The following is a 111,047-nucleotide window of genomic DNA, read 5'->3' as shown; positions in this document are numbered from 1 at the left end:
ATGTTTTGGGCACCATGACCCTTGCGCAGGCGCGATTGGTCGTCGCGGAAGACGACGTCGAGCGTCCAGTGCAGCGCGTTTTCGATAAGCCAGTGGCCTCGGACGGCCTGGGCGGCGGTGTTTGCGTCGAGAGTGGCCGAGGAGATGAAGTAGCGGGTATCGAAGCGGCAGCGATCCTTCAACTCGGTGCGGGACTGGACGCGGATCAGCGTCCTTGCGCCGGGCAGGCGCAATTCGCCGGGAAAGCGCCGGCCACCCGTCAGCCAGTCGGTCTCGCTCGAGACGGTGACGATGCGCTGCTCGATGCGGCCATGGCCCTTGTCGACATCGATATCGCTCTTGAGCGCGCCGTCCGGTGCATCCTCGAAATAGCGTTGGATTTCGGCGCGCAACGTCGGCTGGTTGGCCTTGACCGCCAGCAGGTAATCGGCCCCCTGATCGGCAATGGCGGTGGCGATGGTCGGGTTGGTGGCGATCGCATCGATCGAGACGATGGCGCCGGCAAGTCCGCCGTTTGCGCCAAGCCTTTCCAGAATAACCGGAATTGCCGCCGTCTCATTGCTCTTGGCATCGACCGCCTCCTGCGCCAGAACCAGCCGGCGGGTCGTGGCGTAGGCCGAAACCAGATGCAGCGCCGCCTTGCCGGCGCCGCGGTCATGGCTGCGGCGGGAGGTTTTGCCGTCGATGGCAATGAAATCCGGCTTGTCGGGCCAGCTTTCGCGCACCCAGTCGGTGAAGGCGGCCGAAAACAGGGCCGGATCGATCCGGTTCATCAGGATCGTCAGCCAACGCCCGCCCGGGACCCCGTGATCGTAAGGCAGAAAGCGGCGGAGAAAATCCAGATGCTGCTCGCCCCATTCCGAAATCAAATCATAATCGTCACAGTCGCAGATCGTGCCGCAAACCACCAAAAACAGGACTTCCCGCAACCGGTAGGCGACACGCCAGGGATCGCGAACGTCCTCGATCTCACCGAGATGATCGAGCAACAGCTTCAATCGCGACTTCTCAAACCCTTCCAAGGCCACAACGCTCATCACCATGCTCCCGAATCATCGAGCACATAGGGAATCAGACTTCTGGCAAGCGGGAAATCGCGTTAACCCGAGTTCGAAGCCCTGCGGCGCTTCCTTCTGCAGTTGAACGAGCAAGCGATGAGTGTACACTCGTCGTGGTGCTCGGGGCGTGGAAGAGGCAACGCGGTGTCGCGTGGCGTCAGGGTTCGGTCAAAACCAAGAAATTTTCAGCTGCACTAACTCGCTTTTGAACGCATTGGCGCGGGCTTTTCCGCGGGAATGAGGTTTTCAAATTGAACGAATTGATTGAGCTGTTTTGGTTCAAGTATTCGCAGCTTCAGTATGCGGTAAAGGTCGCAGACGAACACCTGATCGACATCCTTGATCGTGAACTCGATCCAATTCTGAGGGCCGTCTATGACGAGAAGGCTTCGAGTGTCGAGGATGCCCGCCTCCAGTTCCAGTTCGTTCTGGACCTGTTGCGAGCCGAGGCGGACGACATCGCCTGCGTGCTGCGCCACTCGCGACTGCTTAAATCGCTGATCGATCGCTATCTCGCGGCGACGGGGACGGTTGATCTCTCCGGGCTCGATCTCGACCGGGCCCCCAAGCTGCCGACCAAAGGGCGGGCCGACGAGGGATTGCTGAATGAGGCGATCCTCGACTGTTTTCCGGACCGCGTCGCGGTCATTACGACGGACTACCGGTATCTCTATACCAATTCCGCGCATGCGAGCCATCTCGAGCGTCGGCCGATGGACCTGATCGGCCGGCACGTCGTCGAGTTCATCGGCCTTCAGCGCTTCGAAGAGCGCGTCAGATCCCATCTCGACCGCTGTTTCGCCGGCGAGGTAATCGATTACACCTTCGCCAAGACAGTCGATAGCCGAACCGTCGTCGTCCGCTGTCGCATGACCCCGTGCCGATCTTGTGCGGGCAAGCTCCTCGGGGCGATCCTGGTCATCCAGGAACATGCCGACAGGCGGAGGGCGGTCGCCGCTTGATCGCCCTCGATTTTGCACGGCTCCCTTTAAATGCGACGCGCTTTAGGCCGGGAGGGTTCCGGGCCGCTCGCTTCCGTGCCGAGAAAGAAGGCCCCTCAGGCATTCCCGTTCGAAAACAATGTGCCGGCGCACATTTGTGAAGAATCCGCGCAGCATGTAGCCGGCGGTTTCGGCGTTGACGCTCGCGTCGGCTGCGCCGAGCCGCGCCAGCATCTCAGTCAGTTCCTCTGCGTAACATTCGTCTTCGCAATGCTCGTATTTGAGCTGTTCGAGCATTGCCGCCAGAGAAGCGTCGGCACTGTGCCACCGTTCGATCCAGGCAAAGACGAGGCCTTCCTCGCCGGCATGCAGTTCCCGAAGCAGGGGGCCGAGCATCCTTGCCGCGTAGGCACAGATCTCCCGGTCGATGTCCGGAAGGTTGTCGGCGATAGCCTCCAGGCTGTCGCAGAGCGCCAATTGATCCTTGTGGGCTCCGGCAAGCCAAGCGAACGGCTCGACGACTGCCTCCGTTGACCGCGGAGCCCGCGCGTCGCGCGAAAGCGCGAGCCCCTTAATCCTCGCCATCATGCGTTCAGATCCCGTCCAGCTTCTCTTCACGTCACCGTCCTCCATGTCGGGAGGATGCGGCAAATGGACGGTGCTTCACCTTGATCTGAATCAAGGCGGGCAAGGGGTGATTCCGACACATCTCCAGCCAAGCTGGCGGATCGCGTCGCAATCCGCGCGATTTGCCGGCAGATCGGGAAAAGTTGGGGGCCCAACAATGAAATACACAGTCGAGACGATCCTGCTCGGTATCGGCGCCTTCCTGGCGCTGGTGGGAGCCGGATTCGCCGAGGACCGCCTTTTCGCAGCGCATATGTGGGTGCTGTTCTTCGTGCTTTTCGGCGGCACGATCGTGCTCATGCGGCGGGTCGAATTTCGGCCCGCCTTGGAAGGGCGCGCGCCGCCGCCTGGGGAATACTTCGATGAGGTGGTCAAGTACGGCGTGATTGCCACGGTTTTTTGGGGTGTGGTCGGGTTCCTCGTCGGCGTCGTCGTGGCGCTGCAACTCGCCTTTCCCGACCTCAACATCGAGCCGTGGTTCAATTTCGGGCGCGTGCGGCCGCTGCACACCTCAGCCGTCATCTTCGCGTTCGGCGGTAACGCCCTGATTGCCACGTCGCTCTATGTCGTGCAGCGCACCAGTCGTGCCCGGCTCTTCGGCGGCAATCTCGGCTGGTTCGTCTTCTGGGGCTACCAGCTCTTCATCGTGCTCGCCGCCACCGGCTATCTGCTCGGGATCACCCAGGGGCGCGAATATGCGGAACCGGAATGGTATGTCGACCTGTGGCTGACGATCGTCTGGGTCGCCTACCTCATTGTCTTCCTGGGCACGATCCTGGTGCGCAAGGAGCCGCATATCTACGTGGCGAACTGGTTCTATCTCGCCTTCATCGTCACGATCGCGATGCTCCACATCGTCAACAATCTGGCGGTGCCGGTCTCATTCCTCGGATCCAAGAGCTACTCGGCCTTCGCGGGCGTGCAGGATGCGCTGACGCAATGGTGGTACGGACACAATGCGGTGGGCTTCTTCCTGACCGCCGGCTTCCTGGCGATGATGTACTACTTCATTCCCAAGCAGGTGAACCGCCCGGTCTATTCCTACCGGCTGTCGATCATCCACTTCTGGTCGCTGATCTTCATGTATATCTGGGCCGGTCCGCATCACCTCCATTACACGGCGCTCCCCGACTGGGCGCAAACGCTCGGCATGGTCTTTTCCGTGATGCTCTGGATGCCCTCCTGGGGCGGCATGATCAACGGTCTGATGACGCTGTCGGGAGCCTGGGACAAGATCCGCACCGATCCGGTCGTGCGCATGATGGTCATGGCCGTCGCCTTCTACGGCATGGCGACCTTCGAAGGGCCGATGATGTCGATCAAGGCGGTCAATTCGCTCAGCCACTATACCGACTGGACCATCGGCCACGTGCATTCGGGCGCGCTCGGCTGGAACGGCCTGATCACCTTCGGTGCCGTCTACTATCTGGTGCCGAAGCTGTGGAATCGTGAGCGGCTCTACAGCCTGCGCATGGTCAACTGGCACTTCTGGCTCGCCACGCTCGGTATCGTCGTCTATGCCGCGACCATGTGGGTCGCCGGCATCCAGCAGGGTCTGATGTGGCGCGAGTATGATGACCAGGGCTTCCTCGTCTATTCCTTCGCGGAATCGGTCGCAGCGATGTTCCCCTACTACGTCATGCGTGCCGCCGGCGGCGCCCTGTTCCTCGCCGGCGCGCTTCTGATGGCCTTCAACGTAACAATGACGATCCTTGGTCGGGTCCGCGACGAGGCCTCGATCCTCGATGCTGCGGCGCTGCCCGCGGCCGCGGAATAGGAGGGCAGACGATGTCCATTCTCGACAAACACTCTCTACTCGAACGCAACGCCACGCTGCTTCTCGTCGGCTCCCTGCTGGTCGTCTCGATCGGCGGCATCGTCGAAATCGCGCCGCTCTTCTATCTCGAAAACACGATCGAAAAGGTCGAGGGAATGCGGCCCTATTCGCCGCTGGAGCTTGCCGGCCGTGACATCTACGTCCGTGAGGGCTGCTATGTCTGCCACAGCCAGATGATCCGGCCGTTCCGCGACGAGGTGGAGCGCTACGGGCATTATTCGCTGGCGGCGGAGTCGATGTACGACCATCCGTTCCAGTGGGGCTCGAAGCGCACCGGCCCGGATCTCGCCCGTGTCGGCGAGCGCTATTCCAACGAATGGCACGTCCAGCACATGATCGAACCGCGCTCCGTCGTGCCGGAATCGGTCATGCCGAGCTACGCCTTCCTCAAGGAAACGCCACTCGACGTGAAGAACGTTGCCATGAGCCTCAAGGCCAACCGGGCGGTCGGCGTCCCCTACACGGACGAGATGATCGACAGCGCGCTTGCGGACGTCAAGGCGCAGGCCGATCCGAATGCCGACACCTCCGGCCTCGAGGCGCGCTACCCCAAGGCGAAGCTCGGCGATTTCGACGGCGATCCGCAAAAGCTGACGGAGATGGATGCGCTTGTCGCCTATCTGCAGATGCTCGGCACGCTCGTCGACTTCTCCACCTATGACGATACGACCGGCTATCGCTGAGAAGGGGAGCTGACATGGAAACCTATACCGCCATGCGCCATTTCGCCGACAGCTGGGCCCTCCTGGCGATGACGCTGTTCTTTCTCGGCGTCGTCGCTTTCATCTTCCGGCCTGGCGCCAAGACGGCCGCCAACCAGGCCGCTTCCATACCTCTGAAGGAGGATTGATCATGGCGAACAAGCATATCGATGAGGTCAGCGGCGTCGAAACCACCGGCCACGAGTGGGATGGCATCCGCGAACTCAACAATCCGATGCCGCGCTGGTGGGTCTATACCTTCTACGCCACGATCCTCTGGGGGATCGGCTATGCGGTGGCCTATCCATCGATCCCGATGCTGACCGATGCGACCAAGGGATACCTTGGCTTCTCCAGCCGTGCCGACGTCAGCATGGAACTCGCCAATGCCAAGGTGGCGCAGGCAGGCAGCCTTGAGCGGATCGCGTCGAGTTCGCTCGACGAGATCATCGCCGACCCGCAACTCCAGCAATTCGCGGTCGCCGGCGGTGCCTCTGCCTTCAAGGTAAACTGTGCCCAGTGCCACGGTTCCGGCGCCGCAGGCGCCAAGGGCTTTCCGAACCTCAACGACGACGAGTGGCTTTGGGGCGGCAAGCCGGAGGAGATCTATCAGACCATCGCACATGGCATACGTCACAGCGGCGACGCGGAAACGCGCGTATCCGAGATGTCGTCCTTCGCGGAGATGCTGACACCCGACGAGATGCGCGCGAGCGCCGCCTACGTGCTCAGTCTTGGTGGTGCGTCCTCCAGCCCCGAACTCGCCGAGGACGGAAAACAGCTCTTCGCCGACAACTGCTCCGCATGTCACGGCGCGGATGCAAAGGGCAATCGCGAGATGGGGGCACCCAATCTGGCCGATGCGATCTGGCTGAACGGAGAGGGCGAGCAGGCGATCGTCAACCAGATGAAGGCGCCGAAGCATGGCGTCATGCCCGCCTGGCTGCCCCGCATAGGCGATACGACAGTCAAGCAGCTGGCGGTCTTCGTTCACTCGCTTGGCGGCGGCGAGTAGCAAAGCGAACCGACAAGCATCGGACCCAAAGTTGATTCGCCGCGCGGCTTTTCTGTGCGCAATCCAATAGGAGATGCTAAACTTTGCCTTGCAGCGGAGTATGTTTTTTCAAACCTGCAAGGGTCGCCGCAGTTCATCAGCGCATCGTCGTCTTCGGCCTTGTCAGCGTACTTTTCATCCGCTTTGGCAAATGATCTCGCGCGCTTCGCCGTTATTGTTTTGACCACGCCGCCAATTCATAGCCGTCCGGATCGGCAAAGTGAAAGCGCCTGCCCCCGGGGAAGGAGAAGATCGGCTTGAGGATCGTGCCGCCGGCCGCCTCCACGCGGGTTTGAGTGCCCTCCAGATCGTCGGCATAGATGATAACCAGCGGCCCGCCGCTGCGCACCGGTCCGAGCGTCGTGAAGCCGCCGGTCAGCCGGCCGTCGGCGAATTCGCAGTATTCCGGACCGTAGTCCGTGAAGGTCCAGCCGAAAGCGCTGCCGTAAAAGGCCTTGCTCGCTGCAATGTCGGCAACGTTGAATTCGATATAGTCGATGCGTCGGTCGTTACCGGTCATGGTAATGTCCTCTCCCGGCTCTTGTTTCTCGTTCCAGAAAACCCTTCAAGGCAGCGAGATCCTCTTCCACTGTGGCGGCGTCGGCCGCGAACTGCGCGTCGCTCATGCCGGGCTGCCTCAAAAGGGTGAACATCACTTCCGCTCCGTCGCCATTCGGGACGACCCGGAGGGCGTTGTGGACCTTTGCGCCATTCTCGAGCGTCACGAGATGGTCGACGACCCCGAGTGCATTGTCGGGAGCGAAGCGGACGCGGGCATTGCCGAGGGGGCCTGGGGCGAGCCACTCGTCGCCGTCACGCTTGAGCCCCGAGGAGAGCCCCGATGCCCAGAGCGGCATTTTCCCGTGATCGGACATGAAGGCGTAGACATCGCGCCAGTCGCGCTCGATCGATATATGAATGATTCTGGCTGTCATCGTGGCCATGCGTGTCTCCGTTTCTCGCTTTGATAGCAATCGGTTGCGCAACGGTCTTGAACGAAACGGCCAATCTCGTGCTTCACCGGGTCGGTCTTCTCGGATCGTGTCGGGTCTGCGGCGAGTTGCAGCCGGATTTCGCGGGGCGTCAGCGTGGTGAGTTCCCGCGCCTCCCGGGAGAGGTGCGCCTGGTCGGCATAGCCGGCATCAAGGGCAAGGATTGCCAGATTTTTCCGTGGCCGGCCACGGCAGGCCGCCAGGAAACGTTGCAGGCGGAGGATGCGATCGAGCGTCTTGGCGCCATAGCCGAAATGTTCGAGACAGAGACGGCGCAGGCTTCGCTCGCTGAGGCCGGTGGTTCGCGCCAGTGCCCGGATCGGGTCCGCCGCCGTCGGACGTCGTTCGTGCAAATGCTTCACCAGCGAAACGACGTTCGGTGATGGTGCCCGCACCGTCGACAGGCGGCCTCCCAATGCGCTGGCGAGCACAGTGAAACGCTCCGAAGCGTCGCGCGCCGAAGCCAATCGCTCGTCCACTTCGCCGGCCACTCGCCCCCAGAGGAGATCAAGTGGCAGCATTTGGCCGGTCAGTTCGCTAAGCGGCGTGCGCAGAAAGATTGCCGCTGCACCGATCCGGAAGCGGGCGCCGACAATGGTTTCGCCCGGCGCAAGCCGAGGAAAGGCAGCTACCCTGTCCGGCCCCACCACTGCCAAGCCGCGGGACGTCCAGATGATGTCGGCGCAGCCGTCCGGCACCACCGCAATGGGCAGGGCCGCGCCGTCGGGCAGTTGATGCAGCCACAGGCATTTGAGATGGGCGGCGAGTGCGCCGGCCGCGGGGTGCTCTCGGTAGATGCCTGCACTTTGCGCAAGTCTGGGCAGGATCGTTGTCTGCATGCCGGCTCCTCGAGCTTAAAGCTCAAGCCATCCTATCGCGAAAAGTGGGCCGAAAGGGGCCGATTGTCGGCGAGGCTTGCGCTTGGACTTTTCGACGCACCGTTGGCATTCGGCCTGAGACTTGACGCAGATCAAGGCTTGAGGCCAGCGAAATCGGCAATGACGGGGCACTCAGGAAACAATCCGGATTCCATGGATGCATCCCCGATCTCTCGCCAAAGCTCAGTCGATCGAAAGGCTGGAAGCCGAGCCGCTCAATGCCGCGCGCGTTCGTAAACCCCTTTACGAGAAGCGCAGGAAGATCTTCCCGAAGCGCGCCGAGGGGCGCTTTCGCCGCTTCAAGTGGCTTGTCATGCTGGTGACGCTTGGCATCTACTACCTGATGCCTTGGATCCGTTGGGATCGAGGGGCACATGCGCCGGATCAGGCCGTCCTCGTCGATCTGGCGGCCAGGCGCTTCTATTTCTTCTTCATCGAGATCTGGCCGCAGGAGTTCTTCTTCGTTGCCGGTCTGCTTGTGATGGCAGGCTTCGGCCTTTTCCTCGTGACTTCGGCCGTGGGCCGCGCCTGGTGTGGCTATGCCTGTCCGCAGACCGTCTGGGTCGATCTCTTTTTGGTGGTCGAGCGGTTCATCGAGGGCGACCGCAATGCGCGGATGCGCCTCGATTCGGGGCCGTGGACGCTCGACAAGATCCGCAAGCGCCTTGCCAAGCATGCGATCTGGCTGCTGATCGGCATTGCGACCGGCGGCGCCTGGATCTTCTACTTCGCCGACGCTCCATCGCTGCTCGAAAGTTTCGTCACCCTCGAGGCGCCGCCCGTCGCCTATTTCACGGTGGCGACCCTGACGGCCACGACCTATGTCTTCGGCGGGCTTATGCGTGAGCAGGTCTGCACCTATATGTGCCCCTGGCCGCGCATTCAGGCGACGATGCTGGACGAGAATTCGCTCGTCGTCACCTATAATGACTGGCGTGGCGAACCGCGCTCGCGCCATGCCAAGAAGGCGGCTGCGACCGGCGAGGTCGTCGGCGATTGCGTTGATTGCAATGCCTGCGTCGCGGTCTGCCCGATGGGCATCGACATACGCGACGGCCAGCAGCTCGAATGCATTACCTGCGCGCTCTGCATCGATGCCTGCGACGGCGTGATGGACAAGCTCGGCCGCGAGCGCGGGCTGATTTCCTACGCGACACTGAGTGACTATGCCGCCAATATGGCGCTGGCGACGAACAATGGGGCGGCTGCGATCGATCCGAAACGCGTGCGCGACACCACCGGCGCCTTCGTGGATGAGGTCAGGCACTTCAACTGGCGCATCATCTTTCGGACCCGCGTTCTCCTCTACTTCGCCGTCTGGGCCCTGATGGGCCTCGGCCTGGTCTTTGGACTCCTGTCGCGTGACCGGCTCGAGCTCAACGTGCTGCACGATCGAAATCCTCAATATGTCGTGGAGTCCGACGGTTCGGTGCGCAATGGCTACATGGTCAAGCTGCTCAACATGATCCCCGAGCAGCGCACCATCCGGCTTACGATCGAGGGCATGCCGTCGGCGCGGATGCGCATTGCCGGCCACGCGCCCGGCGACGGTCGGAGCTTTGCGGTCAACGTCGATCCGGACAAGGTCACGGCGCTCAAGGTCTTCGTGACCTTACCCAGGGACAAATTCGCCGAGGCGGATACCGGCTTCACATTGATTGCCGACGATCCGTCGAGCCACGAGCAGGACGTGTACCAGGCGAATTTCAACCGGCCCGCACCAGCAAGATGAGGCGCACATGATTGGCGAACGCAGCAAACAGCGGCAATTCACCGGTTGGCACATGATCGCGGTGATGGCCCTGTTCTTCGGAACGATTATCTCCGTCAACGTCGTCATGGCATGGAATGCCAGCCGCAGCTGGAGCGGTCTCGTCGTCGAGAACACCTATGTCGCCAGCCAGCAGTTCAACGGCAAGGTGGCAGAGACCCGCGCCTTCCAGGCAAGCGGTATCACCGGCCGGCTGACGGCCGAGCCCGGCGCCATCCGCTACGTCGTCACGCACAGCGGTGAACCGGCCAAACAGATCGACAGGGTCCTCGCTGTCTTCAAGCGGCCGGTCGAGGAACATGAGGATCTCCGCGTCGAGCTCGATCGCGAGGGCGAGGGCGCCTTCCTGGCGACGGATACACTCAAGCCCGGCCAATGGATCGCCGACGTGACGGCGATTTCAGGCGAAGCCGTCGTCTACCGCCAGGCCATCCGCTTCATGGCGCCGGGAGAAGACAAATGAGCTGCTGCGCACCTGGCGTCGAGATCGCGATGGTTGCCGAAGGGGGGCAGGTGCTGCCCGTCTCCGAAGAGCTCTGGCTTGCGAGCCGGAGCCTCGGAGGCGGGCTGCGCCAGACCGACCTCAGCGTGCCGGGCGTCTATTGCGGCGCCTGCATCACCACGGTCGAAGGCACGCTGCGCGCGAGACCCGAGATCGAGCGCGCCCGCGTCAATCTCTCCTCGCGCCGCGTCACGATCGTCTGGAAGGAGGAGATGGGTGGCCGCCGCAGCGACCCTGGCGAATTCATGCGTGCGATCGCGGGTTGCGGTTATGAGACGCATCTCTTTTCGCCCGGCGAGGACGAAGGCGATGAGCTTCTCAAGCAATTGATCCGCGCCGTTGCGGTTTCCGGTTTCGCGGCAACGAATATCATGCTGCTCTCCGTTTCCGTCTGGTCTGGCGCAGATGCCGCCACCCGCGATCTCTTCCACTGGATCTCGGCGATGATCGCCGCACCCACTCTGGTTTATGCCGGCCGCTTCTTCTACCAGTCGGCCTGGAACGCGCTTCGCCACGGGCGCACCAACATGGATGTACCGATCGCTCTGGCCGTCACCCTGTCCTATGCCATGTCGCTCTATGAGACGATTGGCCATGGTGAACATGCCTGGTTCGATGCGTCGGTCACTTTGCTGTTCTTCCTGTTGATCGGCCGCACGCTCGACCACATGATGCGGGGGCGGGCACGCTCGGCGATCAGCGGTATCGCACGGCTGTCGCCGCGCGGTGCGACGGTTATCCATGCCGATGGCGCGCGGGAATACCGTCCTGTCGACGAGATCAAGCCGGGCGAACGCCTGATGATCGCGGCCGGCGAGCGAATCCCGGTCGACGGGCGCGTGCTTTCCGGCAGCAGCGATCTCGATCGTTCCGTCGTCAACGGCGAGAACGCGCCAATTGCGGTCGCGGCTGGCGATCTCGTCCAGGCCGGCACGCTCAACCTCACGGGGCCGCTGAACATCGAGGCGACCGCAGCAGCGCGCGACTCGTTTCTCGCCGAGATCATGGGGCTGATGGAGGCGGCCGAAGGGGGCAGGGCCCGCTATCGCCGGATCGCCGACCGGGCGGCGCGGTACTATTCGCCGATCGTCCATCTGCTCGCGCTCCTGACCTTTATCGGCTGGATGTTGGTGGAGGGCGACGTCCGCCATGCGATGCTGGTCGCCGTTGCCGTCCTGATCATCACGTGCCCCTGCGCACTTGGGCTAGCGGTGCCGGTCGTGCAGGTCGTTGCCGCCGGGCGGCTCTTCCAGGGCGGTGTCATGGTCAAGGACGGCTCGGCCATGGAGCGCCTTGCCGAGATCGACACTGTGCTTCTCGACAAGACGGGAACGCTGACCGTCGGCGAGCTGCGGCTCGTCAACGCGAACGAGATCGCGCCTGAAGCCTTGGCGACCGCCGCCGCACTCGCCGCGCATTCGCGCCATCCGATCGCGGTCGCATTGCACCATGCGGCGCAGAATTCCCATCTGGAAGGCGATATCAGCGAAGTTCCGGGCGCGGGCATCGAAGCCAGGACGATGCGGGGTGTGTATCGGCTTGGCAGCCGCAGCTTCGCCTGTGGCGGTCGCGGCGTCTCAAGCGGGTTGCCCGAAGCGATCCTTGCGCTCGACGGGCAGGAACTTGCCTTCTTCCGCTTCGAGGATCGCCTGCGCCCGGCCGCACGTGAGAGCATCGAGGCGCTGCACGAGCTGGGGCTTGCGACCGGCATTCTTTCCGGCGACCGGGAACCGGTCGTGGCGGAAGTCGGCCGCAGGCTCGGAATTGCAAACTGGTGGTCCGAGCTCTCGCCGCGCCACAAGGTCGAGGCGTTTGCAGCCGCGGCAGGCAGCCACCGGGTGTTGATGGTCGGCGACGGCATCAACGATGCGCCGGCCCTTCGCGCCGCACATGTCTCGATGGCGCCGGCGACCGCCGCCGACGTCGGGCGCCAGGCGGCGGATTTCGTCTTCATGCACCAGCCATTGACGGCAGTGCCCTTCGCCATCGAGGTCTCGCGCCGCGCCGGCCGGCTGATCCGGCAGAATTTCGCTCTGGCCGTCGGCTACAACGTCATCGCCGTTCCCATCGCGATTCTCGGCTATGCGACGCCGCTGGTGGCGGCGATCGCGATGTCCACCTCGTCGGTGATCGTCGTCGCGAATGCCTTGAGATTGCGAAGCCTTGCGGCTGCTCGGACTGCTGGGACACCGGCCACTCGCTCGGTTTTGCAGCCGGCAGGGAGCGTCCGATGAACACGCTCGTCTATCTCATCCCGATTGCTTTGCTGCTTGGCGGTCTCAGCCTCGCTGCCTTTCTCTGGGCGCTGAAGAGCGGACAGTACGAGGATCTCGACGGCGCGTCGTGGCGTGTGCTCGACGACGGCGATGGCAAGCCGGAGAAGCAGTGATTTTGTCAGGAGTGGCTTGTCGTAAATCGATTTGAGTGCCAAAACAGCCTCCTCCGCCGCATGTCTCCGGCGCCCCCTTCGCGGGCCACCGGAGATGCGCAGTTCAATTCGAAGGAGCCGGCACCGACGCGACTTCGCGGCCCGTGCATGGCTCTCCTGCCCAATGGAGGAAGCACGTGTCACAGGCGGAAATCGGCCTCATCGGTCTCGGCGTCATGGGATCGAACCTGGCGCTCAACATCGCTGAAAAAGGCAACAAGATCGCCGTTTTCAACCGCACGGTAGATGCGACGCGGAAATTCTACGCAGAAGCCGGCGCGCTCAAGGAACAGATCGTACCCTGCGAGACGATCGAGGAATTCGTCGCGGCGATCCGTCCGCCGCGGCCGATCATCATCATGATCAAGGCCGGCGAGCCCGTCGACCAGCAGATGGCGGCGCTGAAGGCCCATCTCGCCAAGGGCGACATCATGATCGACGCGGGCAATGCCAATTTCCGCGACACGATGCGCCGCTTCGATGCGCTGAAGGACAGCGGCCTCACCTTCATCGGCATGGGCGTTTCCGGTGGCGAGGAGGGGGCGCGCCATGGACCGTCGATCATGGTCGGCGGCACCGAGGAGTCCTACGCCCGAGTCGAGAAGGTGCTGACCTCCATCGCCGCGAAATACGACAATGATCCCTGCGTTGCCTGGCTCGGCGAAAACGGTGCCGGCCACTTCGTCAAGACGATCCATAACGGCATCGAATATGCCGACATGCAAATGATCGCCGAAATCTACGGCATCCTGCGCGACGGGCTGAAGATGACGGCGCAGGAGATCGGCGAGGTGTTCGGTGCCTGGAACAGGGGCCGGCTCAATTCCTACCTGATCGAGATCACCGAAAAGGTGCTGAAGGCCGCCGATCCGCTGACCGGCAGGCCGATCGTCGACCTGATCCTCGACAAGGCCGGCCAGAAGGGCACCGGCAAATGGTCGGTGATCGAGGCGCAGAACATGGGCGTGCCGGCAACCGGCATCGAAGCCGCCGTTGCCGCCCGCAGCATTTCCTCGATGAAGGAGGAGCGCGAGGCGGCCGAGAAGGTCCTCGGCCTGCCGGCGGTCGGCGAGTTCAAGGTCACCGACAGGAACGCCTTCATCAAGGATCTCGAAAACGCGCTGCTCGCCGCCAAGATCGGCGCCTATGCGCAGGGCTTCGCGGTGATGTCGGCCGCCTCGAAGGAATTCAACTGGAACCTGCCGATGCCGACGATCGCCAGGATCTGGCGGGCCGGTTGCATCATCCGCTCGCAATTCCTCGATGAGATCACCACCGCCTTCACCAAGGCACCGGACGCGGCCAACCTGATCGTCACGCCCGCTTTCGCGGCGATGGTGAAGGAAACCGACGGGGCGCTCCGCCGCGTCGTCTCGGCAGCTGTGCTCGGCGGTCTGCCGGTGCCCGCGCTCGCCTCCGCGCTCGGCTATTTCGACAGCTACCGCCGCGGCCGCGGTACGGCGAACGTCATCCAGGCGCAGCGCGACTTCTTCGGCGCCCACGGCTTCGACCGCATCGATGGCGCCGACAGCCATCATGGGCCTTGGGGCAGCGGATTGACCGCTTGATGCATGTCGCCCAAAAGGGCGCAGCGGTTTTGGGGTAACGACATGTATGCGCTTTAGGATCAGTTTAGATCGCTTCTACGAAAGGAAGGGTGGCGCCGGTCGCCCTTCCACGGCAAGCTGACGACATCTCAAATAAGGGGAGCGTCGGGAAGGCAGCATGAAATTCAGGGTGATCGAAGGGGGCAAGGCGATCGAGACCAGGTCCGGGACCGGGCCGGTAGGCATCCGCGGCGAGGCGGAGCGACGCATAAGGTCGTCAGGCTACGAGCAATGGCGGGTACGCAGCCTCGCTACGGGTGCGCCGATCCCGCATTCGATCCGCTATCTGAAGATGCAGATCGATTTCGTTGCCGAGAAACTCGAACGGCTCAATCCGATCCCGACGGATTTTACCGACGACAAATATTGGCCGGCCGTGAGCATATGAAGCGTAGGGGCGCTTTCGGGCGCCTCACGTCTTCCCCTGCGGATAGATCGTCTCGCCGCGCTTCAGCATTTCGACAAAGGTCTCGATCTTCTTCTTCCGGCCGGCTTCCGTCTTCATGTTGTGGGTGCGGAAGGCGAGAGCGAAGCGGTTCTGCTCGCTGAGCTTGCCGAGCATCTCCCGCGCCTTGGGTTCCGCATCGATCGCGGCCTGGAGGTCGTCGGGGATCTTCATGTCCTTGCCGCTCCTGTAGGCACGGTCCCAACGCCCATCGGCCTTGGCCATGTCAACTTGCCTGAGGCCGTGCCCTGTCATCCGGCCTTCCTCGATCAGCCGGGCGACATTGTCGACATTGATCTGGCTCCAGGTGCTCTTCCTGCCACGCGGTGTGTAGCGCTGGAGAAAGCTCTTCTCATCGAGCCCCTTGCGCACCCCGTCAATCCAGCCCCAGCAGAGCACCACGTCTATGGCCTCCTTGGGCGTGATCGACTTGAGCCCGGACCCCACTTTGTGGACCTTGATCCAGACCTCGTCCTGCTTGTCGTGGTGCTTGCCGAGCCAGGCATAAAAGGCTGCGGCGTCCTCGAACTCATGCACTTTGTCGGGATCGACCTTGACGGGCGGCATCGGTCAGTTTCCTCCTCGCGGTGGCATCCTCGCACCTGAATCGGCGTGCAGCCTACAAGGCGCCGCTGTCGCCTTCCAGCCCTCACCCTAGGACGCGAACCGACAAGCGGGGCGCGGTAAACGCAACTGGCGTGCGCGACGGGCTCGTGAGATGGTTAAGCTACGTGGATGATTGGCCCCGGCATGCCTGCGCGTTCCGGATAACGTGACCTCCAACGGAAAGAGGCTCGCATGCCCGCGGTTTCGAACCTGAGCTACGATTCCTGGCTCGAGCACGCCTTTGGCCACTCGATCCGGCCGCATGGCTACCCTTGGTTCTTCGATGAAGACCCTCCTTGGTGGAGTCCGGAGCCGCCGGTCGCCATCGAGTACTTCACGAGGCTCTTTTCGACAGCTGAGCGTTCGCTTGCCAGCTTCTCCGATACGCAGATTGCCCAGGGCCTCACCTATCTCCTGAGCACCAGCGCCTCGGGTGACAACGGGTGGTTCTACAACACCTCTACGCCGACGGCGGCGCGGCTCTCCTGCATTGAAGCCATTGAGAACGTCTTCACCGATCTGTTCGCCCCTCGCTGTGCTGCTGTGTTGGGTCACATAGACGAGCCCGGCGCGGCTCCCCTGAACACAGTCTGTTACATGTGGTGGGACGAGTTCCCGTCCCTGGCGCTCCCGGACGATCCTGCTTGCGACCGCATCCAGAAGGCGGCGATCGATGTCATGCGTCGAACGCTAGGGCTCGGCTCGATCGCTTGCCAGGAAGCAGCCCTCCATGGTCTCGGCCATTGGGCACGGTACCGGCCGAGCGACGTCGCCGCCGCCGTCGACGAATTCCTCGGCGACGGGCGCAGCAAGCGGGCCGAGATCGTTTCCTATGCCCGATCCGCGAGGTGCGGCTGCGTCCTTTGAAACATTGTGAAATCTGAAATGTTCGTCCGCGGCGGTGCATCTCATCGGTGTCGCCTCTGGATGAAGGCGTCCGGCAAGGTGTAGACTTGCTCCATGGAGGGGCGAGGGAGGGGCTAGTGCCGACGAATGAAGCAAAGGGACGCCATCTGGCCGTTGTCCTGGCTGCCGACGTCGCTGGGTACAGCCGTCTCATGTCGGAAGACGAAGAGGCGACGCTCAGCCTACTTACTAAGTATCAGGAGATCATTGCGGGTCTTGTCGCGGAACACCGCGGTCGGGTGTTCAACATGGCTGGCGATGGCGTCATGGTCGAGTTCGCAAGTGCCGTGCAGGCGGTGCGTTGCGCCGTCGCTATTCAGCGCGCCCTCGGCCGCCGCAATATCGATCTCCCCGAACGCCGCCGCATGATGTTCCGCATCGGCATCAATCTTGGCGACGTAATCGCCCGCGGCGGCGATCTCTTCGGAGACGGGGTCAACATAGCGGCGCGGCTGCAGACGCTCGACGAACCGGGCGACATCTGTATCTCTGCTTCCGTGCATGATCAAATCGTTGGAAAGCTAAGCTTTGCGTGTGAGTGCCTCGGCGAAAAAACCTTGAAAAATATCGCGCGACCGGTGCGCGCCTATCGCGTCCGCTCCAGCATGGAGCCGCCTGTGCCGATAACCGAGCTCCAGAGCGGCTCTTTGGCCTTGCCGGACAAGCCGTCGATCGCGGTGATGCCATTCGTCAATATGAGCGGAGATGCCGAGCAGGATTACTTTGCTGACGGCCTGACGGAGGATCTTATTACGGCCCTCGCAAAGTTCCGGTGGTTTTTCGTCATCGCCCGCAATTCGAGCTTCACCTACAAGAACCGTGCCGCCACGGTGCAGCAGATCGGCGGTGAACTCGGCGTGCGTTATGTGTTGGAGGGGAGCACGCGCAAATCGAGCGACAGGGTTCGCGTCACGGCGCAGTTGGTGGAAGCGGAAACCGGCCATCATGTCTGGGCCGAACGGTACGACCGTGACCTGGCGGAGCTCTTCGCGCTGCAGGACGAAGATCGTCGACCGCGTTGCCGGCGCGATCGAGCCGGAAATGCTGAGAATGGAGACCCTACGGGTGCGGCGCAAAGCGCCGGAGAACCTGACCGCCTGGGAACTGATCTTTCGCGGCATGTGGCACTTCTATCAGTTCACGCCGGCCGAGCATCGCTGTGCGCGCGAGCTGTTTCGCAAGGCGATCGTGGCGGCACCCGATATCGCCGAAGGATACACGTGGCTTGGCAGGTGCAACGCGGGGACGCTGTTCTTCCGGTGGAGCGAGAACCCCGCGGGGGACATGGCGGAGGGATGGCAGGCGGCGCTGCGTGCCGCGCAACTTGCCGAAACCGACCCCTATGCGCATTATGCGGTGGGAATTATGAGCGTCGTCATGGGCAGGCTCCATCGGGCAATGGAGGCCGCCCAAAGATCGATTGACCTCAGTCCCAGCTTTGCGCTCGGCTATATGCTCCTCGGCATGTCGCGCCTCTTCCTCGGCCGGGCCGGCCAGGCGATTGAGCCATTTCAGAGAGGCCTGCGCCTCAGTCCGCACGATCCGCTTGCATTCCTATGGCTGCATTTCCTGGCCTTCGCGCATTTCCTCACAGGGGAGTACGAAGAATCGCTTCAACCGGCGCTCAATGCCGCGGCCAAGCGGCCGGATCTACCCTCCACGCACTGCGCACTCGCCTGTTGTCTCGTGGAACTGGGGCGCCAGCGTGAGGCCGAACAGGCAGCCGCCGAAATGCAACGGAACTCGTCTGAAGGACAGGAGGAACTCGGCGAGTTCGTATCGCGCTTCGTCAATCCCGAGCAACGCGAACAAATACGCACTAGTCTCCGCAAAGCGGGCTGGCAGGGCAACTGGTAGCCCGCGGATCGACCGACCTAGTCTAGGCTTCCGGCGACCGCGCCATCGGCGGCTGGAACTCGGGCTGGCTGAGACTTTGTAGCGTTTCGGGGGGCTTGCCCTCGATCCGGCCGATCACCGCCTTGGCGAGTTCACGCCCGGCGACGCGGATATCCTCGTACATGGTCATCACCTCCGGACGCAGCCAGCGCAGGAAGTCGCTCGGGACCTTGGAGACCATGTCAGCGTCCTCGCCGAGCTTCTTGCGCGCCGACTCGATGCCGGCAATCAGTGCAATCGCACCCGAGCCGCTGCCGGAGACGATCCCGTCGGGGGCGTCCGAAGAGCCCATCAGCTTTTCGAAAGCGTCGCGGATGGCGACGAGGCTGTAGTCGATGTTGACCTGATGGAAGCTGACCGACTCCGCGCCGAAATCCTTGAGACCGTGCTCGAAGCCGGTGCGCATGTGCGAATGGAAGGTGAGGTGCGGCGGTGGCTCCAGGAGCACCAGCCGGCGCCTGCCGCGCTCGACGAGCTTGCGCACCGCCTCATAGGCGAATCGTCCGTTGTCGAAGTCGTGATAGGGATGGACTATCCCCATTTCGGTCCGGCCATGCGTGGCGAAGGGAAATTGACGCTCGGTGAGCAGCGTCACGCGTGGATCGTTCGGCTCCATTCGAGAGATGATCACGCCATCGGCAGCACCGGTATCGAGAATGTAGCGGATCGGCCCGAGCGGATCCTTGGAAGAACTATAGGGCGTGACGACCAAGTGATACGGCGTGCCGGCGAGGATCTCGGTGATCCCGATGACCATCGGGCTCGTGATGCCCATGATCTCTTCCTCGAGAGTCAGGACGAGGCTGATGACATTCGTCTTGCCTGTCCTGAGGCGTACGCCCGCACGGTTCGGTTGATAGCCAATCTGCTTGGCGACCAGGCGCACACGCTCCTTGGTCTCGGCGCCGATATCGGGCGCGTCCTTCAGCGCGCGGGAAACGGTGGTGATGCCGAGTCCAGTCATGAAGGCAATCGTCTTCAATGTCGGCCTGCCGCCCTCTGTTGGCGGCGCTGCCGCTGGCCTGTTTCTTGTCCTGTCTTCCATGCCCGTCACGCAAAGCCCGTCTCTTAGCCCATCGGGGCGTTATATACGATTTGCCCGAACGCACCATATTGGGGCGACGTGAAATCGCCCTGGGAAATCTGTAACGATACAGTAGAAATGTCGAGCCCTTTTGTTACTGCGCCGCGAAGACCGTAAACGGTGGGTTGAATTAGGAGTGAGTGCAGTATCATGCTGCGTTGGCGAAGGTTCAATCGACCGTGCCGTTCGCAGCCGTTTCAATTATCTATTCAAAAACAGTGTAATAAGCGAATTTTTCTGAAGCGATGCGGCGGCTCGGTGGGGCAGAACGGAGCCGTGTCGAAGGTCTCGGAATGCAATCATAGAATGTGTCAGAATAATTAGTTTGAATTATCCGTTGTGGGTGTTGCGTCGGCAATTGGATTGAACTAAGTTTTTTACGGTAACGTTACAGTGAGGGAGGAGACTCATGAAATTACGTTCTTTGGCCGGCGCTTTGGCCGCAACCGTGGTCCTGCCGTTCGGCCTGGCTCACGCCACCGATCTGGAGGTCACGCATTGGTGGACGTCCGGCGGCGAAGCTGCCGCGGTAGCTGAACTGGCGAAGGCATTCGACGCGACCGGCAACAAATGGGTTGACGGTGCGATCGCCGGCTCCGGCGGCACGGCGCGGCCGATCATGATCAGCCGCATCACCGGCGGCGACCCGATGGGCGCGACTCAGTTCAACCATGGCCGTCAGGCCGAGGAACTGGTCGAGGCCGGTTTGATGCGCGACCTGACCGATGTCGCCACGCGCGAAAACTGGAAGGAAATCGTCAAGCCGGCCAGCCTGCTCGACTCCTGCACCATCGAAGGCAAGATCTATTGCGCGCCCGTCAACATCCATTCCTGGCAATGGCTGTGGCTTTCGAATGCTGCCTTCAAGCAGGCCGGTGTGCCGGTGCCTAAGAACTGGGACGAGTTCGTTGCGGCCGGGCCGGCGCTTGAAAAGGCCGGCATCATACCGCTTGCCGTCGGCGGTCAGCCGTGGCAGGCGGCCGGCGCGTTCGACGTGCTGATGGTGGCGATTGCCGGCAAGGACGTGTTCGAGCAAGTCTTTGCCAAGAAGGATGAGGAAGTCGCAGCCGGAGCGGAGATCGCCAAGGTCTTCAAGGCGGCCGACGATGCACGCCGCCTGTCGAAGGGCACCAATGTTCAGGACTGGAACCAGGCGACGAACCTGGTGATCACCGGCAAGGCCGGCGGCCAGATCATGGGCGACTGGGCCCAGGGCGAGTTCCAGGTGGCGGGCCAGAAGGCCGGAGTCGACTATACGTGCCTTCCGGGTCTCGGCGTGAACGAAGTGATCTCGACCGGCGGCGATGCCTTCTACTTCCCGCTGATCGAGGACGAGGAAAAGTCGAAGGCGCAGGAAGTGCTGGCATCGACGCTCCTCAGTCCGAAAACACAGGTCGCCTTCAATCTTAAGAAGGGCTCGCTGCCCGTGCGCGGCGACGTGGACCTCGCAACCGCCAACGACTGCATGAAGAAGGGGCTGGAAATCCTCGCCAAGGGCAATGTGATCCAGGGCACCGACCAGCTGCTGTCGGCCGACAGTCAGAAGCAGAAGGAAGATCTCTTCTCCGAGTTCTTTGCAAACCCGTCGATGACGCCGGCAGACGCGCAGAAGCGCTTCGCGGAAATCATCGCCGCGGCGGACTGATCGCGGCTTCTGACGGCCTCGCTGCTGCGCGAGGCCGTCGCTCGGCCTGCCGCCGTGCCCGGATGCCGTTGAGGCGAGCGCGCATGGCAGACGAGGGCAGGGGCCACGTCCGTGGTCGGCGTTGAAGTTCGGCGGCTTGCTGGTCGCCGGTGCCGCCCGCCGCCAGATATTGTCGCAGTTCCGGAGGAGGAAACATGACGGCTCTAACACGTGGTTCGGGCAGACCGAACCAGTGGCTGCGCAACCTGAATGCGAAGATCGCCTCGATCCCGATGATCCTGACAGCCGTGGTCATCTTCCTCGGCGGCACGATCTGGACCGTCGTCTACTCGTTCACCAATTCAAAATTGCTGCCGCGCCTCTCCTTCGTCGGCCTCGATCAGTACGAGCGGCTTTGGGCGGCGCCGCGCTGGATCATCTCCATCCAGAACCTTGCGGTCTACGGGTTCCTCTCGCTGATCTTCAGCCTGGTGATCGGCTTCGTGCTGGCGGCGCTGATGGACCAGAAGATTCGTTTCGAGAATACATTCCGAACGATCATGCTCTATCCTTTCGCTCTGTCCTTCATCGTGACGGGGTTGGTCTGGCAGTGGCTGCTCAATCCTCAATTCGGCATTCAGTCCATCGTGCGGTCGCTCGGCTGGACGAGTTTCTCCTTCGATCCGCTCTATGACGCCGACATTGTCATCTACGGCATCCTGATCGCTGCGCTCTGGCAGGGGACGGGTCTCGTCATGTGCCTGATGCTCGCGGGCCTCCGCGGCATCGACGAGGACATCTGGAAGGCGGCGCGGGTCGACGGCATTCCGATGTGGAAGACCTATGTGCTGATCATCATCCCGATGATGCGCGGCGTCTTCATCACCACCCTGGTGATCATCGCGAGCGGCATCGTCAAGGTCTACGACCTCGTCGTGGCGCAAACCAGCGGTGGCCCGGGGATCGCATCGGAAGTGCCGGCCAAATACGTCTACGACTACATGTTCCAGGCCCAGAACCTCGGCCAGGGCTTCGCCGCCTCCACCATGATGCTGATCACCGTCGCCATCATCATCGTGCCGTGGGCGTATCTGGAATTCGGAGGAGGCCGCAAGCGTGCTTAATCTCGTCGCCAACAACAGCATGGTTCCGGAGCACGACGCGGTTCCCGGCAGAATCACAGCCGGCCCGAGCGGCCGCAAGCCGCGCCGCAAGCTCTCGCGGCGCAACATCATCGTCTACGGCACCCTGATCGTCGTCGCCCTCTACTATCTGCTGCCGCTCTACGTGATGATCGCGACGTCACTCAAAGGCATGCCGGAAATCCGCGTTGGCAACATCTTCGCGCCGCCGCTCGAAATCACCTTCGAACCCTGGGTGAAGGCCTGGGCCGAGGCTTGCACCGGGCTCAATTGCGACGGTCTCTCCCGCGGCTTCTGGAATTCGGTCCGCATCACGGTGCCTTCGGTGATCATCTCGATCGCGGTTGCCTCGGTGAACGGCTATGCGCTGGCGAATTGGCGCTTCAAGGGGGCGGAGCTCTTCTTCACCATCCTGGTCGTCGGCGCCTTCATCCCCTACCAGGTGATGATCTATCCAATCGTGATCGTGCTTCGTGAAATGGGCGTCTATGGCACTCTGACCGGACTTGTCATCGTGCACACGATCTTCGGCATGCCGATCCTCACCCTCCTGTTCCGCAATTATTTCGCGGGACTGCCCGAGGAACTTTTCAAGGCCGCGCGTGTCGATGGTGCCGGGTTCTGGACGATCTACTTCAAGATCATGCTGCCGATGTCGTTGCCGATCTTCGTGGTGGCGATGATCCTGCAGGTCACCGGCATCTGGAACGACTTCCTGTTCGGCGTCGTCTTCACGCGGCCTGAGTACTACCCGATGACCGTCCAGCTCAACAACATCGTCAATTCGGTCCAGGGCGTGAAGGAATACAACGTCAACATGGCGGCAACGATTTTGACGGGAGCCGTACCGCTCGTCGTCTATTTCGTCTCCGGTCGGCTCTTTGTCCGCGGCATCGCGGCCGGTGCAGTGAAAGGATAAGCAAGCATGACAAGTGTTTCCGTCAGGGATCTGTCACTGAATTTCGGCGCCGTCACGGTTCTCGACAGGCTCAATCTCGACATCGACCATGGCGAATTCCTCGTTCTGCTCGGCTCGTCCGGCTGCGGAAAGTCGACGCTGCTAAACTGCATCGCCGGTCTGCTCGACGTGTCCGATGGTCAGATCTTCATCAAGGACCGCAATGTGACCTGGGAGGAGCCCAAGGACCGGGGCATCGGCATGGTGTTCCAGTCCTACGCGCTCTATCCGCAAATGTCCGTCGAGAAGAACCTTTCCTTCGGCCTGCAGGTCGCCAAAATTCCGCAGGCGGAAATTGACAAGCGCGTGAAGCGCGCCTCGGAGATCCTGCAGATCCAGCCCTTGCTGAAGCGCAAGCCGTCCGAGCTTTCCGGCGGGCAGCGCCAGCGCGTGGCGATCGGGCGGGCGCTGGTGCGCGACGTCGACGTCTTCCTCTTCGACGAGCCGCTCTCGAACCTCGATGCCAAGCTGCGCTCCGAGCTGCGCGTTGAGATCAAGCGGCTGCACCAGTCGCTGAAGAACACAATGATCTACGTGACGCACGACCAGATCGAGGCGCTGACGCTCGCCGACCGAATCGCCGTTATGAAGAGCGGGGTCATCCAGCAGCTTGCCGATCCGATGACCATCTACAACGCCCCGGAGAACCTCTTCGTTGCCGGCTTCATTGGCTCGCCGTCGATGAATTTCTTCCGCGGCGAGGTGGAGGCGAAGGACAGCCGCAGTTTCGTACGGGTGAACGATGTCGCCTTCGACGTCACGTCCTATCCGGCACGCACGAGGCTCCACCCTGGCCAGAAGGTCGTCCTTGGCCTGAGACCCGAACACGTCAAGGTCGACGAGGCGACGGAAAGCCACGAGGTGCACCCGGCGACCGTCGACATCGAGGAGCCGATGGGCGCCGACAACCTGCTGTGGCTGACGCTTGCCGGGCAATCCATGTCGGTGCGGATCGCCGGCCAGCGGCGCTACCCTCCGGGCAGCACGGTGCGCCTCTCCTTCGACATGGCTGTCGCCTCGATCTTCGACGCAGCCAGCGAAAATCGACTTTGAGCGAAATCCGATGGGCCGGTGACGGCCTCTCATCGGATGAAAGCCGGCGCGAAATCACCGGCCAATGAATGGACTGTGGGTATGCCTTCCGAGATCAACAATCGCGACGCCGTCCGCATCGATCTTTCCGGCGACTGGCTGCTCGCTTCGGCCGACAACAGCCATGCCTTGACGATCGCGCTGCCGGGCGACGTGCACAGCGCGCTCGAACGGGCTGATATCATTGCCGACCCCTATCGCGGCCGGAACGAGGCAGACGTCCAATGGGTGGCGCACAAGGAGTGGGTGCTCGAGCGCACCGTCTCCATCGATGCGGATGATCTCGAAGGGCATTGGTATCTCGATTTCGAAAGCATCGACACCATAGTCTCGGTCTTCGTCAACGACCGGCTCGTCTTGCAGGCGGACAATTGCTTCCTCCGTCATCGCCCCGACGTCTCGCAGGCGCTTGTCGCCGGCGAGAACCGCATCCGCATCGTGCTGCATTCCGCGATCGCCGAGGGCGCGCGGCGTCAGGCTGCACAACCCTTCCATGTGCCCTATCACGACGGCAACTCGCCAATCGCCAATGGCAATATGCTGCGCAAGCCGCAATGCCATTTCGGCTGGGACTGGAACATCGCCATCGCCCCGCTCGGCGTTTACGGCGCATTGGCGCTCTGCCGGCTGGAGACGGCGCGCATCGAGCACGTAACGACTCGCCAGGTCTGGCTGGAGGACGGCTCGGTCGATCTCCAGGTCACGGTCCAGCTCTATGCCCCAGATCCGGGAATCCTGCCGATCCATTTCGAACTCGACGGCCTGCGCGAGCGCCTTGACTGCAGCGTTGCCGCGGGCGAGACGCGCATTACCCATGTGTTCAGCGTGACGGAACCCAAGCGCTGGTGGCCGGCAGGCAGTGGCAAGCAGGCACTTTCCATCCTCAAGGTGGAAACGCCGGAGGAGAACGTCACACGCCAGATCGGCTTCCGCACGGTGGAGCTCGTGACCGACGAGGACGAGGCCGGCAGCCGCTTCGCGCTGCGCGTCAACGGCCGCGATATCTTCTGCCGCGGCGCTAACTGGATACCGGCGGATGCGCTGATGTCGCGCGTCACGCCGGAGGGTGTCGAGGACCTGTTGCGTTCCGCGGTCGATGCCAACATGAACATGATCCGCGTCTGGGGCGGCGGCTTCTACGAGCCGGACTGGTTCTACGATCTCTGTGACCGGCTCGGCCTGCTCGTCTGGCAGGACTTCATGTTCGCCTGCAATCTTTACCCCTCGACGCCGGATTTCCTCGAAAACGTCGCCGCGGAAGTCACGCATCAGGTCAAGCGGCTCTCTTCCCATCCGTCGGTCGCGCTCTGGTGCGGCGACAACGAACTCGTCGGCGCTTTGACCTGGTTCGAGGAAAGCCGCAAGGATCGCGACCGCTATCTCGTCTCCTATGACCGGCTGAACCGGACCGTCGAGATGGCGATGAAGGCAGCGTCACCGGAGGCGATCTGGTGGCCGTCGAGTCCTTCGGTTGGCTATCTCAATTTCGGCGATGCCTGGCATGCGGACGGGGCCGGCGACATGCACTACTGGTCCGTCTGGCACGAGAACAAGTCCTTCGAGAATTACCGCAGCGTGCGGCCGCGCTTCTGCTCGGAATTCGGCTTCCAGTCCTATACGTCGATGCCGGTGATCCGGCAGTTCGCCGAGGCGGGCGACCTCAACATCGCTTCGCCGGTCATGGAGGCGCATCAGAAGAATGCCGGCGGCAACGAGCGTATCGCCGCAACCATGTTCCGCTACTTCCGCTTCCCCAAGGATTTCCCGAGCTTCGTCTATCTGAGCCAGGTCCAGCAGGGGCTGGCGATCCGCACGGCGGTCGACTACTGGCGCTCGCTGAAGCCCCATTGCATGGGCACGCTCTACTGGCAGCTCAATGACACCTGGCCCGTCGCCTCCTGGTCGAGCCTCGACTATGGCGGCCACTGGAAGGCGATGCACTACATGGCGCGACGCTTCTTCCAGCCGGTGGCCGTCGCAGCCATCCCGTCGGCCGACAACGGCGAGATCACCTTTTCGATGGTGAACGATACGGCAGAGCCGGTAACGGTGGAACTGCAGACCTTCACCGTCTCGCTCGACGGCCAGCGCCGCCCGCTGGTGGCGGCGATGGGCGCCTGTTCGCCGGATCGCGCCGCCACGCTCGTCACCATCGCCGCGAAGGACATCCCGGCAGGATCGCTGCTGTTCTGGTCTTTCGAAGCGTCCAACGGCATGCGCGGCGAGGGGCATTACGTCCACGGCACCTACAAGGCCCTAGACCTTGTGCCGTCCGGCCTGACCATCGAGGCGGGGCCCGGGCTGGACGGCAGTTTCGACGTCACCGTGAGCGCGAGCGGTCTCGCACTGCATGTGATGGTCGAGGCCGATGTCGAAGGCCGTTATACCGACAACGCCTTCGATCTGACCGCCGGTGACGTGAAGACGGTCCGTTTCACGCCGAAAGCTCCCATTGAAGCGGGCCGGTTGCCGCGCTTTGCCGCCTATGACCTCGAATCCTGCCAGGGAAGGGGCTGAGCGGAATGAAGCGTCACATCGCCAGAACGCGCGGCTCCTACCCGCGAATGCCAGCCGATGAGGATGCAGCGTGAGCCGCTTCCGACCTTCTTTAGCCCATTCCCGCGAAGTCCCGATCGTGTGAAACCCACAAGGAGAAATTTGATGAAAGACGTCAGCTTCCAGCTTTACAGCGCCCGCAATTTTCCGCCCCTTGCCGAAGTGCTCTCGGCTCTCGGCCAAGCCGGCTATACCCAGGTCGAAGGTTATGGCGCGCTCTACGCGTCGCTCAGCGACGGGGAGATCGCGGGTTTCAAGAGCGGGCTGGAACGCAATGGCCTGACCATGCCGACCGCCCATTTCGGCATCGACATGCTCGAGGCGGATCCGGTCCGGGTGTTGCAGATCGCCAATGCGCTCGGCATCCGCGCCATCTATTGCCCGTACCTGATGCCCGACCAGCGCCCGACCGATGCGGCCGGCTGGCGCGCTTTCGGTGCCCGGCTGCAGGCGGCGGGCAAGCTGTACCGCCATGCCGGGCTCGACTTCGGCTGGCACAATCATGATTTCGAGTTCCATCCGCTTGCCGACGGCTCGGTGCCGCTTGATCACATCTTTGCCGGCGGGCCGGATCTTTCCTGGGAAGCGGATATCGCCTGGATCGTCCGCGGCGGCGCCGATCCCTTCGCATGGATCGAGAAACACGCGAGCCGCATCACCGCCGTCCACGTCAAGGACGTCGCGCCGAAGGGCGAGAATGCGAACGAGGACGGCTGGGCGGATGTCGGCCAGGGCACGCTCGATTGGAAGGCGCTCGTCCAGGCGCTCTCCAAGACCTCGGCGAAGTATTTCATCGCCGAGCACGATAATCCCAGCGACTTCCGGCGCTTCGCCAAGCGCTCGCTGGCTTCCATTCAATCCTACTGAGGAGTAGAAACCTCCATGGTAAAAGAACTTGGCGTCGGCATCATCGGATGCGGAAATATTTCAACCACCTATTTCAAACTTGCGCCGCTCTTCAAGGGCATCCGGGTCGTCGCCTGCGCCGACATCAATCCGGCGGCTGCCGAAGCGCGGGCTGCCGAATATGACGTGACGGCGCAGAGCATCGAGGCGATGCTCGTCAATCCGGAAGTCGACATCATCGTCAACCTGACGATCCCGGATGCGCACTATCCGGTTTCGAAGGCGATCCTCGAATCCGGCAAGCATGTCTATTCGGAAAAGCCGCTGGTCCTGACGCTCGATCAGGGGGAGGAATTGCGGGCGATCGCCAGGGCGAAGGGGCTGATGGTCGGCTCGGCACCCGATACGTTCCTCGGCGGCGCGCATCAGCTTGCCCGCGCTCATATCGACGCGGGCAAGATCGGCCGCATCACCTCCGGGACCTGCCATGTGATGAGCCCCGGAATGGAGATGTGGCATCCGAATCCGGACTTCTTCTTCCTGCCGGGCGGCGGACCGGTGCTCGATCTCGGGCCTTATTACATTGCCAATCTCATCAACCTCATCGGACCGGTGAAGCGCGTCGCAGCGCTTTCCTCCATGGCAAGCCAGACCCGCACCATCAGCAGCGAGCCGCGCAAGGGCGAGGTAATTCCGGTCAAGACGCCGACCAACATCCACGCGCTGCTCGAGTTCCACAGCGGCGCGACGATCACGCTTTCGGCAAGCTGGGATGTCTGGTCGCACCGCCACGCCAATATGGAGCTCTACGGCACCGAAGGCTCTTTGTTCGTGCCTGACCCGAATTTCTTCGGGGGCACGGTCGAAGCAAGCGGGCAGGACAAGGAAATCGAGCCGCTGGAGATGTGGGAGCACCCGTTCGCCGTGAACAACTGGGAGCATCCGCTCGGCCCGATCGCCAACTATCGCACGGCCGGTCTCGCCGACTTGGCGGCCGCGATCCTGACGGGCCGCGACGCGCGCTGCTCGCTGGATCGGGCGCTTCATGCCGTCGATGTCATGGTCTCGATCCTGAAATCCGGCGAGGAGGGCCGTTTCGTGACGCTCTCGACCACCTGCACCCAGCCTGAGGCACTCGGCATCGATGAGGCGCGGGCGCTTTTGCGGTGACGATCTGCCCCTCCCTTCAAGAGAGCCTTGTGGGGAGGGGGCGGGGAGGGGTATTCAAAGCGCACCCACCTGAAACGAAGGAACACGACAGATGCCCTGGCAACCGGCGGAAAACCGATACGAGAAGATGAAGTACAACCGCTGCGGCCGGAGCGGCCTGAAGCTGCCGGCGATCTCGCTGGGGCTGTGGCACAATTTCGGCGGCGACACGCCGCATGAGCGTAAACTCGACATGTGCCGGACGGCCTTCGACCTCGGCATCACCCATTTCGATCTCGCCAATAATTACGGCCCGCCGCCCGGTTCGGCCGAGACCGCCTTCGGGGAAATCCTCAGGACCGAATTCGCCGGCCTGCGCGATGAGCTCATCATCTCCTCCAAGGCGGGATACGACATGTGGCCCGGTCCCTATGGCGAGTGGGGCAGCCGCAAATATCTGATCGCCTCCTGCGACCAGAGCCTGAAGCGCCTGGGGCTCGATTATGTCGACATCTTTTATTCCCACCGCTTCGATCCGGACACGCCGCTCGAGGAAACTTGCGCTGCGCTCGACCATATCGTCCGTTCGGGGAGGGCGCTCTATGTCGGCATCTCTTCCTATAACTCGCAGCGTACCCGCGAGGCTGCAGCGATCCTCAAGGAACTCGGCACGCCCTGCCTCATCCACCAGCCGAGCTATTCCATGCTCAACCGCTGGGTCGAGGACGACGGCCTCGTCGACACGCTTGCAGAGCTCGGCATCGGCTCGATCGTGTTCTCGCCGCTCGCCCAGGGCATGTTGACGACGAAGTATCTGAACGGCATCCCGGAGGATAGCCGCGCTGCCCAGAACCACTTCCTCAAGAAGGACTTCATTCGTCCGGCGATCACCGACAACATTCGCAAGTTGAACGCTATCGCCGAACGGCGTGGCCAGACGCTGGCGCAGATGGCGTTGGCCTGGGTTCTGCGCGGCGGCCGCATCACCTCGGCGTTGATCGGCGCAAGCCGTTCCGAGCAGATCGTCGATTGCGTCAGGGCACTCGAGAACGACACCTTTTCGGCCGAGGAACTGGCGGAGATCGATCTCTATGCCCGTGAAGCCGATATCAATCTCTGGGCATCGTCAGCCGAACGCTGATTGCACCGGAATGCCTTGATTTGCCTTGAATTTACGGCAATCGGACATAGTTTCCCAAGCCTGTACAAAAGTAGGGGGCGGCGGCTCGATGCCGCCGCTGGACATGGAGTTGCGATTATGTAAGGTGCGTTGCTGTTGTCCGATTTGCGCAGTGCTTTTGCCATGCGTGCCGGGCGGCAAACGAGGAGAAACAAGGCGCGTCGATCACCCAAAAAGGATCGGATGAGCCTCGATAGGCGGCGGCGTTGACAGTAAACAGCGTCGATCGCCAGGCGGGAACCAGGGAGGAACTATGGATCGCCGTTCATTCATTAAAAACGCGAGCTTGGGTGGCCTCGGTGCAGCTGCCGCGACGGCGCTCGCAGCGCCTGCCATCGCGCAAAGCAATCCGAAAGTAACGTGGCGTTTGACGTCGTCGTTCCCGAAGTCACTGGATACGATCTACGGCGGCGGGGAAGTCCTGTCGAAACACGTGTCCGAGGCGACCGACGGCAACTTCCAGATCCAGGTCTTCGCAGCGGGCGAAATCGTTCCGGGGCTGCAGGCCGCCGATGCGGCCGCCGCCGGTACCGTCGAAGCGTGCCACACCGTCGCTTACTATTACTGGGGCAAGGACCCGACCTGGGCGCTTGGCGCTGCCGTGCCCTTCGCGCTCAATGCGCGCGGCATGAACGCCTGGCACTATCATGGCGGCGGCATCGACCTGTTCAACGAATTCCTTGGCGCTCAAGGCCTGGTTGGCTTCCCGAACGGCAATACCGGCGTCCAGATGGGCGGCTGGTTTCGCAAGGAGATCAAGACCGTTGCCGACATGAAGGGCCTGAAGATGCGCGTCGGCGGCTTCGCCGGCAAGGTCATGGAGCGCCTCGGCGTGGTGCCGCAGCAGCTCGCCGGCGGCGACATCTACCCGGCCCTCGAGAAGGGCACGATCGATGCGGCCGAGTGGGTCGGCCCCTATGACGACGAGAAGCTCGGCTTCTACAAGGTGGCGCCGTATTACTACTATCCCGGCTGGTGGGAAGGTGGCCCGACGGTGCACGCCATGTTCAACAAGGCGGCCTACGAGGGCCTGCCCAAGGCCTATCAGTCGCTGCTGCGCACCGCCTGCCAGGCGACCGACGCGAACATGCTGCAGAAGTACGACTATCTGAACCCCTCGGCGATCAAGCGCCTGGTTGCGGCCGGCGCCAAGCTGAGCCCGTTCAGCGCCGAAATCCTGTCGGCCTGCTTCGACGAGGCGAACAAGGTCTATGCTGAAATGGAAGACTCGAACCCGACCTTCAAGAAGATCTGGGACTCGATCAAGGCGTTCCGCGGCGAGTATTATCTCAATGCCCAGATCGCCGAATACAACTACGATACCTTCATGATGATCCAGCAGCGCGGCGGCAAGCTCTAAGCTTCACCCCTGTTCCTGACTGCAACCAGCCGCTCGCAACCTTGGTCGCGGGCGGCTTTTTTTATTGCCGGACGTCGACCGGCGCTTGTCCAGTGGTTTCGTGGTAGGGTTGCCGCCTCAACGCGCAAGGAGGAGGCGCAATGCCGAGTGAAAGCCAATCGATCGCGCTCGGCCCCGGCGAGGGGCGGCGCTACGACATGGGTGCGATACAGGCCGTCTTCAAAGCCGATGGACCGGAGACCCAGGACCGCTTTTCGGTCTCGGAATGGTGGCTGGACGCACGGCATGAAGGGCCGGGTGCCCACAAGCACGATGACAACGACGAGATCTTCTATGTGATAGAGGGCACGGCCACCATCCTAGTGGGCGACACCTGGCACCAGATGGAGAAAGGGTCGCTTTGCGTTATCCCGCGTGGAACGATGCATGATTTCAAGAACGAGAGCGCGGCCCGCATGGGCCTGCTCAACGTTTTCGTGGGTGGCCCCTTCGAGGAGATGATGCCCATGATCGTCGACTGGTATCGCGACAATCCGGCAAAGCGGCTGGATTAGATCATTTCATCGTTTCATTGAAACGGTGAAATGATCTAACTCTTTGAAATACGCAGTTCCGGGCGGAAAACCGTTACACACTTTTCCTGGAATTGCTCCAGGGACAGGGTTTCCTCGTCGGGAGCGTAAGCCATAAGAAAACGGGCGGCCCTGGTCGGGGCCGCCCGATGCTTTTCGAGCCGATACTTGTACTATTTGAACGACGGCGGCTGACTGAGATCGTTCGACGGCGCGGTCTGCGGCTGCGGCTGTGCGCCGCCGTTCTGATCAGCAGGCTTCTGGTCGAGCGGGCTGCCGCCGGGGAGTTGCAGGCCGCCGGGCAGACCGAGGCCGCCGCCGTTGTCGGGCAGGGTCAGGCCGCCGCCACCCGTCCCGAAACCGGGCACCTCGATCTTGATGGTCGACGGGTCGACCGTGGCACCGCTTCCCTTGTAATGCATGACCATCTGCGGGAAGAGGATCGTCAACGCCACCATCAGGATCTGGATGCCGACGAAGGGCACCGCACCCCAATAGATCTGCCCGGTTGTCACCGGCTGCGTCATCTTGCCGGTTACCTTGTCGAGATAGGGCACCCTCGCGGCAACCGAACGCAGGTAGAAGAGCGCGAAGCCGAAGGGCGGGTGCATGAAGCTCGTCTGCATGTTGATGCCGAGCAGCACGCCGAACCAGATCAGGTCGATGCCGAGCTTGTCGGCCGCCGGCGCGAGCAGCGGCACGATGATGAAGGCGAGTTCGAAGAAATCGAGGAAGAAGGCCAGGAAGAAGACGAGCAGGTTGACGGCGATAAGGAAGCCGATTTCGCCGCCCGGCAGCCCGACCAGCAGGTGCTCGACCCAGAGATGCCCGTTGACGCCGTAGAAGGTCAGCGAGAAGACGCGGGCGCCGATCAGGATGAACAGGACGAAAGCCGAAAGGCGGGTGGTCGAAGCGAGCGCGGCCCGGACGACCTCCATGTTCAGCCGCCCCTTCGCCGCCGCCATGATCAGCGCGCCGACTGCACCCATCGCCCCGCCTTCGGTCGGCGTGGCGATGCCGAGGAAGATCGTGCCGAGCACGAGGAAGATCAGCGCCAGCGGCGGGATCAGCACAATGATGACCTGCTGGGCCAGACGCGACAGAGCATTGAACTTCATGGCCCGGTCGACGAGCGCAACGAGGTAGATGACCGCGACGCCGACGGTCGCGCCGAGAATGTCGGCATTCTCGCCCTGCGTCGGCGACAGGAAGACATGCGCTGCATAGGCGATGCCGGCTGCCACGAGCAGCGCGACGATGAGGGATGCCACGCCCGACCCGAGCGTGCGCGCTTCGAGCGGCAGCGCCGGCATGGAATCGCGCTTCAGGAACGACATGAGCAGAATGTAACCCATGTAGAGGCCGGTCAGGACGAGACCCGGGATCAGGGCGCCGGCATACATGTCGCCGACCGAGCGGCCGAGCTGGTCGGCGAGAACGATCAACACCAGCGACGGAGGGATGATCTGGGCAAGTGTGCCGGAGGCGGCGATGACCCCAGACGCGACGCGCCGGTCATAGCCGTAGCGCAGCATGATCGGCAGCGAGATCAGGCCCATGGCGATGACCGAGGCCGCCACCACGCCGGTGGTTGCCGCAAGCAGCGCGCCGACGAAGATCACCGCATAGGCGAGGCCGCCGCGGACCGGGCCGAAAAGCTGGCCGATCGTATCGAGAAGGTCCTCGGCCATGCCGGAGCGCTCGAGCACGATCCCCATGAAGGTGAAGAAGGGGATGGCAAGCAATGTGTCGTTCGACATCACGCCCCAGAAGCGCTCCGGCAGGGCGTTGAGCAGCGGCCAGGAGAGATTGATCGAATCCGAAAGCGGCGCCAGTTCCACGCCGATGATGAAGAACAGCAGGCCGTTGGCGGCGAGCGAGAAGGCGACCGGATAACCCAGCAGCAGGAACACGATCAGTGAGGCGAACATGATCGGTGCTAGGTTTTCAGCGATGAGTTCGATCACGGGCGTACCTCCGGAGCGACGGGGTCTTCAAGCGGCGCGTGGGTCGGCACATAGGGGGTCGGATCGTCCATGTTGCCGGTCATGATGGCAATCTTCTTGATGATTTCCGAGACGCCCTGCAAGGCGAGCAGAATGAAGCCGAACAACAGGATGGCCTTGGCCGGCCAGATGATCAGCCCGCCGGCGCTCGACGATACCTCGCCCGAGACATAGGACATCCGGACGTAAGGCACGAGGTAGTAGAGCATCAGGAGCACGAAGGGCATCAGGAAAAAGACGTGCCCGAAGAGATCGATCCAATGCTGGACGCGCCGCGAGAACATTCCGTAGACGACATCGATTCGGATGTGCTCGTTCTGGCTGAGCGTATAGGCGGCGGCGAACATGAAGGCGGCGCCGAAGAGGTACCATTGCGCCTCGAGCCAGGCGTTGGACGACACGTTGAACGCTTTTCTGATGACCGCGTTGCCGGCGCTGACGAGAACGGCGACGAGTATGAGCCAGGACACTGCCTTGCCGATTCTCTCGGTAACGGCGTCGATCAATCGGCTGAAGCCGAGTAACGGATTCATTGAATACCTCCCCGCATTGGCTGGTTTTTGGTGTTCTGCCAAGCACAGTCACAGTGCCGATTTCAAGCTTCCTTTCAAGTCTGGGCGGCCATTTTTCCGTTTCGCGGCCGGCGGATGTACGAAAGTATCATGGGGAGGCCCTCGGAATGCCCAAGCTCCGGCGCTAGGCCCGATATACCGCCCTGTATTGGCGTGCGGCTCGCCCCGCGTGGAGGCGACTCGGTCGCCGCGGCGCAAGCGCTGGATGGACAGGAAAGACCTTGAAACGGCCCCGAGTTTGGGGCTGGATGCTGCGCAAAGATGGAGGAGCAAGACATGACCGCGATGATCCGCAATCCGATCCTGCCGGGCTTCAATCCCGACCCGTCGATCTGCCGGGTGGGCGACGACTATTACATTGCGACGTCCACCTTCGAGTGGTTTCCGGGCGTGCAGATCCACCACTCGCGCGACCTCGTGAACTGGCGTCTCGTCCGCCGGCCGCTGGAGCGGGCGAGCCAGCTCGACATGCGCGGCAATCCCGACAGTTGCGGTATATGGGCGCCGTGCCTTTCCTATTGCGACGGGCTGTTCTGGCTCGTCTACACGGACGTGAAACGCTTCGACGGCAACTTCAAGGACGCGCACAACTACATCGTCACCGCGGAAGCGGTGGAGGCGACCTGGTCCGACCCCGTCTATGTCAATTCCTCGGGCTTCGATCCGTCGCTCTTCCATGATGACGACGGTCGCAAGTGGTTCCTGAACATGCAGTGGAACCATCGCACCGAGAGTTTTGGCGGTGCACCGAAGCATCCGGCCTTCGACGGCATCTTGCTGCAGGAGTGGGACGAGCGGACGCGCAAGCTCGTCGGTCCGGTCAGGAACATCTTCGCCGGCAGTCCGCTCGGTCTCGTCGAGGGGCCGCATCTCTTCAAGCGCGATGGCTGGTATTACCTGACCACGGCGGAAGGGGGAACGGGTTACGACCATGCGGTGACCATGGCGCGGTCACGGACGATCGACGGCCCGTACGAGATGCACCCGCAGGTCCATCTCATCAGTTCGAAGGATCATCCGGAGGCGCCGCTGCAGCGGGCCGGCCACGGTCAGTATGTCGAGACGCCGGATGGGCAGGCCTATCACACCCACCTTTGCGGCCGGCCGCTGCCGCCGCAGCGCCGCTGCACGCTCGGTCGCGAGACGGCCCTGCAGAAGTGCGTCTGGCGGGAAGACGGTTGGCTCTATCTGGAAAGCGGCGGCATCGTGCCGGAGCTGAGCGTCCCGGCTCCGGTCGAGACGAGCGTTCTTCCGCAGCCCGCCGTCATCGAGACGGATTTCGACGAGACGGTGCTCGCTACCGAGTTTCAATGGCTGCGCACCCCATTGCCGGAGCGGATCTTCTCGCTGGCGAGGCGGGAAGGGCACTTGCGCCTGTTCGGCCGCGAAAGCATCGGCAGTTGGTTCGAGCAGGCGCTGGTGGCGAGACGCCAGGAGCATCATTCATTCCGAGCCGAGACGGTCGTCGACTTTACACCCTACACCTACCAGCAGGTCGCCGGCCTGGCGCATTACTATAACCGCCACAAGTTCCATGCGCTCGGCGTCACGTGGCACGAAACGCTCGGCCGTGTGGTCACGATCCTTTCATGCCCGGGCGATTTTCCCCACGGGCGTCTGGAGTATCCGACCGGGAGCGGCGTGGCGGTCCCGGATGGCACGGTTCACCTGGCGATGGAGGCGAGGGATAACGAACTCCAATTCTTCTGGCGGGCCAACGCTGAGGAGGATTGGGTCCCCATCGGCCCCGTGCTGGATGCGGGCGTCGTCTCGGACGAGGGCGGACGCGGCGAGCACGGCTCTTTCACCGGCGCCTTTGCCGGCATGTTCGCCTTCGACACGTCCGGCAGCGGCATGCAGGCGGATTTCGACCGCTTTCGCTATGAGGCACTTGGTTCATGATCTGAGATTTGTTTGTAAGAAACGTCTTATAAGCATCTATTATCATTACATAAATGGCGTCTGAAAAGACGCGCGGCGCTGTAGTGGATGTTACCCGAAACTGTGCGGCGGTTTCAGGACGACGACATGCATCAAAACAATGACCTGAAGCGCGTTGCGTGGCTCCGTTTGAATGCGACGCGCTTTGGGACGCAGACTGATCAGCGCAACCGCAACCGCATCGAGGCGAAGCGGACCATGGCTGATGAGGGCCGCCAGTTGTCCTTCGCCGCACGCGCCGACGTCGCGCGACTATGCGGGAACGTAGGTTAACCTGATCACGTCCGCGCCAATTCGATCGCTCCCCACGAGGCGCAGCGGCGGCCGCGGGCCGGCGAACAAAGGCTTGCCGCGACCAAGCACGACGGGATGGAGGTACAGTCGATATTCATCGACGAGGCCAAGGTCGGTCAGACTTCGCGCCAGTTCAGGTCCGGCAACTTCGATCTCCCCATCCAGTTGAGCCTTCAGCCCGCGTATCGCCGCCTCGATGTCACCCACGACAAGAGTGGCGTTGGGGCCAACGGATTTCAGCGAGCGCGACACGACCCATTTCGGTTGGCTCCGCCACGCCGCTGCATAGTCGCGTTCCGCCTCGTCCCACTCGGAATGGTCTTCGTCCCAATACCGCATCACCTCGTACATGCGGCGACCGTACACGCTGCCGGCCAGGCTGCGCACGTCGTCGATGAAATGACGAAAGAGCGTGGGATCGGGCGCAAATTCGGTGTGGTCGACATACCCATCCAGAGACTGGTTCAATGCGAACACGAGCTTCGCCATACTGCCGTACCTCCTCCCCGGTTTCCTCAAAAAGGCTTGGCCCGATGCTACGCAGAAATGACGTCGGCTACAATCTGGCGGTCGCGGACCGTCCCCAAGCGACCCGCTCCCGGTCATTCCCGATTTATGGGCTCACTGCGTAGCTGTGTGACAAGTCAGAGCGGCTGGCTGACGTGGCCGCCTTCACCGCCTTGGGAAGAAGATTTCAGCTGGCCGAAGAAAGGCAGTCCTTCAGCGATGCGCCGATATTCTCCATCAGCTGGAAGTAGAGATCCGGACCGGCTTCGAGGGTCGCCGCTTCCGGGTCGAGCGTGCCGGATTTTGCCGGTGTGCCTTCGAGGACGACATTGACCAGCTTCGGCTCGAATTGCGGTTCGGCAAAGACGCAGGTGGCGCCGAGATCCTCGATCTTGGCGTGGATCTCGGAAAGCCGCTCCGCGCCCGGCAACACCTCCGGGCTGACGGTGATCGAGCCTGCGACGCGCACCTTGTAACGGTGCTCGAAATATTGATAGGCATCGTGGAAAACGATGAAGGGCTTATCCTTGATCGGCGCAACCGTCTCGGCGAGGCTCTTGTCGAGGCCATCGAGCCTCTGGTTCAGTTTTTCCAGATTGGCCTTGTAAGCCGCGGCATTGGCGGGATCGGTGTTGGCGAGCGTCTTCTCGATCTCTGCGGCCATCGCCTTGGCATTCATCGGATCGAGCCACATATGCATGTCGGATTCGCTTTCGCCGTGACCGTGATGGTGCTCGGCCTCCTCCGCTGCGGCGCCATGGGCGTCGGCATCGTGCCCCTCGTGACCGGCTTCCTCCGCGTCGTGCCCGTGTCCTTCCTCGCCGTGCTCATCGCCGTCGTCGTGCGGCTCGAAGGCGCCGCCCTCGCGGAATTTCAGCTTCGCGATGCCGGGCGCCTCGCTGAGCTCCACCACCCTGGCATCGCCGCCGAGCGCTTCGAGCGGCTTCTCGAGGAAGATTTCGAGATCGGGACCGACCCAGAACACCAGCTTTGCCGCCTGCAGGGCGGCGGCGTTCGATGGCTTCATATTGTAGGTGTGCGGCGAGGCGGCGCCTTCGACGATCAGCGACGGCTCGCCAACGCCCTGCATGATCGAGGCGACGAGGGAATGGATCGGCTTGATCGAGGCCACGACATTGGGCGCCTCTGCGAGAGCCGGCGACGACAGGAGGACGGAGGATGCGAAGAGCAGGGCGGGCGTCGATTTCATTGATTTCTCCGGGCTTGACGGTCCAAGTTGGCTCGATCCTGGCGCATCCGTCATTGCTTGATGCGGCCATGTAATGTTATTACATCAATTGCGTTATGCTATAACGTGTGCGATAGCCAGAGGCAACTGCCAGAAACGGAATTTTTCGATGCTGAATTTCCGATCGCCGGATGTCACGCCGCTCGTCAGCCTCACGAATGCGGGCGTGCGCCGCAATGGGCGCTGGCTCGTGCGCGGCGTGGAGTTTTCGATCCGCCGCGGCGAGATCGTCACGCTCATCGGGCCGAACGGTTCGGGAAAGTCGACGACCGCGAAGACCGCGATCGGCGTGCTGAAGCCGGACGAAGGCAAGGTCGAGCGCGTTGCCGGCCTCAAGGTCGGCTACGTTCCACAGAAGCTCTCCATCGATTGGACCCTGCCGCTGACGGTCGAGCGGCTGATGACGCTGACCGGGCCGTTGAAGGGACGCGAGATCGAGGAGGCGTTGGCGTCCACCGGCATGCTGCATATGGCCAAGGCCGAGGTGCAGCACCTTTCCGGCGGCGAGTTCCAGCGCGCGCTGCTGGCGCGGGCGATTGCCCGCAAGCCGGATCTGCTCGTTCTCGACGAGCCGGTGCAGGGCGTCGATTTTTCCGGCGAGATCGCGCTCTACGAACTGATCAAGCAGATCCGCAACCGTACCGGCTGCGGCATTCTGCTGATCTCGCACGATCTGCACATCGTCATGGCGGAGACCGATACGGTCGTCTGTCTGAACGGCCATGTCTGCTGCCGCGGCACGCCGCAGGCCGTCAGCCAGAGCCCGGAATATCTGAAACTTTTCGGGCGCCGGGCCGCCGGGGCACTGGCCGTCTACAGCCATCATCACGACCACACGCATCTGCCGGACGGGCGGGTGCTGCACGCCGATGGCAGCATCACGGAGAGCTGCTTCCCCGGCGATGGCCATCATCACCATGACGAGGCGGAAAACGTCCACGACCACGAGCCGGACTGCGGTTGCGGCCATCACACACGCCTGCACGGCTTCGACGCCGCGGAGAAGCGCGATGCTTGACGATTTCTTCATTCGCGCGCTCGTAGCCGGCATCGGGATCGCCATGGTGGCGGGGCCGCTCGGCTGCTTCGTCATCTGGCGGCGCATGGCCTATTTCGGCGACACGATGGCCCATTCGGCGCTGCTCGGCGTGGCCTTGTCGCTGCTTCTCGAACTCAACCTGATGGTCAGCGTCTTCCTTGTCGCCTCCGTCGTGTCGATGCTGCTTCTCTTCCTGCAGAAACGCGGCGCGCTGTCGACGGATGCGCTGCTCGGCATCCTGTCACATTCGGCGCTGTCGATCGGCCTGGTCATCGTCGCCTTCATGACCTGGGTCCGCATCGATCTCGTCGGATTCCTCTTCGGCGATATCCTCGCGGTTTCCGAAGCCGATATCGACATCATCTGGGGCGGCGGCATCCTGGTGATCTTCGCGCTCGTCTATCTCTGGCGACCGCTGCTCGCCTCTACGGTCAATCCGGAACTCGCAGAGGCCGAGGGGCTGAAGCCGGAAAGAGCGCGGCTCTTCTTCATGCTCCTGATGGCGCTGGTGATCGCAATCGCCATGAAAATCGTAGGCATTCTCCTCATCACCTCGCTGCTGATCATCCCGGCGGCGACCGCGCGCCGCTTCGCCACGTCGCCGGAAGTCATGGCGGTTCTCGCCTCGCTGATCGGCGCCCTTGCCGTTGCCGGCGGTCTTTTCGGCTCGCTGCACTGGGATACGCCGTCCGGACCGTCTATCGTCGTTGCCGCGCTGGCGCTTTTCGTGCTGAGTCTGCTGCCTGTCGGGCGACTCGAACGCGCGTCACACACGTCGTACGGAGGAAACTGATGGGTACCCCCCAATTGACGAAAAACCAGTCGTTGGTGATGGGTGCGCTCGCTCATTCGGACGGACCCTTGAGTGCCTATACGATCCTCGACAAGCTTCGGGACCAGGGCTTCCGCGCGCCGCTCCAGGTCTATCGCGCCCTCGACAAACTTCTCGAATACGGTCTCGTCCATCGGCTGGAAAGCCTCAATGCCTTCGTGGCCTGCACGTGCCCGCACGAGCATGAGCACGACCACGGTGTGACCGCCTTCACCATCTGCGAGGGCTGCGGGCAGGTGACGGAATTTCACGACGAGGCGATCGAACAGCGGCTGTCGGCGCTCGTTCGCGCCCAGAGCTTCAAGACCGAGAAGACGACCATCGAGATCCGCGGCCACTGCAAGAGCTGCGCCTGAGCTATTCGATCAGCAGCAAACCGCGCTTTTGGTCGCCGTCCAGCGTGTCGACCGCCGAATAGAGCTTTTCGCGTGGGACGAGCCACGGCTTGAAGTCCTCGTTGACGTCCAGGACGAAAACCAGGTCTTCCGCCTCGAGATAGCCACCGATCGGCGAGTGATGGCCAACGCCCGCGCCGAAGATCGCCTCTCGCGAAAAGTTGACGATGTAGCGCCTGCTGGGGTCGTTGCTCGCCCGCAAGTGGCGGCGGAACTCGTCCGGATTCAGATTGCGCAACACGGTCACCTTGCGCTCCGTTTGGGCTTGCGCCAGTTCTGCAAGCTCGTCGAGGGTCAACCCCATCCAGCAGAAGCCGAGGCGGCACCAGCCGGTGCCCTCGAGAACCTTGGCTTCGGTCGTTTCCTCTTCCCCTATGGAGCGGAAGAGGTTGGCGATGCTGGCGGGACCGCAGAACGATCCATTCGCCTGCCACGTCAGAGTTCGTCCGTAGCTCGCGGCGCCCGGCAAGCTCCAGGCGCGGTTCAGCAGTTCAGGCGATTGCTCGACCGAGGTGCGGATCGCAGCCGGCGACACTTCGGCCGGGCGGAGGACATAGGCGCCGCCGAGGAGGACGGAGACACCAATTGCGGCACCGACGAGAATTCCACGCCTCATCGCCCTGACCTCTGAAAATGGTGGCAAGAGCATAGCGCAAGGCGTCCGCCGCGCCTATTCCGGTGCAGTAGAGGTTCAATCCAGCCGGCTAAGCTGTGCGGCGTAACGCTGCCAGTTCTTCACGTAATGTTCGGCCGAGCGCCTCAACCCTTGCACGGCCGCGTCGTCGAGCGTCCGTATCACCTTGGCCGGGGCGCCGACGATCAGCGAATTGTCCGGAAATTCCTTGCCCTCGGTGACCAGAGCATTGGCGCCGACCAGGCAGTTGCGGCCGATCCTGGCGCCGTTCAGGATGGTGGCACCCATTCCGATCAGCGAATTGTCGCCGATCGTGCAGCCGTGGATGATCGCCCTGTGGCCGATGGTGCAGCCTTCGCCGATCGTCACCGGAAAACCCGGATCGACATGAACGATGACGGCCTCCTGGATGTTGGCGCGCCCGCCGATGCGGATCGGCTCGTTGTCGCCGCGCAAGGTCGCACCGAACCAGATGCCGACGTCTTCGCCAATCTCCACCTGGCCGATGACATTGGCGTCCGGTGCTATCCAGTAGCTGCCTTGTGGCGGCGTGTTGGGCTGCAGCGGTCCCAATGCATAGAGTGGCATGGTGTGTTCCTTCTGCTGAGAGGCAAGTCGCCGGCAGCCTTCCGCACGCGTGGCGCGTCAGACGACTTTGACGGAGAGCGCCGCGATACCGTCGATGCCGCAGGTGACCACGTCGCCGCGCTCGACGGCACCCACGCCGGCGGGTGTTCCGGTCATGATGATGTCGCCGGGTGCCAATGTGAAGAGGCGCGAGAGTTCGGCGATGATCTCCGGCACCGTCCAGATCATCTGGGCGAGATCACCCTGCTGGCGTGCCTCGCCATTGACCTTCAGCCAGATGTTGCCGCTCGTCGGGTGGCCGACCGTGGTCGCCGGGACAATTGCGGAGATCGGTGCGGAATGCTCGAAGGCCTTGGCCGCGGTCCAGGGCCGGCCGGCCTCCTTCGCCTCGGCCTGCAGGTCGCGGCGCGTGAAATCGATGCCGACGCCATAGCCGTAGACATGCGCGATCGCTTCCTCGACCGGGATGTCCGCACCGCCGTGGCGAAGGGCAACGACCAGTTCCACCTCGTGGTGCACGTCCGAGGAGAGCGGCGGGTAGGGGAAATCCTGACCGGTCGGCAGCAGGTTGTCCGCATTCTTCTGGAAAAAGAACGGCGGCTCGCGCTCGGGGTCATGTCCCATCTCACGCGCATGGGCCGCATAGTTGCGGCCGACGCAATAGACCCGGCGCACCGGAAAGCCGACGGCGCTCCCGGAAATCGGCAAAAGCACGGGGGGTGAGGGCGGTATGACGGTATCCAAAATAACAGTTTCCTGTCGTCCGGTTCTCGCATCGGCCAGGCTGGCGCCGAGCAAATGAATATGCGGGAAGCGCAACGCTACAGCGACCTACCGTGCCGGATGGACGGTGGTGCTGTAGCGAATCTTTGGGTGGGACGTTAGCAGCCGGAAGGGCTGCGGCAATAGGCAAACTTATGCCGAAGGTGATTTATTGGGCCCGCGGGGCCTGCGGTCAGGCGCAGCGGGCATAGGCTTCAAGCTGGTCGCGGGTCAGAAAGCGACCGTCCGAGCGCGAGTTGAGTTCCGGGTGGCTGTATTCGAGGCTCGGTACTTCGGGAAGTTCAAGGGCCTGGCGTACGGTCATGATGCCGATGTCCTTGCGGCCGGTTTCGCGCTTCATGCTGACTTCGACGATGCGTCTGAGATTGCTCTCTCTCATCATGATGTCTCTCCCGTAATTATTTTCTTTTCCCTTTTGATCCGGAGTTAGACGCTCCGAACTTGTTCTTTATGAGGCACCTCAGAATATACGTGCTTTAAATGAACGCTTCACGACAGAAATCCGGCGGTTTCGCGGAAATTTCCGTGTCATTTCAAGATTGGCCGCAATGCCGGCCGGCCCGAAGGCATGTCGATGACTTAAAGTGTGCGCAATAGCTTATATTGGAAACGGCCCTGATCTTCAAGCAAAGCTCTTGTCGGATGATATTAATACTATTTATGCAGGCCGCGATCCAGCTATAAATAATATAATTCCTTGCCAATGGGGCGATTTCGGCAGGTATTTCGCAACAGTAAAGGCCCCGTTGTACACAGATGTTGAACACCGGCGCGCCTGGGGCGCGCGTCGCGCCGTTCAATGGGCGGTCAGGTGCGCTTCCTCAACAGCGAAAATGAACAGCCTGCGGGCCTCGTCCGGAGTCCGGCGACCGGCGATTGCCGCGCGGCAGGCACTTCGCGCCGCGACGTAGTAGGGACCACGGTGAGGCCATTGTCCCGCGAGGCATACGAGCGCATCGGACGGCCCCATGACCATGCGTATATCGCCGCCAGTCAATCCGAGCTCGATGGGATGGTTCCACAACACCTGATGCATGCTTTTCCTCCTGGATGCGATGTTCCGAACAGGCCGGGAGCAACGCGATTTCGGTTCCTACATGCGGGTGGAAACCCCTCGCGCACTGCTCCTTCCGCGCTTCGAGATTCAATGCAAAACGTCATCGGCCATGGCCGGGTTCCGCGCGTCCTCTGCACGCGTTCACCGGGAAGGCTCCTCAATCTAGCGCAGGATTTTCCGTTTGTCCGCAATTTTACCGAGGGCCTGGATCGTGAGACCGCATCGCGCGCGATGCAGGCGAGGAACTGCGTATACCCTTGATGCATCGCGGCCAAGTGCGCTATTCAGGGTTGTTTCCGCCCCGTGGCCACTTTCTTCGCCCGTCGGTGCGCTATCCCCTTAAATGACGGGGTTTCAAGCACTTGATAGCCGGCCTATATGTTTTCTGCTGGGGAGGCTGACATGATAGAGGTTGCGGAAATTCGTTTGACGTGGTTGCCGCTGCGCAACGGGACCTACTGTGCGATGCTCGGCCGGCACGAAGTCGCCTTCGTCATGAAGCGCGAGAGCATGAGCGACTGGGCCTGGCGGATTTCCCACTGCAACGGAACGAACAACACCGGCTTCAACTACGCCTCGACGCTCGAAGGCGCCAAGGCGGCGGTGCTTGGCGGCGTCCAGGAGTGGTTTCGCCAGGCGGGGTTCCGGTAGCGGGTGAGGCCTGTGGTGCCTATCCGCAAATAGACATGATTGATCAGCGCAGGTCGGGCTTTCTGCAACGCTCCGAACGGCGACGCCATCTCGCTTTATTCCTGTCGTCGCAGTATAAGGCCTCGTGCCGCCTGGCGCTTTCGCTCGGACATCGCCCCCAATTCGCTGCATGGGTGTGTTGCCTGCCGTCGTAAGTGCGTCGCGAAAGCGGGCCATATGATGGATGAGAGCTTGTTTGACATGACAGAAACGCCGCCGACGGCCGAGACTTCGGGAAAGGGCCGGTACTTCAAGGCGCCCGTCTTCGCCGTGGCGCCGATGATCGACTGGACGGACCGTCATTATCGCTTCTTCGCGCGGCAGCTCTCCCGCCATGCGCTGCTCTATACCGAGATGATTGTCGCCGATGCGATCCTGCGCGGCGACAAGGAGAGGCTGCTCGCCCACGACGCCTCTGAGCATCCGGTCGCGCTGCAGCTTGGCGGCAACGATCCGGCGAAGATGGCGGAGGCGGCGCGGATTGCCGAAGCCTTCGGCTATGACGAGATCAACATGAATGTCGGCTGCCCCTCGGACCGGGTGCAGTCCGGCACGTTCGGCGCCTGCCTGATGCAGGAGCCGGGGCTGGTCGCCGAATGCTTGGCGGCGATGAAGGCGGCGGTTACGATCCCGGTCACGGTCAAGTGCCGGATCGGCGTCGACGAGCAGGATCCGGAGGTGGCTTTGCGCGCGCTCGTCGCCCGCGTCAAGGATGCCGGCACGGACGCCGTCTGGGTGCATGCGCGCAAGGCCTGGCTTAAGGGTCTGTCGCCGCGGGAAAACCGTGAAATCCCGCCGCTCGACTATGGTCTCGTGCACCGGCTCAAAGCGGAGAATTCGAATCTTTTCATCGGCCTCAACGGCGGTCTTCAGACTCTGAATCAGGCGCTGTCGCATCTCGATCCGCATTTGCTTCCTGCAAGGCTTGCCCAGGCTGAATACGGAGTTCCGCTGGACGGCGTGATGCTTGGCCGCGCCGCCTATCACGACAGCGGCCTGCTCACCGCCGCCGACGGCTATTTCGCCCACCCGCTGACCGGCGCCGCACCGGCGCCGCTGGAGCCGGAAGCCTTTTCCGATCGCCACCATTGCCTGTCGCTGGCGTTCTGGGCGGGCGTGCGCGACGCGATGGCGGCCTATGCCGCCGCCCATATCGACAATGGCGGCCGGTTGATCCATGTGACGCGTCACATGGTCGGCCTGTTCCAGGGCTGGCCCGGGGCGCGGCGCTACCGCCAGATTCTTTCCGCGGATGCCACCCGCAAGGGCGCCGGCCCGGAGGTAATCCATGCCGCCTTCGACGCGGTGTTCGAGGCGGTCACGGTGCGTGAGGCGGCGGAATAGGGGGCGCACCTCCTGGTTCCCTCATTCCTGTGCATCACCCAACGAAAAACGGCGCTTCTTGCGAAGCGCCGCCTTCAAAATCCGATCGAAACGTCCGGCTTAGATCGCCTGGAGGTTGACGGCCTTCGGGCCCTTGCCCATGCGGTCCGGCTCGGTGTCGAAGCTGACCTGCTGGCCATCCTTGAGCGTCGCGAGACCGGCAGCCTGAACTGCGGAGATGTGGACGAAAACGTCCTTCGCGCCGCCGTCCGGCGTGATGAAACCAAAACCCTTGTCCTGGTTGAAGAATTTTACGATGCCCTTGGTGGCCATGGAAGAAGTCCTTTTCCTTCAGTCTGTCAGTTGCCGCAACCCAGCGCTTCAATAGCACGGCTTGTCTGCTTGAGGTAGTGTATTCGTGCCCCCTGGAGGAAACGAATATGTCGTCTTCAGCGATATGCTGAAAGGCGTCGAGTGGTCACGATATCGGGGAAAAGACGTCTACGGTGCCGCTAGCGGCTGTCCCGGCCATGGCCGGGCTCAAACGAAAGTCCAGTCTCCGGGATTGAAATCGCCCGAACGGGGGTAGGAGTGGCAGCAATTGGGGGAAAAGGCAAGTAGAGACTTCTAGCCCTGGCGGTATCCGGTCAATGCCTTGCGAGACCGGCCTTTCCAAGAGTTTAATGCGCGCGAGGCGACGGATAAATGTCGGGGATTGCCTCGTTTCCACCACATTTTCGCCCCGACGCTTCGGTGAGCGTAGCGCCATCCCGATACGGTCGCCCTGGACTTGCTGCTGGCGCAGCGAACCGGTAGGTCTGGGCCGGATAGAATTAGAGCACTAAAACAGGTGGCCGGCGTGATCGATCCCTATGCCCTCCTTGGACTTGAGCGCGACGCCGACGAGCGGGCGATTCGGGCGGCCTATCGCCGCGCGGTGAAGACAGCGCATCCGGACCGCGGCGGCGACGCCGGAGAGTTCGGCAAGCTGCAGGCGGCCTATGATCTGTTGAAGGATCCGGTGCGCCGCAAGGTCTATGACGACACCGGCTACGACCCGCAACTCGTCGATCCCAAGCAGCTCAAGGGCCTGATGATGCTGGAGACGCTCGTCAACGACTTCATTCTCGACCTGCGCGAGCCCGGCAGCTTCGACCCGGTGGCGGCGATGCGGCGCAAGCTTTCGGACGACATCGTCAAGACCCGGTTCCACATCCTCGAGCTCGAGCGCCACCGCTCACGGGTCCGCAAACACCTCGACCGCCTCGGCCGGCGGCCGGACACGGACGTGCTCGGCTCGATGCTGCGCGCCCGCAGCCAGTCGATCAGCGATGCGATCAAGGCCGCCGAGGCGCAGATAGAGGTGATCGAGCAGGCCTATCAGATGCTGGAAGGCTATTCCTATGAGATGGAGCCGCTGGGGATCGAGGCGCGGGCCGCGGAGTAAGGTCCGGCTTAAAAGACGGCAACGGTCGGCACTAGGCACGGCCTAGAGCAAGCGGGCGAGCAAAACGACCGGATGCTTCCTTCTTCCGGCCTCCTTCCGGCGCGATCCTTTGCTTCCAACACCGGGGAGCGGTCGCGCCGATTGGGTGAGGCGGCGCGACTTGTTCATAGGTCATCGGCACTGACGCGCGGGCATCCGCGCGTCGAAATGATGTTATGGTCGCAGAAGTCCTCGGTTCCCTTGCGTTAATCCTGGCTACCCTGTCCGAAGTCTCGGTTGTCCCTGTGCCGATCCTGGCCGCCCTGGCCGTGATCTTGGCCGCCCTGGCCGTGATCTTGGCCGCCACCGCCGCCGTCGTTGCCGCCGTCGTTGCCGCCGCCGCCGCCGTCGTTGCCGCCGTCGTTGCCGCCGCCGCCGCCGCCGCCGTCGTTGCCGCCGCCGCCGCCGTCGTTGCCCCACCGCGCCGCCGTCCGTTGCCGCCACCGCCGCCGTCGTTGCCGCCACCGCCGCCATCGTTGCCGCCACCGCCGCCGCCGTTGCCACCGCCGCCGCCACCGGGACCACCGCCGTTACCCCCGCCTCCGCCGAGGCCGCCGCCGCCGGCGTTCGTCGTTGAGAAGGGATCGGTGGGCGCAATCGCTGCCGTAAACAAAGGCGGGCATTGCGCGATTTGCGCGGGCGTGAGGATGTCCGCTCGGTTCTCCGCCGCGCAGCAAGCCGCAAAGTTCGCGTCTGTCAGCGGGCTGCACTGCTGAGCCATAAGGATGGGCCGATCCTGGCTTTGTGCCGGAACCGGGGCCGATGCAATAAATCCGGCCGAAATCAGCGCCAAACCGGTGCTCGTCAAAAATGTTTCCAGGATACGCATCTTCGTTCTCCCTAAATTAGTTTGAACTGAAATTCGCAATTTGCGCGAATGTTCCCTATAAATTTAGGGTTTTGGCTGCGTGAAGAGGGGGGAAACGGGATGGTTGCGTGAATTGGCCAGTAAAATGGACAGGGCACGGCGCGTGAGGACGCGTCTTCTCACGTTACCCTTATGGGTCGATCGATTGGTCGGCCGGCGGAGTAGTGAAAAATGGGTCCGCTAAAATCGAGTCCCTCGATCCATTACCGCCCCGGCCGTCCCGTTTTTCCTTTCGTCCGTCCCTTCTGGCGCTTCTCGTCCGCTTGGTCCTCATAGGAGCCGATGCCGGGCTTGGCAGGGGTGAGGATCGGCTTTTCCGGAACATGGCCGGTGACCGGTTTCTCCGTCCGCCCGACGGTCATCTCGTCGAGCGTATTCTTGCGGAACAGCGACGGTTCCTTGCCGGAGGGCACGGCCACGTCGCGGCCCATTTCGTCGAGATCCGGCTTGCGGAAGAGCGGGCGCTCGGTGTCGGTGCCCGGGCCCATGTCGTCGAGCGAGGGTTTGGCGAAGTAGCTCGTGGACGCACCCCCCTCTGTCCTGCCGGACATCTCCCCCGCAGGGGGGGAGATCGGACTGGGCGCGGCCTTGCTGCCCCGCTTGCCGCCCTCAGCGCTCCTCGCCTGTTCTTTTCTCTTCCCTGTCGCGCCTTCGGCGCTCCTCGCCTCTTCCCGCGCCATCGGGTCGTCGAGCACCGCGAGCTCCGCGGCCTTGAGGCGCTTGATCTCGTCGCGCAGCCGCGCGGCGGTTTCGAAGTCGAGGTCGGCGGCGGCGTCGCGCATCTGTTTTTCGAGCGCATTAAGATGCGCCTGCAGATTGTTGCCGACGAGGTGGCCGGCCTCGGCAAAGCCCTTGCCGGCGACGCCGGAGATGTCGGCGCGGACGTGGTCGCGCTCGTAGACCGAGTCGAGGATGTCGGAGATCTTCGCCTTCACCGATTCCGGCGTGATGCCGTTTTCGAGGTTATAGGCCATCTGCTTCTCGCGGCGGCGGGCGGTCTCCTCCATCGCGCGGCTCATCGAGCCGGTGACGGTGTCGGCATAGAGAATGACCTTGCCGTCGACGTTGCGGGCGGCGCGGCCGATTGTCTGGATCAGCGAGGTCTCCGAACGCAGGAAGCCTTCCTTGTCGGCGTCGAGAATGGCGACGAAGCCGCATTCGGGAATGTCGAGACCCTCGCGCAGGAGGTTGATGCCAACCAGTACGTCGAAAGCACCCAGCCGCAGGTCGCGGATGATCTCGATGCGCTCCAGCGTGTCGATGTCGGAGTGCATGTAGCGCACCCGCACGCCCTGTTCGTGCAGGTACTCGGTGAGGTCTTCGGCCATGCGCTTGGTCAGCACAGTGACCAGCGTACGGTAGCCGGCAGCGGCGGTCTCGCGGATTTCGCCGAGCACGTCGTCGACCTGCGTCTTGGCGGAGCGCACTTCGACCGGCGGGTCGATCAGGCCGGTCGGGCGGATGACCTGCTCGGCGAAGACGCCGCCGGACTGCTCCATCTCCCAGCCGCCGGGCGTCGCCGAGACGGCGATCGTGTCCGGGCGCATCGCGTCCCATTCCTCGAAGCGCAAGGGCCGGTTGTCCATGCAGGAGGGCAGGCGGAAGCCGTATTCAGCGAGCGTCGCCTTGCGGCGGAAGTCGCCGCGATACATGCCGCCGATCTGCGGAATGGTGACGTGGCTCTCGTCGATGAAGATCAGCGCGTTGTCGGGGATATATTCGAACAGCGTCGGCGGCGGCTCGCCCGGCTTGCGCCCGGTCAGGTAGCGCGAATAGTTCTCGATGCCCTGGCAGGAGCCGGTGGCCTCCAGCATTTCGAGATCGTAGCGGGTGCGCTGCTCGAGCCGCTGCGCCTCGAGCAGCCGGCCGGCGCGCTCCAGCTCGGCGAGGCGGTGGGTCAGCTCCTCCTTGATCGCCTTGGTGGCGGCGTTCAGCGTCGGGCGCGGCGTCACATAATGCGAGTTGGCGTAGATCTTCACCGATTTCAGGTCGCCGGTCTTCTGGCCGGTCAGCGGGTCGAATTCAGTGATGGCGTCGATCTCGTCGCCGAACATGGAGATGCGCCAGGCGGCATCTTCCAGGTGGGCCGGGAAGATCTCGATCGTGTCGCCGCGCACGCGGAAGGAGCCGCGCTGGAAATCCATGTCGCGGCGCTTGTATTGCTGCGCTACTAGGTCGGCGAGGAGCTGCCGCTGATCGAGCCGGTCGCCGACATTCATCTGGAAGGTCATCGCCGTATAGGTCTCGACCGAGCCGATACCGTAGATGCAGGAAACCGAGGCGACAATGACGACGTCGTCGCGCTCGAGCAGCGAGCGCGTCGCCGAGTGGCGCATGCGGTCGATCTGCTCGTTGATCGAGGATTCCTTCTCGATATAGGTGTCCGAGCGCGGCACGTAGGCTTCCGGCTGGTAGTAGTCGTAATAGGAGACGAAATACTCGACCGCGTTCTCCGGGAAGAAGTTCTTGAACTCGGAATAGAGCTGGGCGGCGAGCGTCTTGTTCGGCGCCAGGATGACCGCCGGACGCTGCGTCGCCTCGATCACCTTGGCCATGGTGAAGGTCTTGCCGGAGCCGGTGACGCCGAGCAGCACCTGGTTGCGCTCGCCCGAGGAGAGGCCGTCGACGAGATCGGCGATCGCCGTCGGCTGATCGCCGGAGGGCTGGTAGTCGGTCACCATCTTCAGCGAAATGCCGCCTTCCGACTTGTCCGGCCGGGCAGGGCGGTGCGGTGTCCACAGTTTGCCGTCCTTGAAGAGCGGATTGCCGCTCTCGATTAGCGCCGCCAGCGCCTCGACCGTGGCAGTGACGCCGGAGCCGGTCGTCAGCTTGTCGGCATCCTCGAGCGCCACGTCGAGGCCGGCAACCGGGTTCAGACCCGCGGCGGCGCGCGTTTTCGGGTCGTGGCTGCCCCCCATAGAGGTGCCGCGTGCCGTCTTGCCGCTGACGGTCTCAGGCTTGCCCTTGCCGCCCGCCTTCGAGGCGGCGATTTCTACCTTCTTCCGGTGCTTGCCCGCTTTCGAGGCGATCTCCCGCTGGCTTTCGAAGGCGGACGCTTCCGCATCCGATTCGAGCTGCTTCACCCAGTCGGAGACATTGCCGGAGAGCGGGGCGCCGGAAAGCGGCGCCTGCGGGGCTTCTTCGAAACCGCTGGGCGCTGACGATTTCTTCTGGGGATTCTTCGGAGTTTGGGCCATGGCCGGAATATGGAGAGAGTCAGCCCGAAAGGAAAGGGGGAATGAGTACAAAAGGGAAACGGCGAGCCGGGATTTCCTGGCTGCGCGGACCCGTGCGTGACTGCACGTGCGTCGTCACGTGGACCGTTGCCTTTCGACTACGGAGACATGTCGACAATGCCGCCCGGGGGACGCTTGAAACGGCGCGTGCGCCCGGACCATGCTCGGACACCGATTCGCGTCTTCCCGAGGTTTTCATGCCCTTCGCCGTCAATCCCGCCTATGTCTGGCCGATCCTGCTGCTTATTGCCTCGAATGTGTTCATGACATTCGCCTGGTATGGGCACCTGAAGTTCACGTCTTCGCCGCTCTACATCGTCATCTTCGCCAGCTGGAGTATCGCGTTCTTCGAGTACTGGCTGGCAGTACCGGCCAACCGCATCGGACATTCCGTCTATTCCGCGGCGCAATTGAAGACGATGCAGGAGGTGATCACGCTCACCATCTTCGTGCTGTTCTCGGTCTTCTGGCTGAAGGAGTCGATCGGCTGGCATCAACTCATCGGCTTCGCGCTGATCGCGCTGGGAGCGTCGTTTATTTTCAAGGGGTGAAGGTTTTCGCGAGGGGCGGTGCCCGCCGGATCCAGCAGGCTGGAGACGCGGTACAAGGCCGGAACCGGCGCGGACGCGCTCAGGGCCTTTTGCTATTCCGCCGGCACGGGCGTCGGCTTGCCGGTGCCGTCGAGCGCCACCATCACGAAAATGGCGTCGGTGACCTTCTCCATCACCTGCGAGAGATAGCGCTGCGCCCAGGCCTCGACCTTCAGCGTCATCGAAGTGCGGCCGACCTTGACGATATCCGTGTAGATGCACAACGTGTCGCCGATCTTCACCGGCAGCGCAAAGGCCATTTCCTTGACGGCGGCCGTCACGACCCGGCCCCTGGCCCGCTCGGCGGCGCGGATGCCGCAGGAAAGGTCCATCTGCGCCATCACCCAACCGCCGAAAATATCGCCTGCGGCATTGGCATCGCCCGGCATCGCCAAGGTGCGCAAGGTTAGCTCGCCATTCGGCTTGGTCACTGGATTCATGCGGCCTGTCTCCCGTTGTCGGAACACGGTTTAGCCTATGGCGCGTATCTGAAAAAGAGGACTGCACCCCATTCTGCACCCCATCCTGCAACCGGTCCGGCACTGGTCTTGGTTGCCGAAAGGTTAATCGGGCACCGTAAAATCTAGCGATTCTTTGTTAGGAGCTTCGCAAATACCTGTCTTTATCCTGCAGCCCACTTAGAGGAGGCTGGGATGAGACGATTTCGGATTTCGGCGCGGCTTTACGCGCTCGTGGCATTTGCGTTGCTGGTGATGGCGGCGGCGCTGACCTTCGGACTGGTGCAGGCGCAGGACAAACTCGTCGCCGAACGCAAGGCGATGCTTTCGGGAATGAACGAGAATGCCGTTGCTGTGTTCGAGGCCTATCACAAGCAGGAGGAGGCCGGGACGCTTTCGCGCGAAGAGGCGCAGAAGCGCGCCCTGGAAGCGATCAAGGCGATGCGCTACCAGGACAGCGGCTACTTCTGGGTCAACGATATGCATCCGACGATGGTGATGCACCCGATCAAGCCGGAACTGGACGGCAAGGATCTTTCCCAGAACAAGGATCCGAACGGCAAGTTCCTGTTCGTCGAGTTCGTCAAAACCGTGCAGGCACAGGGCAGGGGCTTCGTCGACTACTACTGGCCGAAGCCGGGTGCCGAGGAGCCGGTGCTGAAATATTCGCACGTGGCCGGCTTCAAGCCCTGGGGCTGGGTGGTCGGTACCGGCGTCTACGCCGACGACCTGGCGGCGATGTTCCGCGAGCGCGCGTGGCAGATGGGCGGTATTCTTGCCGCGGCGGCGCTGGCGATCCTGATGGCGGCGCTGGCGATCGTCCGCAGCGTCGTGCGGCCGGTCGAAAAGCTGAAAGTCTCCATGCAGGCGATCGCGGACGAGGATGTTTCCTCCGACGTGCCGGAAACGGATCGCGGCGACGAGATCGGCCAGATGGCCAAGGTGCTCATGGTGCTTCGCGATTCGGTCAAGGAGCGCCTGGAACTGCGCTCGCGGGAGGCCGAGCAGCAGGATCGGCTGAACGCCGAGCGGCGCGGCAACGAGGAACTGCAGCGTTCGACCGCCGCTGCCCAGACCGAGGCGATGGAAACGCTCGGCGCCGCCCTGGAGCGGCTGGCGAGTGGCGATCTCACGGCCGAGGTCGGGCGGATCGCGCCGGAATACGGCAAGCTCAAGCATGACTTCAACTCTGCCGTTGCCGCCCTTCGCGACGTCATCGGAGCGATCTCGCAATCGACCGAGATTGTGCACGGCAGCGCCGGCGACATTTCCGAGGCGGCCAACAATCTGGCGCGGCGGACGGAACAGCAGGCGGCCGCGCTCGAAGAAACGGCCGCGGCGCTCGACGAGATCACCTCGACCGTACGCCATGCCTCGGACCGCGCCATCGAGGCGCGCGACATGGTCAACGAGACCAAGGCGAGCGCGACGAAATCCGGCGGGATCGTCCGCAACGCGATCGACGCCATGGGCCGGATCGAGGATTCATCGAGCCGTATCAGCCAGATCATCGGCGTCATCGACGAGATCGCCTTCCAGACCAATTTGCTGGCACTGAACGCCGGCGTGGAAGCGGCTCGGGCGGGCGAGGCGGGGCGTGGCTTTGCGGTCGTCGCCCAGGAAGTTCGTGAGCTCGCGCAACGTTCGGCCGGGGCCGCAAAGGAGATCAAGGATTTGATCGGCACATCCGTCAAGGAAGTTGGCGCGGGTGTCGAGCTCGTTCGTTCCACGGGCGACGCCCTGATGGAGATCGAGGCCCTCGTCAAACAGGTGAACGAACAGGTCGCCTCGATCGCCACTGCGGCCCGGGAACAGGCGACGGGGCTGCATGAGGTCAACACCGCCGTCAACAGCATGGATCAGATGACGCAGCAGAATGCGGCGATGGTCGAGGAAACGACCGCCGCGAGCCAGGTTCTGGCGCAGGAAAGCCGCGAATTGAAGACGCTGCTCGATAGGTTCCGCCTGAGGGACGGGCAGGCGGCCTACGGCCGGGCCGCCTGACAAATAAGAAAAGGCGAATTTCACTGGCCCGCGTTCGAAGGAGCGCGGGTCCTTCTTTTCGGCGCCTTTGTTGTTCCTATCCTCAGTTGCATGCAGCTGTACCGGTTCGCGGATATTGACGGCATCGTCCATCCCGGGTGAGATCGCGCCGGGAGAGGGCGGCTGTCGCAGATCGCTCGAGGCACAGCACGTTCGCGGAGGATTCTATGTCGCTTCTCAGGTTTCTCATTTCGCGGCCAACCGTTGCAATCTCGATGGTAATGGGCCTTGTCTCTGCCTGCACGGTTGTCGTCGACGAACCGCGCCCCGGCCCGCCGATCCGGCCGCCGCAAATGTGTACGATGGAATTCGCGCCGGTCTGCGGCGAACGCGGCAACCGGCTCAGAACCTTTCCCAATGCCTGCAATGCCCGTGCCGACGGATTTCGCGTCCTTCACCGCGGCGAATGCCGGCCCGATTTCCGTCCACCGGTGGAGCAGGCCTGCACCCGTGAATACGCACCGGTCTGCGGCGAGCGCGGCAGGCTGAGGCGGACATTTGCAAATGCCTGCGTGGCACGCGCCGACGGATTCCGCGTGATCGAGGCGGGCGAATGCCGTCGCAGCGACGAACCCGCGCCGCCACAGCAGTTCTGCACGCGGGAATATGCTCCGGTGTGCGGCCAGCGCGGCGGACGGCTTACGACCTTCCCGAATGCCTGCGAGGCCGGTGCCGCTGGTTTCCGGATCGTCCATGGCGGCGAGTGCGGCTGAGCGAAGGCGGCGAAAAGGCTGGCATGCGGGCCAGATTCGGCGCCGGAAAAACCGTTCGTTTACCACGTTTGCATAGAGTGCGTCCTGAACGCGGCTTTTTCCACTGCTTGCCCGCTTGGCGACATAGCGGGACGTCACGTTTCGACTGTGGGCGGGCGGTGGACCGACAAAGTCGTGGCTTTGTCATGGACGAAGGCGGCAAGTGGTATGGCGTATGTTTCTCTTCTCCATCGACCATTGACGGCGTTGCTGCTGTCGATCCCCCTCGTGGCCTGTAGCACGGACGCATTGTCGCCGACCGCCGGGGTCGACGGCGCGTCGCGCGTCGGCGCCATCCGGCCGAGCCGTGTCGTCGCCAATCCGGAACAGGCGGCGGCGGCCTATCCGTCGGAAGAGCCGGTATCGACATTCAACGACAGGACCGCCGGTGCAGCGGAGCCGCAGGGCAGCCTACCAATGATCGACAGCCAGCCGGAGATGGCGGAGACGCAGGTCGCGAGTGCCGGCCCGATGACGGTCCCGCCCGAAGGCGTCAACATGGACGCGATGCTCGGCGTCGAGCCGGTCGTCGGCCTGGCGCAGGAGCAATCCGGTGACATCGCCGAGGGCAACGCCACGCAGCCGGTCGTCGGCGGCATCGGAGAGGACGATGTGCACCAGCTCGGCGGCCCGGCCGAGCCGGCGCTCACGCCGGATTCCGCCTCGGGCTACGATCCCGATTTGCCGCCGCTGACGCCGGAGCAGATCTCGGCAGAGGAGGCGAAGAGGGCGCGATCGGTTGCGCCGCAGCGGGCCGTTCGGCGCGCCGAGGAGCCACAACAGGTCGCCTTCCTGCCGCGCGCCCGCAATCCTTTGTCGGCGCCCGAATATACCGGCGAAATGCCGCGGTCGGAGATCGCCTGCCGCCAGAGACTGAAGAAGCTCGGCGTCGTCTTCCGCGATGTGCCGCGGATCCATAACGGCCCGTCATGCGGAATCGACTATCCCGTCGAGATCAGCGGCCTCTCCGGCAACATCGCCGTGAAGCCTGCGGTAAAACTCAATTGCCAGGTGACGGAAGCCTTCGCCAAGTGGGTGAAATACGAGCTCGCGCCGTCCTCGCGCTATCGCTACTGGTCCGGTGTCAGCACGATCAAGCCGCTCGGCGGCTATTCCTGCCGGACGATGAACTCGCGCCGCGGTAACCCGATGTCGGAGCATGCGCGCGGCAATGCGATCGACGTCGGCAAATTCGTGCTGAAGAACGGCAAGGAGATCGATGTACGCCGGAAGGGCTTCTTCGCCTTCCGGGAGCGCGGGCTCCTGAAGGCCGTTCGCGCCGACAGCTGCAAATATTTCAACACCGTGCTCGGTCCCGGCAGCGATCCCTTCCACAAGGATCATTTCCACTTCGACCTCAGGACCCGGAAGTCCGGCTACCGCCATTGCGATTAGAGCATTTTGCAGTCAGGTGGAATCACCTGGCGTCGCACAAACGCGGCAAAACAAACAGATAGAGCGGCGGCGCGAACCTATGTGAGCGCATCCCGCTCTACCGGCCAGCCGCAAAAAAAAGAGGCCGGCGCGGGGCCGGCCAAAACGACCGGAGGATAGGGGGCCCCCGGCGCGCAAATCACGAGAGCGGGGTTGCTCAACGCCCTCCAAAGGTGATTGAAAAGCGTCACCGTTTCATGACAGTGATGGCGCACTTCCTTCCACATTGGCGGCTTCAGCTGCTCGGCCCTCAAGAAGATTGGATTTTCCATGCCGCCGCTCTCGGAATTGATGCTGTTTGCCCTGGCGCTAGCCGCGGCTGGCGTCGTATCCGGCGTGCTTGCGGGCCTTTTCGGCGTCGGCGGCGGTGCGATCCTCGTGCCGGTCTTCTTTCAGGTGTTCGGGCTTCTCGGTGTTGACGACGCAGTGCGGATGCATCTTTCGGTGGGCACCTCGACGGCAATCATCGTGCCGACGTCCGTACGTTCCTTCCTGGCGCATTATCGGCGCGGCATCGTCGATACGGCCTTGTTGCGCAATTGGATCTTCGCCATTCCGCTCGGCGCCATCCTCGCGACCATGATCGCGGCCTATGTCAGCAGCGAGACCTTGCGGTTGATCTTCGCGATTATCGCGCTGGCGGTGGCATTGCGGATGATGTTCAACCGTGCCTCCTGGCGTCTCGGAACGGAGCTTCCGAAAAATCCGGTCAAGTGGGTCGTCGGCGTGGTGATCGGCGTTCTGTCCGGTCTGATGGGCGTCGGTGGCGGGGTGCTCAACAATACATTCATGACGCTATACAACCGACCGATTCACCAGGCGATCGCGACGTCCGCCGGTGTCGGTGTACTGATTTCAATTCCCGGATTGTTCGGTTATATCTGGGCGGGCTGGGGCGAGCCCGGTCTGCCGCCGCTCTCGACCGGGTTCATCAACTGGATCGCTGTTGCCCTGATCATTCCGGTCTCGTTGCTGGTGGCGCCGCTCGGCGTACGTCTGGCCCATGCCTTGGACAGGCGGCAGCTTGAGGCGGGCTTTGGCATTTTCATGATCTTGATCGCCTTGCGCTTCCTCTACAGCCTCTACGGCTAGCCGCGAATAGGCGGCCGGCCACCCCAAATTGGATCACTCTTGGCGCCGCGGGCTGTGCGATAATCCCTTGCTCAGTGTACCTGAAACGCGCGACGTGAGGATCGACGTCGTTCGGTCAGCTTGTTCGATCAAACGATATATAATATATTTAAGTGTATATTGATGGGAGCGCTACGATGGCTGCAGTTGCAACCCTGAGACCGGACGTCAAAGGCTTTTACGAGTGTCGCACCGGAAGCATCCAATATGTCGTTGCCGATCCGTTGACGAAGCGTTGCGCCATCATCGACCCGGTCCTCGATTTCGACGAGAAGTCGGGCACGACGGCGACCGAACAGGCGGACTTGATCCTCGAATACGTGGCCGAAAACGGTCTGGCGGTGGATTGGATTCTCGACACCCATCCGCATGCGGACCATTTCTCGGCGGCAGCCTATCTGAAGGAGCGGACGGGAGCGCCGACAGGCATCGGATCCGAGATCGTGCGGGTCCAGAGGCTCTGGAAAGGCATCTACAATTGGCCGGAGCTCGAGGCGGACGGGTCGCAATGGGACCGCCTCTTCGACGGAGGCGAACGCCTCTCCCTTGGGGCGCTCGAAGGGCGCGTGCTCTATTCGCCCGGCCACACCCTTGCCTCCGTCACCTATATCTTCGGCGACGCTGCCTTCGTCCACGACACGGTCTTCATGCCGGACAGCGGGACGGCCCGGGCGGACTTCCCGGGAGGTGATGCACGCCAGCTGTGGCGCTCGATCTCCGAGATCCTGGCGCTGCCGGACGAAACCCGCGTTTTCACCGGTCACGACTATCGGCCGGAGGGCCGCCAGCCGCGCTGGGAAAGCACTGTCGGCGAGGAGAAGCGCTGCAATGCTCATATTGCTGGCGTGAGCGAGGATCAGTTCGTTCAGTTGCGCGAGGCGCGCGACCGGACGCTGCCGATGCCGAAGCTGATCCTGCACGCGTTGCAGGTCAATATTCGCGGCGGCCGTCTGCCGGATCCGGAAGCCAATGGCGCGCGCTATCTGAAATTTCCGCTCAATGCGCTCAAGGGAGCGGCATGGGGCTGAGGAGATGGAGATGCGAAGTTTGACGACATTGCGAAAGGTCGGCCCGGACATGGGGGAGCAGGCGGGCCAAGCGGCGGCGCTGCTCAAGACGCTCGCAAACCAGAACCGGCTGATGATCGTCTGCACGCTCGTCGAAGGCGAGCATTCCGTGGGCCAGTTGGAAGAGACACTCGGCATCCACCAACCGACCTTGTCGCAGCAACTCACAGTCCTTCGCGAGGCGGGTATCGTCGCGACGCGGCGTGACGCGAAGCAGATATTCTATCGCCTGGCCGAGGACAAGGCCGCACGGTTGATCATGGCGCTCTACGAGATCTTCTGCCGAGACAGGGCGTAACAATGACCGCCCCTACTGTTTTGCCCGCAGGCAGAGATTCCGCTGATCCTGAACGGTCCGATCGTCTGAGCGAGCCGGTATTGCCGTGTAGGGCATGCGAACGGTAGACCGCCCGACAGGAACGGTGTCCACAAAATGCCCGTTAAACGCAGTGTCACCCTCAAAATTGCGTGGGACGGGCTGCAAAACAATGTGAATCGGCCCATATAGAGCAACAACCCGCCGATATTGCCCCGCTTTCGGATCCGCTTTTCATGGCTTCTATCGTTTCCGTTTCGAATCTGTCGAAAACCTATGCCTCCGGTTTCGAGGCGCTAAAAGGTGTCAACCTCGACATCGAGGAGGGGGAAATCCTCGCTTTGCTCGGGCCTAACGGTGCCGGCAAGACGACCCTGATCTCGATCATCTGCGGCATTGTCAACCCGAGTGGTGGCAAGGTGACCGTCGATGGCCATGACGTCGTGCACGACTTTCGCGAGACGCGGGCGATGATCGGCCTCGTGCCGCAGGAACTGACGACCGATGCCTTCGAGACGGTGTGGAACACGGTTTCCTTCTCGCGCGGCCTGCACGGCAGGAAGCCGGATCCAGCCCATATCGAGAAGGTGCTGAAGGACCTGTCGCTCTGGAACAAGAAGGACAACATGCTGCGCGAGCTTTCCGGCGGCATGAAACGGCGCGTACTGATCGCCAAGGCGCTGTCGCACGAACCGCGCATATTGTTCCTTGACGAGCCGACCGCCGGCGTCGATGTCAGCCTGCGCAAAAGCATGTGGGAAGTCGTCGAGCGGCTGCGCGCCTCGGGTGTGACGATCATCCTGACGACGCACTATATCGAGGAGGCGGAAGAGATCGCCGACCGCATCGCCGTCATCAATGGCGGCGAGATCCTTCTGGTCGAGGAGAAGGATGCGCTGATGACCAAGCTTGGCCGCAAGCAGTTGCGCGTCGATCTCGCCCAACCTCTGGAGCGCATCCCGGATTCGTTGTCCTCCTACAATCTGACGCTCGAGGACAATGGCCAGAGCCTGATCTACGACTACGACACGAGCGCCGAACGGACGGGCATCACCGCACTGCTCGCGACGCTCGCGGAGACCGGGATCAGGCTGCGCGATCTCTCGACGCAGCAAAGTTCGCTCGAGGATATTTTCGTCGAGATAGTGGAGGCGGGGCGATGAACATCGAGGCGATCAAGTCCATCTATTTTTTCGAGATGGCGCGTACGCGACGCACCCTGCTGCAGAGCGTCGTATCCCCGGTCATCTCGACGTCGCTCTATTTCATCGTCTTCGGCGCGGCGATCGGCGAGCGCATCCAGCAGATCGACGGTATTTCCTACGGCGCCTTTATCACGCCCGGGCTGATGATGCTGACGCTGCTGACGCAGTGCATCGGCAACGGCTCCTTCGGCATCTACTTCCCCAAATTCACCGGCACGATCTACGAAGTACTGTCGTCGCCGATCTCAATGCTGGAAATCGTTCTCGGCTACGTCGGCGCGGCGGCGACCAAGGGGCTGATGATCGGCACGATCATCCTGCTCACCGCATCGCTGTTCGTCGACCTCAGCATCGCCCATCCCTTTGCGATGATCTTCTTCTTCGTGCTGACGGCGGTGACGTTCAGCCTGTTCGGCTTCATCATCGGCATCTGGGCGAAAGACTTCGAGCAATTGAACCTGATCCCGATGCTGGTCGTCCCGCCGCTCGTTTTCCTTGGCGGTAGCTTCTACTCGGTCGACATGCTGCCGCCGTTCTGGCGGGCCGTCAGCCATTTCAACCCGGTCCTCTATCTGATCAGTGGTTTCCGCTGGAGCTTCTTCGAGATTTCCGACGTCGACCCGCTCGCAAGCGCCGTGATCATTCTTGCTTTCCTGGCGATCTGCATGGCCGTGCTGACCTGGATCTTCCGCACCGGCTACAGGCTGCGCAACTGACCGCTTGATCCGGGATCAGTCGCCGAAGGTCGCTATCGTACGGACCAGGCGCGCGTCGAGTTTCGTTCCACCAGGACCGGTTCGAGCTTGCACTCTTTTGTCACCGACGGGCGGTTGAGGATTGCATCGAGCGCAATCCGCGCAATCTCGGCGAGCGGTTGGCGAATGGTGGTCAATCGCGGCAGAACGAGGGACGCAAGCGGGATGTCGTCGAAGCCGACGATCGACAGGTCGTTCGGTATCGAAAGTCCCAGGTCGGCAGTCGCGCGCATCAGGCCGATCGCCTGCTGGTCGCTGGCGGTGGCGATTGCCGTTGGTCGATGCGGTCCTTCCTGCCGCAGCAAGCGGTTGCCAAGTTCCTCGCCGGCCCTGTAGTCGAAATTGCCGTCAACCGTCTGAAAGGCGAGCGACTGGCTCGGGTTCTTTTGCTGAAATTCGCGAATCCGGCCGACGAAGCCTTCACGCCGTTCGCGCGCGACATCCAGCGCGGGAGGACCGCCCATGTAAGCAATGCGGCGGTGGCCGAGCGACAGGAGGTGATCGGCGGCGAGGTAGCCGCCTCTTCGGTTGTCCACGCCGACAAGCGTCTGGCCCTTCAGCGGGCGGTCCACGGTGACGGTGTTCTTGCCTCTGACGAGATCGCCAATCACGCTTTCGCTGACTGGCACCAAGATCATTCCGCTCGGCAGACGACCGAGGAGCGCTTGTACCTGCTGCTGTTCGGCGGCGGGATCGTCATGGCTATTGGCAAGCAGTACGGAATACCCCTCGGCCGAGGCCAGCATTTCGACATGTTTTGCGAGTTCGGCGAAGAAGGGGTTGGTGATGTCGGGAATCACCAAGCCTATCAGGTCGGTCTTGTTCAGTCGCAGGCTGCGTCCGATGGAATTAGGCTTGTAGCCGAGTTCCTGGATGACGTCCTCGACGCGTATCCTGATCTCTTCGTTGACGGTCTTGTTCTTTGCGAGAACGCGCGAGACCGTGCCGACGGCGACGCCCGCGGCCTTCGCGACATGTTTTATGGTGACGGCCACGAGTACTCCACGAAGAAGCTTGTACTGACTTGGATATAGAGGCAGTGCAAAAGATTGCAACGATGAAACGTTTCATATTGACAGTTTCGCGATGAAACGATTTCCTGATGCGTGAAACGAACATCTGGCTAGCCTATGAAACGGTTCACCGCTGCTGGAGGCGGCGGGTTCTCAAGGAGGAAACCTATGAAACTGTTCAAATTTGCATCCGTCCTGGCGCTCGTCGCGGCAACCGCGCTTCCGACCATTGCCGCCGCGGCCGACAAGCCGGTCGTCGGTCTCGTCATGAAGTCGCTCGCCAATGACTTCTTCAAGAACATGCTGGAAGGCGCCGAGGCCCACGCCAAGAAGCGTGGCGACTACGAGCTGAAGGCGATCGGCATGCAGAACGAAACCGATTTTGAAAGCCAGTTGAACGGCGTCGAGAACTTTATCACGCAGGGTGTCGATGCGATCGTGATCGCGCCGGCCGATTCCCGCGCCATGGTCGCTCCGCTGAAGAAGGCCGTCGATGCCGGCATCACGGTGGTCAATTTCGACGTCTCGCTCGATGAGCAGGCCAAGAAGGATGCCGGGCTGGATCTGGCCTTCGTCGGTCCCGACAACCGCGGCGGCGCCAAGCTGGCCGGCGACGCTCTCGCCAAGTCGCTCGGTGAAGGCGGCAAGGTCGTCATCATCGAGGGCAACCCGGGCGCCGACAACGCGGCCCAGCGCAAGCTCGGCTTCGAGGATGCGATCGCCGCCGGCAAGCTCAACCTTCTCGATTCTCGCACCGCGCATTGGGAAACGGAGGAAGCGAACTCGGTGTTTTCGACGATGCTGACGGCGCACCCGGACATCCAGGGCGTCATGGCGGCAAACGACTCCATGGCCATCGGCATCATCAAGGCGCTCGACGCTGCCGGACGATCCGATATCAAGGTCGTTGGCTTCGACAACGTCTCGGCTGTGCAGCCGCTGCTGAAGGAAGGCAAACTGCTCGCGACCGTGGACCAGTTCGGTTCGCAAATGGCATCCGACGCTATCGACAAGGCCCTGGCGGTAGTGGCCGGCGGTCCGAAACTCGAGGGCTGGGTCAAGACCGACATCAAGCTCGTCACCACGGACGATGTGAAGTAACGCGGCCTGTCGCACCGCACCGGCTTCTGGCCGGTGCGGTCTTCTCCCACATGGATATGTCCTGATGAAAACGAACCTGGGGCACGTCGATCCGGTGGCGTGCACGGAACCTGCGCCACTTCTCGAGCTTCACGGCATTCGCAAGCGCTTCGGCGGATCGGTCGCGTTGGCCGGAGTGACGCTTTCGGTCGCGCCTGGCGAGGTGCACGGGCTCATCGGCGAGAACGGGGCCGGAAAATCCACGCTGATCAAGGTGCTTTGCGGGATCGTCAAGCCCGACTCGGGAGCCATCACGTTGGCCGGCGAATCCTATTCGCCTCAGACACCGCGGGATGCGAAAGCGCGCGGCCTGCAGGTCGTGCACCAGGAATTCAACCTGCTCCCCTTCCTCTCGGTCGCGGAGAACATCTTCATCGAGCATCTGCCGCGCAACGCCCTGGGGGTGGTGAAGCGGCGCGACATGAACATGCGCGCCAGAGCCGTTCTCGATGCCATTGGCTTGAAGGACATCGACGTCCGCTGGCCGGTGGAACGGCTCGGCATCGCCCATAGACAACTCGTCGAGGTCGCCCGCGCGCTGATGACCGATAGCCGGGTGCTCATCCTTGACGAGCCGACCGCCACCCTGACGTCGCGCGAAACCGAGCGATTGTTCTCCATCATCAACGACCTGCGTCGTCGTGGCGTGTCGATCATCTTTGTCTCGCATCATCTCGACGAGGTATTCCGGCTGTGTGACCGCGTGACCGTGTTGCGCAACGGCGAGACGGTCACAAGCCGACGGATCGGCGAGACCAGCCAGGACGAGCTCGTCCGCGCCATGGTCGGCCAGCAATTGCAAAAGGAAATGACCCACAGCATCGAGTCCTCGGCGCGCTCCGAGAAAGTGCTGTCGCTGGTCAACTTCCGTCATGCGGAGTCTCCGCACGAGGACGGCGTATCCTTCGATTTGCACAAGGGTGAAATTCTTGGGATTGCCGGTCTGGTGGGCTCCGGTCGCACCGAACTGCTGCGCGCCATCTTCGCCGCCCAGCCGCCACTGTCGGGTACCCTGTTGCGGAGTGGGAAACCCGTGTCGTTGCGCTCGCCGCGCGACGCGATCCGTGCGGGAATCGGTTTCGTGACCGAGGACCGCAAGGAAGAGGGGCTGATCCTGTCAATGCCGATCGCGGCGAACGTCACTATGGCCTCATTGGCGGATGTGTCGCGCGGCGGCCTGCTCGATCAGAGAGCCGAAAATGCGCTGACGGAAAAGCTGGGAACGGATTTAAAGCTGAAATATGGCGGCCCCGGCAAGAACGCCTCGACGCTCTCGGGCGGCAATCAGCAAAAGGTGGTCCTTGCCAAATGGCTTGCCCGCAAGCCGGAAATCTTGCTGCTGGATGAACCCACACGCGGCGTCGATGTCGGCGCCAAGGCGGAGATCTACGCCTTGATCCGGCGCCTGGCGGAACGCGGCCTGGCATTGCTCGTGGTCTCGTCGGAGCTGCCTGAACTGATGACGCTTTGCGACAGGATCATGGTGATGTCGCAGCATCGCATCGTCGGCACGCTTCCGCGCGCCGATTACTCTGAAGAAAAGATCCTGACCTACGCCTACCAGGGCGAGAAAAGACAGACGGGGCATTGATATGCAACTCGACGAAAATCTACCGACTGCGCCGGCCACAGCGGCCCCGGCGGTCTCGATGAAGCTGCTCTTGCGCGACGCCGGCATCGGCATCGCGCTGCTGCTGCTCATTCTGTTCTTTGCCCTGACGGCAGATCACTTCCTGTCGCCGAACAACATTTCCAACATCCTGACGCAGATCACCATCAACCTGATCCTCGCTATCGGCATGACCTTTGTCATCCTTATCGGCGGCATCGATCTCTCGGTCGGCTCCATGCTGGCGTTCTGCGCGGTCGTCGGCGGCTCGGTGCTGACCGTCCCGGATCTCTCGGTCTTTCAGGCGGTCAGCCTGGCGACCGTCGCGGCCGTCGGGACCGGGGCGCTCTGCGGCTTCCTGAACGGGTGGATCAGCGCGTTCTGGGGGCTGCCTTCCTTCATCGTCACGCTCGGCATGCTCAACATCGCCCGCGGCGCGGCGCTGCAGGTCACGGATGCGCGGACGATCTATTCCTTTCCGCCGAGCTTCAACGCCTTTGGCTCGCAGATGATTTACGGCGTGCCGGTCGTGTTCCTGATTGCACTCGCCCTTGTAGGTATTGCCTGGTTCGTTCTTTCGAAGACGGTGTTCGGGCGCTTGCTTTACGGGATCGGCAACAACGAGGAAGCCGTCCGCCTCGCGGGTCACTCGCTGATGATCTACAAGATCGCGGCGTTCACGATTGCCGGCGTGCTGGTCGGTATCGCCGCCATGGTCTACATGGCACGGCTCAACATCGCGAGCCCTATCATCGGCATCGGCTTCGAACTCAACGCGATCGCGGCGGTCATCATCGGCGGAACGAGCCTCAGCGGCGGACGCGGCAGCGTGATCGGAACGTTGCTTGGCGCCTGCATCATAGGCGTGCTCGCGAACGGCCTCATCCTCTTTGGACTGAGCGACTTCATGCGTCAGCTGATCACCGGCGTCGTGATCATCCTGGCCGTCATTGTCGACAAGTATCGCGAACGGATCACGGCCGCCTGACAGCGGGCCGTGTACCCTTCCGCAGGTTCCTTAGATCGGGGCCGATTTAGGAAGCGCGGAGCAAATCAAAATAGTAGAGCGACCGTTGTGCGTCTGAATAGACGCGCGGCACCGTCGCAACGGGCAGAACGATAGCCTTAATCCCGCAGGCGCAGTTCATCGCTACGCATCTGCAGGAAGTCGAGGGTCGAGAGAAAGCTCATGCCGAGCAGGCTGCGGTCGAGCTTACCCTCGGCGGCGACCATTGCCCGGATGTTGCGGCGCTCGATCGAGCCGATCGAAATCTCCTCCAGCGTGACCGGCGCGGCGAGCGCCGGCCCGTTCGCCGTCATTACGGTCAGGGTGTAGCCGAGGCTGGACGGATCGAGGCCGACCCGCTCGGCGTCCTCGTAGGTCAGCGCGATGCTGCTGGCGCCGGTGTCGACGAGCATGCTGACCTCCTGGCCATTGATGCTCGTGTCGGCCTGGAAATGGCCGTCGAGGCGCTTGCGCAGCACGACCTCCTGCTGTCCCTCGCTGTCGGTGACGACCATCGTCCGGCCGGGCATGAGCTCGGAGAGCAGCCGGTCGCCGAAGGCCTGGAGCTCGACGCGGTAGGCATATCCCGAAACGAGGCCGACGGCGATCAACAGCCAAATGGCGATCTGACGCAGGCTTTCCCCGAAATGGCGTCGGCTGCGGAGAATGCCGGCCGCGAACAGCGTAGCAATGGCCGCGAGCGAGACGAGCTGCCCGAAATCGTCATTGTTCATGCCAAAGGTCTGGCCGCTGTCATGATTGAAGATGAGGAGTGCAAGGCCGATGGCAAGGATGGCCAGCAGGAGGAGCAGTCGGTTCATGCGCCGTTTCGTTCCCGCGCCAGTCGCGCCCTGCGTGTTTCGCGCCGCGGCTTCCGCTCGACGGTCTCCAGCCGCGTCGGCAGTGCCTGCATGATATTGTGCCGTTCTGCGTCGCTGTAGAGCGTCCAGGAGCCGATCTCATCGCGCGTGCGCCCGCAGCCGAAACAGTAGCCTGTCCGGTCGTCGATCGCGCAGACGAGAATGCAAGGAGATTCCATCGGCTCGGCGTGCTCTGCTCCTGCATGTTCCTTAAATCGGAATGATTTAAGGACAAAAACATGCAGCACTTCAAGGTGCTACAGCGACTTTTGCGCGTCTGATCAGACGCGCGTCGCTGTAAGTTGTTCGATTTATATCGGCTTTTCAGATCGCCAGCGCAAGAGCGCCGAGGACGGCGATCTCCGTCAGCTGCTGCGTGGCGCCGATCGTGTCGCCTGTATGGCCACCGAGCTTGTGGGAGACGATCCTGCCAAAGCCAAGCACGGTGAGGGCGAAGGCGGCGAATGCTGCCAGCGTTGCGATCACCGGAATGCCAGCGGCATAGAACAGCAATAGCGAGAGGATCACGCTGGAGCCGATCGCTTGTGATGTCGCACGCGGTTCCGGAATGCCGGCGGCGGCGGCGACGCCGTCGCGGCGCGCCGGCGGCAGGCGCGACCAGTGCCAGACCATGGCAGCGCGGCTGAGGGCGGCCGTTCCCAGAAGCGCCGATGCGGCACCCAGCGACGAAAGGAGCGGCAGAAAGGCAGCGAGCGCCGAAACGCGAAGGCCGAAGGAGAGGATGAGTGCCACCGCTGCATAGGTGCCGATGCGGCTGTCCTTCATGATCGCCAGAGCGGATTCGCGATCGCGGCCGCCGCCCAGGCCGTCGGCCGTATCGCCGAGACCGTCTTCGTGTAGGGCGCCGGTCACGAGCGCCTGGACGCCGACGATTAGGAAGGCGGTAAACAGCGAACTCGCTTGAAGCATGTCCAGAAGTGCCGCCAGCAAGGCCGCCGGGGAGGCGATCAGAATGCCGGCGAGCGGGAAAGTGCGCACCGCGCGGCTCAGCCGGCCGTCATGGCCGGCGAAATGCCGTTGAGGCATGGGAATGCGGCTCAGGAACGCCACAGATCGCGCCAGATCGTCACAGAGATCGCCAACCAAGTGCATTGTCTCTCCTACTGCATGTCTCCTTAAATCGTAGCCGATTTAAGGAGAAAACATGCAGCAATTCAAAGTGCTACAGCGTCCTCAGTGCGTCTGAAAAGACGCACGGCGCTGTAGGTCGGAACCGCCCGAATCGCTGGCCTTTTACCCGATCATGCTCCGGCGACAGCATTTGGCGCAAATGCCGTTGCCGGAAGCGATGGCAGCCTCTATGACGGGCGTCGAACGACCCTTCCGACATGCAAGGATTTTCCATGAGTGCCAGCGGCCTGCCGTTTGATGATTTCCGCGAGTTGTTGCGTAACCTGCCGGGGCCGGACGCGGCGGCGCTCGTTGCGGCGCGCGAGCGGGATGCGCAATTGACGAAGCCGCCGGGTGCGCTCGGCCGTCTTGAGGAAATCGCCTTCTGGCTCGCCGCCTGGACGGGCCGCCCACCTGCCGTCAACCGGCCGCTCGTCGCGATCTTTGCCGGCAACCACGGCGTTACAAGGCAAGGCGTCACGCCTTTCCCCTCGTCGGTTACGGCGCAGATGGTCGAGAATTTCGCCGCAGGTGGCGCGGCCATCAATCAGATTTGCGTGACCCATGACCTGGGGCTCAAGGTCTTCGACCTCGCCCTCGACTACCCGACCGGCGACATCACCGAGGAAGCGGCACTGTCCGAACGCGACTGCGCCGCGACGATGGCCTTCGGCATGGAAGCGATTGCCGGCGGCACGGACCTGCTCTGCATCGGCGAGATGGGAATTGGCAACACGACGATCGCCGCCGCGATCAATCTCGGCCTCTATGGTGGAACCGCCGAGGAATGGGTCGGTCCTGGCACCGGCTCGGAGGGTGAAGTGCTGAAGCGCAAGATCGCGGCGGTCGAGAAGGCCGTGGCCTTGCATCGCGATCACCTGTCCGATCCGCTCGAACTGATGCGCCGGCTCGGCGGGCGCGAGATCGCGGCCATGGCCGGCGCCATTCTTGCGGCGCGCATCCAGAAGGTACCGGTGATCATCGACGGCTACGTGGCAACGGCTGCGGCGTCGATCCTCAAGGCTGCCAACCCGGCAGCACTCGACCATTGCCTGATCGGTCATGTGTCTGGAGAGCCGGGGCATATCCGCGCCATCGAGAGGCTCGGCAAGACGCCGCTCCTGGCGCTCGGCATGCGGCTCGGCGAGGGCACGGGCGCGGCACTTGCTGCAGGCATCGTCAAGGCGGCCGCTGCGTGCCATGGCGGGATGGCGACCTTCGCCCAGGCCGGCGTCAGCAATAAGGACTGACGGACAGGCGTCGCCATTCCTGTCGGTCGACTGTCAGCCATGTTATGCTTGGCGGTTGCGGTCTTGATGCCAGCCGTCTTCTCCCCTATCGGGAGACGCGGGCCTGCTCTTTGATGCAGGCCGGCCTCGCATTCGCCGCAATCGGAATGTCGAAGCTTCGCAGTTTCAAGCTCGTCGAGACGAAATGGACGCCAAGAACACTAGCTCACCCACCGGTCGCACCGCCCCTTTTACAAAGCATAAGGGTATCCGGCATCTTTTTGCGGCTGCGAGTTACTCGCTCGGCGGCGCGAAGCGGCTGATCGGCGAGGCGGCCTTTCGGCACGAACTCATGGCATTCGCCGTCGCCATGGTTGCCTTCGCCGTCGCCGGCGCGACCCTCTTCCAGTATGTCGCGATGGCGATTCTCTTCCTGTTGATGATGGCCTTCGAAGCGATCAACACGGCCATCGAGGAGATTGTCGACCGCGTCTCGCCGGAAATCTCGGAAATGGGCAAGCATGCCAAGGATCTCGGGTCCTTCGCCTGCCTTTGCCTGATCCTGGCAAACGCAACATACGCTTTTTACGTGGTGTTTCTGGCGCATTATCTTGGCTGACGACGGTCAGCAAGGGCATTCGATCAGGCAAAGCTCTTGCGGCGGCGCGCGGGCGAGGGGACGTCCTCGACCGGCGGCAGGCTCTGCAGGATGCGGCGGGGCGGCAGGATGGCGATCGCCTCGGTGCCTTCGCGAAGCTTCGAACGCAGAATGAATTGGCCGTTGTGCTTGGCGAGGATCGCCTGGACGATCGGCAGGCCGAGCCCGGTGCCCTGTTCGGCGCTCTTGATCGCGATCGAGCCCTGGCCGAAGGCGGAAAGCACGATCGGGATCTCCTCCTCGGGAATGCCCGGACCATTGTCCTTGATGGAGATGTATTGCCCGCCGCCGGCGGTCCAGCCGACCTTGACGGTGATCTCGCCGCCCGAAGGCGTGAACTTGACGGCATTCGACAGCAGATTGAGAGCGACCTGACGCATCGCCTTCTCGTCGACCCAGACGGCCGGCATGCCCTGTTCGAACTGCGGCTCGATCGAAATGTTCTTGCCTCGGGCGCGGAGCTGCACCATGCCGATGCAATCCTCGGCGATCTCGACGAGATTGACCGCCTCTTCGTTGAGTTCGTACCGCCCGGCTTCAATGCGGGAAAGATCGAGGATCTCGTTGATGAGGTTCAGGAGATGTTCGCCGGAACGGTGAATGTCGACCGTGTATTCCTTGTAGGTCGGGTTGCTCAGCGGACCCAGCACTTCCGTCGACATCACCTCCGAAAAGCCGAGAATGGCATTGAGCGGCGTGCGCAGTTCGTGCGACATCGAGGCAAGGAAGCGGGATTTGGCGAGGTTTGCCTCTTCAGCGCGCCGGCGCGCCTCGTCCGACATGGACTTCGCCACTTCGAGTTCGGCGATCAGGTCGTCCTTCTCCGATTGCATCGAGAGAATGTGCACGTTCGCCCTATTCATGCGCTCGGTCATGAAGGCGAGAAAAACGAGCGTCAGCGACAGAATGCCGGTCAGGCCGACATGGACGGGATCCCCGACCGTCAGCGACAAGAACCCGAGTGCGGCAACGACCGGCAGAAAGGTATAGAGCAGTGCGTTGCGCAGCAGGAACGTTCCCATTGCGGTGGCGGCAAGCGCGATGAAAAGCCCGGTGCCTTCGAATAGGGCGAAACGGATCTCGCCGCAGGCGCTGCAGTCCTGCAGGGCAAAAATGGCCCAGCACAGTCCCATCAGCAATTGGCCGGCAAGAAAGCGGCGGCGCCAGATCGCGACCTTATCGGCGCCGATGCTCTGGCGCTTGGCCTTGCGCGCCAGGAAAACCGTAACCGCATGGGCCGAAAGCGTCATCAGCCCCCAAAGGAGGATGCTCGGCTCCTCGGAGAGATAAAGGCCGATCGCCGAGATCAAGCCGACGAGCAGGGGGAGGGCGATTGCCCCGTGCAGCACGGCATCGATGTGGAGAAGGAGCATTTCGCGGTCGAAGCCGGCCGGGGCTGACGAACCGGTCTGCAGCCGCTGGCGAGTCGCGCGCACCGCCTTCGAAACGGCCTTGTTTCGATGGTTTCGTGACTTGTCGACGATGATCTTATCAGTCGATGTGCTGACGGCGATGCTCATGAGTTTTGGTCGGGGATTGCGTTTGGCTTGCAGTCTAGGATCCAATCCTTAAGAAGTTGCTGCCCCTACAACGCCGCGCGTCTTACCAGACGCGCTAAGGTCGCTGTAGTACTTTGAATTGCTGCATGTTTTTATCCCTAAATCGCATGATTTAGGGATACATGGAGAATGGAAGGATTCGACAACCATTGTGGCGCGATTGCGTTTTTTGGCTGACGCCAGACAGGGAGGTCGCCGCTTGAAGCCAGGGCACCGCAAGTTTCGTATCGTCGGTGGCGGGCGGCCGGCGCCGATCGGCCGGCGCTTCGCTTTTGGGCGTTCGGGAAGTGCTGCACCGCGGAGCAATCGCTCGGACGGGCGAGCTAGCCTGATCGGCGGCTGGGTGTTTCTTCTGCTGCTCACCCTTGGCGCCTATGTCGCTTCCAGGCTACCACCTCCGGAAAGAGCCGTAACCGGCGAACTCAGTGGCGCGGCTATCGCGAGTGATGGAGACAGCCTGCGCCTCAGCGGCCGCCGTGTGAGGATCGAGGGGATCGATGCCCCGGAGATTGGCCAGACGTGCCGGCGCGATGGGGCGGCGTGGGACTGCGGCGCGGCGGCGCGGCGGCGACTGGAAGATCTGATCGGTGGAACGACGACGCGCTGCCGCCTTCATGGCCATGATCGCTACGGCCGCGAGCTTGGCCTCTGCGAAGCCGGCGAACGGAACATCGGCCGCGAGATGGTTCTCTCGGGCCATGCCGTCAGCTATGGGCTGTACCGCGAAGAGGAGGAGCAGGCGCGAAACCGCCGTGCCGGGCTGTGGGCGGCGCAGTTCGTCCGGCCGCAGGAATGGCGCCGCTCCCAGGGCGAGGCCGAAGAGACGCCGCACCGGGCGGGCGACTGGCTGGAACTTATCGGGCAATGGCTCGAGGACGAGGCCTGGAGGATCGCGAAGGAGATCGGCGGTGCCTAGCGCCGAGGATCGGCTGCAGGAATTGCGTGCCGCGATCGCGGCCTGCCGCCTCTGTCGCGACAATCCGGCGCGCGGCGAGGGCCATCGGTTGCCGCATGAGCCGCGGCCCGTGGCGGTCCTTTCCACCACCGCCCGGATCCTGATCGCCGGCCAGGCGCCGGGCTTGCGGGTGCATGAGAGCGGGCTTCCCTTCAACGACGCTTCGGGCGACCGGCTGCGGCAATGGCTGGCGGTCGACCGGGAAACCTTTTACGACCCGTCCAATTTTGCAATTGTGCCGATGGGCTTCTGCTTCCCCGGATATGACAGACATGGCAGCGACCTGCCGCCGCGGGCCGAATGTGCACCGCTTTGGCGGCAGAGGGTGATGGATGCCATGCCGCAGATCGAGCTCATGCTGGCGGTCGGTCACTATGCACAGCGCTGGCATCTCGGTGCGGAGTGTCCGAAATCCATGACCGAGACTGTACGCGAGTGGCGCCGCTTTGCGGCGCGCAATTTCGGAACTGCCGTATTGCCCGTGCCCCATCCCAGCTGGCGCAACACCGGCTGGTTACGGAAGAATCCCTGGTTCGAGGCGGAACTGCTTCCGTTCCTGCGCGCCCGAGTCGAGGCATTGATCCACTGAAACAATTTTCTTTATTTTCCTAAATTTCGCGCTATAGAGGAAAAAATATTCGAGAGGATTTTCCATGGACCGTCTGGACCGCAAGATCCTGCGCCTTTTGCAGGAAGACTCGACCTTGGCCGTTGCCGACCTCGCCAAGAAGGTCGGGCTTTCGACGACCCCTTGCTGGCGGCGCATCCAGAAGATGGAAGAAGACGGCGTCATCCGCCGCCGTGTCGCGCTTCTCGATCCCGTCAAGGTCAATACCAAGGTGACGGTGTTCGTCTCGGTTCGCACCAACGCCCACTCGATGGAATGGCTGCGCCGCTTCTCCGAAGTGGTCGCCGATTTTCCGGAGGTGGTCGAGTTCTACCGCATGAGCGGTGACGTGGATTATCTGCTGCGGGTCGTCGTACCGGATATCGGCGCCTACGACGCCTTCTACAAGCGTCTCATCGCCAAGATCGAGATTCGCGACGTTTCCTCGGCCTTCGCCATGGAGCAAATCAAATACACGACGCAATTGCCGCTGGACTACATGGCCATCGATCAGGCGAAATCAAGCGAAGATTAGGCCATTCGCAGTTCACGCGGCGGTGAAGCTTTCGCGTCCATCATTGTGATTTCATTGAATAGTTTTAGCCCGTAAGGCTGAGCTTGGAGCGGACTTTTGGGCCGTTCAATTCGCGAGCGGCATCCTTTCCCGTCCAGCGGGCTGCGCGATTGCCGCTCGCGGCGAGCCTTTCCGCGAGCGTGAGCGCAGCTCCGTGGCAGGTGGCGCTGCGCTTGCCGATCTGTCTCAGCGCCCAGTTGACGGCCTTCTTCACGAAATTGCGTTCGTCGCCGGCATGTGCCTCGATCAATGGCAGCCAGGCGAGCAGTGTTGAATCCGGCTCCTGCTTCAGGTGCACTGCACAGGTCGCGATCATCGCGAAGGCGAGGCGGCGGACGAATTCCCGGCGATCGCCGGCGAATTCCGGGACGAGCACCTGCTCGAGCCGCGCCGCGACGAAAAGGTCGGCGACCGTATCGACGATTTCCCAGGAGTTGCAATCGCCTGCCCAAAGCCGTGCCTCGTCGAGCGTCAATGTCCTGGGATCGGCGGTGTATGCCGCGAGAATTCGCGCCTCGCGGATGCCCGACCGCCAGAGTGAGAGCGCGCGGTCATGATCGGCCTTTGCCAGCCGGGCGATCCGACGAAGCTCGACGTTCGAGACGCCCAGGGCCGCTTCGGTCGCGATGCCGAAGCGCGCCATGCCCGCGCGGTTTTCCGGAGAGGCATGGCGACGCAGATGATCGATGAGGTCTTCCGCCGATGATTTCGGCGAAAGCGTCATTTTTCGAGCCGGGCGAGCAGGGACGACGTGTCCCAGCGGTTGCCGCCAAGGGCCTGGACGTCGCCATAGAACTGGTCGACCAAAGCGGTGACCGGCAGCTTGGCGCCGTTGCGCCGCGCTTCGGCGAGCACGATATCGAGGTCCTTGCGCATCCAGTCAACGGCAAAGCCGAAATCGTATTTTCCGGCATTCATCGTCTTGTGGCGGTTTTCCATCTGCCAGGAGCCGGCCGCGCCCTTGGAAATGACTTCGATGACCTTTTCGATGTCGAGCCCTGCCTTCTTGCCAAAATGGATGCCCTCGGCGAGGCCCTGCACGAGTCCGGCAATGCAGATCTGGTTGATCATCTTGGTAAGCTGTCCGGCGCCGGCCGGTCCCATCAACCCGACCATTCGCGCATAGGCGTCGATAACCGGCTTGGCCCGATCGAAGGCCTCGGCATCGCCGCCGCACATGACCGTCAGCGCGCCATTTTCGGCACCCGCCTGGCCGCCGGAAACCGGCGCGTCGATGAAATGCGCGCCTTTGGCGCCAGCGGCGGCATAAAGCTCGCGGGCGACCTCGGCGGACGCCGTCGTGTTGTCGACGAAGATTGCGCCGGAGGCAATCGTCTCGAAAGCCCCGTCCTTGCCGGTGGTCACGGAACGCAGGTCGTCGTCATTGCCGACACAGGCAAAAATGAAATCCTGGCCCTTTGCCGCCTCGGCAGGCGTTGCCGCGGCGCGTCCGCCGAACTCGGCCGCCCAACGCTCAGCCTTGGCGGCAGTGCGATTGTAGACGGTCAGATCATGTCCACCCCGGACCTTGAGATGGCCGGCCATCGGGTACCCCATGACGCCGAGACCAATGAATGCGACTTTGGCCATTGCAACTGCTCCTATTTCCGATTTCGCCAGAGACTTAGCGGAATTGGCCGGAGCGAGAAAGGCCCGGGCGTCGTTCGTTTCAGCTATTTCATGCCGGCACCAGCGGGGCCGGCATGACGAAGCCGAGAATGAAATAGGCGAGCGCGCCGGCGGCGATTGCTACGACTGTCGCGACGGCGAGCGTGACGGCATAGGGTCCGTTGCCGCCCGCGGTGAATGCCAGTACGACCTTCGTCAGCAAATTGACCACGACCGCAATCAGGATCGCGGCGACGGCGGTGGTGAGATCGACAGTCGGTCCGGTCAGGCGTGCTGTCGAGAGCGTGATCGCGTCGAGATCCATCAGGCCCGATATGGCAGCAACGGCGAAGAGCATCCTCTGGCCGAGCTTGTCGACCAGAACCTTCGACGCCACGATCACGGCGCCGAGGAGGGCGCCGAAGCGCAGCACCTCGCCGAGTTCAAACGGGTTATCGAGATGGAGGTCCGGTGCACTTTGCTTGCCGCCGCGTCGGATGACCAGAACGCTCGCGGCGACGAGGACCAGCACCGCGGGCACCAGAGCAATCGCCAGGGGCGTGAGCAGCACCGGGGCCATTGCCCCGCCTATGACGAGGACCCGGATCAGCGACAGGGCGCCGGCAATTGCGGCGCCGGAAGCCAGCCGCCTGGCGCTCTCCGGCGCCTCGGATGCGAAGCGGGCGAAGGTGAGCGTCAATGCCGTCGAGGAAACCAATCCCCCGGCTGCGCCGGCGAAGAGGATGCCGCGACGGGGGCCGGCTACGCGGATGGCGACGTAACCGACGAATGAGATGGCGGCAATGGTGATCGTCAACAGCCACAGCTCGAAGGGATTGAGGACATCCCACGGGTCGATGGTCTCGTTCGGCAGCAGCGGCAGGGCCACCAAGGTCATGGCGAGAAGGACGAGTGCGGCCCGCAGCTCGAGCCAGGTCAACTGCCGCAGAAAAGTGTGAAGGCTTCGCTTGGCGGCAAGCAGCGCGGTTGTCGCGACGCTGCCGGCCGCGGCGACCCGCACGTCACCGAGGACTGCCGTCGCGCCGAGCGCAAAAACGACGAGGGCCGCGACGACAGTGGTAACGCCGAAATCCTCTTCCTCTTTCGCCTCGCGCATTCTGAACAGGATGAACGCCCCGCCGAACAGCAAGAGCAGGACGGCTGGAGCGATAGGTCCGGAGAGCGTCTGAAGATAGCCGGCAAGTCCGCCGAGAAAGCCGGCGAGCCCGAAAGTCCGGATGCCGGCAGTTCTCCCGCCCGAGCGCTCGTCACGCTCCTGCCAGCCTCTCTCGCAGCCGACGAGAAGACCTATGGAGAACGCGACGCCGAGGCGTTGGAAGACTTCGACAAGGTCCATTCAAGTAGAATGGGATTTCGCTGCGCCTGAGCAAGGGCGCGGGATCGGGCATTTGCAGCGCCCCCGTCTCATCAGACGCGCAATCCGAAAATCGCTTTCGATTTTCGGGCCGATGCGCTGGGCCTAAAGGAAGCGTGCTATCACCAGTTGCCCTGCAATGGGCTCGCCTTCTTCCATGCGCACGGTGATTTCGCCTACCTCAACGATCCCGAATCCGGTCGCCGTGAGCCGGTCGCGCAGATAGGATTCCGAATGGGCGAAGCGCTGATGCGGGCCGACCATGAAGGGGCGCCCCGCGAAAGTTTCATCGGGGAGAGTCTCACTCGAGAAGATCAGCAGGCCGCCCGGGACGAGATTGTCGACTGCCCCGAAGAAGAGGGCCTCCAGCGCGCCCATATAGGGCAGGACGTCCGTGGCGACGATCAGGTCGAACGGCGCCTCTTCGTTGTCATCCAGGAAATCGACCGCTTCGGCGACGTAGAGCGTCTCATAGAGGTCTTTCTCATGGGCAATCTCGACCATGTTTTCGGAAAGGTCGATGCCGGTGATTTCTTCCGCAAGATCGCGCAAGGCGCCGCCGGTCAGTCCGGTACCGCAGCCGAGATCAAGCACCCGCTTGAACGGGCCGAGTTCGAGGGCCTGGACGCGCTGGCGGACGAGCAGCGGTACGCAGTAGTCGAGCTGATCGACAAGGACATTGTCGAACACGTCCGCATGCTGATCGAAAAGAGTTGCGACATAGGCATCCGGAGCCTTGAGCGGCGTCTCGCCCCGACCCATCGAGGCAAGCCGAACCGAAGCTCCCCCGTGGTCTTCGGGATCGAGGTCCAGCACCTCGCGGTAAGCTGCCGCGGCGGCGTCGAAACTGCCGGACTTTTCCAGTGAAAGCGCGCGATTATAGGCTTCCGCCAGCGCATCTTCGTCGATCTTTTTGCTCTTCTGCGTCATTTGCGCTTCTTACGACTGCGGGAGGCCTTTGGCAATCTCCCGTCGGCGCCTCCTGTGCGTGCCGTCTGACGTCTCCTATGGGCCGGTTCCGTTTAGCATGTGCTGAAGAATTCGGCAGCGCGCTGTCTGGCGGGATTTATCCGGAACGCGATTGGAGTCATGATCATGAAAAGGGTGAAAAATCGGGAGGATGCCGATGTCTGCTGAACTGAGCCCGCTGACATTGGAGACGGAGCTGCCGGAAAGGCAGGGCCCACCCCTGCCGCAGTCATCGCAGGAGACGATCAACACGATCGTGCATTACTACCGCGGCGAAATGGGGCGCATGGCCGGCTGGCGGGATCGCATCGACCGGACATCGAACTGGGCAATCACCGTCGTCGCGGCAATGCTTTCCGTGTCACTGTCCACGCCGTCGTCCCATCATGGCGTGCTGCTCTTTGCGATCCTGCTGATTACCTTGCTGCTGCTGATCGAAGCAAGACGCTACCGATTCTTCGATGTGTATCGGGCGCGTGTGCGGCAGCTCGAACGCGGCTATTTCGCACAGATCCTGGCGCCGGAAGGCGCGTCGAATTTCAAGTGGTCGGCGGCAATCGCCAAGAGCCTGCGCAGGCCAGCCTTCCTGATGACCTACAAGGAAGCCGTCTGCCGGCGGCTGCAGCGCAATTACTGCTGGATGTATCTGATCCTGCTGCTTGCCTGGGCGCTGAAGATATCCTCGCCGAAGATGTCTTCCACCGGCATTCCTTTCGGTCATGTCCGTTCCTGGACGGATTTTACCGAAAACGCCGCCCTCGGTCTCTTGCCAGGCTGGAGCGTGATGATTGGCGTTGCGCTCTTTTACGGCGTCGTGCTTTACGGCTCGCTTCACAAGGAAGCCCACGAGGGCGAACTGGCCCACGGCGAAGTGCATGTCTGACCGCAGCGAATCGATTGCGACGTAAATCGCACTCAATGAAGAATGAGTTCGCCCTTGAGCGCCCGCCATTCCGTTGCCGATATCAGCTTGCGATGCACATAGCGAACCGAATGCAGCGGTCCGTCCAGCTTCTCCTGCCAGAACTTTAGGAAGCTGCGCATCTCGGGAAAGTCCGGGGCGATATCGTAGTGCTGCCAGATATAGGTCTGCAACAGTGCCGGATGGTCGGGCATCCGGTAGAGTATCTGGGCCGTCGTCAGCCCATAACCTTTCAGCTGCAGTTGCATGTCGCTTGTCATCCAGGACCTCGCTTCTAACAAAGGTTGGTCTCTATGATGAAGCGCTTGATTTGTTAATCAAGACATAATATTGGCGCAGATGCTGAATTTAATCCGAAAAAACAATGACTTGGCAGCAATTGCGGTCGAGTGCTGCCAAGCCGTTTTGCTGGCGCCGTCACGCCTCAGCGCTTCAGGTGGCGTGTCAGCCGGGCTTCGAGCCACCCCCAGATATTGCGCAGAACCTCGACGATCAGCAGATACAGTGCCGCCGCCCAGACATACATCTGGTAGTCGAAAGTGCGGGAAAAGGCGCGTCGGGTTTCGCCCATGAGGTCGAAGACAGTAACAATCGCGACGATCGCCGAACCTTTGATCATCAGGATGATCTCGTTGCCGTAGGGGCGCAGTGCGACGATCATTGCCTGCGGCAGGATGATCTTGAAGAAGGCGACGCGTTCCGGCAGGCCGAGGGCGGCCGCACCTTCATGCTGGCCGCGCGGGACGCTCTCGATGGCGCCCCGCAGGATCTCGGCCTGATAGGCGGCGGTGTTCAGAGTGAAGGTGAAGAGCGCGCAGTTCCAGGCGTCGCGGAAGAACCACCACAATCCGATGGACTGGAGCTCGGGGCGGAAGCTGCCGAGCCCGTAGTAAACGAGGAAGAGCTGGGTGATCAGTGGCGTGCCGCGGAAGAAATAGACATAGGCATAGGCGAGCCAGGACCAGAGCCTATGCTTCGACATTCGCCCGAGCGCTACCGGCAGCGACAGAACCGCCCCCATGAGGATCGAGGAGGTGACGAGCATCAGCGTCACTCCGAGACCGGACAGGAAGCTCGGCCCATAGCGCGCCAGTTTTTCCGGATCCCAGCCTTCGACGACAGTGAAGAAGATGCCGACGCCAAGGGCCAGCCAGATACCGAGCGCCACGCTGCCGACGAAGCGCGACAGCGTGTAGGCTCTTGGCGGAGCCGGGGGCGGGGCCTGCGGCGGGATCATCGTGTCGGCAATGCTCATCGGTGCATCTCCGCGCGCTTGGTCCAGCGTTCAAGCGCCGAGAAAGCGATGGAAGAGACCATTGCCAGGATGAGAAACAGGATGCAGGCAATGCCGAAGAACTGGAAAGCTTCCTTGGTGACGCGCGCGGCGATGCCGGTCTGGCGAAGAATGTCGGGCAGGCCCACGACCGAAACGAGCGCCGTGTCCTTGAGCAGCGCCATCCAGAGATTGCCGAGCCCCGGAAGGGCGATGCGCACGAGTTGCGGCAGAATGATCAGCCGCATGGTCTTGCCGCGGTGAAAACCGAGGGCGTCGCCGGCTTCGTACTGGCCCTGCGGAATGGCCTTGAAAGCCGAGAGCAGCACTTCCGAGCAGTAGGCGGAGAAAACGACGCCAAGCGCGATCATGCCCGCCGCAAAGGCATTGATTTCGATCGGGTCTTCATAGCCGAGGGTCGCGAGGAACTGCTGGACGAGAATCTGGAGACCGTAATAGACGATGAAGAGCGTCAGGAGCTCCGGAAGACCGCGAAAGATCGTGGTGTAGATATTGGCTGCAAGCCGCAGCGCTCGTTCGTTCGATTGCTTGGCGAGCGCGACGAAGAAGCCGATCACCAGTCCGACGGGCAGGGTGGCTATCGCGAGGCTCGCGGTCACCAGGAACCCATAGGCGATCTCGTCGCCCCAGCCGGTGTCGCCGCACGCCAGGAGCGTGCCGGAACCGAACCAACGAAAAATCCCCGCCGGGCCGCAGAACGGATCGATGGTCGACACGATCCATGCAATGCCGGAGAACAGGGCGGCAAACAATCCGCTCATGCCTCTAGATTCCCCTTATCCGTTTTTATTGGCGCGATGGCGCATGTTTTTGCCTTTTCTTGTCAAACAAAAACGGCGGAAGGGCAAGCCCATCCGCCGGTGCATTTTCGTCATCAACCGAGACTTTCCCGGCATGACTGCTCAATCTTCGCAGCAAACGCGGTGATCAGCTGCCGTAGACGTCGAATGGGAAGTACTTCTCGTTGATTTGCTTGTACTTGCCGTTTGCGCGGATAGCTTCGATCGCCTTGTTGAACTTCTCGCGAAGCGCGTCATCGCCCTTGCGCACGGCAATGCCGGCGCCCTCGCCGTTGATGACGGAATCGATCGGCAGCGTTCCGAGCAGCTTGCAGCAGGCGCCGTCGTCGGACTTCAGCCATTCGGAGATGACGACGACGTCGTCGATGGCGGCATCGATGCGGCCGTTGATGAGGTCGAGCTTGTATTCATCCGCGGTTGGGTAGAGCTTGATATCCGCCCCCTTCATATGCGCTTCGGCATAGTTGGAATGGGTAGTCGAGCCTTGCGCTCCGAGCGCCTTGCCTTCGAGCGCGGCCTCGGTCGCCTCGGTGATCGGCGAATCCTTCGGAACGACGATGGCCGGCGGCGTGTTGTAGTACTTCTCGGTGAAGTCGACCTTTTGCTTGCGTTCCTCGGTGATCGACATGGAGGCAATGATCGCGTCGAACTTCTTGGCGATCAGCGCCGGGATGATGCCCTCCCAGTCCTGCGTCACGAAGGTGCATTCTACCTTCATTTCTTCGCAGAGCGCCTTGGCAATGTCGATATCGAAGCCCGTCAGCGAGCCATCAGCCTCGAGATTGTTGAAGGGCGGGTAAGCGCCTTCGGTGCCGATCACGACCTTTTCGCCCTCCGCCATGGCGGCGCCCGCCATGAGCACGAAAACGGCAGCCGATGCGGTGGCTACCAGCCGTCTGGAAATACGCATGATTATCCTCTCTGTTGGCCGGCATCCGGTCTGTTCTTGTTTGCGGATGCCAAATAGCGCCGGCGGCGGTGGCCGCCGGTTGCGGCGATATTCGTACGCCTTTCCTGCAAAAATCAACAGGAAAGCAGTGTCACCCCACCGTGGAAGCCGAAATTTGGTTTCCACTGGTCTCGAAGGTTGCGGAGGGCGGCGAACGGCTCGTTCATGAAAGGTTAATGTCGGCTTCGATAGGCCTTTGGGCGGAACCGATCCGCGGCTGCAGCGTTGCGACTACGGCTTTCTCGACTGACACAAAAAAGTCGGAACCGCGGATCATGGCCCCGCCCCGGCGCTTTACATTAGCGTTCGGCTTGAACTGTGGCTCGGCGCGCAGAGCGCCGGGACCAAGAGGAAGGAAGACAATGTCGATTCGATCCAAACTTTTCGCAACGGTTGCTTTGCCCGTTTTCGTGGCTTCCCTTGCGGTGCAGCCGGCGCTCGCCGAGAGCCTGATGGCGCCATTCGAAGTTGCCCAGGAAGGCACCGACCAGCCGTCCCCGGAAGAATTGCTGCTGCTGAAGAAGCGTAAGCAGCGCGCGGCCGAGGAAGAAACCCAGGGACAGGCGGAAGAGCAGCAGCCGCAGGCTGAGGAACAGCAGGAAGCGCCGAGGCGCAAGAAGCGCCAGCAGCAGGCCGAGGAGCAGCAGCCCGCCGCCGAGGAGGCCGCCCCGCAGCAGGCCGAGGAGCAGGCTCCGACGCGCAAGAAGCGTAAGCAGCAACAGGCCGAAGAGCAGCAGCCTGCCGCTGAAGAGAGGGCCCCGGAGCAGGCCGAGGAACAGGCTCCGACGCGCAAGAAGCGTAAGCAGCAACAGGCCGAAGAGCAGCAGCCGGCCGCCGAGGAGAGCGCACCGCAGCAGGCCGAGGAGCAGGCTCCGACGCGCAAGAAGCGTAAGCAGCAACAGGCCGAAGAGCAGCAACCGGCCGCCGAGGAGAGCGCTCCGCAGCAGGCCGAGGAACAGGCACCGACGCCCAAGAAGCGGAAGCAACAACAGGCAGAAGAACAGCGTCAAGCCGACGAGCAAAAGGCAGCCGAGCAGCCGCTTGTGGTGCCTGAAGGCCAGACCACCGCTGACCAGCCGGCGACGGAGGCACCAGCCCAGCAGACGGGCGAGGGCGAGCAGCAGCCTGTACCCGGTGCGGAACAGCCTGCAACGGCCGAGCAGCTGCAGGGCGAGCAGCCCCAGGGTCAACCTGTTCCCGAAGTGGTCGATGAGCGCACGACGGAAGAAAAGCAGAAGGTCGCCGAAGATCCCGCCGCCTCCGACGACACTGTGGTGCTCCCCGTAGAGAAGGGGGCGGCCGTGCTCGACAGCGACAAGGATGCCGACAATTCCGGCGGCAACCAGGCGCGCGAAGCCCGTCGCAAGCAGCGTGAGGAGCTGCGCGCCAAAGAGGAAACCGTAGCACCGCCGACAGATGATGCGGCTGCGCAGGCGGCGATCCCGGTCGAGGTCAGGGAAGAAATTCCGCAGAAGATCGAGGCCGTGCTGAAGGAGGAAGGTGAGCGGGTCGAGGAAGCACCGGCCTTCGCCGTGCCGGAGACGACCAACATCGTCAACAATACCGTCATCAACAACACGGTGATCAACAATACCACCGTCAACAACACGACCGAAAACAATGTGACGGAAGTGCAGGTGGTCGAGCAGGTGGACGACCGTGTCATCCTCGGCGTCGGCGACCGCATCTTCGTCCGGGGCGACGACCGGCCGCGTCTGCGGCAGAATTCGGAAGAGTCGTACTACGATAATCTTTCGGGTGGCCGCGTCCGTGAAACGATCGTTCGCCCCGGCGGCTACCAGATCGTTACCGTCTACAACCGTTACGGCGATATCCTGACGCGCACGCGCGTCGATCGGGACGGCAATGAATATATCATGATGTATACGCCGGAATACGAAGAGGACCGGCCGGCGATCGTCGACGTCGGCTACGATCTGCCGCCGATGCGGCTTGGCATTCCGGTCGACGAGTACATCGTCGACGTCGCCGAAGATCCGGACCGGGATTATTACGAATTCCTCTCCGAGCCGCCGGTCGAGCAGGTCGAGCGTGTCTATACGATCGACGAGGTCCGCAACTCCGCCCGACTGCGCGATAAGGTCCGTCGTATCGATCTCGACACGATCCATTTCGCAACCGGCAGTGCCGAAGTGTCTATGACGCAGGCAAAGACGTTGCGCGGTGTCGCGGACGCGATGAACAAGGTCCTCGCGAAGGATCCGGGTGAAACCTTCTTCATCGAGGGCCACACGGATGCCGTCGGCTCCGATCGGTCGAACCTGGTGCTCTCCGACGAGCGTGCCGAGTCCGTCGCGGTGCTCCTGACCGAAGTCTATGGCGTTCCGGCGGAAAACCTGGTGACCCAGGGTTATGGTGAGCGGTTCCTGAAAATCCGCACGTCCGAAGGCGAGCAGGAAAACCGCCGCGTCACGATCCGCCGCGTCACACCGCTGGTCCGCCCGGTGGCGCAGCGGTAACATCGCAAACGAAACGCTACGCTTTCATCGGGGCCGGCTTGCCGGCCCTGATTCTGTTTGTGGTGCGTCGGCTCGAGGAATTGGCCGAGGCGCAGCAACATCTGGACCGTTTGACCAGCCGGCGCTCAGCGCCGCAGCCCGGTCGTCCTCTCGACGAAGTCGGCAATCGCCGCCGTGTCATCAAGCTCGAACACGGAAAGGTCGGTGTCCACGACCGGATGATCGGCGGCGATGGCGACGATGTGCGGGTCAGTCGGTGCCAGTGGTTCGCGATTGGCTGATTCCAGCCGGCGCGCCTCTATCTTCGGGATCGGTTCGCGCTTGTAGCCCTCGATCAGCACGAGATCGCAGGGCGCGAGCCGTGACAAGATCTCCTCGAAGCTGGGCTCCGGCGCTCCGCGCAATTCGTGCATGATCGCAAAGCGCGTCGAGGAGACGATCGTCACTTCATGAGCGCCGGCCTCGCGGTGGCGATAGCTGTCGGCACCGACCTTGTCGATGTCGAAGTCGTGGTGCGCGTGCTTGACCGTCGACACGACATAGCCGCGCCGCGTCATTTCGCTGACCAGCCGGACCATCAGTCCGGTCTTGCCGGAATTCTTCCAGCCGGCGATACCGAAGATCTTGGGTGCAATCATTGTGCGTCATCCTCGAGGCGGGTCAGCCATTCTTCAGCTTCGTCAAGCTGCTGCGGCGTGTTGATATTGAAGAACGGATCGAGCGGTCCGGCCTTCGTCGTCACGGGCTCGAAGTCTACCGCAACCGACGAATGGCGTGCGATGAAAGCGCGCACGCGGCGCTTTTCATCCGTGCGGATCCAGTCGTCGAGATCGTCGGCGATCGCAAGGGGCCAAAGCGCGAAGAGTGGGTGCATCTCGCCGAGGGACCAGGCGACGGCAATCTCGTTCCCGACGACCAACGCCTCCTGGAGGCGGGCGGCAAGCGTGGACGGGAAGAAGGGCGTGTCTGTGGGCACCGTCAGAACGTGGCTTGCCGCCGGGGCGGCCTTGCTGGCGTGGTGCATGGCGGCCAAAACGCCGGCGAGCGGTCCGGGAAAACCCGATATCGTGTCGGCGATGATCGGAAGGCCCCTTGCGAGAGCAATGCCCGGGTCGGCGTTGAGGTTGACCGCGATGCTCGCGGCCTGCGGCGACAGGCGATCGACGACGCGCGCAAGCATGGTTTGTCCACCGAGCATCACGGCCGCCTTCGGTTGGCCCATGCGCAAGGAGCGCCCGCCGGCGAGGATGACGGCAGGCGGCCGGCTTCTGGTGTCGGCGGCGTTTCCGGTCATCGCTTCCTCCTATTCGAGCGGGCCGGCGACAGATCTCTGCGCCACGGCCTGCCGACTGCGCAGGCTCTCGCGATAGAAGGTGTAGAGGCCCGAGGCGACGATGATGGCGACGCCGGCCAGCATCCAGCGATCCGGCGTCTCCGAAAAGAAGACGATGCCGATGGTGATCGCCCAGAGAAGACCCGTATAGCGGAAGGGGGCGACCACCGAGATGTCGCCATCACGCATGGCAAGCACGATGGTCTGATAGCCAAGCATAAGGAGCACGCTGGCGCCGGCGAGATGGGTGAAGGATGTCGCCGATACCGGTTGCCACCCGCCGAACGGGACGATGAGCGCTGCTCCCACCAGCGTCGTTACGAGCGCTGTGGTGACGGTGATGAAGAGCGACGGCACGTCCGTGCCGATGCGGCGGGTGCACAGATCGCGCGTCGCCGTGAAGAAGACGCAGGCGACGACCGTCAACGCGGCTGGCGTAAAACCTTCCGGCCCGGGCCGAAGCACGACCAGGACGCCGAGGAAGCCGACCACGATCGCCGTCCAGCGCCGCCAGCCGACCGGCTCGCTGAGAAAAAGCGCCGCGCCGAGCGTAACCGCCAGCGGCAAGGCCTGCATGATCGCCGAGGCATTGGCGAGCGGTATCTGGCCGAGCGCCGAGATGTAGGTCAACGAGGCGAGCGCCTCCATGGCGATGCGCAGCATAATGATCGGCCTGAAGACCGTGCGAACAGGGCGCAGGGCACCGAATCGGTGGGCGATCACAAGTATCATCAGTGTGGTCATCAGGCCGCGGATGAACATGATCTGGCCCGTATTCATCGCACCCGTCACGGATTTGACGAGTGCATCGTTGCAGGAGAAACCGGCCATGGCCAGCGTCATGAAGACGATGCCACGGATATTGGCTGAGGAATGCATTCCTGATGACCTTCGGCTGAGGCGTACTCTGGGGCGGGGTAGGCGAATCCATGAAATTCTCGGGCCTAGCTATAAAGCTTTGGCCTCCAATGCGCGTAAACTCAAGCATATGTTCGCATGAGGATCTGGTTGATGCACCAAGACCACATTGCGGTCCTCACCAGGAGGCGCCTGTCGCGGCGAGGTTGCGATCCATTCGCGGAATCTTAAGCTTCGCTGCCTATCGTCCCGATGAATCCGCAGTCCAATCGCATGACGCGATCGGTGGGCGACGGCCCGGAAACACCGCTGTCGTCGATCCTGAACTGCCAGCCGAAGCCAAGAAGGTGCTTCCGCCGGCAGTCATTAATGCTTGTGCTGCCGTATTGATGCGGCAGTCCGGAGCTTAGCCTCGGCGTTCGAGCGCCGGAAAGGCTAGTCTCCATCAAGCATCCCAACCGCGCGGACATGTCACTCCCATAACAAAATCGGGGTTCGCAATGTCTGTCATCGATCGCCTTTTGCAGCGGCTGCGCATCGTCACGAAAGTGCTCCTTTTCGTCGTTCCGCTGGTCGCCTTGATCGCCGGGATTGGCCTCGTCGGCTTCTTTACAGCCCGCACGCTCAACGGCCACATGACCGTGACACGCGAAACCATCAACAACCTCTCGGATTTCCAGGCGCTGCGCAGTGCATTGCAGGGTTTCCTGGACAATCCGGGCGAGGAAAGCCGCGGCCTGCTTGCGACGATGATCGATGAGCAGGAAGACGGTGTGAGGGCGCTTGAAGCTCTGCTGACCCGTGACGCGGACAGGGCGCAGATCGCCTCGGTGGTCGCCCTCGGAGATCAGATGCGAAGCCAGGCGGACAAACTTTGGGCCGTTCAGGTCGAACGCGAGACTGTGACGAAATCGCTGGAAGCCGCGCTCGCCGAGATGACCAAGAACGGCAACGGCGCCTATAAGCAGATCGACATCCTCCAGGAGGAATCGCACGAGAAGGAAGCCTTCGCAAAGGCGCTGCTCTTTGATGCGGCCGCCTATCAGGGCCTCGCCGAGCGCATCAAGAAATTCCGTCTGCCGGTGACGATGGCCGTCAATCCCGATGCGAAGATCGAGCAGGCAAACAAGCTCTTGCCGCACCTGATGAAGCAGATCGGCGAGTCGGAGCGGATCGCCTCCGAGAAGGTCAAGAAGCCGATCGGCGAGATCAAGGCCCAGGCCCAAGCGATTCAGGCGATTCTGGCCGGCGCTGAGGACAACGAAGCCAAGAAGAACGCGCTCGTGCCGATCCTCGGCAAGTTCTCGAAATACGAAGCCGATTTCGCCAAGGAGGCGGCGAAGAATTCCGATACGGCGGCGAAGCGCTTCGTCAGTATGGACGGAGAAATATCGACATTGAAGACGCTGATTGCCCTGATGGACGACACGTTCAAGGGGCTGGCCGGCACCCGACTGCACATCAGCGAACTGCACCGCCATCTCGATGCGGCGAGCCGCGAGCCGATTGTGGCCGACATCAAGGCTGTTCGCGAAACGGCCGGCAAGCTGTCCGGGCTCGGCGGCAAGAACGCCGCGTTGCGTGACCTGCCTGCCAAGCTCGGGCCGTCGCTCGACAATATCGACAAAGGCACCGCGGCGCTGATCGATGTCGGCGCCCGCTGGCAGGCCGCGAAGGGTGAGGCATCGAGCCTCGTTGCCAAGGCGAGTGGCACGCTGGAGAGCTTCGTCAGCAGCGCCCAGGAAGCGGGCAAGCAGGACAGCCAGCGCTCTGCGACAGTCTCGATTGTCGCGATGGTCGCCGGCACGCTGCTTGCGATTATCGGAGGGCTGATGCTCGTCGAGACGCTGCGCGGGCCGCTGAGGCGGGTGACCGACACCATGACACGCCTTGCCAAGGGCGACCTGGAAGTGGCGATCGACGGCCGCAATCGCGGTGACGAGATCGGCGACATGGTGCGTTCCGTTGCCGTCTTCCGCGACAATGCCTTGGAAAACGTCCGGCTCGAACGCGAAGCACAGGCCGCCCGAACCCTGTCGGCTGAGGAGGAGGCGCGGCGATCCGCGGAACGCGCCCGCATCGAGGCCGAGCAGATGCAAGCGCTCAACGCGCTATCGGACGTCCTTTCGCAGCTCGCCGCCGGCAACCTCGAAGAGGGCATGGCAGAAGATCTGCCGGCCGACTACGTGATGATGGCGAGGACCTACAACAATGCCGTCGACGCCCTGCGCGCGACACTGATGGATGTCCGCCTCGTCACCGAAGAGATCACCGGGGGTACAGGCAATCTCTCGGCGTCGGCCGATGATCTGGCGCGCCGCACCGAGCAGCAGGCGGCGGCGCTGGAGGAAAGCTCGCGCGCTCTGCGGCAGCTTACCGAGATCGTCCGCACCACCGCCGAGAGCGCTCGCAAGACCACCGTTTCGGTCGATGAGACAAACTCCTACGCACAGCATTCCGGTCAGGTCGTCGCCAAGGCAATCGATGCGATGGCGGAAATCAACCGATCGTCGGAAAAGATCGGCACGATCATTGGCGTGATCGACGAGATCGCCTTCCAGACCAACCTGCTGGCATTGAATGCGGGCGTCGAGGCGGCGCGCGCCGGCGAGGCGGGCCGCGGCTTTGCCGTGGTGGCACAGGAGGTTCGTGAACTGGCGCAGCGCTGCGCCGGGGCGGCGCGGGAGATCAAGGGCCTCATCTCGGCGAGCTCCGCGCAGGTGCGGAGCGGCGTTGCGCTGGTCCAGGAGACCGGCGATGCCCTGGCGGTCATCAACGACCATATCGGAACCATTCACCAGCTTGTCGCCAATATCGAAGCGGCTGCCGCCGAGCAATATACCGGTCTCAACGAGGTCAATACGGCGGTTCACGAGGTCGAGCTGATCACACAGCAGAACGCCGCGATGGTTGAGGAGAACACGGCGGAGATCCACGGCCTGCGCCGACAAGTGGAAGTGCTCAACGAGAAGATCGAGCGTTTCAAGACCGGGGCCGGCGGCTACGGCGGCCGCAGCGCAAGAGCGTCCAGATCGACTTACGCTGCTTGATCCGCTTGCGCTTGCCCCTCACCTTAACCCTCTCCCCGTTTTGACGGGGAGAGGGAACGTGTCCCACACGGCCGCCCAACAATAGCAGGGCGGCGCGGCTCGTTAGGCGGGTCATTCAGTCCAACGCCGGAACAGGGCACTGGCATTCACGCCTCCGAACCCAAAGCCGTTTGTGATTGCATAATTCATTTGCATCGGCTGGGACTTGTTCGCCACGAAATCGATCCCGTCGCCGGCGGGGTCGGGGGCATTCAGGTTCAAGGTTGGCGGTGCGACCTGGTCCCGGAGTGCCAGGATCGTGAAGATTGCTTCCAGCCCACCTGCAGCGCCGAGGAGGTGCCCGGTCGCGGACTTCGTGCCACTGACCGCTATCCCTGCTGTCGAACCGAACACTGTCTTGATCGCCTCGATTTCCCCTCGATCGCCGAGCGGGGTCGACGTGGCGTGAGCGTTGAGATGTTGGATCTCGTGCGCGGAAATACCCGCCTGCCTGATGGCAATTTGCATGGCCCTTGCCGCGCCGGATCCGTCTTCAGGACCGGAAGTCACGTGATAGGCATCCGCCGTTGTTCCGTAGCCTACCAGTTCCGCGAGCGGCTGCGCTCCACGAGCCAGAGCGTGGCTCAGAGACTCGATCACCAGGACGCCCGCTCCTTCACCCATTACGAAGCCGTCACGCATCATGTCGAAGGGCCGCGAGGCGAGGGCAGGGGTTTCATTGAATCCGCTGGAAAGCGCCCGGGCGGCGGCGAAGCCCCCGAGGCTTACGGTGTTGATACATGCTTCCGTGCCGCCGCAGACGGCAATGTCCGCCTCGTTCGCCCGGATCATCCGGGCCGCGTCGCCGATTGCCTGGACGCCGGCCGCACATGCTGTCACCGGAGCGCCGAGCGGCCCTTTGAGACCATGGCGGATGGATACCTGGCCGGCCGCGAGGTTGACCAGGAACGATGGAATGGTGAAGGGCGAAAGGCGTCTCGGCCCTTTCTGGTCCACGGTTCGAACCGCGTCCGTGATCGCCGGAAATCCTCCAATCCCCGACGCAATGATCGTTGCCGTTCTGAGGCGATCCTCTTCCGAAACAGGTTTCCACCGGGCTTGCGCAAGGGCTTCGTCTGCGGCCGCCAGCGCGAAGAGGATGAATCGGTCGACCTTGCGCTGATCTTTTGGCGGCAAGACGCTATCAGGATCGAAGCCAGCTTCGACACCCTCTTCCAGGGCGGGGACTACACCCCCAACCTTGGCGGGCAGATCGCCGACGACCTCGTCAGGAAGGCGACGGATGCCGGACTTGCCCGCCAACAGGCGACTCCAAGAGCTGCTGACGTTGGCACCGAGCGGACTGACCGCTCCCATTCCTGTTACGACGACACGACGCATGATGACTCCAGAAATAAAGAGCCGCGAACTCGCGGACTGCGGATGCTGAACCGGTTGAGGACTTGTCCTTCCGCCCGTTACTCGGCCGGCCCCGGGGCCGCGACACGTTTTGCTTCAGCCGCTGCTGCTTCAAGCAGACGGTCTGCCAGCTTCTCGTCCGTCACGATGCGTGACAGAGTGACCGCGCCGACCATGAGCGCGAGCATCGCCATGGCCTTGCGGGGCGCATCATCATCGTCACCGCTGGCCAGCATTAGTTCTTCGAGAACCTGCAGGTGGGCTTTGATTCCGTCCTGAAACGGCTTGCGGACGTCGACGCTCTGGCGAGACGCATCTGATCCAAGCGCCACCAGCGGGCAGCCGTCTCCGGTTTCCCCGCGATGTCCTGCCGAAAGATAAAGATCGATGACCCCTTGGAGCGGATCCAGACTCGAGGCAGCGACCGAGGACCATCTGCGCGTGGCGCTTTCCATCGCTCGCCGCGCCGCAAGCGCTGCCAGATCCTCCTTGGATTCGAACTGCTTATAGAAGCCGCCCTGGGTGAGACCGGCACCTTTCATCAAGTCCTTGAGACCGATGCCATCGAAGCCGCGCTCACGAAAGAGCCTGCTGGCGACGTTGATGACCGTCTCTCGGTTCGCTTCGGCCTGGGCGCGACTGACCCTCATGATCGTCTCCTTTAGATTTCTATTGACATCTATAATGCTTTTAGAGTTAGACTGCAATCTAAGAATTATACCGCCACCGTCAAGAAGGCCAGTGTCATGAAGCGAAAAGTCCTCCTCTCAACCGTGGCAGTGGCCGCCCTCGTCGGTGTCGCTGCTGCGATTTTATTGCTCCCGCCGACGAGAAAGGAAGCAGAAGCCGCGGATCCGCGCAGTCTGGCTCCGCTCGTCAGCGTGACGAAGGTCAGGACCCCAGACGCAGCAAGCCGAAGCTTCACCGGCACCATTGCTGCCCGGGTACAAAGCGATCTCGGCTTTCGAGTCCCCGGCAAGATCGTCGAACGGCTTGTCGGTCTTGGCGAAGAAGTCAAAGCCGGGCAGCCGCTGATGCGGGTTGACGACACCGATCTGCGTCTCGCTCTTTCAGCAAAGCGCAATGCCGTTGCTGCGGCCAAGGCAACATTCATCCAGGTGCAGGCCGACGAGCGGCGGTATGCTGCCCTCGTCAAGAACGGCCTGGCAGCTTCTCCGCAGAGATACGAACAGTCGAAGGCAGCGCTCGATACCGCGACTGCCCAACTCGCTGCGGCGGAAGCAGAGGCGAAGGTCGCAGAGAACGAGGCGGCTTATGCGGTTCTCGTGGCGGACGCCGATGGCACGATCGTTGAGACGTTGGGCGAGCCGGGGCAGGTGGTCGCGGCGGGCCAGCCGGTCATCCGCCTGGCGAAATCGGGACCTCGCGAAGCGCTCGTTTGGCTGCCTGAAAATCTCAGGCCTGAAATTGGTGCCGTGGCGCAGGCCGCCATCTATGGCCGGAGCACTGCGGAAAAGGCGGCACTCAGGCAGATCTCCGATGCCGCCGATCCTCAAACCCGTACCTATGAGACGCGCTGGGTATTGCAGGGTTCTGCGGCGTCCGCGCCCCTGGGAGCAACGGTCACGATCAGCCTGCAGAACGAAGCGGCACAGTCACATGCCGAGGTTCCGGTTGGCGCGCTTTTGGACGACGGCGCACGCACGGGTGTCTGGGTTTTGGATGAGCAGAGTTCGAGCGTTCATTTCCGGGAAGTGAAGGTCGAGCGGGTCGGCGAGGAAAAGGCCACAGTCTCAAACCTGTCGGCCGGGGAGGCGATCGTCGCTCTTGGAGCGCATCTGCTTCAGGATGGCGCAAGCGTACGCACCGGCGTGGAAAAAGCAGAGGCGGCAAACTGATGAGCTTCAATCTCTCCGCGCTCGCGGTTCGTGAGCGAGCCGTCACCCTGTTCTTCATGGTTCTGCTGGCCGCCGCCGGCGCCTATGCTTTTGTCCAGCTGGGCCGAGCCGAAGACCCGTCGTTCACCATCAAGACGCTGACCGTGACGTCCGTTTGGCCGGGCGCGACCGCGCGCGAAATGCAGGATCTCGTTGCCGAACCGCTCGAAAAGCGGATCCAGGAACTCACCTGGTACGACCGCGTGGAAACGACCACGCGGCCGGGTTACGCCTTCCTGACGGTCACGCTCAAGGACAACACTCCGGCTTCGGCAGTCGAGGGGGAATTCTACCAAGCGCGCAAGAAACTCGGCGATGAAGCTCGAAATCTTCCCCCCGGCGTCATTGGTCCTTTTGTCAACGACGAATATTCCGACGTCAGCTTCGCCCTTTATGCCTTGAAGGCAAAGGGCATGGCGATGCGCGACCTGGTGCGTCAGGCCGAGACGATACGCCAGGACATGCTTCACGTTCCGGGCGTGAAGAAGATCAATATTCTCGGTGAGCAGCCGGAACAGATCTTCGTAGAATTTTCCTACTCCAAGCTGGCAACTCTCGGGATCTCGGCGCAAGACATCGCTTCTGCCCTGCAACGGCGAAATACCGTGACCCCCGCAGGATCGATCGATACGCAAGGGCCCCAGGTCTTCATTCGGTTCGATGGCGCATACGACAGCGTCGAGTCGATTGCCGATACGCCGATCGTCGCCGCCGGCCGCATCCTCAAGCTGTCGGATTTTGCCGAGGTCCGCCGCGGATATCAGGATCCCGCCACCTATGTCATTCGCCACAACGGCGAGCCCGCCATCATGCTCGGGGTTGTGATGCAGCAGGGCTGGAACGGGCTGGAACTCGGCAAGGCGCTGGAAGAGCGATCTTCCAAAATTGCGGAAAGTCTGCCGCTTGGCATCACGCTTGCAAAGGTGAGCGACCAGGCGGTGAACATTCAGGAAGCCGTCGGCGAGTTCATGCTGAAGTTCGCCATGGCACTCGGCGTCGTCCTGTTCGTGAGCCTCGTCAGCCTCGGCTGGCGTGTTGGTATCGTCGTGGCACTTGCCGTTCCGCTGACGCTCGGCGTGGTCTTCCTGATCATGCTAGAAACCGGCCGATTCTTCGACCGCATCACACTTGGCGCTTTGATCCTCGCACTCGGTCTGCTCGTTGACGATGCAATCATCGCCATCGAGGTCATGGTCGTGAAGATGGAAGAAGGCATGGACCGCATCAAGGCGGCCGCTTATGCCTGGAGCCATACGGCAGCCCCGATGCTGTCCGGAACTCTTGTCACCATCATCGGGCTCATGCCGGTTGGCTTTGCCAGATCCACCGCCGGTGAATATGCAGGCAATATCTTCTGGATCGTCGGCTTCGCGCTGATCGTCTCATGGATCGTTGCCGTGATTTTTACACCCTATCTCGGCGTCAAGATGCTGCCTGCGATCAAGCCGGTGGAGGGCGGTCACCACGCCATATACAACACTCCGAACTACCGGCGGCTTCGCGGGCTTATCGAGTTCGCGGTCCGTCACAAGTTCCTGACCTGCGGTCTCGTCGGCGTCGTCATGGCCGTCTCAGTCGTCGGCATGGGATCCGTAAAGCAGCAGTTCTTTCCGACGTCGGATCGCCCCGAGGTTCTGGTGGAAGTGCGCATGCCGGAAGGAACCAGCATCGAGACGACGACGGCAACGGTCGAAAAACTGGAAGGCTGGCTGAAAGAGCAGACCGAAACGAAGATTGCGACCAGCTACGTCGGTCAGGGCGCACCGCGCTTCTTCTTCGCCATGGCGCCCGAATTGCCCGACCCGGCATTCGCCAAGATCGTCGTGCTGACACCCAATGCGCATGCGCGCGAAGCTTTGAAGCATCGCCTGCGTGCGGCAATCGCCAGCGGGCTCGCTCCGGAAGCTTATGTGCGGGTAACACAGCTCGTATTCGGCCCTTATACGCCGTTCCCGGTCGAGTTCCGCATCATGGGACCGGATCCGGACGAATTGTACAAGATCTCCGAACAAGCCCTCGCTCTCATGAAGACTGTGCCCGACGTTCGCCAGGCGAACCGGGACTGGGGTAACCGCACGCCTGTACTGCGCTTTGTTCCCGATCAGGACCGACTCAACCTTATTGGCCTTTCTCCGGCAGAGGCTGCCCAACAGATGCAGTTGCTGCTGAGCGGCGTGCCGATCACACAGGTGCGCGAAAACATCCGTAACGTCCCCGTGGTCGCGCGGAGCGCCGGCGAAAACAGGCTCGATCCTTCGAGGCTGGCGGACTTTTCGCTGATGAGCAGGAATGGCCGACCGGTCCCGCTCGACCAGATCGGCCACTCGGAAATCCGCTTCGAAGAGCCGATAATGAAGCGCCGTGACCGTACCCCGGTCATCACCATCCGCTCGGACATCAATGAGGCGACGCAGCCGCCGGAAGTATCGCAACAGGTTCTGAAGGCGCTTCAGCCGCTGATTGCCTCTTTGCCTGTGGGCTACCGCATCGAAATGGGTGGCAACATCGAAGAGTCGCTGAAAGCGAACGTGGCACTCTTTCAGATTTTCCCGGCCATGATTGCCGCCATGCTGATCGTCATCATCCTTCAGGTTCGCAGCCTGTCGACCATGACAATGGTGATGCTGACGGGGCCGCTCGGGCTCGCCGGCGTGGTTCCGGTCTTGCTCATCTTCAACCAGCCCTTCGGCTTCAACGCTATCCTCGGGCTGATTGGTTTGGCGGGCATCCTCATGCGCAATACCCTGATCCTGACGGAACAGATCAAGGAAAACCAGGCGTCTGGTCTGGATGACTACCATGCGGTCATCGAGGCGACCGTGCAGAGAACGAGACCCGTCATCCTGACCGCGTTGGCTGCCGTGCTCGCCTTCATCCCGCTGACGCATTCGGTCTTCTGGGGATCGATGGCCTATACGCTGATCGGCGGCACCGCCGTTGGAACGGTTATGATCCTGCTGTTCCTGCCAGCGCTTTACGCGACTTGGTTCCGGATCAAGCCGCCTAAGGGGAAGTCGCATCAGCAGTCGGAGGAGAAGGCTCCAAAGCTAAAACTGGCGATGGCGGCGGAGTGACCCTCATGTCCAGTCTATGCACTCGCCTGGCCGACCCTGGCATGCAGGAAAAAGACAGCGGCTCAACATCGATGGTCCGGGACGCCGACCGGGCATCCCGTGGACATAGGCCGGACGCTCAAGCGCTCGGGGTGTATTCCGGAGATTCGGATGGTGCGGTTTTGGCGCGGTGGCGCAAGCGGATCCTGGATGTCGCGGAAGAACACATTCGCCGTATCGGTCATCGCAAGACAACAGTTGCTGACATAGCGTCCGACCTGGGTGTAAGCCGAGCGAACGTCTATCGCTTCTTTCCCACGAGGGCTGCAATCGATCAGGGTGTCTGCGCTCGGATCGCCAACCGGACCCTCGACGTCGCGCGGGAGGTCTCGCAAAAGAGCGCTCCGGCAGGCATCAAGCTTGCCGAGATGTTTGCCGCTCTTCATCGATATACTCAGTTGCAACTGACGGAAGAACGGCACACTCACGAGCTTTTCGTCGCCGCCACCGACGGCAAGTGGGAGGTCACGAAGTGGTACTTCGATGAAATGACGAGAATATTCGAAGCGACCATTCGTGAGGGCTTCGAAGCCAGCGAACTTAAGATCGATGATGCGGGCAATGCTGCCCGATGCGCCATGGCAGCGATCATATCTTTCGTTCATCCAAGCCTTGTAGAGCAACGGATTGGCGGTGGTGACGATGTAAAGGCTGAACTCGAAGCTCAGACCCGGTTCATAATGTTGGCTCTAGCCCAGGTGCCGGGATGACGAGTGCTTCGGGGGCCAGAGCCTGACAGGGATTCGCTTGGGTCGGTCATTGCTGGGTCAGCCTCGCTGATTTGACGCTTGTTTACCCTCGACTTGCCCAGGGTTTGCTGCGGCTTCGTGTGGCTCCATGAACGAGGGGCACTCCATGGGAGTGTCTGCGCACCACCAGCGCGCTGTTGGCGCGGATGCTCAACATTTTTGACCCTCCTCGTTTGATAGCTCTTGATTTTTTATATTACGAATGACATCTAAAAGAAAGATAGATGTTCATGGGCATCTATACGAGTCGATGCCACCGCCACGTCAGCAGCCTGACGCCAGCGGTCAAACCGAAGCAAATCGAACAAAGGAGGCCGCTGTGCCCGAACAGAAAGTAATAGTGATAACAGGGGCGTCCTCAGGGATTGGCGAGGCCACAGCCCGCCTCCTCGCGCAGAACGGCTACCGGGTGTTCGGCGGCGCGCGCGATCCCAGGCGGGCCAAATCGATTTCGGGCGTAAAGTTCGGGACTCTGGATGTAACTGATGATGCATCGGTTGCGAATTTTGTGGACTGGGTCCTGTCCGAGGCTGGAAAGATCGACGTGCTGATCAACAATGCCGGGATCTCCCTGGTAGGACCCGTTGAGAACACGTCGATAGCTGAAGCAACGAAGGTTTTTGATGTCAACGTCTTCGGCCCGCTTCGCATGATCCGCGCCGTCCTGCCGTCGATGCGGAGTGCACGCAGCGGGCTGATCATAAACATCAGCTCCGTTCTGGGCTTCCTCCCGGCCCCGTTCATGGGCATCTATGCGAGCAGCAAGCACGCTCTTGAGGGCATGTCCGAATCTCTTGACCATGAGATCCGAGACTTCAACGTCCGGGTTATCCTTATGGAACCGACGTTCACGAAGACTAATCTCGATGTGAACGCTGCGAATACGGAAGCGCCCTTAGGAGTCTACGCCGATCAGGCCGACGCGACAATAAAGACTGTTCTGGCTCAGATTAAATCGGCACCAGCACCGACGCTGGTTGCGGAAAAGATCCTCGTCGCCCTGAAAAGCCCATACAAATTGCGTCAGCCCGTTGGAGGTCAAGCGACTCTCCTCAGCCGTCTGCGCAGGTTTGTGCCAGCAAGGGGGTTCGACGGGAGTCTGCGAAAGACGTTCGGCTTCCGTAAGACTTAATCCTCCTCGCCGACGTGGCGAAGCAGCAGAGCATCCGCATCCGAGGTGATCGCTCCGCCGTCGAAACCAGCGACCACTTTGTGGCCGTCGAAGCCTTCGAATTCGAGCTGTGCGGAGATACAGTGTGTTTGCATCGGACCTCCGCAACGAACCCGGTAAGCCTTTGTAGCAAAAGCAGTTTCCCAGAATCGCGAGCCCGATGCACCTCTTATTTTGAGAGATTCAGGCTAGTCCCTTCGCCCCGCGAGCGGGGAGAAGGTGCCGGCAGGCGGATGAGGGGCAATATTTTCAAGGACGGGGCGAACGGTCAGCCGCCGGTTACGCTCATGTGGCGGGCTACGGCCGGGCGGTTGTGCTCGCGGTCGATGATGAAATCATGGCCCTTCGGCTTGCGGCCGATCGCGTTGTCGATCACCAGGGAGAGATAGGTATCGTCATCGGTGGCGCGCAGTGCGGCGCGCAGGTCGGCGGCATCGTTCTGGCCGAGGCACATGTAGAGCGTGCCGGTACAAGTGAGACGGACGCGGTTGCAGCTCTCACAGAAATTGTGCGTCATCGGCGTGATGAGGCCTAGGCGGCCCCCGGTTTCCACCACCTCGACGTAACGGGCCGGGCCCCCGGTACGGTAGGGGATATCCTTAAGCGTGAATTCTCTCTCGAGCCGCTCGCGCATCTCCGAGAGCGGCAGGTAGTGATCGGTGCGGTCCTCGTCGATCTCGCCCATCGGCATCGTCTCGATCAATGTCAGGTCCATGCCGCGGCCATGCGCCCAGCGCATCAGCGCGGGGATTTCGGCATCGTTGAAGTCCTTGAGCGCCACCGCATTGATCTTGACCTTCAGTCCGGCCGCCTGCGCCGCGTCGATCCCCTCAATGACCTTCGACAATTCGCCCCAGCGTGTGATCTCGCGGAACTTGTCTGGATTGAGCGTATCGAGCGACACGTTGATGCGGCGCACGCCGCAGTCGGCCAGCTCCGCGGCGTATTTCGCAAGCTGCGAGCCGTTGGTCGTCAAGGTGAGCTCGTCGAGACGGCCCGCTTCGATCTCCTTGCCGAGTTCGCGCACCAGGAACATGATGTTCTTGCGCACCAGCGGTTCGCCGCCGGTCAGCCGCAGCTTGCGGACCCCCTTGGCAATGAAGGCGGAACAGAGCCGCTGCAGCTCTTCCAGCGTCAGAAGATCCTTCTTCGGCAGGAAGGTCATGTGCTCCGCCATGCAATAGGTGCAGCGGAAATCGCAACGGTCGGTGACCGAGACGCGCAAATAGGTGACCATGCGACCGAAGGGGTCGATCATCGGCGCGGTCATTCTGTCGAGCGGTCGTGCGCTGGTCTGGTCTATTGCAGCCGTGTTCAAGTCTGTTCTCCCTGCGCTCCCAATGTCGTGACCGAAAGAGGTCGCGTCAAGGCGCATACTGTCGCAAACTGTTTCAAATATCGGGAAAGACTCCCTCGGGAGATTTTCGCCGGGTCAATTCTGCTTTACTCAGCGGTGACGAGAAACGGAGCGACGACGATGAGTGAATTCTGGCCGACCGAACTGCGCGTGTCGAAGGATCGCCACCGGCTGACCGTGACCTTCGACGATGGCGCTTCCTTCGATCTTTCGGCGGAACTGTTGCGCGTGCTTTCTCCATCGGCGGAAGTGCAGGGCCATGGACCGGGCCAGCGGGTGACCGTGCCGGGCAAGCGCAATGTGCAGATCATCTCGGTGCAGCCGACGGGCAATTATGCGGTCCGCATCGGCTTCGACGATTTCCACGACACAGGCATCTACACCTGGACCTATCTGCGCGAACTCGGCGAGAAGGGCGGCGAGCTCTTCGGTGCCTATGAGCAGGAGCTTGCCGACAAAGGCATGTCGCGCGACAAGTCCGAGAAGCCGCGCTGATCAGCCTTGGCTTTCGCGATCGGGAAGTTCGACGTCCTCCTTGAGCAAGGTCGAGATGATCCGCTCCATCGATTCCGCGACCTTCATGCAATCCTCGATCGGAGAGCCGGCGTGGGAGCTTTCGATCAGCGCCGTCTGGATTTCCATCGCTTCTTCGGTGAGTGCCCGGCCAGCCGCGGTCAGTGACAGCCGCAGCACCCGCTTGTCCTTGGCATCGCCACGGCGCTCGATCAGGCCGCGCTTTTCGAGCTGCGGCAGCAGCATGCTCATATTGGAGCGGCCGACGAGCAACTTGCGGGCAAGCTCCTGTTGGGTGATTCCGTCAAAACGGTAGAGGTTGATCACGATATCCAGGTGCGGCGGCTTGATGTCCAAATGGGCCATCCGGCGCGTCAACGTTTGTTGCATCAGCTGGCAGGCGCGTGCGACGGCGATCCAGCTTCTAAAACGCGGATGCTCCCAGGGGAAATGGTGATCTTTGGGGGACGCTTGATTTTTGTTCATCGTTGTACAATTATGTTCATGCTTGAACATTTAAGGCAAGTTTCACTATGGCATCCTTTGCGACCAAGGTCATCCGTCTCTCGCTCAAAGCCGTATCCACGGTCTCTCCCGAGGCCGCCGGCAGAATGGCTTTTCAGATATTCTGCCGCACACCAAGCCGCAAGCCGAAGAATGGCAAGGAGAAGGCGGTTCTCCGTTCAGCGACCCCGATCATCGCGCAATCGCGCAAAGTCACCCTTTCCTTTGCCGGCGGGTGGGTCGTCGCCCGGCATTTTCCACCACGCGCTGGCGCAAGCGGACCGCGGGTTCTGCTCGCACATGGATGGGGATCGCGGAGCGATTATCTCGCGACAATGATCGATGGGCTGCTTGCGTCCGGCGCCGAAGTCGTGGCGCTCGACTGGCCGGGGCATGGCGCCTCGCCGGGTCGATCGCTCACCATGCCGCAGGCGGTGAGGTCAATCGATGCCGCCTGGCGCCACTTCGACGGTTTCGATGCCGGCATTGGCCATTCCTTCGGTGGAGCCAGCCTGGCCTGCGCGGCCGGAGGCGTGCTTTGCGATCTGCCTGCACGCGTACCAGCCAAGCTGGTGCTCATTGGCGCGCCGAGTGAAATGGCCTGGCTCTTCAAAGGTTTCGGCAAGATCATGCGTCTTGTGCCGGCTGCTCAGGCGGCTTTCGAAGGCATGGTCGAGCGCTTGTCCGGCCGTCGTATCGATGGCTTTGACGCAGCGCGCCTTCTGGGCGCGCTGCGAAAGCCAGTCCTCGTCGTCCATGCGGAGGACGACAAGGAGGTCTCCGCCGATCATGCACGCCGATATGGTGCGATCGGGTCGAACGTGGAACTCCATTGGGCGAACGGCCTCGGCCACCGGCGCATCATTTCCGCGCCTGCGGTCATCGAGAAGGTCGTCTCCTTCCTTGGTGAAGCCGAAGAAAGGGCTTCGCTCAGGAAGATCGCATGATGCCGTCATCGGGGCGTCATGCTATTCCTCCAAATCGAGCTTGCGGGAATTGCGCATCGCAATATGAGCGGATCGCGGGTCGGAGGATGAAATGGCGATCATCGGCACGATCGAGGAACTGAAGGCACTCTACGGCCAAGCGGGCGAAACGTCGATCGTCAAGGTTACGGACGCGCTGACGGTCGAATACCGTCGGATGATCGAGGCCTCGCCCTTCGCGGCTTTGGCGACCGTCGGACCGGAGGGGCTGGATTGCTCACCGCGCGGCGACGATCTCTCGGTCGTCCGGGTCGCCGATGACAAGACCGTGCTGCTACCCGATTGGCGGGGCAACAACCGCATCGACTCGCTCGCCAATATCATCCGCGATCCGCGCGTGGCGCTGCTGTTCCTCGTTCCCGGATCGAATACGACGATGCGCATCAACGGGACGGCGGTCGTCAGTGCCGATCCCGCTTTGATCGGCTCCTTCGAGGTCGACGGCAAGCATCCACGCACCGTTGTCGTCATCACGATCAACGAGGTCTATTTCCAGTGCGCCAGGGCCTTGTTGCGCTCGCAGCTCTGGAACCCGGAGCGTTTTGCCGAACCGGCGTCGCTGCCGTCCCCCGGGGCGCTCTTGAAGGCGGCCAAAGCCGATTTCGACAAGGATGCCTATGACCGGGAATGGCCCGGCCGCGCAGCAAAAACGATGTGGTAGCAACCGATTTGGCACAGACGATGACGTTTCAATGAAACGATGAATTGATTTAGCGCCGGTAGATCAGCCAGTTCCGCCCCGAGTCCTTCCGCATGCCGTCCTCGAAGAGGATCGTCCTGTTGCGCCCGGAATTCTTCGCTGCATAAAGCGCGATATCGGCCTTGTGATAGAGATCGAGCGGATCGTCCGCCGCCGTTGCCATGCACACACCAACGGAGAGGGTGATCGGGCCGTAGTTGACCCCCGTCTTGGAGTTCTTGAACGGCGTGCTCGCCAGAACGCTGCGGATGCGGTCGGCGGCCTGCAGGCATTCCTCCTGGGTGCTGTCGCTCAGCACGACGGCAAACTCCTCGCCGCCGGTGCGGGCGACGAAGGCATCCCGCCGGAGATTGGCGCGAATGACGGTTCCGACGGTCGAGAGGATCTTGTCCCCGACCGGATGGCCGAATGTGTCATTGACCTTCTTGAAATGGTCGATGTCAACGACGAGCAGGCCGGTATAGTTGCGCAATTGCTCATTGTTGTAGACCGCAGCGAGCGTCTCGTCGAAGGCACGGCGATTGCTGAGGCGCGTCAGGGAATCGGTGTTGGCAATGCGCTTGTATTCGTCGAGTTCCTGGCGGATCGCTTCCATCTCGACGGATTTCTGAACGACCGTCTGCACGCGCTCCTTGCCCTGGTTCATCGTGTCGGCAGTCGCCTCGCACAGGATGTCGATCGCGTGGCGGAGAAGGTCGGCGCTCGCCGCGCTCTTGTTGGTGATGTTCAGGTAGGCTTCGTCGAGGACCTTGTTGTAGCTCTCGAGCGCGTATTGTTCGTCCCGCATGAGGGTGACGAGTTCGGCCAGCTTTGCCGCCAGCGTGCTGTGGGCGCGCTCGATCCCGCGCGAATGGTGGATATGGCTGAAATAGCGCGCGCCGATGGCGTCTAGTTCTTCCTGGGTCGCGCGGCTCCCGAGCGCCGCGAGTTCCTTCGACAGTTGCGGGTTCGAGCCAAGATAGGCCTCGTAATAAAGCTCGTAATTGCGCGGTATCGGCGCAACGCCCATCATACGCATCGCATGGGTAATTTGCGCAGCGATATCGGGCGTCGGCGTCTTGTTCGAAGTTGCCGTCTGCATATGCCAAGCCTTTTAAATTAATTGTCTCTAATGTCTGCTATTTTTTAGGGGCAAAAGCTTTGTGAAGTCTTAACGATTGCTTGGGCGCATCGATGCAATTCGAATGAATATTCGCGCAGAGAGGCCATGTCGGTGCTGGTGTGGACCTCAGCGAAAGCGCAGGTCGGCAAGGAGAGGCCGCGGCGCCCGCAGGGCCGCGGCCTCGGATCGATCAGGCGGGGCTGATCATTGTCTCCGGGCGTACGACCGCGTCGAACTCCTCGTTCGTCACATAGCCGCCGCCCACGGCCTCTTCGCGCAAGGTCGTGCCGTTCTTGTGCGCGGTCTTGGCGATCTTGGCGGCATTGTCGTAGCCGATCTTCGGCGCCAGCGCCGTGACGAGCATCAGCGAGCGGTCGAGCGCCGCCTTGATGTTGTCTTCGCGTGCCTCGATGCCGACGACGCAATTGTCGGTAAAGGAAACCGCCGCATCGGCGAGAAGCTGGACCGACTGGAGGAAGTTGTAGGCCATCAGCGGGTTGAAGACGTTGAGCTCGAAGTGGCCCTGGCTGCCGGCGAAGGTGAGGGAGGCGTGGTTGCCGAACACCTGGGCGCAGACCTGGGTCAGCGCTTCGCACTGGGTCGGGTTGACCTTGCCGGGCATGATCGAGGAGCCCGGTTCGTTCTCCGGCAGTGACAATTCGCCGAGGCCGGAACGGGGGCCCGAGCCGAGGAAACGGATATCGTTGGCGATCTTGAAGAGGGCGGCGGCCGTCGCGTTGATCGCGCCGTGGCTGAACACCATGGAATCATGCGCGGCGAGGGCCTCGAACTTGTTCGGCGCCGAGGTGAATGCGATGCCGGTGATTGCGGCGATTTCCTCCGCCACTTTCTCGGCGAAGCCGACGGGAGCATTGAGGCCGGTGCCGACGGCGGTGCCGCCCTGGGCGAGTTCGCAGAGGCCGGGCAGGGTCATCTCGATGCGCTTGATCGACGAGGCGACCTGAGCCGCATAGCCGGAGAACTCCTGGCCGAGCGTCAACGGCGTCGCATCCTGCGTGTGGGTGCGGCCGATCTTGATGATGTGGTCGAAAGCCTTGACCTTCTCTTCAAGCGCCTTGTGCAGATGCTTGAGCGCGGGTAGCAGATCGTGGATCACCCGCTCGGCGCAGGCGATGTGCATGGCCGTGGGGAACGTGTCGTTCGATGACTGGCTCATGTTGACGTGGTCGTTCGGATGCACGGGCTTCTTCGATCCCATGACGCCGCCGAGCAGCTCGATCGCACGATTGGAAATGACCTCGTTGGCATTCATGTTCGACTGCGTGCCAGAGCCGGTCTGCCAGACGACAAGCGGGAAGTGGTCGTTGAGCTTGCCGTCGATCACTTCCTGCGCCGCGTTGACGATGGCGTCGCCGATCTTCGGATCAAGGCGGTCGAGCGCCATATTGGCGCGGGCGGCTGCCTGCTTGACGATGCCGAGCGCCCGGACGATCGCCAGCGGCTGCTTTTCCCAGCCGATCTTGAAGTTGCCGAGCGAGCGTTGGGCCTGGGCACCCCAGTAGCGGTCGTTCGCCACTTCGATGGGGCCGAACGTATCTGTTTCCGTGCGCGTCGATGTCATCGTGATACCTGCCTTCGTGATGCGCTTCATCAAGCCGAGGCGAAGATGCCGGTGTCGCCGGTTGTCCTCCCCGGTGCCGGGCATCTCTCTGCCCCGGCAATGCCGGCTTGTAAAGGGCTGCAGGGGCCCGCGCAGAGCTACAATCGTTTGAATATTGCTGCGATGCGGCAATTCTGAGCGGTGAACGGAAGCGTGACCTTTCTGTCACAGACTGGCGACTTCCTTTGTGGCGCCTCAGGAAACACCGTCGCGCAATCAGTTGGTGCAAAATAGATGCAAATCAGAGGCTTGCAGAGCTCAGCCTGGCGTGAAGGCGAGCGGTTTCAGGGCAGATGATCGGATTCCGATTGCGGTCGTTTCCTTTTCATTCACCATCCTTTTCTATAAGTCTTCGGGCACGAGGGCGTGGCGAGAATCTGGCAGCGGCCGAATTCGGCGGTAACGCGATACGGGGACGTTTATTCTTATGAAAATTATCAAATCGGTAGCGATTGTGGCGCTGATGGGCGGCTGTGCGATTGCAACCATAGATGTGCGGCCGGCCTCAGCACTTACGCTGATGGATTTCATCCGCGGCGGCAGGAAGCGCACGCCGGAGCAAGCTTACCCGGCCCAGCCCGGCTACGACATGATGGCGCCGCAGCGCCTTGAAGACAGATCCGCGGTAAAGCCGCCACGCGTTTCCAGTCCGCGCTACTACACGTACAAGCCCGAACAGCTGCGCAAGATCGCCACCGATCGGCTGCTTGATCCCGTCGTTACGGGTTCGGTTCGCAGTTACGGCTTTCCGCCGATGCTGCGCATTCCCCTTTCGGATGCCCGCCAGTTCCTGCCGCAAGTCGATGTGCTGGCGCCGGCCGATGTCGCGAAGGCGGTCGAGGCGTTTTACGCTGGCCGGAGCGATTTCGTCTGGATCGATGGCAATGGCGTCAATGCAAAGGCCAAATCTGCGCTCGCCGTTCTTGGCGATGCCGCAAAGGTCGGGCTCGACCCGAAGGATTACGCAGTCGCCGTTCCGGCCGACACCTTCGATCGCGCCGACATGGTCGCGCGGGAAAAGGACCTTGTCCGCTTCGAGATCGCCATGTCCGCCGCGGTCCTCACCTATGTTCAGGACACGGTGCGGGGGCGCATCGACCCGAACAAGATCTCCGGCTACCACGACTTCAAGCGCAAGAGCGTCGACCTTGTCTCCTTCCTCGACAAAGCTGCGACAAGTGCCGATGCCGCAGCGCTGATCGAAGAGCGGAACCCGAAGAGCCCGCAGTTCCTCGCGCTCAAGCAGGAGCTCGAAAGGCTTCGAGCCGAAACGGACGCCGCACCGCGCGTCGAAATCGCGCCGGGAACGCTATTGAAGCCAGGCGACAACAATCCGGAGCTTGCCAATATCGTTGCCGGGATAAAGCTGAAAGCCTCCGAGGCGCTGAAAACCGAGCACGCCGTCGTGTTGGCCGGCTATCAGGGGACACCCGAGTACACGCCCGAACTGGTTTCTCTTGTCGAAGCCTTCCAGAAGGAGCACGGGCTGAAGGCAGATGGGGTCGTCGGCCAGGCCTCGATCCGCGTATTGACCGGCGGCGACACGACCGCCAGCAAGATCAGCAAGATCGAGATCGCGATGGAGCAGGCCCGCTGGCTGCCGAACGATCTCGGCAATCGCTACGTCTTCATCAACCAGCCTGCCTTCATGGCCTACTATACCGACCAGGGCGCGGAGCAGTTCTCCATGCGGGTGGTGGTCGGGTCGAAGGCGAACCAGACCTATTTCTTCCACGACGAGATCCAGACCGTCGAGGTCAATCCCTATTGGGGCGTGCCCCAGTCGATCATCGTCAACGAGATGCTGCCGAAGCTGCGCAGCGATCCAAGCTATCTCGACCGCATGGGATACCAGGTCGAGGTCGGCGGCCGGGTCGTGCCGTCTTATGCGGTAGATTGGTACGGATCTACGAACTCGATCGCCGTGCGCCAGCCGCCGAGCAGCGACAATGCGCTAGGAGAGCTGAAAATTCTCTTCCCGAATTCGCATGCGATCTACATGCACGACACGCCGTCGAAGAGCTTCTTCAAGCGCGACCAGCGGGCGCTCAGCCACGGATGCGTCCGTCTCGCCGAGCCGCGACGCATGGCGGCGGCCGTCCTCGGCATCAGCATGGACGAGGTCGGCAAGGAGATCGCCCAGGGGCACAACAGGGCGCTGCCGGTGCCGCAGAAGGTGCCGGTCTATGTTTCCTACTTCACGGCCTGGCCGAACAAGGACGGCAAGGTGGAGTATTTCAACGACGTCTACGAGCGCGACATGTACATGAACCGCGCGTTGGAGGCGACCCGGAAGGCGCGGCAGCAAGCCGAGGGCTGACGAAGCGCCCGAGGCGTAAGTCCAGTGAGATGGAAGGCCCTGCGAATGGTGGGGCCTTTGCGCTTTGTGTCACGCGGGCAAAGCATGCAGCCGAGAACCTCTCCAGGAAGCAGCCACTGCGACGCGGCCGCTTCGAAGCCGTTAGGCATCTCGAGCAAGCAGATGCGGGTGCTTTACTTCTTTTCCCGCTTGAGAACCGTCCTGACGAGCTCCGGGGTCAATTCATCGAAATGCTGGATGATCCGATCGGGCGAGAGGCTCTCGATCGGCACATCGGAGTAGCCGAACGGTACGGCGATCGATGGAACGGAGGCGTTGCGGGCGACCAGTATGTCGTTGAGGCTGTCGCCGACCATCACCGCGTGTTCCGCCACGGCGCCAGCATTGGCAACCGTCGAGAGGAGGTGCTCGGCATTCGGTTTGCGGACGGAAAACGTGTCGCCGCCGGAAATGGCCGCAAAGCGATCGATGAGACCGAGCCCGTCGAGGAGGCGCTTCGCCAGCATTTCAGGCTTGTTGGTGCAGACGGCGAGTCGCAGGCCGGCGTCCTGCAGGCGGTCGAGCGCCGAGACCAGCCCGGGATAGGGCAACGATCCACCCGGCATCGAGCCGTGGTAGAAGTCCACGAACGCCTTCATCTGCCAGGTCAGTTCCTCCTCGCTCAGCGCCTTGCCGCGCAGCGCGAAGGTTCGCTCGATCATGGCGCGGGCGCCGTGGCCCACGAGGTGGGTGAGGTCGGCATAGGTGACGGGCTCGATACCAGCCTGGGTGACCGCATGGTTGAGGCTGGCGACGAGGTCGGGCGCGGTGTCGACGAGGGTACCGTCGAGATCGAAGACGACAAGGGGCTGAGACACTGGCAACCTCGTTCTGCGGGGGCTTGTCCGTTCGGGTAGGCGAAGTCCGCAGAAAATGCAATGGCGACCTCGCTCCGCAGTATTGCCGGAATCCGGCGCGCGTCGCGCATTTTGGCTTTTGTTTGCGGTGAGGGGCGTGTAAGTGTCTCAGCGGAAATTGGGCGGGAGCCGGTGATTGCCCGCTCGCCGGCCGGATAGTGACAAGGGAGCAAGTGGCGCATGGACGCCCGCCAGATGAAGATCAAGGCCGCCCAAGCGGCGCTTGATTATGTCGACAGTGGAATGCGGCTGGGTATCGGCACCGGGTCGACTGCCGAGGAATTCGTCCGGCTGCTGGCTGAAAAGGTAGCCTCCGGCTTTCAAATCCAGGGCGTACCGACCTCCGAGCGGACGGCAAGGCTTTGCCTTGAACTCGGCGTGCCGCTGAGATCGCTCGATGAATTGCCCGAGCTTAATTTGACCATCGACGGTGCCGATGAAGTCGACGACAAACTTCGCCTGATCAAGGGCGGCGGCGGCGCGCTGCTGCGCGAAAAGATCGTTGCAAGCGCCTCGGAGCGGATGATCGTCATTGCCGATGAAACGAAGGTCGTCGACGTTCTCGGAGCCTTCAAGTTGCCGATCGAAGTGAACACGTTCGGTCAGGCGACGACGCGGCTGGCGATCGAGAAGGTTGCCGCGCGTCTCGGCCTGGCGGGCGACATCGGCCTGCGCGCCTCAGGTGACGGACCCTTCATGACCGATGGCGGACACCTCATTCTGGATGCATCTTTTGGCCGTATTCCTGATGCAGAGGCGCTTGCGGCCGGGTTGAATGCCATTCCGGGGGTTGTCGAGCATGGGCTGTTCATCGGCATGGCATCGCTGGCGATCATCGCCGGTCCGGAGGGTGCGCGCACGCTCACTGCAAGCTGAGGCCTGATCGGGCCGATTCGCGCCGCGGTCATGGCGCAAAAGAGGATTCCGCACATGAATGCCTGGCGGCGGCTATTGGCCGGGCGAAATGTGCCAACACAGGAGCATTGATAAAAATGAACAAAATCGGAAGTTTTGCCCGCGCATTCGCTACTGCGGCCGTCCTCCTTTCGGTTTCGGTGCCGGCGGTCAAGGCACAGGACGTGACGGAAGACCAGGTCAAGGCGGGGCGCGCAACCATTGCGGCGCTCGGCGTCACCAACAGCTTCGACAACATTCTGCCGAACCTTGCCGAACGGCTGAAGAACTCGCTCATCCAGGCCTCGCCAAACCATCAGGAACTGATCTCCGCAACGGTTGACGAGAAGGCGCTGGGCCTGGCAGCGCGCCGCTCGGATCTGGAGCGCGAGGCGGCGACGATCTATGCAAAGACTTTCACGGTCGAGGAACTCAACGCGATCACCGCTTTCTATAGCTCGGCGGCTGGCAAGAAGCTCCTGAACGACGGTCCGATTGCCTCGCGCGAACTGCTGAAGGCGGCCGACATCTGGGCCGCCGGCGTTTCGCGTGACCTCGCCCAAGAGGCTACCAAGTCCCTCGATGAAAAGATCGGCAGCGCCCCCGCTGCCAATGCTGCAACGGAAGCCCCCGCGCAGCAGTAAGCGCGCGGCGAGTTCTCTGTCACGATTGGTCAGGCCCGGAGCGATCCGGGCTTTTCTTTTTTTGCATCGCAATACTATATCAGGGGCGAAAGGCGGCGAGCCTGACGTTCCGACCTGCGGCCTCGATTTCGATATCCATTGCTTTCCAGGAGTTCCCCATGAGCGCTTTCGACTATGACCTCTTCGTGATCGGCGGCGGCTCGGGCGGCGTGAGAAGCGGGCGGCTGGCGGCAGCACTCGGCAAGAAGGTGGCGATCGCCGAGGAATTTCGCTACGGCGGTACCTGCGTGATCCGCGGTTGCGTGCCGAAGAAACTCTATGTCTATGCCTCGCAATATTCGGAACATTTCGAAGATGCGGCGGGCTTCGGCTGGAGTGTCGGCGAAAGCCATTTCGACTGGAAGAAGCTCGTCGCGGCCAAGGAGCAGGAGATCACGCGGCTCGAGGGCCTTTACAAAAAGGGGCTTGCAAGCGCCGGTGCGGAGATCCTGAACACGCGGGCCGAGCTCGTCGGGCCCAATGAGGTGCGGCTGCTTGCCAGCGGTAACACGGTGACGGCGGAGCGGATCCTGATTGCCGTTGGCGGCCACCCCAGCCCGCACGACGCACTGCCGGGACATGAGCTCTGCATCACCTCCAACGAAGCGTTCGACCTTTCGGAGCTTCCGAAATCGATTCTGATCGCCGGCGGCGGATATATCGCCGTGGAGTTCGCCAATGTCTTCCACGGCCTCGGCGTCGAAACGACGCTGATCTATCGCGGCAAGGAGATTCTCTCCCGCTTCGACCAGGACCTGAGGCGCGGCCTGCATGCGGCGATGGAGGAAAAGGGCATCCGCATCCTCTGCGAGGATATCATCCAGTCGGTATCGGCTGGCGCCGCCGACGGCCGGCGGATAGCGAGAACCATGAAGCACGGCGAAATCGCCGTCGACCAGGTGATGCTCGCGCTTGGCCGCGTGCCGAACACCAAGGGCCTGGGGCTGGAGACTGCCGGCGTCAAGACCGACGAGCGCGGCGCCATCGTCGTCGACGCCTTTTCACGCACGAGTGCGCCCGGTATCTACGCGCTCGGCGACGTGACGGACCGCGTGCAACTGACCCCCGTGGCGATCCACGAGGCGATGTGCTTCATCGAGACGGAATACAGGAACAATCCGACTTCGCCGGATCATGACCTGATTGCCACGGCCGTCTTCTCTCAGCCGGAGATCGGCACGGTTGGCATGAGCGAGGAGGAGGCCGTGCGGACATATGACGAGCTCGAAGTCTACCGCACCGAATTCCGACCGATGAAGGCGACCCTTTCGGGACGCAAGGAAAAGATGATCATGAAACTCCTCGTCAATGCCGCGGACCGCAGGGTGGTGGGCGCCCACATCCTCGGCCACGACGCCGGCGAAATGGCGCAACTGCTCGGGATTTCGCTGAAGGCAGGATGCACCAAGGACGACTTCGACCGTACCATGGCGGTGCACCCGACGGCGGCGGAGGAACTGGTGACCATGTATCAACCGACCTACCGTGTGAGAAAGGGCGAACGGGTCGCCTGAGCCGCGGTTCCGCTTTGCCTGAAAGCAACCGCTGCGGCCTATGTTTTCTGGTAGAATGGCTTTGCAAGGCCCTTGTTAACGTTTATAAGCCCGCATCCGCGACGTGACCGGCTCGCGCGGCTCTGGCGGCTTGGACCGGCCAGATTGCCGGTTAGAACAAACTCAGATCCGAATGCCGGGCGGCCTGGGGCCGCAGGGGCGTGACGCAGCCCGGGCCGCGTCAGACAACAGGTGATGGAAATGGCACAGACTTGGACTCCGAACAGCTGGCGGCAGAAACCCATTCAGCAGGTGCCGGATTATCCGGACCTTGCAGCGCTTGACGCCGTGGAAGGTCGTCTCGCGAAGTTTCCGCCACTCGTCTTTGCCGGCGAGGCTCGGCGTCTGAAGAGTGCACTCGCCAACGTGGCTGAGGGTCGTGGCTTCCTGTTGCAGGGCGGCGACTGCGCCGAGAGCTTCGCCGAGCATGGTGCCGACACGATCCGCGACTTCTTCCGCGCTTTCCTGCAGATGGCGGTTGTCCTGACCTTCGGTGCCCAGCAGCCCGTCGTCAAGGTCGGCCGTATCGCTGGCCAGTTCGCAAAAC

107 protein-coding genes and 1 pseudogene (2 of these 108 running past the window's edge) are annotated in these 111,047 nt (G+C 62.3%); 64 read left to right on the top strand and 44 right to left on the bottom strand.

Going from position 1 to position 111,047, the window contains the following annotated elements; translation table 11 throughout:
• Positions 1 to 1,037, bottom strand: the 5' portion of a protein-coding gene (locus RHIBR816_RS0128715; RefSeq protein ID WP_026187537.1) for an ISAs1 family transposase. It extends 133 nt beyond the left edge of the window; only the first 1,037 of its 1,170 coding nucleotides appear in the window; its start codon is at positions 1,035 to 1,037; its stop codon lies beyond the left edge, outside the window.
• Between the two features lie 272 nt (positions 1,038 to 1,309).
• Here RHIBR816_RS0128715 and RHIBR816_RS0128710 point away from each other — a divergent pair, with 272 nt between their 5' ends.
• Positions 1,310 to 2,020 carry a PAS domain-containing protein gene (locus RHIBR816_RS0128710; protein ID WP_018240032.1) on the top strand — a complete coding sequence of 237 codons (711 nt, stop codon included), beginning with the start codon at positions 1,310 to 1,312 and terminating at the stop codon, positions 2,018 to 2,020.
• Between the two features lie 42 nt (positions 2,021 to 2,062).
• On the opposite strand, the gene RHIBR816_RS0128705 is transcribed toward RHIBR816_RS0128710, so the two are convergent.
• The gene (locus RHIBR816_RS0128705) at positions 2,063 to 2,587 is read right to left on the bottom strand and encodes a hemerythrin domain-containing protein (protein ID WP_034815829.1); all 525 of its coding nucleotides are present in this window, start codon (positions 2,585 to 2,587) and stop codon (positions 2,063 to 2,065) included.
• A gap of 196 nt (positions 2,588 to 2,783) precedes the next feature.
• Here RHIBR816_RS0128705 and ccoN point away from each other — a divergent pair, with 196 nt between their 5' ends.
• The 4 genes from ccoN to ccoP are packed head-to-tail and all read left to right on the top strand — an operon-like array spanning position 2,784 to position 6,179.
• Entirely contained in the window at positions 2,784 to 4,403 is a 1,620-nt protein-coding gene (gene ccoN, locus RHIBR816_RS0128700) for a cytochrome-c oxidase, cbb3-type subunit I (RefSeq protein ID WP_018240030.1), read from the top strand.
• 11 nt (positions 4,404 to 4,414) lie between these two features.
• Positions 4,415 to 5,146 (top strand): cytochrome-c oxidase, cbb3-type subunit II, encoded by a 732-nt coding sequence (gene ccoO, locus RHIBR816_RS0128695; RefSeq protein WP_018240029.1) that lies wholly within the window; start codon positions 4,415 to 4,417, stop codon positions 5,144 to 5,146.
• Positions 5,147 to 5,160: 14 nt separating this feature from the next.
• Complete coding sequence (locus RHIBR816_RS0128690; RefSeq protein WP_018240028.1) at positions 5,161 to 5,313, top strand: CcoQ/FixQ family Cbb3-type cytochrome c oxidase assembly chaperone; 153 nt, start codon at positions 5,161 to 5,163, stop codon at positions 5,311 to 5,313.
• A gap of 2 nt (positions 5,314 to 5,315) precedes the next feature.
• Complete coding sequence (ccoP, locus tag RHIBR816_RS0128685) at positions 5,316 to 6,179, top strand: cytochrome-c oxidase, cbb3-type subunit III (RefSeq protein WP_018240027.1); 864 nt, start codon at positions 5,316 to 5,318, stop codon at positions 6,177 to 6,179.
• Between the two features lie 211 nt (positions 6,180 to 6,390).
• On the opposite strand, the gene RHIBR816_RS0128680 is transcribed toward ccoP, so the two are convergent.
• The 3 genes from RHIBR816_RS0128680 to RHIBR816_RS0128670 are packed head-to-tail and all read right to left on the bottom strand — an operon-like array spanning position 6,391 to position 8,049.
• Complete coding sequence (locus RHIBR816_RS0128680) at positions 6,391 to 6,744, bottom strand: VOC family protein (protein ID WP_198294187.1); 354 nt, start codon at positions 6,742 to 6,744, stop codon at positions 6,391 to 6,393.
• The gene (locus tag RHIBR816_RS0128675; RefSeq protein ID WP_018240025.1) at positions 6,728 to 7,162 is read right to left on the bottom strand and encodes a polyketide cyclase; all 435 of its coding nucleotides are present in this window, start codon (positions 7,160 to 7,162) and stop codon (positions 6,728 to 6,730) included. Before RHIBR816_RS0128675 ends, RHIBR816_RS0128680 begins: the two co-directional genes overlap by 17 nt.
• The gene (locus RHIBR816_RS0128670; RefSeq protein ID WP_018240024.1) at positions 7,150 to 8,049 is read right to left on the bottom strand and encodes a helix-turn-helix domain-containing protein; all 900 of its coding nucleotides are present in this window, start codon (positions 8,047 to 8,049) and stop codon (positions 7,150 to 7,152) included. The genes RHIBR816_RS0128675 and RHIBR816_RS0128670 overlap by 13 nt, the downstream gene beginning before the upstream one ends.
• 196 nt (positions 8,050 to 8,245) lie before the next feature.
• On the opposite strand from RHIBR816_RS0128670, the gene ccoG reads away from it, so the two are divergent.
• From ccoG to RHIBR816_RS0128640, 6 genes are all read left to right on the top strand, one after another.
• A complete protein-coding gene (gene ccoG / locus RHIBR816_RS0128665) occupies positions 8,246 to 9,820 on the top strand; it encodes a cytochrome c oxidase accessory protein CcoG (RefSeq protein ID WP_018240023.1) in 1,575 nt (524 codons plus the stop codon).
• Positions 9,821 to 9,827: 7 nt separating this feature from the next.
• Positions 9,828 to 10,322, top strand: a complete 495-nt coding sequence (locus tag RHIBR816_RS0128660) for a FixH family protein (protein WP_018240022.1) — start codon at positions 9,828 to 9,830, stop codon at positions 10,320 to 10,322.
• On the top strand, positions 10,319 to 12,595 hold the full coding sequence (locus RHIBR816_RS0128655) for a cation-translocating P-type ATPase (RefSeq protein WP_018240021.1): 2,277 nt from the start codon (positions 10,319 to 10,321) through the stop codon (positions 12,593 to 12,595). The genes RHIBR816_RS0128660 and RHIBR816_RS0128655 overlap by 4 nt, the downstream gene beginning before the upstream one ends.
• Entirely contained in the window at positions 12,592 to 12,750 is a 159-nt protein-coding gene (gene ccoS, locus RHIBR816_RS0128650) for a cbb3-type cytochrome oxidase assembly protein CcoS (protein WP_018240020.1), read from the top strand. The genes RHIBR816_RS0128655 and ccoS overlap by 4 nt, the downstream gene beginning before the upstream one ends.
• 176 nt (positions 12,751 to 12,926) lie before the next feature.
• Positions 12,927 to 14,357 carry an NADP-dependent phosphogluconate dehydrogenase gene (gndA, locus tag RHIBR816_RS0128645; RefSeq protein WP_018240019.1) on the top strand — a complete coding sequence of 477 codons (1,431 nt, stop codon included), beginning with the start codon at positions 12,927 to 12,929 and terminating at the stop codon, positions 14,355 to 14,357.
• A 157-nt stretch (positions 14,358 to 14,514) separates the two neighbouring features.
• Positions 14,515 to 14,784, top strand: coding sequence for a hypothetical protein (locus RHIBR816_RS0128640; RefSeq protein WP_018240018.1), 270 nt, complete (start codon positions 14,515 to 14,517; stop codon positions 14,782 to 14,784).
• A 24-nt stretch (positions 14,785 to 14,808) separates the two neighbouring features.
• Here RHIBR816_RS0128640 and RHIBR816_RS0128635 read toward each other — a convergent pair whose 3' ends face one another.
• Positions 14,809 to 15,408, bottom strand: a complete 600-nt coding sequence (locus RHIBR816_RS0128635) for a YdeI family protein (protein WP_018240017.1) — start codon at positions 15,406 to 15,408, stop codon at positions 14,809 to 14,811.
• A 231-nt stretch (positions 15,409 to 15,639) separates the two neighbouring features.
• Between RHIBR816_RS0128635 and RHIBR816_RS0128630 the strand changes: the two genes are divergently transcribed.
• Positions 15,640 to 16,314, top strand: coding sequence for a hypothetical protein (locus RHIBR816_RS0128630; RefSeq protein WP_018240016.1), 675 nt, complete (start codon positions 15,640 to 15,642; stop codon positions 16,312 to 16,314).
• A 191-nt stretch (positions 16,315 to 16,505) separates the two neighbouring features.
• Positions 16,506 to 16,859, top strand: a pseudogene (locus RHIBR816_RS39085) (adenylate/guanylate cyclase domain-containing protein); the annotation flags it as partial.
• A gap of 15 nt (positions 16,860 to 16,874) precedes the next feature.
• On the opposite strand, the gene RHIBR816_RS38560 reads toward RHIBR816_RS39085, so the two are convergent.
• Positions 16,875 to 17,300 carry a hypothetical protein gene (locus RHIBR816_RS38560; RefSeq protein ID WP_245262671.1) on the bottom strand — a complete coding sequence of 142 codons (426 nt, stop codon included), beginning with the start codon at positions 17,298 to 17,300 and terminating at the stop codon, positions 16,875 to 16,877.
• On the opposite strand from RHIBR816_RS38560, the gene RHIBR816_RS38555 reads away from it, so the two are divergent.
• Complete coding sequence (locus tag RHIBR816_RS38555; RefSeq protein ID WP_052522708.1) at positions 17,299 to 18,210, top strand: tetratricopeptide repeat protein; 912 nt, start codon at positions 17,299 to 17,301, stop codon at positions 18,208 to 18,210. The two genes, RHIBR816_RS38560 and RHIBR816_RS38555, sit on opposite strands and share 2 nt — an antisense overlap.
• 22 nt (positions 18,211 to 18,232) lie before the next feature.
• Here RHIBR816_RS38555 and RHIBR816_RS0128620 read toward each other — a convergent pair whose 3' ends face one another.
• Positions 18,233 to 19,294, bottom strand: coding sequence for a LacI family transcriptional regulator (locus RHIBR816_RS0128620; protein WP_026187534.1), 1,062 nt, complete (start codon positions 19,292 to 19,294; stop codon positions 18,233 to 18,235).
• 448 nt (positions 19,295 to 19,742) lie between these two features.
• Here RHIBR816_RS0128620 and RHIBR816_RS0128615 point away from each other — a divergent pair, with 448 nt between their 5' ends.
• The 10 genes from RHIBR816_RS0128615 (at position 19,743) to RHIBR816_RS0128570 (ending at position 31,794) form a co-directional block, all read left to right on the top strand.
• On the top strand, positions 19,743 to 20,978 hold the full coding sequence (locus tag RHIBR816_RS0128615; RefSeq protein WP_026187533.1) for an ABC transporter substrate-binding protein: 1,236 nt from the start codon (positions 19,743 to 19,745) through the stop codon (positions 20,976 to 20,978).
• Positions 20,979 to 21,172: 194 nt separating this feature from the next.
• On the top strand, positions 21,173 to 22,081 hold the full coding sequence (locus tag RHIBR816_RS0128610; RefSeq protein WP_018240011.1) for a carbohydrate ABC transporter permease: 909 nt from the start codon (positions 21,173 to 21,175) through the stop codon (positions 22,079 to 22,081).
• Positions 22,082 to 22,100: 19 nt separating this feature from the next.
• Positions 22,101 to 23,018, top strand: coding sequence for a carbohydrate ABC transporter permease (locus RHIBR816_RS0128605; RefSeq protein ID WP_085929582.1), 918 nt, complete (start codon positions 22,101 to 22,103; stop codon positions 23,016 to 23,018).
• 6 nt (positions 23,019 to 23,024) lie between these two features.
• On the top strand, positions 23,025 to 24,110 hold the full coding sequence (locus RHIBR816_RS0128600; RefSeq protein WP_018240009.1) for an ABC transporter ATP-binding protein: 1,086 nt from the start codon (positions 23,025 to 23,027) through the stop codon (positions 24,108 to 24,110).
• A gap of 81 nt (positions 24,111 to 24,191) precedes the next feature.
• Positions 24,192 to 26,666 carry a glycoside hydrolase family 2 protein gene (locus RHIBR816_RS0128595; RefSeq protein ID WP_018240008.1) on the top strand — a complete coding sequence of 825 codons (2,475 nt, stop codon included), beginning with the start codon at positions 24,192 to 24,194 and terminating at the stop codon, positions 26,664 to 26,666.
• Between the two features lie 144 nt (positions 26,667 to 26,810).
• On the top strand, positions 26,811 to 27,572 hold the full coding sequence (locus RHIBR816_RS0128590) for a sugar phosphate isomerase/epimerase (RefSeq protein ID WP_018240007.1): 762 nt from the start codon (positions 26,811 to 26,813) through the stop codon (positions 27,570 to 27,572).
• A 15-nt stretch (positions 27,573 to 27,587) separates the two neighbouring features.
• Entirely contained in the window at positions 27,588 to 28,721 is a 1,134-nt protein-coding gene (locus RHIBR816_RS0128585; RefSeq protein ID WP_018240006.1) for a Gfo/Idh/MocA family protein, read from the top strand.
• Between the two features lie 91 nt (positions 28,722 to 28,812).
• Positions 28,813 to 29,841 (top strand): L-glyceraldehyde 3-phosphate reductase, encoded by a 1,029-nt coding sequence (mgrA, locus tag RHIBR816_RS0128580; RefSeq protein ID WP_018240005.1) that lies wholly within the window; start codon positions 28,813 to 28,815, stop codon positions 29,839 to 29,841.
• 292 nt (positions 29,842 to 30,133) lie between these two features.
• Positions 30,134 to 31,240, top strand: a complete 1,107-nt coding sequence (locus tag RHIBR816_RS0128575; RefSeq protein ID WP_018240004.1) for a TRAP transporter substrate-binding protein — start codon at positions 30,134 to 30,136, stop codon at positions 31,238 to 31,240.
• A gap of 140 nt (positions 31,241 to 31,380) precedes the next feature.
• A complete protein-coding gene (locus tag RHIBR816_RS0128570; RefSeq protein WP_018240003.1) occupies positions 31,381 to 31,794 on the top strand; it encodes a cupin domain-containing protein in 414 nt (137 codons plus the stop codon).
• A 191-nt stretch (positions 31,795 to 31,985) separates the two neighbouring features.
• On the opposite strand, the gene RHIBR816_RS0128565 is transcribed toward RHIBR816_RS0128570, so the two are convergent.
• Both RHIBR816_RS0128565 and RHIBR816_RS0128560 read right to left on the bottom strand, forming a co-directional pair.
• Positions 31,986 to 33,779 (bottom strand): TRAP transporter large permease subunit, encoded by a 1,794-nt coding sequence (locus RHIBR816_RS0128565; RefSeq protein WP_018240002.1) that lies wholly within the window; start codon positions 33,777 to 33,779, stop codon positions 31,986 to 31,988.
• Entirely contained in the window at positions 33,776 to 34,351 is a 576-nt protein-coding gene (locus RHIBR816_RS0128560; protein WP_018240001.1) for a TRAP transporter small permease subunit, read from the bottom strand. Before RHIBR816_RS0128560 ends, RHIBR816_RS0128565 begins: the two co-directional genes overlap by 4 nt.
• Positions 34,352 to 34,666: 315 nt before the next feature.
• Between RHIBR816_RS0128560 and RHIBR816_RS0128555 the strand changes: the two genes are divergently transcribed.
• Positions 34,667 to 36,292, top strand: coding sequence for a glycoside hydrolase family 43 protein (locus tag RHIBR816_RS0128555; RefSeq protein WP_026187532.1), 1,626 nt, complete (start codon positions 34,667 to 34,669; stop codon positions 36,290 to 36,292).
• 291 nt (positions 36,293 to 36,583) lie between these two features.
• On the opposite strand, the gene RHIBR816_RS0128545 is transcribed toward RHIBR816_RS0128555, so the two are convergent.
• Both RHIBR816_RS0128545 and znuA read right to left on the bottom strand, forming a co-directional pair.
• The gene (locus RHIBR816_RS0128545; RefSeq protein WP_018239998.1) at positions 36,584 to 37,114 is read right to left on the bottom strand and encodes a dihydrofolate reductase family protein; all 531 of its coding nucleotides are present in this window, start codon (positions 37,112 to 37,114) and stop codon (positions 36,584 to 36,586) included.
• A gap of 205 nt (positions 37,115 to 37,319) precedes the next feature.
• Entirely contained in the window at positions 37,320 to 38,342 is a 1,023-nt protein-coding gene (gene znuA / locus RHIBR816_RS0128540; RefSeq protein WP_018239997.1) for a zinc ABC transporter substrate-binding protein ZnuA, read from the bottom strand.
• A 148-nt stretch (positions 38,343 to 38,490) separates the two neighbouring features.
• Between znuA and RHIBR816_RS0128535 the strand changes: the two genes are divergently transcribed.
• The 3 genes from RHIBR816_RS0128535 to RHIBR816_RS0128525 are packed head-to-tail and all read left to right on the top strand — an operon-like array spanning position 38,491 to position 40,608.
• The gene (locus RHIBR816_RS0128535) at positions 38,491 to 39,399 is read left to right on the top strand and encodes a metal ABC transporter ATP-binding protein (protein WP_018239996.1); all 909 of its coding nucleotides are present in this window, start codon (positions 38,491 to 38,493) and stop codon (positions 39,397 to 39,399) included.
• Complete coding sequence (znuB, locus tag RHIBR816_RS0128530; RefSeq protein ID WP_018239995.1) at positions 39,392 to 40,213, top strand: zinc ABC transporter permease subunit ZnuB; 822 nt, start codon at positions 39,392 to 39,394, stop codon at positions 40,211 to 40,213. Before RHIBR816_RS0128535 ends, znuB begins: the two co-directional genes overlap by 8 nt.
• Entirely contained in the window at positions 40,213 to 40,608 is a 396-nt protein-coding gene (locus RHIBR816_RS0128525) for a Fur family transcriptional regulator (protein WP_026187531.1), read from the top strand. The genes znuB and RHIBR816_RS0128525 overlap by 1 nt, the downstream gene beginning before the upstream one ends.
• Before the next feature lies 1 nt (position 40,609).
• On the opposite strand, the gene RHIBR816_RS0128520 is transcribed toward RHIBR816_RS0128525, so the two are convergent.
• The 5 genes from RHIBR816_RS0128520 to RHIBR816_RS0128500 form a co-directional block, all read right to left on the bottom strand.
• The gene (locus RHIBR816_RS0128520) at positions 40,610 to 41,263 is read right to left on the bottom strand and encodes a phytochelatin synthase family protein (protein ID WP_018239993.1); all 654 of its coding nucleotides are present in this window, start codon (positions 41,261 to 41,263) and stop codon (positions 40,610 to 40,612) included.
• A gap of 75 nt (positions 41,264 to 41,338) precedes the next feature.
• Entirely contained in the window at positions 41,339 to 41,869 is a 531-nt protein-coding gene (locus RHIBR816_RS0128515; protein WP_018239992.1) for a gamma carbonic anhydrase family protein, read from the bottom strand.
• A gap of 57 nt (positions 41,870 to 41,926) precedes the next feature.
• Complete coding sequence (locus RHIBR816_RS0128510) at positions 41,927 to 42,613, bottom strand: fumarylacetoacetate hydrolase family protein (protein WP_018239991.1); 687 nt, start codon at positions 42,611 to 42,613, stop codon at positions 41,927 to 41,929.
• A gap of 211 nt (positions 42,614 to 42,824) precedes the next feature.
• Complete coding sequence (locus tag RHIBR816_RS0128505; protein ID WP_012708291.1) at positions 42,825 to 43,034, bottom strand: hypothetical protein; 210 nt, start codon at positions 43,032 to 43,034, stop codon at positions 42,825 to 42,827.
• 414 nt (positions 43,035 to 43,448) lie between these two features.
• Positions 43,449 to 43,688 (bottom strand): DUF982 domain-containing protein, encoded by a 240-nt coding sequence (locus RHIBR816_RS0128500; protein ID WP_018239990.1) that lies wholly within the window; start codon positions 43,686 to 43,688, stop codon positions 43,449 to 43,451.
• Between the two features lie 423 nt (positions 43,689 to 44,111).
• Between RHIBR816_RS0128500 and RHIBR816_RS0128495 the strand changes: the two genes are divergently transcribed.
• Both RHIBR816_RS0128495 and dusA read left to right on the top strand, forming a co-directional pair.
• Positions 44,112 to 44,360 (top strand): hypothetical protein, encoded by a 249-nt coding sequence (locus tag RHIBR816_RS0128495; protein ID WP_026187530.1) that lies wholly within the window; start codon positions 44,112 to 44,114, stop codon positions 44,358 to 44,360.
• Positions 44,361 to 44,600: 240 nt separating this feature from the next.
• Positions 44,601 to 45,743: a tRNA dihydrouridine(20/20a) synthase DusA gene (dusA, locus tag RHIBR816_RS0128490; RefSeq protein WP_026187529.1), complete on the top strand. Its 1,143-nt coding sequence runs from the start codon at positions 44,601 to 44,603 to the stop codon at positions 45,741 to 45,743.
• Between the two features lie 99 nt (positions 45,744 to 45,842).
• Here the strand turns inward: dusA and RHIBR816_RS0128485 are convergent, their stop codons facing one another.
• Positions 45,843 to 46,055, bottom strand: a complete 213-nt coding sequence (locus RHIBR816_RS0128485) for a cold-shock protein (protein WP_014764845.1) — start codon at positions 46,053 to 46,055, stop codon at positions 45,843 to 45,845.
• A 526-nt stretch (positions 46,056 to 46,581) separates the two neighbouring features.
• On the opposite strand from RHIBR816_RS0128485, the gene RHIBR816_RS0128480 reads away from it, so the two are divergent.
• Together RHIBR816_RS0128480 and RHIBR816_RS39080 are read left to right on the top strand one after the other, a co-directional pair.
• Positions 46,582 to 47,169, top strand: coding sequence for a J domain-containing protein (locus tag RHIBR816_RS0128480; RefSeq protein ID WP_034816714.1), 588 nt, complete (start codon positions 46,582 to 46,584; stop codon positions 47,167 to 47,169).
• A gap of 215 nt (positions 47,170 to 47,384) precedes the next feature.
• On the top strand, positions 47,385 to 47,924 hold the full coding sequence (locus RHIBR816_RS39080; protein WP_084811198.1) for a hypothetical protein: 540 nt from the start codon (positions 47,385 to 47,387) through the stop codon (positions 47,922 to 47,924).
• A 355-nt stretch (positions 47,925 to 48,279) separates the two neighbouring features.
• On the opposite strand, the gene uvrB is transcribed toward RHIBR816_RS39080, so the two are convergent.
• Entirely contained in the window at positions 48,280 to 51,273 is a 2,994-nt protein-coding gene (gene uvrB / locus RHIBR816_RS0128470) for an excinuclease ABC subunit UvrB (protein WP_018239986.1), read from the bottom strand.
• A 236-nt stretch (positions 51,274 to 51,509) separates the two neighbouring features.
• Here uvrB and RHIBR816_RS0128465 point away from each other — a divergent pair, with 236 nt between their 5' ends.
• Positions 51,510 to 51,863: a DMT family protein gene (locus RHIBR816_RS0128465; RefSeq protein WP_018239985.1), complete on the top strand. Its 354-nt coding sequence runs from the start codon at positions 51,510 to 51,512 to the stop codon at positions 51,861 to 51,863.
• 92 nt (positions 51,864 to 51,955) lie between these two features.
• Here RHIBR816_RS0128465 and RHIBR816_RS0128460 read toward each other — a convergent pair whose 3' ends face one another.
• Positions 51,956 to 52,342 carry an acyl-CoA thioesterase gene (locus tag RHIBR816_RS0128460; protein ID WP_018239984.1) on the bottom strand — a complete coding sequence of 129 codons (387 nt, stop codon included), beginning with the start codon at positions 52,340 to 52,342 and terminating at the stop codon, positions 51,956 to 51,958.
• 213 nt (positions 52,343 to 52,555) lie between these two features.
• Between RHIBR816_RS0128460 and RHIBR816_RS0128455 the strand changes: the two genes are divergently transcribed.
• From RHIBR816_RS0128455 to RHIBR816_RS0128420, 8 genes are all read left to right on the top strand, one after another.
• The gene (locus RHIBR816_RS0128455) at positions 52,556 to 54,364 is read left to right on the top strand and encodes a methyl-accepting chemotaxis protein (protein ID WP_018239983.1); all 1,809 of its coding nucleotides are present in this window, start codon (positions 52,556 to 52,558) and stop codon (positions 54,362 to 54,364) included.
• Between the two features lie 206 nt (positions 54,365 to 54,570).
• A complete protein-coding gene (locus RHIBR816_RS0128450) occupies positions 54,571 to 55,116 on the top strand; it encodes a Kazal-type serine protease inhibitor (RefSeq protein ID WP_018239982.1) in 546 nt (181 codons plus the stop codon).
• A 207-nt stretch (positions 55,117 to 55,323) separates the two neighbouring features.
• Complete coding sequence (locus RHIBR816_RS0128445; protein WP_018239981.1) at positions 55,324 to 56,550, top strand: extensin family protein; 1,227 nt, start codon at positions 55,324 to 55,326, stop codon at positions 56,548 to 56,550.
• A gap of 309 nt (positions 56,551 to 56,859) precedes the next feature.
• The gene (locus RHIBR816_RS0128440; RefSeq protein ID WP_018239980.1) at positions 56,860 to 57,681 is read left to right on the top strand and encodes a sulfite exporter TauE/SafE family protein; all 822 of its coding nucleotides are present in this window, start codon (positions 56,860 to 56,862) and stop codon (positions 57,679 to 57,681) included.
• Positions 57,682 to 57,857: 176 nt separating this feature from the next.
• Positions 57,858 to 58,748 (top strand): MBL fold metallo-hydrolase, encoded by an 891-nt coding sequence (locus RHIBR816_RS0128435; RefSeq protein WP_018239979.1) that lies wholly within the window; start codon positions 57,858 to 57,860, stop codon positions 58,746 to 58,748.
• Between the two features lie 10 nt (positions 58,749 to 58,758).
• Positions 58,759 to 59,085 (top strand): sulfite-sensing transcriptional repressor BigR, encoded by a 327-nt coding sequence (bigR, locus tag RHIBR816_RS0128430; protein WP_018239978.1) that lies wholly within the window; start codon positions 58,759 to 58,761, stop codon positions 59,083 to 59,085.
• 254 nt (positions 59,086 to 59,339) lie between these two features.
• Complete coding sequence (locus tag RHIBR816_RS0128425; protein ID WP_018239977.1) at positions 59,340 to 60,266, top strand: ABC transporter ATP-binding protein; 927 nt, start codon at positions 59,340 to 59,342, stop codon at positions 60,264 to 60,266.
• A complete protein-coding gene (locus RHIBR816_RS0128420) occupies positions 60,263 to 61,024 on the top strand; it encodes an ABC transporter permease (protein WP_018239976.1) in 762 nt (253 codons plus the stop codon). The genes RHIBR816_RS0128425 and RHIBR816_RS0128420 overlap by 4 nt, the downstream gene beginning before the upstream one ends.
• Before the next feature lie 32 nt (positions 61,025 to 61,056).
• Here RHIBR816_RS0128420 and RHIBR816_RS0128415 read toward each other — a convergent pair whose 3' ends face one another.
• Positions 61,057 to 62,058, bottom strand: a complete 1,002-nt coding sequence (locus tag RHIBR816_RS0128415) for a LacI family DNA-binding transcriptional regulator (RefSeq protein ID WP_018239975.1) — start codon at positions 62,056 to 62,058, stop codon at positions 61,057 to 61,059.
• 186 nt (positions 62,059 to 62,244) lie between these two features.
• Between RHIBR816_RS0128415 and RHIBR816_RS0128410 the strand changes: the two genes are divergently transcribed.
• The 3 genes from RHIBR816_RS0128410 (at position 62,245) to RHIBR816_RS0128400 (ending at position 65,813) form a co-directional block, all read left to right on the top strand.
• The gene (locus RHIBR816_RS0128410; RefSeq protein WP_018239974.1) at positions 62,245 to 63,177 is read left to right on the top strand and encodes a sugar ABC transporter substrate-binding protein; all 933 of its coding nucleotides are present in this window, start codon (positions 62,245 to 62,247) and stop codon (positions 63,175 to 63,177) included.
• A 64-nt stretch (positions 63,178 to 63,241) separates the two neighbouring features.
• Entirely contained in the window at positions 63,242 to 64,807 is a 1,566-nt protein-coding gene (locus RHIBR816_RS0128405) for a sugar ABC transporter ATP-binding protein (protein WP_018239973.1), read from the top strand.
• A gap of 1 nt (position 64,808) precedes the next feature.
• Positions 64,809 to 65,813, top strand: coding sequence for an ABC transporter permease (locus RHIBR816_RS0128400; protein ID WP_018239972.1), 1,005 nt, complete (start codon positions 64,809 to 64,811; stop codon positions 65,811 to 65,813).
• Positions 65,814 to 65,950: 137 nt separating this feature from the next.
• Here RHIBR816_RS0128400 and RHIBR816_RS0128395 read toward each other — a convergent pair whose 3' ends face one another.
• From RHIBR816_RS0128395 to RHIBR816_RS0128385, 3 genes are all read right to left on the bottom strand, one after another.
• Entirely contained in the window at positions 65,951 to 66,652 is a 702-nt protein-coding gene (locus RHIBR816_RS0128395; RefSeq protein ID WP_018239971.1) for a TIGR02281 family clan AA aspartic protease, read from the bottom strand.
• Entirely contained in the window at positions 66,649 to 66,870 is a 222-nt protein-coding gene (locus RHIBR816_RS0128390) for a DUF1289 domain-containing protein (protein WP_018239970.1), read from the bottom strand. Before RHIBR816_RS0128390 ends, RHIBR816_RS0128395 begins: the two co-directional genes overlap by 4 nt.
• A 145-nt stretch (positions 66,871 to 67,015) precedes the next feature.
• Positions 67,016 to 67,804 carry an adenosylcobinamide-GDP ribazoletransferase gene (locus RHIBR816_RS0128385; RefSeq protein ID WP_018239969.1) on the bottom strand — a complete coding sequence of 263 codons (789 nt, stop codon included), beginning with the start codon at positions 67,802 to 67,804 and terminating at the stop codon, positions 67,016 to 67,018.
• 251 nt (positions 67,805 to 68,055) lie between these two features.
• On the opposite strand from RHIBR816_RS0128385, the gene cobT reads away from it, so the two are divergent.
• A complete protein-coding gene (cobT, locus tag RHIBR816_RS0128380) occupies positions 68,056 to 69,072 on the top strand; it encodes a nicotinate-nucleotide--dimethylbenzimidazole phosphoribosyltransferase (RefSeq protein WP_018239968.1) in 1,017 nt (338 codons plus the stop codon).
• A 184-nt stretch (positions 69,073 to 69,256) separates the two neighbouring features.
• Positions 69,257 to 69,670, top strand: a complete 414-nt coding sequence (locus tag RHIBR816_RS0128375; RefSeq protein ID WP_018239967.1) for a diacylglycerol kinase — start codon at positions 69,257 to 69,259, stop codon at positions 69,668 to 69,670.
• 23 nt (positions 69,671 to 69,693) lie between these two features.
• On the opposite strand, the gene RHIBR816_RS0128370 is transcribed toward RHIBR816_RS0128375, so the two are convergent.
• On the bottom strand, positions 69,694 to 71,229 hold the full coding sequence (locus RHIBR816_RS0128370; protein WP_018239966.1) for a HAMP domain-containing sensor histidine kinase: 1,536 nt from the start codon (positions 71,227 to 71,229) through the stop codon (positions 69,694 to 69,696).
• Positions 71,230 to 71,467: 238 nt separating this feature from the next.
• Between RHIBR816_RS0128370 and RHIBR816_RS0128365 the strand changes: the two genes are divergently transcribed.
• From RHIBR816_RS0128365 to RHIBR816_RS0128355, 3 genes are all read left to right on the top strand, one after another.
• On the top strand, positions 71,468 to 72,184 hold the full coding sequence (locus tag RHIBR816_RS0128365; RefSeq protein ID WP_018239965.1) for a thermonuclease family protein: 717 nt from the start codon (positions 71,468 to 71,470) through the stop codon (positions 72,182 to 72,184).
• Positions 72,177 to 72,812 (top strand): uracil-DNA glycosylase family protein, encoded by a 636-nt coding sequence (locus RHIBR816_RS0128360; RefSeq protein ID WP_018239964.1) that lies wholly within the window; start codon positions 72,177 to 72,179, stop codon positions 72,810 to 72,812. Before RHIBR816_RS0128365 ends, RHIBR816_RS0128360 begins: the two co-directional genes overlap by 8 nt.
• Before the next feature lie 64 nt (positions 72,813 to 72,876).
• Positions 72,877 to 73,365 (top strand): Lrp/AsnC family transcriptional regulator, encoded by a 489-nt coding sequence (locus RHIBR816_RS0128355; protein ID WP_018239963.1) that lies wholly within the window; start codon positions 72,877 to 72,879, stop codon positions 73,363 to 73,365.
• Between the two features lie 64 nt (positions 73,366 to 73,429).
• Here the strand turns inward: RHIBR816_RS0128355 and RHIBR816_RS0128350 are convergent, their stop codons facing one another.
• The 4 genes from RHIBR816_RS0128350 to RHIBR816_RS0128335 form a co-directional block, all read right to left on the bottom strand.
• On the bottom strand, positions 73,430 to 74,128 hold the full coding sequence (locus tag RHIBR816_RS0128350) for a DNA alkylation repair protein (RefSeq protein WP_018239962.1): 699 nt from the start codon (positions 74,126 to 74,128) through the stop codon (positions 73,430 to 73,432).
• On the bottom strand, positions 74,125 to 75,024 hold the full coding sequence (locus RHIBR816_RS0128345) for an NAD(P)-dependent oxidoreductase (RefSeq protein WP_256375053.1): 900 nt from the start codon (positions 75,022 to 75,024) through the stop codon (positions 74,125 to 74,127). Before RHIBR816_RS0128345 ends, RHIBR816_RS0128350 begins: the two co-directional genes overlap by 4 nt.
• A gap of 58 nt (positions 75,025 to 75,082) precedes the next feature.
• Positions 75,083 to 76,369, bottom strand: coding sequence for an MgtC/SapB family protein (locus RHIBR816_RS0128340; protein WP_018239960.1), 1,287 nt, complete (start codon positions 76,367 to 76,369; stop codon positions 75,083 to 75,085).
• A gap of 123 nt (positions 76,370 to 76,492) precedes the next feature.
• Positions 76,493 to 77,317, bottom strand: a complete 825-nt coding sequence (locus tag RHIBR816_RS0128335; RefSeq protein WP_018239959.1) for a class I SAM-dependent methyltransferase — start codon at positions 77,315 to 77,317, stop codon at positions 76,493 to 76,495.
• A 196-nt stretch (positions 77,318 to 77,513) separates the two neighbouring features.
• Here RHIBR816_RS0128335 and RHIBR816_RS0128330 point away from each other — a divergent pair, with 196 nt between their 5' ends.
• Complete coding sequence (locus RHIBR816_RS0128330; RefSeq protein ID WP_026187527.1) at positions 77,514 to 78,239, top strand: DUF2270 domain-containing protein; 726 nt, start codon at positions 77,514 to 77,516, stop codon at positions 78,237 to 78,239.
• 32 nt (positions 78,240 to 78,271) lie between these two features.
• Here RHIBR816_RS0128330 and RHIBR816_RS0128325 read toward each other — a convergent pair whose 3' ends face one another.
• From RHIBR816_RS0128325 to RHIBR816_RS0128310, 4 genes are all read right to left on the bottom strand, one after another.
• Entirely contained in the window at positions 78,272 to 78,538 is a 267-nt protein-coding gene (locus tag RHIBR816_RS0128325; protein WP_018239957.1) for an usg protein, read from the bottom strand.
• A 164-nt stretch (positions 78,539 to 78,702) separates the two neighbouring features.
• Complete coding sequence (locus tag RHIBR816_RS0128320; RefSeq protein ID WP_018239956.1) at positions 78,703 to 79,533, bottom strand: ABC transporter permease; 831 nt, start codon at positions 79,531 to 79,533, stop codon at positions 78,703 to 78,705.
• Complete coding sequence (locus RHIBR816_RS0128315; protein ID WP_018239955.1) at positions 79,530 to 80,333, bottom strand: ABC transporter permease; 804 nt, start codon at positions 80,331 to 80,333, stop codon at positions 79,530 to 79,532. Before RHIBR816_RS0128315 ends, RHIBR816_RS0128320 begins: the two co-directional genes overlap by 4 nt.
• A 166-nt stretch (positions 80,334 to 80,499) precedes the next feature.
• Complete coding sequence (locus RHIBR816_RS0128310; RefSeq protein WP_018239954.1) at positions 80,500 to 81,282, bottom strand: ABC transporter substrate-binding protein; 783 nt, start codon at positions 81,280 to 81,282, stop codon at positions 80,500 to 80,502.
• Between the two features lie 401 nt (positions 81,283 to 81,683).
• Between RHIBR816_RS0128310 and RHIBR816_RS0128305 the strand changes: the two genes are divergently transcribed.
• Positions 81,684 to 83,801 (top strand): OmpA family protein, encoded by a 2,118-nt coding sequence (locus RHIBR816_RS0128305; protein WP_018239953.1) that lies wholly within the window; start codon positions 81,684 to 81,686, stop codon positions 83,799 to 83,801.
• Positions 83,802 to 83,926: 125 nt separating this feature from the next.
• Here RHIBR816_RS0128305 and mobB read toward each other — a convergent pair whose 3' ends face one another.
• From mobB to RHIBR816_RS0128290, 3 genes are read right to left on the bottom strand one after another with little or no spacing between them, the layout of a single operon-like run.
• A complete protein-coding gene (gene mobB, locus RHIBR816_RS0128300) occupies positions 83,927 to 84,439 on the bottom strand; it encodes a molybdopterin-guanine dinucleotide biosynthesis protein B (protein ID WP_018239952.1) in 513 nt (170 codons plus the stop codon).
• Entirely contained in the window at positions 84,436 to 85,095 is a 660-nt protein-coding gene (mobA, locus tag RHIBR816_RS0128295; protein ID WP_018239951.1) for a molybdenum cofactor guanylyltransferase MobA, read from the bottom strand. Before mobA ends, mobB begins: the two co-directional genes overlap by 4 nt.
• 9 nt (positions 85,096 to 85,104) lie before the next feature.
• Entirely contained in the window at positions 85,105 to 86,013 is a 909-nt protein-coding gene (locus RHIBR816_RS0128290; protein ID WP_018239950.1) for a DMT family transporter, read from the bottom strand.
• Between the two features lie 479 nt (positions 86,014 to 86,492).
• On the opposite strand from RHIBR816_RS0128290, the gene RHIBR816_RS0128285 reads away from it, so the two are divergent.
• Positions 86,493 to 89,042, top strand: a complete 2,550-nt coding sequence (locus RHIBR816_RS0128285; RefSeq protein WP_018239949.1) for a methyl-accepting chemotaxis protein — start codon at positions 86,493 to 86,495, stop codon at positions 89,040 to 89,042.
• Between the two features lie 111 nt (positions 89,043 to 89,153).
• On the opposite strand, the gene fabF is transcribed toward RHIBR816_RS0128285, so the two are convergent.
• Together fabF and RHIBR816_RS0128275 are read right to left on the bottom strand one after the other, a co-directional pair.
• The gene (gene fabF, locus RHIBR816_RS0128280; protein ID WP_026187526.1) at positions 89,154 to 90,422 is read right to left on the bottom strand and encodes a beta-ketoacyl-ACP synthase II; all 1,269 of its coding nucleotides are present in this window, start codon (positions 90,420 to 90,422) and stop codon (positions 89,154 to 89,156) included.
• A gap of 77 nt (positions 90,423 to 90,499) precedes the next feature.
• On the bottom strand, positions 90,500 to 91,090 hold the full coding sequence (locus RHIBR816_RS0128275) for a TetR/AcrR family transcriptional regulator (protein ID WP_018239947.1): 591 nt from the start codon (positions 91,088 to 91,090) through the stop codon (positions 90,500 to 90,502).
• 96 nt (positions 91,091 to 91,186) lie between these two features.
• Between RHIBR816_RS0128275 and RHIBR816_RS0128270 the strand changes: the two genes are divergently transcribed.
• The 4 genes from RHIBR816_RS0128270 (at position 91,187) to RHIBR816_RS0128255 (ending at position 97,332) form a co-directional block, all read left to right on the top strand.
• The gene (locus RHIBR816_RS0128270) at positions 91,187 to 92,299 is read left to right on the top strand and encodes an efflux RND transporter periplasmic adaptor subunit (protein ID WP_026187525.1); all 1,113 of its coding nucleotides are present in this window, start codon (positions 91,187 to 91,189) and stop codon (positions 92,297 to 92,299) included.
• Complete coding sequence (locus tag RHIBR816_RS0128265; protein WP_018239945.1) at positions 92,299 to 95,412, top strand: efflux RND transporter permease subunit; 3,114 nt, start codon at positions 92,299 to 92,301, stop codon at positions 95,410 to 95,412. Before RHIBR816_RS0128270 ends, RHIBR816_RS0128265 begins: the two co-directional genes overlap by 1 nt.
• Positions 95,413 to 95,453: 41 nt before the next feature.
• On the top strand, positions 95,454 to 96,161 hold the full coding sequence (locus RHIBR816_RS0128260; protein WP_245262670.1) for a TetR/AcrR family transcriptional regulator: 708 nt from the start codon (positions 95,454 to 95,456) through the stop codon (positions 96,159 to 96,161).
• A 358-nt stretch (positions 96,162 to 96,519) separates the two neighbouring features.
• Positions 96,520 to 97,332, top strand: coding sequence for an oxidoreductase (locus RHIBR816_RS0128255; RefSeq protein WP_018239943.1), 813 nt, complete (start codon positions 96,520 to 96,522; stop codon positions 97,330 to 97,332).
• Here RHIBR816_RS0128255 and RHIBR816_RS37670 read toward each other — a convergent pair.
• Positions 97,329 to 97,466 carry a hypothetical protein gene (locus tag RHIBR816_RS37670; RefSeq protein ID WP_018239942.1) on the bottom strand — a complete coding sequence of 46 codons (138 nt, stop codon included), beginning with the start codon at positions 97,464 to 97,466 and terminating at the stop codon, positions 97,329 to 97,331. The genes RHIBR816_RS0128255 and RHIBR816_RS37670 overlap by 4 nt on opposite strands.
• A gap of 173 nt (positions 97,467 to 97,639) precedes the next feature.
• Positions 97,640 to 98,689 carry a GTP 3',8-cyclase MoaA gene (gene moaA, locus RHIBR816_RS0128245; RefSeq protein WP_026187523.1) on the bottom strand — a complete coding sequence of 350 codons (1,050 nt, stop codon included), beginning with the start codon at positions 98,687 to 98,689 and terminating at the stop codon, positions 97,640 to 97,642.
• A gap of 159 nt (positions 98,690 to 98,848) precedes the next feature.
• Between moaA and RHIBR816_RS0128240 the strand changes: the two genes are divergently transcribed.
• Positions 98,849 to 99,223: a gamma-butyrobetaine hydroxylase-like domain-containing protein gene (locus tag RHIBR816_RS0128240; RefSeq protein ID WP_018239940.1), complete on the top strand. Its 375-nt coding sequence runs from the start codon at positions 98,849 to 98,851 to the stop codon at positions 99,221 to 99,223.
• Here RHIBR816_RS0128240 and RHIBR816_RS0128235 read toward each other — a convergent pair whose 3' ends face one another.
• The gene (locus RHIBR816_RS0128235) at positions 99,224 to 99,727 is read right to left on the bottom strand and encodes a MarR family winged helix-turn-helix transcriptional regulator (RefSeq protein ID WP_026187522.1); all 504 of its coding nucleotides are present in this window, start codon (positions 99,725 to 99,727) and stop codon (positions 99,224 to 99,226) included.
• A gap of 47 nt (positions 99,728 to 99,774) precedes the next feature.
• Between RHIBR816_RS0128235 and RHIBR816_RS34640 the strand changes: the two genes are divergently transcribed.
• Positions 99,775 to 100,692: an alpha/beta fold hydrolase gene (locus RHIBR816_RS34640; protein ID WP_018239938.1), complete on the top strand. Its 918-nt coding sequence runs from the start codon at positions 99,775 to 99,777 to the stop codon at positions 100,690 to 100,692.
• 91 nt (positions 100,693 to 100,783) lie between these two features.
• Complete coding sequence (locus RHIBR816_RS0128225) at positions 100,784 to 101,392, top strand: pyridoxamine 5'-phosphate oxidase family protein (RefSeq protein WP_018239937.1); 609 nt, start codon at positions 100,784 to 100,786, stop codon at positions 101,390 to 101,392.
• Positions 101,393 to 101,441: 49 nt separating this feature from the next.
• Here the strand turns inward: RHIBR816_RS0128225 and RHIBR816_RS0128220 are convergent, their stop codons facing one another.
• Together RHIBR816_RS0128220 and fumC are read right to left on the bottom strand one after the other, a co-directional pair.
• The gene (locus RHIBR816_RS0128220) at positions 101,442 to 102,512 is read right to left on the bottom strand and encodes a GGDEF domain-containing protein (protein WP_018239936.1); all 1,071 of its coding nucleotides are present in this window, start codon (positions 102,510 to 102,512) and stop codon (positions 101,442 to 101,444) included.
• A gap of 211 nt (positions 102,513 to 102,723) precedes the next feature.
• Positions 102,724 to 104,115 (bottom strand): class II fumarate hydratase, encoded by a 1,392-nt coding sequence (gene fumC, locus RHIBR816_RS0128210; RefSeq protein WP_026187521.1) that lies wholly within the window; start codon positions 104,113 to 104,115, stop codon positions 102,724 to 102,726.
• Between the two features lie 466 nt (positions 104,116 to 104,581).
• Here fumC and RHIBR816_RS0128205 point away from each other — a divergent pair, with 466 nt between their 5' ends.
• Complete coding sequence (locus RHIBR816_RS0128205) at positions 104,582 to 106,474, top strand: murein L,D-transpeptidase (protein WP_026187520.1); 1,893 nt, start codon at positions 104,582 to 104,584, stop codon at positions 106,472 to 106,474.
• Between the two features lie 173 nt (positions 106,475 to 106,647).
• Here RHIBR816_RS0128205 and RHIBR816_RS0128200 read toward each other — a convergent pair whose 3' ends face one another.
• Positions 106,648 to 107,331 carry an HAD family hydrolase gene (locus RHIBR816_RS0128200; protein WP_018239932.1) on the bottom strand — a complete coding sequence of 228 codons (684 nt, stop codon included), beginning with the start codon at positions 107,329 to 107,331 and terminating at the stop codon, positions 106,648 to 106,650.
• A gap of 219 nt (positions 107,332 to 107,550) precedes the next feature.
• Between RHIBR816_RS0128200 and rpiA the strand changes: the two genes are divergently transcribed.
• From rpiA to RHIBR816_RS0128175, 4 genes are all read left to right on the top strand, one after another.
• A complete protein-coding gene (gene rpiA, locus RHIBR816_RS0128195) occupies positions 107,551 to 108,246 on the top strand; it encodes a ribose-5-phosphate isomerase RpiA (protein WP_018239931.1) in 696 nt (231 codons plus the stop codon).
• Between the two features lie 116 nt (positions 108,247 to 108,362).
• Positions 108,363 to 108,908, top strand: a complete 546-nt coding sequence (locus RHIBR816_RS0128190) for a DUF2059 domain-containing protein (protein WP_018239930.1) — start codon at positions 108,363 to 108,365, stop codon at positions 108,906 to 108,908.
• A 158-nt stretch (positions 108,909 to 109,066) separates the two neighbouring features.
• The gene (gor, locus tag RHIBR816_RS0128180; protein WP_018239929.1) at positions 109,067 to 110,461 is read left to right on the top strand and encodes a glutathione-disulfide reductase; all 1,395 of its coding nucleotides are present in this window, start codon (positions 109,067 to 109,069) and stop codon (positions 110,459 to 110,461) included.
• Between the two features lie 240 nt (positions 110,462 to 110,701).
• Positions 110,702 to 111,047 carry the 5' end (the start) of a class II 3-deoxy-7-phosphoheptulonate synthase gene (locus tag RHIBR816_RS0128175; protein WP_026187519.1) on the top strand. Its footprint extends 1,028 nt past the window's final position, so the window shows 346 of its 1,374 coding nt (coding positions 1-346); the start codon lies at positions 110,702 to 110,704; its stop codon lies off the right edge, out of view.

The organism is Ensifer sp. BR816 (assembly GCF_000378985.1).
Taxonomy (GTDB): Bacteria; Pseudomonadota; Alphaproteobacteria; order Rhizobiales; family Rhizobiaceae; genus Sinorhizobium.
This window is presented reverse-complemented; position numbering and strand designations above follow the sequence as displayed.

Coding starts and splice junctions, on each gene's coding strand:
- RHIBR816_RS0128620 (WP_026187534.1), bottom strand. CDS start 19,294: ATGGAAGACAGGACAAGAAACAGGCCAGCGGCAGCGCCGCCAACAGAG.
- RHIBR816_RS0128410 (WP_018239974.1), top strand. CDS start 62,245: ATGAAACTGTTCAAATTTGCATCCGTCCTGGCGCTCGTCGCGGCAACC.
- ccoS (WP_018240020.1), top strand. CDS start 12,592: ATGAACACGCTCGTCTATCTCATCCCGATTGCTTTGCTGCTTGGCGGT.
- RHIBR816_RS0128445 (WP_018239981.1), top strand. CDS start 55,324: ATGGCGTATGTTTCTCTTCTCCATCGACCATTGACGGCGTTGCTGCTG.
- RHIBR816_RS0128320 (WP_018239956.1), bottom strand. CDS start 79,533: ATGAGCATTGCCGACACGATGATCCCGCCGCAGGCCCCGCCCCCGGCT.
- ccoN (WP_018240030.1), top strand. CDS start 2,784: ATGAAATACACAGTCGAGACGATCCTGCTCGGTATCGGCGCCTTCCTG.
- RHIBR816_RS0128275 (WP_018239947.1), bottom strand. CDS start 91,090: ATGAGGGTCAGTCGCGCCCAGGCCGAAGCGAACCGAGAGACGGTCATC.
- RHIBR816_RS0128400 (WP_018239972.1), top strand. CDS start 64,809: ATGCAACTCGACGAAAATCTACCGACTGCGCCGGCCACAGCGGCCCCG.
- RHIBR816_RS0128375 (WP_018239967.1), top strand. CDS start 69,257: ATGGACGCCAAGAACACTAGCTCACCCACCGGTCGCACCGCCCCTTTT.
- fabF (WP_026187526.1), bottom strand. CDS start 90,422: ATGCGTCGTGTCGTCGTAACAGGAATGGGAGCGGTCAGTCCGCTCGGT.
- RHIBR816_RS0128260 (WP_245262670.1), top strand. CDS start 95,454: ATGCAGGAAAAAGACAGCGGCTCAACATCGATGGTCCGGGACGCCGAC.
- RHIBR816_RS0128630 (WP_018240016.1), top strand. CDS start 15,640: ATGCCCGCGGTTTCGAACCTGAGCTACGATTCCTGGCTCGAGCACGCC.
- RHIBR816_RS0128500 (WP_018239990.1), bottom strand. CDS start 43,688: ATGCATCAGGTGTTGTGGAACCATCCCATCGAGCTCGGATTGACTGGC.
- znuA (WP_018239997.1), bottom strand. CDS start 38,342: ATGAAATCGACGCCCGCCCTGCTCTTCGCATCCTCCGTCCTCCTGTCG.
- RHIBR816_RS0128405 (WP_018239973.1), top strand. CDS start 63,242: ATGAAAACGAACCTGGGGCACGTCGATCCGGTGGCGTGCACGGAACCT.
- mgrA (WP_018240005.1), top strand. CDS start 28,813: ATGCCCTGGCAACCGGCGGAAAACCGATACGAGAAGATGAAGTACAAC.
- RHIBR816_RS0128465 (WP_018239985.1), top strand. CDS start 51,510: ATGCCCTTCGCCGTCAATCCCGCCTATGTCTGGCCGATCCTGCTGCTT.
- mobA (WP_018239951.1), bottom strand. CDS start 85,095: ATGACCGGAAACGCCGCCGACACCAGAAGCCGGCCGCCTGCCGTCATC.
- RHIBR816_RS0128525 (WP_026187531.1), top strand. CDS start 40,213: ATGGGTACCCCCCAATTGACGAAAAACCAGTCGTTGGTGATGGGTGCG.
- RHIBR816_RS0128595 (WP_018240008.1), top strand. CDS start 24,192: ATGCCTTCCGAGATCAACAATCGCGACGCCGTCCGCATCGATCTTTCC.
- RHIBR816_RS39080 (WP_084811198.1), top strand. CDS start 47,385: ATGGTCGCAGAAGTCCTCGGTTCCCTTGCGTTAATCCTGGCTACCCTG.
- RHIBR816_RS0128455 (WP_018239983.1), top strand. CDS start 52,556: ATGAGACGATTTCGGATTTCGGCGCGGCTTTACGCGCTCGTGGCATTT.
- RHIBR816_RS0128585 (WP_018240006.1), top strand. CDS start 27,588: ATGGTAAAAGAACTTGGCGTCGGCATCATCGGATGCGGAAATATTTCA.
- RHIBR816_RS0128225 (WP_018239937.1), top strand. CDS start 100,784: ATGGCGATCATCGGCACGATCGAGGAACTGAAGGCACTCTACGGCCAA.
- RHIBR816_RS0128635 (WP_018240017.1), bottom strand. CDS start 15,408: ATGCCGCCCGTCAAGGTCGATCCCGACAAAGTGCATGAGTTCGAGGAC.
- RHIBR816_RS0128315 (WP_018239955.1), bottom strand. CDS start 80,333: ATGAGCGGATTGTTTGCCGCCCTGTTCTCCGGCATTGCATGGATCGTG.
- RHIBR816_RS0128655 (WP_018240021.1), top strand. CDS start 10,319: ATGAGCTGCTGCGCACCTGGCGTCGAGATCGCGATGGTTGCCGAAGGG.
- RHIBR816_RS0128395 (WP_018239971.1), bottom strand. CDS start 66,652: ATGAACCGACTGCTCCTCCTGCTGGCCATCCTTGCCATCGGCCTTGCA.
- RHIBR816_RS0128370 (WP_018239966.1), bottom strand. CDS start 71,229: ATGAGCATCGCCGTCAGCACATCGACTGATAAGATCATCGTCGACAAG.
- ccoG (WP_018240023.1), top strand. CDS start 8,246: ATGCATCCCCGATCTCTCGCCAAAGCTCAGTCGATCGAAAGGCTGGAA.
- RHIBR816_RS37670 (WP_018239942.1), bottom strand. CDS start 97,466: ATGCAAACACACTGTATCTCCGCACAGCTCGAATTCGAAGGCTTCGAC.
- RHIBR816_RS0128605 (WP_085929582.1), top strand. CDS start 22,101: ATGGTTCCGGAGCACGACGCGGTTCCCGGCAGAATCACAGCCGGCCCG.
- RHIBR816_RS38560 (WP_245262671.1), bottom strand. CDS start 17,300: ATGATGGCCGGTTTCCGCTTCCACCAACTGCGCCGTGACGCGAACCCT.
- mobB (WP_018239952.1), bottom strand. CDS start 84,439: ATGATTGCACCCAAGATCTTCGGTATCGCCGGCTGGAAGAATTCCGGC.
- RHIBR816_RS0128385 (WP_018239969.1), bottom strand. CDS start 67,804: ATGCACTTGGTTGGCGATCTCTGTGACGATCTGGCGCGATCTGTGGCG.
- RHIBR816_RS0128390 (WP_018239970.1), bottom strand. CDS start 66,870: ATGGAATCTCCTTGCATTCTCGTCTGCGCGATCGACGACCGGACAGGC.
- bigR (WP_018239978.1), top strand. CDS start 58,759: ATGCGAAGTTTGACGACATTGCGAAAGGTCGGCCCGGACATGGGGGAG.
- RHIBR816_RS0128440 (WP_018239980.1), top strand. CDS start 56,860: ATGCCGCCGCTCTCGGAATTGATGCTGTTTGCCCTGGCGCTAGCCGCG.
- gor (WP_018239929.1), top strand. CDS start 109,067: ATGAGCGCTTTCGACTATGACCTCTTCGTGATCGGCGGCGGCTCGGGC.
- RHIBR816_RS0128220 (WP_018239936.1), bottom strand. CDS start 102,512: ATGCAGACGGCAACTTCGAACAAGACGCCGACGCCCGATATCGCTGCG.
- RHIBR816_RS0128330 (WP_026187527.1), top strand. CDS start 77,514: ATGTCTGCTGAACTGAGCCCGCTGACATTGGAGACGGAGCTGCCGGAA.
- RHIBR816_RS0128340 (WP_018239960.1), bottom strand. CDS start 76,369: ATGGACCTTGTCGAAGTCTTCCAACGCCTCGGCGTCGCGTTCTCCATA.
- RHIBR816_RS0128690 (WP_018240028.1), top strand. CDS start 5,161: ATGGAAACCTATACCGCCATGCGCCATTTCGCCGACAGCTGGGCCCTC.
- fumC (WP_026187521.1), bottom strand. CDS start 104,115: ATGACATCGACGCGCACGGAAACAGATACGTTCGGCCCCATCGAAGTG.
- RHIBR816_RS0128350 (WP_018239962.1), bottom strand. CDS start 74,128: ATGACGCTTTCGCCGAAATCATCGGCGGAAGACCTCATCGATCATCTG.
- znuB (WP_018239995.1), top strand. CDS start 39,392: ATGCTTGACGATTTCTTCATTCGCGCGCTCGTAGCCGGCATCGGGATC.
- RHIBR816_RS0128570 (WP_018240003.1), top strand. CDS start 31,381: ATGCCGAGTGAAAGCCAATCGATCGCGCTCGGCCCCGGCGAGGGGCGG.
- RHIBR816_RS0128325 (WP_018239957.1), bottom strand. CDS start 78,538: ATGACAAGCGACATGCAACTGCAGCTGAAAGGTTATGGGCTGACGACG.
- RHIBR816_RS0128495 (WP_026187530.1), top strand. CDS start 44,112: ATGATAGAGGTTGCGGAAATTCGTTTGACGTGGTTGCCGCTGCGCAAC.
- RHIBR816_RS0128460 (WP_018239984.1), bottom strand. CDS start 52,342: ATGAATCCAGTGACCAAGCCGAATGGCGAGCTAACCTTGCGCACCTTG.
- RHIBR816_RS0128515 (WP_018239992.1), bottom strand. CDS start 41,869: ATGCCACTCTATGCATTGGGACCGCTGCAGCCCAACACGCCGCCACAA.
- RHIBR816_RS0128305 (WP_018239953.1), top strand. CDS start 81,684: ATGTCGATTCGATCCAAACTTTTCGCAACGGTTGCTTTGCCCGTTTTC.
- RHIBR816_RS0128355 (WP_018239963.1), top strand. CDS start 72,877: ATGGACCGTCTGGACCGCAAGATCCTGCGCCTTTTGCAGGAAGACTCG.
- RHIBR816_RS0128190 (WP_018239930.1), top strand. CDS start 108,363: ATGAACAAAATCGGAAGTTTTGCCCGCGCATTCGCTACTGCGGCCGTC.
- RHIBR816_RS0128640 (WP_018240018.1), top strand. CDS start 14,515: ATGAAATTCAGGGTGATCGAAGGGGGCAAGGCGATCGAGACCAGGTCC.
- ccoP (WP_018240027.1), top strand. CDS start 5,316: ATGGCGAACAAGCATATCGATGAGGTCAGCGGCGTCGAAACCACCGGC.
- RHIBR816_RS0128520 (WP_018239993.1), bottom strand. CDS start 41,263: ATGAGGCGTGGAATTCTCGTCGGTGCCGCAATTGGTGTCTCCGTCCTC.
- RHIBR816_RS0128265 (WP_018239945.1), top strand. CDS start 92,299: ATGAGCTTCAATCTCTCCGCGCTCGCGGTTCGTGAGCGAGCCGTCACC.
- RHIBR816_RS38555 (WP_052522708.1), top strand. CDS start 17,299: ATGTCTGGGCCGAACGGTACGACCGTGACCTGGCGGAGCTCTTCGCGC.
- RHIBR816_RS0128670 (WP_018240024.1), bottom strand. CDS start 8,049: ATGCAGACAACGATCCTGCCCAGACTTGCGCAAAGTGCAGGCATCTAC.
- RHIBR816_RS0128270 (WP_026187525.1), top strand. CDS start 91,187: ATGAAGCGAAAAGTCCTCCTCTCAACCGTGGCAGTGGCCGCCCTCGTC.
- RHIBR816_RS0128420 (WP_018239976.1), top strand. CDS start 60,263: ATGAACATCGAGGCGATCAAGTCCATCTATTTTTTCGAGATGGCGCGT.
- RHIBR816_RS0128600 (WP_018240009.1), top strand. CDS start 23,025: ATGACAAGTGTTTCCGTCAGGGATCTGTCACTGAATTTCGGCGCCGTC.
- RHIBR816_RS0128425 (WP_018239977.1), top strand. CDS start 59,340: ATGGCTTCTATCGTTTCCGTTTCGAATCTGTCGAAAACCTATGCCTCC.
- RHIBR816_RS0128205 (WP_026187520.1), top strand. CDS start 104,582: ATGAAAATTATCAAATCGGTAGCGATTGTGGCGCTGATGGGCGGCTGT.
- RHIBR816_RS0128545 (WP_018239998.1), bottom strand. CDS start 37,114: ATGGCGAAGCTCGTGTTCGCATTGAACCAGTCTCTGGATGGGTATGTC.
- rpiA (WP_018239931.1), top strand. CDS start 107,551: ATGGACGCCCGCCAGATGAAGATCAAGGCCGCCCAAGCGGCGCTTGAT.
- RHIBR816_RS34640 (WP_018239938.1), top strand. CDS start 99,775: ATGGCATCCTTTGCGACCAAGGTCATCCGTCTCTCGCTCAAAGCCGTA.
- RHIBR816_RS0128575 (WP_018240004.1), top strand. CDS start 30,134: ATGGATCGCCGTTCATTCATTAAAAACGCGAGCTTGGGTGGCCTCGGT.
- RHIBR816_RS0128240 (WP_018239940.1), top strand. CDS start 98,849: ATGAGTGAATTCTGGCCGACCGAACTGCGCGTGTCGAAGGATCGCCAC.
- RHIBR816_RS0128590 (WP_018240007.1), top strand. CDS start 26,811: ATGAAAGACGTCAGCTTCCAGCTTTACAGCGCCCGCAATTTTCCGCCC.
- RHIBR816_RS0128675 (WP_018240025.1), bottom strand. CDS start 7,162: ATGGCCACGATGACAGCCAGAATCATTCATATATCGATCGAGCGCGAC.
- RHIBR816_RS0128705 (WP_034815829.1), bottom strand. CDS start 2,587: ATGATGGCGAGGATTAAGGGGCTCGCGCTTTCGCGCGACGCGCGGGCT.
- RHIBR816_RS0128450 (WP_018239982.1), top strand. CDS start 54,571: ATGTCGCTTCTCAGGTTTCTCATTTCGCGGCCAACCGTTGCAATCTCG.
- RHIBR816_RS0128235 (WP_026187522.1), bottom strand. CDS start 99,727: ATGAACAAAAATCAAGCGTCCCCCAAAGATCACCATTTCCCCTGGGAG.
- RHIBR816_RS0128615 (WP_026187533.1), top strand. CDS start 19,743: ATGAAATTACGTTCTTTGGCCGGCGCTTTGGCCGCAACCGTGGTCCTG.
- RHIBR816_RS0128335 (WP_018239959.1), bottom strand. CDS start 77,317: ATGACGCAGAAGAGCAAAAAGATCGACGAAGATGCGCTGGCGGAAGCC.
- RHIBR816_RS0128560 (WP_018240001.1), bottom strand. CDS start 34,351: ATGAATCCGTTACTCGGCTTCAGCCGATTGATCGACGCCGTTACCGAG.
- cobT (WP_018239968.1), top strand. CDS start 68,056: ATGAGTGCCAGCGGCCTGCCGTTTGATGATTTCCGCGAGTTGTTGCGT.
- ccoO (WP_018240029.1), top strand. CDS start 4,415: ATGTCCATTCTCGACAAACACTCTCTACTCGAACGCAACGCCACGCTG.
- RHIBR816_RS0128555 (WP_026187532.1), top strand. CDS start 34,667: ATGACCGCGATGATCCGCAATCCGATCCTGCCGGGCTTCAATCCCGAC.
- RHIBR816_RS0128535 (WP_018239996.1), top strand. CDS start 38,491: ATGCTGAATTTCCGATCGCCGGATGTCACGCCGCTCGTCAGCCTCACG.
- RHIBR816_RS0128660 (WP_018240022.1), top strand. CDS start 9,828: ATGATTGGCGAACGCAGCAAACAGCGGCAATTCACCGGTTGGCACATG.
- RHIBR816_RS0128485 (WP_014764845.1), bottom strand. CDS start 46,055: ATGGCCACCAAGGGCATCGTAAAATTCTTCAACCAGGACAAGGGTTTT.
- RHIBR816_RS0128310 (WP_018239954.1), bottom strand. CDS start 81,282: ATGCGTATTTCCAGACGGCTGGTAGCCACCGCATCGGCTGCCGTTTTC.
- uvrB (WP_018239986.1), bottom strand. CDS start 51,273: ATGGCCCAAACTCCGAAGAATCCCCAGAAGAAATCGTCAGCGCCCAGC.
- RHIBR816_RS0128290 (WP_018239950.1), bottom strand. CDS start 86,013: ATGCATTCCTCAGCCAATATCCGTGGCATCGTCTTCATGACGCTGGCC.
- dusA (WP_026187529.1), top strand. CDS start 44,601: ATGACAGAAACGCCGCCGACGGCCGAGACTTCGGGAAAGGGCCGGTAC.
- RHIBR816_RS0128285 (WP_018239949.1), top strand. CDS start 86,493: ATGTCTGTCATCGATCGCCTTTTGCAGCGGCTGCGCATCGTCACGAAA.
- RHIBR816_RS0128505 (WP_012708291.1), bottom strand. CDS start 43,034: ATGATGAGAGAGAGCAATCTCAGACGCATCGTCGAAGTCAGCATGAAG.
- RHIBR816_RS0128610 (WP_018240011.1), top strand. CDS start 21,173: ATGACGGCTCTAACACGTGGTTCGGGCAGACCGAACCAGTGGCTGCGC.
- RHIBR816_RS0128435 (WP_018239979.1), top strand. CDS start 57,858: ATGGCTGCAGTTGCAACCCTGAGACCGGACGTCAAAGGCTTTTACGAG.